101 protein-coding genes and 2 tRNA genes (2 of these 103 running past the window's edge) are annotated in these 115,343 nt (G+C 68.1%); 68 read left to right on the forward strand and 35 right to left on the reverse strand.

Annotation, left to right across the window (positions count from 1 at the left end; genetic code table 11):
* From trpC to HDC34_RS09970, 9 genes are all read left to right on the forward strand, one after another.
* A protein-coding gene (trpC, locus tag HDC34_RS09930) for an indole-3-glycerol phosphate synthase TrpC (RefSeq protein ID WP_179556740.1) crosses the window boundary here: on the forward strand, positions 1–62 show its 3' end. 712 nt of this gene lie to the left of the window's left edge; only the last 62 of its 774 coding nucleotides appear in the window; its start codon lies beyond the left edge, outside the window; its stop codon occupies positions 60–62.
* On the forward strand, positions 59–1,321 hold the full coding sequence (trpB, locus tag HDC34_RS09935) for a tryptophan synthase subunit beta (protein WP_104311942.1): 1,263 nt from the start codon (positions 59–61) through the stop codon (positions 1,319–1,321). The genes trpC and trpB overlap by 4 nt, the downstream gene beginning before the upstream one ends.
* Positions 1,318–2,139, forward strand: coding sequence for a tryptophan synthase subunit alpha (trpA, locus tag HDC34_RS09940; RefSeq protein WP_104311941.1), 822 nt, complete (start codon positions 1,318–1,320; stop codon positions 2,137–2,139). Before trpB ends, trpA begins: the two co-directional genes overlap by 4 nt.
* Positions 2,136–3,194, forward strand: coding sequence for a prolipoprotein diacylglyceryl transferase (gene lgt / locus HDC34_RS09945; protein WP_179556741.1), 1,059 nt, complete (start codon positions 2,136–2,138; stop codon positions 3,192–3,194). Before trpA ends, lgt begins: the two co-directional genes overlap by 4 nt.
* A 187-nt stretch (positions 3,195–3,381) precedes the next feature.
* Positions 3,382–7,950: a glutamate synthase large subunit gene (gene gltB / locus HDC34_RS09950; protein ID WP_218854944.1), complete on the forward strand. Its 4,569-nt coding sequence runs from the start codon at positions 3,382–3,384 to the stop codon at positions 7,948–7,950.
* Positions 7,943–9,403, forward strand: coding sequence for a glutamate synthase subunit beta (locus HDC34_RS09955; RefSeq protein WP_104253241.1), 1,461 nt, complete (start codon positions 7,943–7,945; stop codon positions 9,401–9,403). Before gltB ends, HDC34_RS09955 begins: the two co-directional genes overlap by 8 nt.
* A 55-nt stretch (positions 9,404–9,458) precedes the next feature.
* Entirely contained in the window at positions 9,459–10,916 is a 1,458-nt protein-coding gene (gene pyk, locus HDC34_RS09960) for a pyruvate kinase (RefSeq protein ID WP_104311938.1), read from the forward strand.
* A gap of 150 nt (positions 10,917–11,066) precedes the next feature.
* Entirely contained in the window at positions 11,067–12,101 is a 1,035-nt protein-coding gene (locus HDC34_RS09965; protein WP_257023103.1) for an alpha/beta hydrolase, read from the forward strand.
* Between the two features lie 76 nt (positions 12,102–12,177).
* A complete protein-coding gene (locus HDC34_RS09970) occupies positions 12,178–13,281 on the forward strand; it encodes an NADH:flavin oxidoreductase/NADH oxidase (protein ID WP_179556743.1) in 1,104 nt (367 codons plus the stop codon).
* Positions 13,282–13,326: 45 nt separating this feature from the next.
* Here HDC34_RS09970 and HDC34_RS09975 read toward each other — a convergent pair whose 3' ends face one another.
* Positions 13,327–13,791, reverse strand: coding sequence for a MarR family winged helix-turn-helix transcriptional regulator (locus tag HDC34_RS09975; protein ID WP_104311936.1), 465 nt, complete (start codon positions 13,789–13,791; stop codon positions 13,327–13,329).
* A 54-nt stretch (positions 13,792–13,845) separates the two neighbouring features.
* Between HDC34_RS09975 and HDC34_RS09980 the strand changes: the two genes are divergently transcribed.
* On the forward strand, positions 13,846–14,100 hold the full coding sequence (locus HDC34_RS09980; RefSeq protein WP_179556744.1) for a hypothetical protein: 255 nt from the start codon (positions 13,846–13,848) through the stop codon (positions 14,098–14,100).
* Positions 14,101–14,162: 62 nt separating this feature from the next.
* Here HDC34_RS09980 and HDC34_RS09985 read toward each other — a convergent pair whose 3' ends face one another.
* Both HDC34_RS09985 and HDC34_RS09990 read right to left on the reverse strand, forming a co-directional pair.
* Entirely contained in the window at positions 14,163–14,300 is a 138-nt protein-coding gene (locus HDC34_RS09985; RefSeq protein ID WP_179556745.1) for a hypothetical protein, read from the reverse strand.
* Positions 14,297–14,941, reverse strand: coding sequence for a TetR/AcrR family transcriptional regulator (locus HDC34_RS09990; RefSeq protein WP_179556746.1), 645 nt, complete (start codon positions 14,939–14,941; stop codon positions 14,297–14,299). The genes HDC34_RS09985 and HDC34_RS09990 overlap by 4 nt, the downstream gene beginning before the upstream one ends.
* A gap of 208 nt (positions 14,942–15,149) precedes the next feature.
* Between HDC34_RS09990 and HDC34_RS09995 the strand changes: the two genes are divergently transcribed.
* Entirely contained in the window at positions 15,150–16,727 is a 1,578-nt protein-coding gene (locus HDC34_RS09995) for an HNH endonuclease signature motif containing protein (RefSeq protein ID WP_179556747.1), read from the forward strand.
* Between the two features lie 212 nt (positions 16,728–16,939).
* On the opposite strand, the gene HDC34_RS10000 is transcribed toward HDC34_RS09995, so the two are convergent.
* Positions 16,940–18,676 carry a sulfite reductase flavoprotein subunit alpha gene (locus HDC34_RS10000; protein ID WP_179556748.1) on the reverse strand — a complete coding sequence of 579 codons (1,737 nt, stop codon included), beginning with the start codon at positions 18,674–18,676 and terminating at the stop codon, positions 16,940–16,942.
* Positions 18,673–24,279 carry a glutamate synthase-related protein gene (locus HDC34_RS10005; protein ID WP_308807302.1) on the reverse strand — a complete coding sequence of 1,869 codons (5,607 nt, stop codon included), beginning with the start codon at positions 24,277–24,279 and terminating at the stop codon, positions 18,673–18,675. Before HDC34_RS10005 ends, HDC34_RS10000 begins: the two co-directional genes overlap by 4 nt.
* A 259-nt stretch (positions 24,280–24,538) precedes the next feature.
* On the opposite strand from HDC34_RS10005, the gene HDC34_RS10010 reads away from it, so the two are divergent.
* Together HDC34_RS10010 and HDC34_RS10015 are read left to right on the forward strand one after the other, a co-directional pair.
* A complete protein-coding gene (locus tag HDC34_RS10010) occupies positions 24,539–25,345 on the forward strand; it encodes an SDR family oxidoreductase (RefSeq protein ID WP_179556749.1) in 807 nt (268 codons plus the stop codon).
* 30 nt (positions 25,346–25,375) lie between these two features.
* Positions 25,376–25,636 carry a hypothetical protein gene (locus tag HDC34_RS10015; RefSeq protein WP_179556750.1) on the forward strand — a complete coding sequence of 87 codons (261 nt, stop codon included), beginning with the start codon at positions 25,376–25,378 and terminating at the stop codon, positions 25,634–25,636.
* A 77-nt stretch (positions 25,637–25,713) separates the two neighbouring features.
* Here the strand turns inward: HDC34_RS10015 and HDC34_RS10020 are convergent.
* Positions 25,714–25,799 (reverse strand) — tRNA-Leu (locus HDC34_RS10020).
* A gap of 35 nt (positions 25,800–25,834) precedes the next feature.
* On the opposite strand from HDC34_RS10020, the gene HDC34_RS10025 reads away from it, so the two are divergent.
* Positions 25,835–26,437 carry an ANTAR domain-containing response regulator gene (locus tag HDC34_RS10025; protein WP_104241240.1) on the forward strand — a complete coding sequence of 201 codons (603 nt, stop codon included), beginning with the start codon at positions 25,835–25,837 and terminating at the stop codon, positions 26,435–26,437.
* Positions 26,438–26,505: 68 nt separating this feature from the next.
* Here HDC34_RS10025 and HDC34_RS10030 read toward each other — a convergent pair whose 3' ends face one another.
* Positions 26,506–26,955: a PaaI family thioesterase gene (locus tag HDC34_RS10030; protein ID WP_179556751.1), complete on the reverse strand. Its 450-nt coding sequence runs from the start codon at positions 26,953–26,955 to the stop codon at positions 26,506–26,508.
* Between the two features lie 104 nt (positions 26,956–27,059).
* Between HDC34_RS10030 and polA the strand changes: the two genes are divergently transcribed.
* From polA to rpsA, 6 genes are all read left to right on the forward strand, one after another.
* A complete protein-coding gene (polA, locus tag HDC34_RS10035; RefSeq protein WP_179556752.1) occupies positions 27,060–29,690 on the forward strand; it encodes a DNA polymerase I in 2,631 nt (876 codons plus the stop codon).
* A 74-nt stretch (positions 29,691–29,764) separates the two neighbouring features.
* Positions 29,765–31,462 (forward strand): DUF885 domain-containing protein, encoded by a 1,698-nt coding sequence (locus HDC34_RS10040; protein WP_179556753.1) that lies wholly within the window; start codon positions 29,765–29,767, stop codon positions 31,460–31,462.
* Between the two features lie 117 nt (positions 31,463–31,579).
* Positions 31,580–32,899 (forward strand): GAF domain-containing protein, encoded by a 1,320-nt coding sequence (locus tag HDC34_RS10045; RefSeq protein WP_179556754.1) that lies wholly within the window; start codon positions 31,580–31,582, stop codon positions 32,897–32,899.
* A gap of 99 nt (positions 32,900–32,998) precedes the next feature.
* A complete protein-coding gene (locus tag HDC34_RS10050) occupies positions 32,999–34,522 on the forward strand; it encodes an aldehyde dehydrogenase family protein (protein ID WP_179556755.1) in 1,524 nt (507 codons plus the stop codon).
* Between the two features lie 137 nt (positions 34,523–34,659).
* On the forward strand, positions 34,660–35,121 hold the full coding sequence (locus HDC34_RS10055; protein ID WP_179556756.1) for a DUF779 domain-containing protein: 462 nt from the start codon (positions 34,660–34,662) through the stop codon (positions 35,119–35,121).
* A 221-nt stretch (positions 35,122–35,342) separates the two neighbouring features.
* The gene (gene rpsA / locus HDC34_RS10060; protein WP_104252919.1) at positions 35,343–36,800 is read left to right on the forward strand and encodes a 30S ribosomal protein S1; all 1,458 of its coding nucleotides are present in this window, start codon (positions 35,343–35,345) and stop codon (positions 36,798–36,800) included.
* 154 nt (positions 36,801–36,954) lie between these two features.
* On the opposite strand, the gene HDC34_RS10065 is transcribed toward rpsA, so the two are convergent.
* A complete protein-coding gene (locus tag HDC34_RS10065) occupies positions 36,955–37,599 on the reverse strand; it encodes a DUF4126 domain-containing protein (RefSeq protein WP_104311923.1) in 645 nt (214 codons plus the stop codon).
* 155 nt (positions 37,600–37,754) lie between these two features.
* On the opposite strand from HDC34_RS10065, the gene coaE reads away from it, so the two are divergent.
* The gene (gene coaE, locus HDC34_RS10070; protein ID WP_179556757.1) at positions 37,755–38,390 is read left to right on the forward strand and encodes a dephospho-CoA kinase; all 636 of its coding nucleotides are present in this window, start codon (positions 37,755–37,757) and stop codon (positions 38,388–38,390) included.
* A gap of 91 nt (positions 38,391–38,481) precedes the next feature.
* On the forward strand, positions 38,482–38,733 hold the full coding sequence (locus HDC34_RS17805) for a hypothetical protein (protein WP_257023104.1): 252 nt from the start codon (positions 38,482–38,484) through the stop codon (positions 38,731–38,733).
* Positions 38,734–38,745: 12 nt separating this feature from the next.
* On the opposite strand, the gene HDC34_RS10080 is transcribed toward HDC34_RS17805, so the two are convergent.
* Positions 38,746–39,468 (reverse strand): YigZ family protein, encoded by a 723-nt coding sequence (locus tag HDC34_RS10080; RefSeq protein WP_179556758.1) that lies wholly within the window; start codon positions 39,466–39,468, stop codon positions 38,746–38,748.
* Between the two features lie 145 nt (positions 39,469–39,613).
* Here HDC34_RS10080 and HDC34_RS10085 point away from each other — a divergent pair, with 145 nt between their 5' ends.
* The 11 genes from HDC34_RS10085 (at position 39,614) to HDC34_RS10135 (ending at position 53,092) form a co-directional block, all read left to right on the forward strand.
* On the forward strand, positions 39,614–40,150 hold the full coding sequence (locus tag HDC34_RS10085) for a Dps family protein (RefSeq protein WP_179556759.1): 537 nt from the start codon (positions 39,614–39,616) through the stop codon (positions 40,148–40,150).
* A gap of 91 nt (positions 40,151–40,241) precedes the next feature.
* On the forward strand, positions 40,242–42,320 hold the full coding sequence (gene uvrB, locus HDC34_RS10090) for an excinuclease ABC subunit UvrB (protein ID WP_104311919.1): 2,079 nt from the start codon (positions 40,242–40,244) through the stop codon (positions 42,318–42,320).
* A 62-nt stretch (positions 42,321–42,382) separates the two neighbouring features.
* Positions 42,383–45,256, forward strand: coding sequence for an excinuclease ABC subunit UvrA (gene uvrA / locus HDC34_RS10095; RefSeq protein WP_104311918.1), 2,874 nt, complete (start codon positions 42,383–42,385; stop codon positions 45,254–45,256).
* Positions 45,256–47,178, forward strand: a complete 1,923-nt coding sequence (gene uvrC / locus HDC34_RS10100) for an excinuclease ABC subunit UvrC (RefSeq protein ID WP_179556760.1) — start codon at positions 45,256–45,258, stop codon at positions 47,176–47,178. Before uvrA ends, uvrC begins: the two co-directional genes overlap by 1 nt.
* A gap of 58 nt (positions 47,179–47,236) precedes the next feature.
* On the forward strand, positions 47,237–48,124 hold the full coding sequence (gene rapZ, locus HDC34_RS10105) for an RNase adapter RapZ (protein ID WP_068481863.1): 888 nt from the start codon (positions 47,237–47,239) through the stop codon (positions 48,122–48,124).
* Positions 48,125–48,195: 71 nt separating this feature from the next.
* Complete coding sequence (gene whiA, locus HDC34_RS10110) at positions 48,196–49,173, forward strand: DNA-binding protein WhiA (RefSeq protein ID WP_068481866.1); 978 nt, start codon at positions 48,196–48,198, stop codon at positions 49,171–49,173.
* Between the two features lie 184 nt (positions 49,174–49,357).
* Positions 49,358–50,359, forward strand: a complete 1,002-nt coding sequence (gene gap / locus HDC34_RS10115) for a type I glyceraldehyde-3-phosphate dehydrogenase (protein WP_258068117.1) — start codon at positions 49,358–49,360, stop codon at positions 50,357–50,359.
* A 31-nt stretch (positions 50,360–50,390) separates the two neighbouring features.
* Positions 50,391–51,602, forward strand: a complete 1,212-nt coding sequence (gene pgk / locus HDC34_RS10120; protein ID WP_179556761.1) for a phosphoglycerate kinase — start codon at positions 50,391–50,393, stop codon at positions 51,600–51,602.
* Entirely contained in the window at positions 51,596–52,384 is a 789-nt protein-coding gene (gene tpiA / locus HDC34_RS10125) for a triose-phosphate isomerase (RefSeq protein ID WP_151423456.1), read from the forward strand. Before pgk ends, tpiA begins: the two co-directional genes overlap by 7 nt.
* Before the next feature lie 81 nt (positions 52,385–52,465).
* Positions 52,466–52,723 (forward strand): preprotein translocase subunit SecG, encoded by a 258-nt coding sequence (secG, locus tag HDC34_RS10130; protein ID WP_104241218.1) that lies wholly within the window; start codon positions 52,466–52,468, stop codon positions 52,721–52,723.
* Entirely contained in the window at positions 52,724–53,092 is a 369-nt protein-coding gene (locus HDC34_RS10135) for an RNA polymerase-binding protein RbpA (protein WP_104311913.1), read from the forward strand. It abuts the gene before it with no gap.
* 107 nt (positions 53,093–53,199) lie between these two features.
* Here HDC34_RS10135 and pgl read toward each other — a convergent pair whose 3' ends face one another.
* From pgl to tkt, 6 genes are all read right to left on the reverse strand, one after another.
* Positions 53,200–53,955, reverse strand: a complete 756-nt coding sequence (gene pgl / locus HDC34_RS10140; protein ID WP_179556762.1) for a 6-phosphogluconolactonase — start codon at positions 53,953–53,955, stop codon at positions 53,200–53,202.
* Positions 53,952–54,932, reverse strand: coding sequence for a glucose-6-phosphate dehydrogenase assembly protein OpcA (locus tag HDC34_RS10145; RefSeq protein WP_104311911.1), 981 nt, complete (start codon positions 54,930–54,932; stop codon positions 53,952–53,954). Before HDC34_RS10145 ends, pgl begins: the two co-directional genes overlap by 4 nt.
* Positions 54,929–56,470 (reverse strand): glucose-6-phosphate dehydrogenase, encoded by a 1,542-nt coding sequence (gene zwf, locus HDC34_RS10150; protein WP_104311910.1) that lies wholly within the window; start codon positions 56,468–56,470, stop codon positions 54,929–54,931. The genes HDC34_RS10145 and zwf overlap by 4 nt, the downstream gene beginning before the upstream one ends.
* A 107-nt stretch (positions 56,471–56,577) precedes the next feature.
* A complete protein-coding gene (locus tag HDC34_RS10155) occupies positions 56,578–58,164 on the reverse strand; it encodes a glucose-6-phosphate isomerase (protein WP_179556763.1) in 1,587 nt (528 codons plus the stop codon).
* A gap of 10 nt (positions 58,165–58,174) precedes the next feature.
* Positions 58,175–59,293, reverse strand: coding sequence for a transaldolase (gene tal / locus HDC34_RS10160; RefSeq protein ID WP_179556764.1), 1,119 nt, complete (start codon positions 59,291–59,293; stop codon positions 58,175–58,177).
* Positions 59,294–59,348: 55 nt separating this feature from the next.
* Positions 59,349–61,439 (reverse strand): transketolase, encoded by a 2,091-nt coding sequence (tkt, locus tag HDC34_RS10165; RefSeq protein ID WP_179556765.1) that lies wholly within the window; start codon positions 61,437–61,439, stop codon positions 59,349–59,351.
* 244 nt (positions 61,440–61,683) lie between these two features.
* Here tkt and HDC34_RS10170 point away from each other — a divergent pair, with 244 nt between their 5' ends.
* Complete coding sequence (locus tag HDC34_RS10170; protein WP_308807303.1) at positions 61,684–62,586, forward strand: heme o synthase; 903 nt, start codon at positions 61,684–61,686, stop codon at positions 62,584–62,586.
* Between the two features lie 171 nt (positions 62,587–62,757).
* On the opposite strand, the gene HDC34_RS10175 is transcribed toward HDC34_RS10170, so the two are convergent.
* Positions 62,758–63,723, reverse strand: a complete 966-nt coding sequence (locus HDC34_RS10175; protein ID WP_179556767.1) for a heme A synthase — start codon at positions 63,721–63,723, stop codon at positions 62,758–62,760.
* A 261-nt stretch (positions 63,724–63,984) separates the two neighbouring features.
* Between HDC34_RS10175 and sufB the strand changes: the two genes are divergently transcribed.
* The 6 genes from sufB (at position 63,985) to HDC34_RS10205 (ending at position 69,816) form a co-directional block, all read left to right on the forward strand.
* Positions 63,985–65,403 (forward strand): Fe-S cluster assembly protein SufB, encoded by a 1,419-nt coding sequence (gene sufB, locus HDC34_RS10180; protein WP_179556768.1) that lies wholly within the window; start codon positions 63,985–63,987, stop codon positions 65,401–65,403.
* Complete coding sequence (sufD, locus tag HDC34_RS10185) at positions 65,404–66,609, forward strand: Fe-S cluster assembly protein SufD (RefSeq protein WP_179556769.1); 1,206 nt, start codon at positions 65,404–65,406, stop codon at positions 66,607–66,609.
* The gene (locus HDC34_RS10190) at positions 66,606–66,938 is read left to right on the forward strand and encodes a non-heme iron oxygenase ferredoxin subunit (RefSeq protein ID WP_068481923.1); all 333 of its coding nucleotides are present in this window, start codon (positions 66,606–66,608) and stop codon (positions 66,936–66,938) included. Before sufD ends, HDC34_RS10190 begins: the two co-directional genes overlap by 4 nt.
* Before the next feature lie 3 nt (positions 66,939–66,941).
* Positions 66,942–67,706: a Fe-S cluster assembly ATPase SufC gene (gene sufC, locus HDC34_RS10195; RefSeq protein ID WP_104252897.1), complete on the forward strand. Its 765-nt coding sequence runs from the start codon at positions 66,942–66,944 to the stop codon at positions 67,704–67,706.
* 9 nt (positions 67,707–67,715) lie between these two features.
* On the forward strand, positions 67,716–68,048 hold the full coding sequence (locus HDC34_RS10200; protein WP_104311902.1) for a metal-sulfur cluster assembly factor: 333 nt from the start codon (positions 67,716–67,718) through the stop codon (positions 68,046–68,048).
* A gap of 169 nt (positions 68,049–68,217) precedes the next feature.
* Positions 68,218–69,816 carry an ABC-F family ATP-binding cassette domain-containing protein gene (locus HDC34_RS10205; protein ID WP_104312574.1) on the forward strand — a complete coding sequence of 533 codons (1,599 nt, stop codon included), beginning with the start codon at positions 68,218–68,220 and terminating at the stop codon, positions 69,814–69,816.
* Between the two features lie 78 nt (positions 69,817–69,894).
* On the opposite strand, the gene HDC34_RS10210 is transcribed toward HDC34_RS10205, so the two are convergent.
* The 3 genes from HDC34_RS10210 to HDC34_RS10220 are packed head-to-tail and all read right to left on the reverse strand — an operon-like array spanning position 69,895 to position 71,292.
* Complete coding sequence (locus tag HDC34_RS10210) at positions 69,895–70,749, reverse strand: SURF1 family protein (protein ID WP_179556770.1); 855 nt, start codon at positions 70,747–70,749, stop codon at positions 69,895–69,897.
* The gene (locus tag HDC34_RS10215; protein WP_306455471.1) at positions 70,746–71,024 is read right to left on the reverse strand and encodes a hypothetical protein; all 279 of its coding nucleotides are present in this window, start codon (positions 71,022–71,024) and stop codon (positions 70,746–70,748) included. Before HDC34_RS10215 ends, HDC34_RS10210 begins: the two co-directional genes overlap by 4 nt.
* Positions 71,017–71,292, reverse strand: a complete 276-nt coding sequence (locus HDC34_RS10220; protein ID WP_146079113.1) for a DUF3099 domain-containing protein — start codon at positions 71,290–71,292, stop codon at positions 71,017–71,019. Before HDC34_RS10220 ends, HDC34_RS10215 begins: the two co-directional genes overlap by 8 nt.
* A gap of 80 nt (positions 71,293–71,372) precedes the next feature.
* On the opposite strand from HDC34_RS10220, the gene HDC34_RS10225 reads away from it, so the two are divergent.
* The gene (locus HDC34_RS10225) at positions 71,373–72,083 is read left to right on the forward strand and encodes a beta-ketoacyl-ACP reductase (RefSeq protein ID WP_104311900.1); all 711 of its coding nucleotides are present in this window, start codon (positions 71,373–71,375) and stop codon (positions 72,081–72,083) included.
* Between the two features lie 77 nt (positions 72,084–72,160).
* Here the strand turns inward: HDC34_RS10225 and serB are convergent, their stop codons facing one another.
* A complete protein-coding gene (gene serB, locus HDC34_RS10230; RefSeq protein ID WP_308807304.1) occupies positions 72,161–72,820 on the reverse strand; it encodes a phosphoserine phosphatase SerB in 660 nt (219 codons plus the stop codon).
* Positions 72,817–74,058: a glucose-1-phosphate adenylyltransferase gene (locus HDC34_RS10235; RefSeq protein WP_104252892.1), complete on the reverse strand. Its 1,242-nt coding sequence runs from the start codon at positions 74,056–74,058 to the stop codon at positions 72,817–72,819. The genes serB and HDC34_RS10235 overlap by 4 nt, the downstream gene beginning before the upstream one ends.
* A 47-nt stretch (positions 74,059–74,105) precedes the next feature.
* On the opposite strand from HDC34_RS10235, the gene glgA reads away from it, so the two are divergent.
* The 3 genes from glgA (at position 74,106) to HDC34_RS10250 (ending at position 76,475) form a co-directional block, all read left to right on the forward strand.
* Positions 74,106–75,290: a glycogen synthase gene (glgA, locus tag HDC34_RS10240; RefSeq protein WP_179556771.1), complete on the forward strand. Its 1,185-nt coding sequence runs from the start codon at positions 74,106–74,108 to the stop codon at positions 75,288–75,290.
* A gap of 50 nt (positions 75,291–75,340) precedes the next feature.
* Entirely contained in the window at positions 75,341–76,126 is a 786-nt protein-coding gene (locus HDC34_RS10245; RefSeq protein ID WP_179556772.1) for an ABC transporter ATP-binding protein, read from the forward strand.
* Positions 76,127–76,214: 88 nt separating this feature from the next.
* Entirely contained in the window at positions 76,215–76,475 is a 261-nt protein-coding gene (locus HDC34_RS10250; protein ID WP_068481959.1) for a type B 50S ribosomal protein L31, read from the forward strand.
* Positions 76,476–76,656: 181 nt separating this feature from the next.
* Here HDC34_RS10250 and HDC34_RS10255 read toward each other — a convergent pair whose 3' ends face one another.
* Positions 76,657–77,352, reverse strand: coding sequence for an exonuclease domain-containing protein (locus tag HDC34_RS10255; protein ID WP_179556773.1), 696 nt, complete (start codon positions 77,350–77,352; stop codon positions 76,657–76,659).
* 105 nt (positions 77,353–77,457) lie between these two features.
* Here HDC34_RS10255 and HDC34_RS10260 point away from each other — a divergent pair, with 105 nt between their 5' ends.
* Both HDC34_RS10260 and HDC34_RS10265 read left to right on the forward strand, forming a co-directional pair.
* A complete protein-coding gene (locus tag HDC34_RS10260; protein WP_179556774.1) occupies positions 77,458–78,369 on the forward strand; it encodes an alpha/beta fold hydrolase in 912 nt (303 codons plus the stop codon).
* A complete protein-coding gene (locus HDC34_RS10265) occupies positions 78,366–79,445 on the forward strand; it encodes a glycosyltransferase family 1 protein (RefSeq protein WP_179556775.1) in 1,080 nt (359 codons plus the stop codon). Before HDC34_RS10260 ends, HDC34_RS10265 begins: the two co-directional genes overlap by 4 nt.
* Before the next feature lie 15 nt (positions 79,446–79,460).
* Here HDC34_RS10265 and HDC34_RS10270 read toward each other — a convergent pair whose 3' ends face one another.
* Positions 79,461–80,336: a Sir2 family NAD-dependent protein deacetylase gene (locus tag HDC34_RS10270; protein WP_179556776.1), complete on the reverse strand. Its 876-nt coding sequence runs from the start codon at positions 80,334–80,336 to the stop codon at positions 79,461–79,463.
* Between HDC34_RS10270 and HDC34_RS10275 the strand changes: the two genes are divergently transcribed.
* Positions 80,335–81,174, forward strand: a complete 840-nt coding sequence (locus HDC34_RS10275) for an RNA methyltransferase (protein ID WP_179556777.1) — start codon at positions 80,335–80,337, stop codon at positions 81,172–81,174. The two genes, HDC34_RS10270 and HDC34_RS10275, sit on opposite strands and share 2 nt — an antisense overlap.
* Here HDC34_RS10275 and HDC34_RS10280 read toward each other — a convergent pair.
* On the reverse strand, positions 81,164–81,973 hold the full coding sequence (locus HDC34_RS10280) for an SGNH/GDSL hydrolase family protein (RefSeq protein ID WP_104311892.1): 810 nt from the start codon (positions 81,971–81,973) through the stop codon (positions 81,164–81,166). The genes HDC34_RS10275 and HDC34_RS10280 overlap by 11 nt on opposite strands.
* 97 nt (positions 81,974–82,070) lie before the next feature.
* On the opposite strand from HDC34_RS10280, the gene HDC34_RS10285 reads away from it, so the two are divergent.
* Positions 82,071–83,249, forward strand: coding sequence for an acyl-CoA dehydrogenase family protein (locus HDC34_RS10285; protein WP_179556778.1), 1,179 nt, complete (start codon positions 82,071–82,073; stop codon positions 83,247–83,249).
* A gap of 56 nt (positions 83,250–83,305) precedes the next feature.
* Positions 83,306–85,135, forward strand: coding sequence for a DEAD/DEAH box helicase (locus HDC34_RS10290; protein WP_104311891.1), 1,830 nt, complete (start codon positions 83,306–83,308; stop codon positions 85,133–85,135).
* A 77-nt stretch (positions 85,136–85,212) separates the two neighbouring features.
* Here HDC34_RS10290 and HDC34_RS10295 read toward each other — a convergent pair whose 3' ends face one another.
* The 3 genes from HDC34_RS10295 to HDC34_RS10305 form a co-directional block, all read right to left on the reverse strand.
* Positions 85,213–85,914: a DedA family protein gene (locus HDC34_RS10295; RefSeq protein WP_179556779.1), complete on the reverse strand. Its 702-nt coding sequence runs from the start codon at positions 85,912–85,914 to the stop codon at positions 85,213–85,215.
* 107 nt (positions 85,915–86,021) lie between these two features.
* Complete coding sequence (locus tag HDC34_RS10300; protein ID WP_179556780.1) at positions 86,022–86,570, reverse strand: flavin reductase family protein; 549 nt, start codon at positions 86,568–86,570, stop codon at positions 86,022–86,024.
* 231 nt (positions 86,571–86,801) lie between these two features.
* Positions 86,802–86,887, reverse strand: a tRNA-Leu gene (locus HDC34_RS10305).
* Between the two features lie 131 nt (positions 86,888–87,018).
* Here HDC34_RS10305 and HDC34_RS10310 point away from each other — a divergent pair.
* From HDC34_RS10310 to mshC, 3 genes are all read left to right on the forward strand, one after another.
* Positions 87,019–88,329 (forward strand): M20/M25/M40 family metallo-hydrolase, encoded by a 1,311-nt coding sequence (locus HDC34_RS10310; RefSeq protein WP_104311889.1) that lies wholly within the window; start codon positions 87,019–87,021, stop codon positions 88,327–88,329.
* A gap of 195 nt (positions 88,330–88,524) precedes the next feature.
* Positions 88,525–89,367 (forward strand): undecaprenyl-diphosphate phosphatase, encoded by an 843-nt coding sequence (locus HDC34_RS10315; RefSeq protein WP_179556781.1) that lies wholly within the window; start codon positions 88,525–88,527, stop codon positions 89,365–89,367.
* 63 nt (positions 89,368–89,430) lie between these two features.
* A complete protein-coding gene (gene mshC, locus HDC34_RS10320; RefSeq protein WP_104311887.1) occupies positions 89,431–90,747 on the forward strand; it encodes a cysteine--1-D-myo-inosityl 2-amino-2-deoxy-alpha-D-glucopyranoside ligase in 1,317 nt (438 codons plus the stop codon).
* Positions 90,748–90,817: 70 nt separating this feature from the next.
* On the opposite strand, the gene HDC34_RS10325 is transcribed toward mshC, so the two are convergent.
* Positions 90,818–91,942: a PAC2 family protein gene (locus HDC34_RS10325; RefSeq protein WP_308807305.1), complete on the reverse strand. Its 1,125-nt coding sequence runs from the start codon at positions 91,940–91,942 to the stop codon at positions 90,818–90,820.
* 86 nt (positions 91,943–92,028) lie between these two features.
* Between HDC34_RS10325 and HDC34_RS10330 the strand changes: the two genes are divergently transcribed.
* From HDC34_RS10330 to lnt, 11 genes are all read left to right on the forward strand, one after another.
* On the forward strand, positions 92,029–92,769 hold the full coding sequence (locus HDC34_RS10330; RefSeq protein ID WP_179556782.1) for an HAD family phosphatase: 741 nt from the start codon (positions 92,029–92,031) through the stop codon (positions 92,767–92,769).
* Positions 92,766–93,821, forward strand: a complete 1,056-nt coding sequence (locus HDC34_RS10335; protein ID WP_179556783.1) for a tRNA (adenine-N1)-methyltransferase — start codon at positions 92,766–92,768, stop codon at positions 93,819–93,821. The genes HDC34_RS10330 and HDC34_RS10335 overlap by 4 nt, the downstream gene beginning before the upstream one ends.
* Complete coding sequence (locus HDC34_RS10340) at positions 93,818–94,813, forward strand: hypothetical protein (protein ID WP_104311884.1); 996 nt, start codon at positions 93,818–93,820, stop codon at positions 94,811–94,813. Before HDC34_RS10335 ends, HDC34_RS10340 begins: the two co-directional genes overlap by 4 nt.
* Before the next feature lie 50 nt (positions 94,814–94,863).
* A complete protein-coding gene (locus tag HDC34_RS10345; protein WP_179556784.1) occupies positions 94,864–95,781 on the forward strand; it encodes an FKBP-type peptidyl-prolyl cis-trans isomerase in 918 nt (305 codons plus the stop codon).
* A 9-nt stretch (positions 95,782–95,790) separates the two neighbouring features.
* Positions 95,791–96,828, forward strand: a complete 1,038-nt coding sequence (locus HDC34_RS18210) for a YafY family protein (RefSeq protein ID WP_179556785.1) — start codon at positions 95,791–95,793, stop codon at positions 96,826–96,828.
* Positions 96,825–97,796 carry a YafY family protein gene (locus HDC34_RS18215; RefSeq protein ID WP_179556786.1) on the forward strand — a complete coding sequence of 324 codons (972 nt, stop codon included), beginning with the start codon at positions 96,825–96,827 and terminating at the stop codon, positions 97,794–97,796. The genes HDC34_RS18210 and HDC34_RS18215 overlap by 4 nt, the downstream gene beginning before the upstream one ends.
* Positions 97,797–97,862: 66 nt before the next feature.
* Positions 97,863–98,219: a hypothetical protein gene (locus HDC34_RS10360; protein WP_179556787.1), complete on the forward strand. Its 357-nt coding sequence runs from the start codon at positions 97,863–97,865 to the stop codon at positions 98,217–98,219.
* Positions 98,220–98,223: 4 nt separating this feature from the next.
* A complete protein-coding gene (gene tatA, locus HDC34_RS10365) occupies positions 98,224–98,571 on the forward strand; it encodes a Sec-independent protein translocase subunit TatA (RefSeq protein ID WP_179556788.1) in 348 nt (115 codons plus the stop codon).
* Between the two features lies 1 nt (position 98,572).
* Positions 98,573–99,433, forward strand: a complete 861-nt coding sequence (tatC, locus tag HDC34_RS10370) for a twin-arginine translocase subunit TatC (RefSeq protein WP_258068107.1) — start codon at positions 98,573–98,575, stop codon at positions 99,431–99,433.
* Positions 99,430–101,880 carry an RNA helicase gene (locus HDC34_RS10375; RefSeq protein ID WP_179556789.1) on the forward strand — a complete coding sequence of 817 codons (2,451 nt, stop codon included), beginning with the start codon at positions 99,430–99,432 and terminating at the stop codon, positions 101,878–101,880. Before tatC ends, HDC34_RS10375 begins: the two co-directional genes overlap by 4 nt.
* Positions 101,877–103,421, forward strand: coding sequence for an apolipoprotein N-acyltransferase (gene lnt, locus HDC34_RS10380; protein WP_179556790.1), 1,545 nt, complete (start codon positions 101,877–101,879; stop codon positions 103,419–103,421). Before HDC34_RS10375 ends, lnt begins: the two co-directional genes overlap by 4 nt.
* Before the next feature lie 116 nt (positions 103,422–103,537).
* Here the strand turns inward: lnt and HDC34_RS10385 are convergent, their stop codons facing one another.
* Together HDC34_RS10385 and HDC34_RS10390 are read right to left on the reverse strand one after the other, a co-directional pair.
* A complete protein-coding gene (locus HDC34_RS10385) occupies positions 103,538–103,906 on the reverse strand; it encodes an RNA polymerase-binding protein RbpA (protein ID WP_104252867.1) in 369 nt (122 codons plus the stop codon).
* A 98-nt stretch (positions 103,907–104,004) separates the two neighbouring features.
* The gene (locus tag HDC34_RS10390; RefSeq protein ID WP_179556791.1) at positions 104,005–104,775 is read right to left on the reverse strand and encodes a glycerophosphodiester phosphodiesterase family protein; all 771 of its coding nucleotides are present in this window, start codon (positions 104,773–104,775) and stop codon (positions 104,005–104,007) included.
* Between the two features lie 52 nt (positions 104,776–104,827).
* On the opposite strand from HDC34_RS10390, the gene HDC34_RS10395 reads away from it, so the two are divergent.
* Entirely contained in the window at positions 104,828–105,604 is a 777-nt protein-coding gene (locus tag HDC34_RS10395) for an SDR family oxidoreductase (RefSeq protein WP_218854949.1), read from the forward strand.
* A 138-nt stretch (positions 105,605–105,742) separates the two neighbouring features.
* Here HDC34_RS10395 and HDC34_RS10400 read toward each other — a convergent pair whose 3' ends face one another.
* Positions 105,743–106,207 carry an SRPBCC domain-containing protein gene (locus tag HDC34_RS10400; RefSeq protein ID WP_179556792.1) on the reverse strand — a complete coding sequence of 155 codons (465 nt, stop codon included), beginning with the start codon at positions 106,205–106,207 and terminating at the stop codon, positions 105,743–105,745.
* A 20-nt stretch (positions 106,208–106,227) separates the two neighbouring features.
* On the reverse strand, positions 106,228–106,407 hold the full coding sequence (locus HDC34_RS10405) for a hypothetical protein (protein WP_068479684.1): 180 nt from the start codon (positions 106,405–106,407) through the stop codon (positions 106,228–106,230).
* Between the two features lie 306 nt (positions 106,408–106,713).
* On the opposite strand from HDC34_RS10405, the gene HDC34_RS10410 reads away from it, so the two are divergent.
* The 3 genes from HDC34_RS10410 (at position 106,714) to HDC34_RS10420 (ending at position 110,930) form a co-directional block, all read left to right on the forward strand.
* The gene (locus HDC34_RS10410) at positions 106,714–107,580 is read left to right on the forward strand and encodes an AraC family transcriptional regulator (protein ID WP_179556793.1); all 867 of its coding nucleotides are present in this window, start codon (positions 106,714–106,716) and stop codon (positions 107,578–107,580) included.
* A gap of 181 nt (positions 107,581–107,761) precedes the next feature.
* Complete coding sequence (locus tag HDC34_RS10415; protein WP_179556794.1) at positions 107,762–108,811, forward strand: LLM class flavin-dependent oxidoreductase; 1,050 nt, start codon at positions 107,762–107,764, stop codon at positions 108,809–108,811.
* Between the two features lie 103 nt (positions 108,812–108,914).
* Positions 108,915–110,930, forward strand: a complete 2,016-nt coding sequence (locus tag HDC34_RS10420) for an AarF/ABC1/UbiB kinase family protein (RefSeq protein WP_104311873.1) — start codon at positions 108,915–108,917, stop codon at positions 110,928–110,930.
* On the opposite strand, the gene HDC34_RS10425 is transcribed toward HDC34_RS10420, so the two are convergent.
* A complete protein-coding gene (locus HDC34_RS10425) occupies positions 110,927–112,387 on the reverse strand; it encodes an amino acid permease (RefSeq protein ID WP_179556795.1) in 1,461 nt (486 codons plus the stop codon). The genes HDC34_RS10420 and HDC34_RS10425 overlap by 4 nt on opposite strands.
* Positions 112,388–112,474: 87 nt before the next feature.
* On the opposite strand from HDC34_RS10425, the gene HDC34_RS10430 reads away from it, so the two are divergent.
* Positions 112,475–114,418, forward strand: coding sequence for a potassium transporter Kup (locus HDC34_RS10430; protein WP_104311872.1), 1,944 nt, complete (start codon positions 112,475–112,477; stop codon positions 114,416–114,418).
* Here HDC34_RS10430 and HDC34_RS10435 read toward each other — a convergent pair.
* Together HDC34_RS10435 and HDC34_RS10440 are read right to left on the reverse strand one after the other, a co-directional pair.
* Entirely contained in the window at positions 114,415–114,906 is a 492-nt protein-coding gene (locus HDC34_RS10435; RefSeq protein WP_179556796.1) for a hypothetical protein, read from the reverse strand. The two genes, HDC34_RS10430 and HDC34_RS10435, sit on opposite strands and share 4 nt — an antisense overlap.
* A 95-nt stretch (positions 114,907–115,001) precedes the next feature.
* Positions 115,002–115,343 carry the 3' portion of a flotillin family protein gene (locus HDC34_RS10440; protein ID WP_104311870.1) on the reverse strand. It continues 1,137 nt past the right edge of the window, so only the last 342 of its 1,479 coding nucleotides appear in the window; its start codon lies off the right edge, out of view; the stop codon is at positions 115,002–115,004.

Here is a 115,343-nt window from a genome sequence, read left to right on the forward strand (position 1 = left end):
GGGAGGCCCTCGTCACGGGCGGCAACCCCGAAACTACCTTGGAGACCTTCCACCTCGCATGAGCATTCAGCCCCCCAGCACGACATCGTTGCGCGACGCCTCAGGCCCCTACTTCGGCGAATTCGGCGGGAGGTTCGTTCCCGAGAGCCTCATGGCCGCTCTCGACGAGCTCGCGACCGCGTGGGAGGCAGCGAAGGCGGACGACGAGTTCTGGGCGGAGCTCGGTCGCCTGCACCGCGACTACTCGGGACGCCCGTCGATCATCACTGAGGCCCCTCGGTTCGCGGCGCACGGCGGCGGAGCGCGCATCATCCTGAAGCGCGAGGACCTCAATCACACGGGCTCGCACAAGATCAACAACGTACTCGGCCAGGCGCTCCTGACGAAGCGCATCGGGAAGACACGGGTCATCGCCGAGACCGGTGCCGGCCAGCACGGTGTTGCGACCGCCACCGCCGCCGCGCTCTTCGGGCTCGACTGCACGATCTACATGGGGGCCGTCGACACGGCCCGTCAGGCCCTCAACGTCGCCCGGATGCGCCTCCTCGGCGCCGAGGTGGTCGCGGTGGAAGCCGGCTCAGCCACGCTGAAGGATGCGATCAACGACGCCATGCGCGACTGGGTGGCGTCCGTCGACACCACGAACTACCTCTTCGGGACCGCCGCCGGGCCGCATCCGTTCCCCGCGCTCGTGCGCGACCTGCAGGCAGTGATCGGCGAGGAAGCTCGTCAGCAGGTCATCGACCTGACGGGGTCGCTGCCCGATGCGGTGGTGGCCTGTGTCGGCGGTGGTTCGAACGCCATCGGCATCTTCAGCGCCTTCCTCGACGACGAGAAGGTCGCCCTGTACGGCTACGAGGCAGCGGGTGATGGCGTCGACACGCCGCGCCACGCTGCCACGATCGGCGGCGGACGGCCAGGAGTGCTCCACGGCGCGCGCACGCTGCTGCTGCAGGACACGGACGGGCAGACGGTCGAGTCGCATTCGATCTCGGCCGGCCTCGACTACCCCGGGGTCGGGCCTGAGCACGCCTACCTCGCGTCCATCGGGCGCGCACGCTACCTTCCGGTGACCGACGCCGCGGCCATGGACGCGTTCCGACTCCTGGCTCGCACCGAGGGCATCATCCCGGCGATCGAGTCGAGCCACGCGCTCGCCGGGGCGCTCGAGCTCGGGAAGGAGCTCGGGCCAGACGCCACGATCCTGGTCTCGCTCTCCGGGCGCGGTGACAAGGACATGGAGACGGCCGCCGAGTACTTCGGGCTCGGAGACCCGGACCGCACCGAGGGCCTCGACGCATCAGAAGGACAGGGCAAATGACCTCAGCACCCTCCGCACTCGAGAGCGTCATCGACGCCGCGAACCGGGACCGCAGGGGCGCGCTCGTCGCGTACCTGCCCGTCGGGTTCCCCGATTTCGAGACCTCCGTCGCGGCGGCCATCGCGGTCGTGAAGGCCGGGGCGGACGTGCTGGAACTCGGCATGCCGTACTCCGACCCCGTCATGGACGGCCCCGTCATCCAGGCTGCGGCCGTGCAGGCGCTTGAGGGCGGCTTCCGCACGGAGCACGTGTTCGAGGCCATCAGACGGATCCGCGCCGAGGTCGACGCGCCGATCGTGGTCATGACCTACTGGAACCTCGTCATGCAGTACGGCGTGGACGCGTTCGCGCGGGACCTCGCCGAGGCTGGTGGCAACGGGCTCATCACCCCTGACCTCGTGCCAGACGAGGGTGCCGAGTGGATCGCGGCGGCCAAGAGCCATGACCTCGACCGGGTCTTCCTCGCAGCACCCAGCTCGAGTGACACTCGCCTCGACCTCGTCATCGACTCCAGCAGGGGCTTCGTGTACACGGTCTCGACGATGGGCATCACCGGCGCCCGCGCCGATGTCGACCAGGCGGCGCGGACGCTCGCAGATCGGCTGCACGCGCACGGCTGCACTCGGGCCTGCGTCGGACTTGGCATCTCCAGCGCGGAGCAGGTGCGCGAAGTCCTCGAATACGCGGAAGGCGCCATCGTCGGCTCCGCCCTCGTCAAGGCCCTCGCGGCCGGAGGCGTCGAGGCGGTCGCCGAGACCGCTGCCCAGCTGGCGCGCGGCACGGCCCTCGAGGCCACGACTTCGAAGGAACACGCATGACGGCACTGACCGGAATCCCCAGCCCGCCCCTCGATTGGGCGAGCTTCGAGGTCGGCCCCCTGACGGTGCACCTCTACGCGCTGTTCATCGTCGCCGGCATGGTGCTCGCGGTGCTGTGGACCGACCGGCGCCTGACGGCTCGTGGCGGGGAGAAGTGGATCACGGTCGACTTCGCCATCTGGGCTGTCCTGCTCGGCCTGCTCGGCGCGCGTCTCTATCACGTCTTCACGCACCCCGCCGACTACTTCTTCGAGGGCGCGAACTTCTGGCGCATCTTCTTCATCTGGGAGGGCGGCAACGCCATCATCGGCTCCCTCATCGGCGGCGCGATCGGCATCTTCATCGCGAGCCGCATGACGGGCATCCGGATGCTCGCCTTCTCTGACGCGCTCATCCCCGGATTGCTGCTCGCGCAGGCCGTCGGGCGCCTCGGGAACTACTTCAACCATGAGCTCTACGGGTGGCCGACGGACCTGCCGTGGGGCCTGCAGATCGAGGCGAGCAACCCGGCGTTCCCCGTCGGGCTGCCCGAAGGCACGCTCTTCCATCCCACGTTCCTCTACGAGATGCTGTGGAACCTCGCCGGCATCGCGATCATCGTGCTCCTCGAGCGCATGTTCCGGTGGCGCACCGGCAAGACCCTCGCCTCCTACCTCATCTGGTACGGGACGGGTCGCATCTGGATCGAATCGATTCGCGTCGACTACTCCGAGGTCATCCTCGGCATGCGCTCGAACGTCTTCGGCGCACTCTGTCTCGTCATCGTCGGCATCGCGCTGTTCGTCTTCGTCTCGCGCCTCCCAGCCTCGCAGCTGAGCGAGAGCGTCTACCTGCCCGGGCGCGACCCGGAGTCGGAAGCGGCGAAGGCCGCCGAGACGGATGAGCTTGGCGAGGTGGAGACGGATGAGGGCGACGAGGACGAAACGGACGCAGACGAAACCTCCGCGCAATCTGAGGTTCACGATGAGGAAACTTCCGTAGCCAAGCCTAACTCGGCTGACGGGGAAGAAACTCCTGATGAGCGCAAGGAAGCATCCGACTCGTCGAGGGTGTGATCCGCCGGGCACGACCCTCCCGGGGCGCCTGGAGTCGCACGCGAAACACAGAAGTAACACAGCGGTCGTACTCTGCTGAATGGACCGACGGACGCCTGTAGGCACCCGCCCCCACGGGCTCCGTCAACATCAGTCTTCTGTCGAGTCCGCCAAGCGACCCATGGCACCACCGACGAGGGGACGAGTTATGACCTCCGCCGCCTTTCCAACGAATGGCTACCCAGAAGCAGCTGGTCTCTATGACCCTGCGAATGAGCGCGACGCCTGCGGGCTCGCGATGGTCGCCACCCTGCGCGGCACGCCGGGCCACGACATCATCGATCACGCGCTCGACGCGCTGCGCCACATGGAGCACCGCGGCGCGGTCGGCTCGGACGCCGGAACGGGTGACGGCGCCGGCATCCTGACCCAGATCCCCGACGAGTTCTTCCGTGCGGTGAGCGGGTTCGAGCTTCCGGCCGAGGGGCGCTACGCCGTCGGCAACGCCTACCTTCCGGTGGACGCCGACGAGCGCGCGCGCGTCAAGGCCGGGATCGTCAAGCTCGCGGCGGAGGAGGACCTCCGGGTCATCGGCTGGCGCGAGGTCCCCGTGCAGCCGGACGAGCTCGGCAAGCTCGCACGCGCCGCGATGCCGGTCATCGAGCAGCTCTACGTGCGCAGCGAGCGCCAGAACTTCCGCGGCAACCCCCGCAAGGGCGCGTCCCTCGACCGTCAGTGCTACCGCCTGCGCAAGCGCGCTGAGCACTCGCTCGGTGTCTACTTCATGTCGCTCTCCTGCCGCATGATCACCTACAAGGGCATGGTCACGACGCTCCAGCTGGAGCCGTTCTTCCCCGACCTCGGCGACGAGCGCTTCGCGTCGAAGCTCGCGATCGTCCACTCTCGCTACTCGACCAACACGTTCCCGTCGTGGCAGCTCGCGCAGCCCATGCGCATGATGGCCCACAACGGCGAGATCAACACCGTGCGCGGCAACCGAAACTGGATGCGCGCCCGCCAGTCGCAGCTCCGCTCCGAGATCCTCGGCGACGTCTCCGACCTCTTCCCGATCGTGACCGAGGGCGCAAGCGACTCCGCATCCTTCGACGAGGTGCTCGAGCTGCTCACGCTGTCCGGTCGCTCGCTCTCGCACGCCGTGCACATGATGGTGCCGGCCGCGTGGGAGACCGCGGAGGACCTGAGCGCCGAGGTCCGCGACTTCTACGAGTACCACTCGCTCATCATGGAGCCGTGGGACGGCCCCGCCGCCATGGCCTTCACCGACGGCCGCTACGTGTGCGCGACCCTCGATCGCAACGGCCTGCGCCCCGGGCGCTTCGTCCAGACCGCCGACGGGCTCATCGTCCTCGGCTCAGAGGTCGGCGTCGCGAGCCTCGACCCCGCCACCGTCATCCGCAAGGGACGACTGCGTCCCGGCCAGGTGCTCCTCGTGGACACCGAGGTCGGCCGCCTCATCGAGGACGACGAGGTCAAGCACGACCTCGCCGAGCTCCAGCCGTGGGGCGACTGGCTCGACGAGGGCCGCATCAACCTCGCGGAGCTGCCCGAGCGCGAGCACGTCACGCACACGCCCGCGTCCGTCGAGCGCCGCCAGCGCACGTTCGGGTACACGGAGGAGGAGCTGCGCATCCTGCTCGCCCCCATGGCGAAGAACGGCGCAGAGCCGATCGGCGCCATGGGAACGGACACGCCCATCGCGATCCTCACCGACCGCCCGCGCCTCGTCTTCGACTACTTCACGCAGAACTTCGCGCAGGTCACGAACCCGCCGCTCGACGCCATCCGCGAGGAGGTCGTCACGAGTCTCACGACGAGCATCGGTCCGCAGGAGAACCTCCTGAGCGCCGGCCCGGAGCACGCCCGCCAGGTCGTCCTCGACTTCCCGGTCATCGACAACGACCAGCTCGCGAAGATCCAGCACATCGAGCAGCGCCCCGGCATCGACGCGGCCGAGACGCTTCGCGGCTGCTACCGCGTCGACGACGGCGTGGAGGGCCTGCGCAAGCGGCTCGAGGAGCTGTGCGAGGAGGCGGACCGCGCCATCGACGCCGGTGCCGGCTTCATCGTGCTCTCCGACCGCGACTCGAACCGCGACTACGCGCCCATCCCGTCGCTGCTCATGACGAGCGCCGTCCACCACCACCTGATCCGCACCGAGCGCCGCATGCGCGTCGGGCTCGTCATCGAGGCGGGCGATGTGCGTGAGGTGCACCACGTCGCCGTGCTGCTCGGCTACGGTGCGTCCGCCGTCAACCCGTACCTCGCGATGGAGTCCTGCGAGGACATGGTCCGCCAGGGCAAGCTCACCGGGGTCACCGAGGAGAAGGCGGTCGCGAACCTCATCAAGGCGCTCGGCAAGGGCGTGCTGAAGATCATGTCGAAGATGGGCATCTCAGCCGTCGCCTCGTACGCGGGCGCGCAGTGCTTCGAGGCCGTTGGCCTCTCGAACGAGCTCGTCAGCGAGTACTTCACGGGCACGGCATCGAAGATCTCCGGCATGGGGCTCGAGGGCATCGCTCGCGAGAACGAGCTGCGTCACCGCCACGCGTACCCCGCCCAGGCGGCGCCGGCATCGCACCGCCCGCTCGACATCGGCGGCGAGTACCAGTGGCGGCGCGAGGGGCCGCCCCACCTCTTCAACCCGAACACGATCTTCCGCCTCCAGCACTCCACGCGCGAGGGTCGCTACGACATCTTCAAGGAGTACACGAAGCTCGTCGACGACCAGGCGGCCGAGACGATGACGCTCCGCGGGCTGTTCAAGCTCAAGGTCGGCGAGCGTCCGCCCGTCCCGATCGACGAGGTCGAACCAGCCTCTGAGATCCTCAGGCGGTTCCAGACCGGAGCGATGAGCTACGGCTCGATCTCGAAGGAAGCGCACGAGACGCTCGCGATCGCGATGAACCGCATCGGCGGCAAGTCCAACACGGGTGAGGGCGGCGAGGACGTCGAGCGTCTGCTCGACCCGGAGCGCCGCAGCGCGATCAAGCAGGTCGCCTCCGGACGGTTCGGCGTCACGAGCATGTACCTGACGCACGCCGATGACATCCAGATCAAGCTCGCCCAGGGCGCGAAGCCGGGCGAGGGCGGACAGCTGCCCCCGACGAAGGTCTACCCGTGGGTGGCGCGCACGCGCCACGCGACGCCGGGCGTCGGGCTCATCTCGCCGCCCCCGCACCACGACATCTACTCGATCGAAGACCTCAAGCAGCTCATCTTCGACCTCAAGAGGGCCAACCCGTCTGCGCGCATCCACGTGAAGCTCGTCAGCGAGAACGGCATCGGCGCAGTGGCCGCCGGGGTGACGAAGGCGCTTGCCGACGTGGTCCTCGTCTCCGGACACGACGGCGGAACCGGCGCCTCGCCGCTCAACTCGCTCAAGCACGCGGGAACGCCCTGGGAGCTCGGCCTCGCCGAGACCCAGCAGACGCTCATGCTCAACGGCCTCCGCGATCGAGTGGTCGTGCAGGTGGATGGGCAGCTCAAGACCGGCCGCGACGTCATCGTCGGCGCGCTGCTCGGCGCCGAGGAGTTCGGCTTCGCGACGGCCGCGCTCGTCGTCTCCGGCTGCATCATGATGCGCGTCTGCCACCTCGACACGTGCCCCGTCGGCGTCGCGACCCAGAACCCTGAGCTGCGAGCGCGCTACACGGGACAGGCGGACCACGTCGTGAACTTCTTCGAGTTCGTGGCGCAGGAGGTCCGCGAGTACCTCGCGGAGCTCGGCGTCCGCTCGCTCGACGAGATCATCGGCAAGCGCGAGCTGCTCGAGGTCGACGACGCCATGCACCACTGGAAGACCGAGGGCCTCGATCTCTCCCGTGTCCTCACGGGCCACGAGTTCGGCGACGCACCCACGCGCAGCCTCGTCACCCAGGAGCACGAGCTCGACCAGCACTTCGACCAGAAGCTCCTCGAGCTCGCCGAGCAGGCACTCGAGAACGGCGAGTCGGTCAAGGTGTCGATGGACGTCATCAACACCGACCGCGCCGTCGGCACGATGCTCGGACACCACGTGACGCGCGGCCACGGCGAACACGGTCTCCCGGCCGGCACGATCGACATCGAGCTGCGGGGGACCGCCGGGCAGTCGCTCGGTGCGTTCCTGCCGAATGGCATCCGCATCCGCCTCGTCGGCGACTCGAACGACTACGTCGGCAAGGGGCTCAGCGGTGGGGAGATCATCCTGCGCCCTGACGAGCGCGCCCCATTCAAGTCCCACGAGAACGTCATCGCCGGCAACGTCATCGGCTACGGCGCGACAAGCGGCACGATGTTCCTCAGCGGCGTCGTCGGCGAGCGCTTCCTCGTGCGCAACTCCGGTGCGACGGCCGTCGCGGAAGCCGTGGGCGACCACGCGCTCGAGTACATGACGGGAGGCCTCGCCGTGATCCTGGGCGAGACCGGCAAGAACTTCGGCGCCGGCATGTCGGGCGGCATCGCCTACGTGCACAGGCTCGACCCGAAGCTCGTCAACCCCGACATGCTCTCGACGGGCGAGCTCGGCCTCACGACGCTCACGAGCGCCGATGCAGACATCCTCCGCGACATCCTCGAACGGCATGCCACGGAGACCGACTCGCAGCTGGCCCGCGAGATGCTCGACGACTTCGACGCGGTGTCGAAGGAGTTCACGAAGGTGCTCCCTCGCGACTACGCGAAGGTCACCGAGATCCGCAACGCCGCCATCGAACGCGGTGGCGACCCCGATGACAGCACGACCTGGCACGAGATTCTGGAGGCGACCCGTGGCTGACCCGAGAGGATTCCTCACCAACCGCGAGCGGGAGCTCCCGACGCGCCGTCCCGTGCCCGTGCGGATCATGGACTTCAGCGAGGTCTACGACCCGCAGGAGCCCACCCAGCTGCGCCGCCAGGCGGGGCGCTGCATGGACTGCGGCGTGCCCTTCTGTCACCAGGGCTGCCCGCTCGGCAACATCATCCCGGAATGGAACGACCTGACGTTCCGCGGTGACATGGCCGGCGCGAGCGAGCGACTGCACGCCACGAACAACTTCCCGGAGTTCACGGGCCGCCTGTGCCCGGCTCCGTGCGAGTCGTCGTGCGTGCTCGGCATCAACCAGCCCGCCGTGACGATCAAGCGCGTGGAGCAGTCGATCGCTGACACGGCGTTCGCCGAGGGCAACGTGCGCCCGCACCCGCCCGAGCGCCTCACCGGCAAGACGGTCGCCGTCGTCGGCTCGGGCCCCGCCGGCCTCGCCGCCGCCCAGCAGCTGACGCGTGCGGGCCACACGGTCGCCGTCTTCGAACGAGACGACCGCATCGGGGGACTCCTCCGCTACGGCATCCCGGACTTCAAGATGGAGAAGTCGGTCCTCGACGCTCGCCTCTCGCAGATGCGAGCCGAGGGCACTCGGTTCCGCACCGGCATCGAGATCGGCCGGGACATCACGTGGGACAACCTGCGCCAGCGCTACGACGCCGTCGTGGTCTGCACAGGGGCGATGGTCCCGCGCGACCTGCCCGTTCCCGGGCGCGAGCTCAAGGGCGTCCACTACGCGATGGACTTCCTCACGCAGTCGAACCGCGTGGTCGCAGGCGACGACCTCGCCTCGCAGATCCACGCGGAAGACAAGCACGTCATCGTCATCGGCGGTGGCGACACGGGAGCCGACTGCATCGGCACGTCGCACCGCCAGGGCGCAGCCTCGGTCACGAACCTCGCCATCGGCAAGGAGCCGCCGACGGAGCGCCCGGCGCACCAGCCCTGGCCGACGACGCCGACGCTCTTCGAGGTCTCGACCTCGCACGAAGAGGGCGGCGAGCGAGCGTTCCAGGCGTCGACGGTCGAGTTCATCGGCGACGAGTCGGGGCGCGTGCGCGCGATCCGACTCGCCGAGACCGAGTTCCGCGCGGATGGCTCGCGCGGCCCGAAGGCGGGAACCGAACGAGAGCTGCCCGCCGACCTCGTGCTGCTCGCGATGGGCTTCACGGGACCGGAGCGGCACACGATCGAACCGCAGCTCCAGCTTCCGTTCACGTCGCGCGGGGCGCTCGACCGCACCGCAGAGTACGAGACGGAGCTGCCCGGCGTGTTCGTCGCGGGCGACGCGGGGCGCGGCCAGTCGCTCATCGTCTGGGCGATCGCCGAGGGACGTGCGGCGGCCGCCTCCGTCGACCGGTATCTTGAACAGTCGACGGAACTTCCGGAGCCGATCCTCGCCACCGAGCGCGCGATCTCGCTCTGAATCCGCCACCACGCGCCGCAGGGCGCACCTCAGTCTCGACGAACCGGAGATATGCATGAGCCGTAGAGCGAAGATCGTCGCCACCCTCGGACCAGCCGTCAACACCCCTGAAGGGATCCGCGCCCTCATCGCCGCTGGCGTCAATGTCACGCGCTTCAACCTCAGCCACGGTGACCACACCGTCCACACCGACAACTACAAGCTGGTGCGGGATGCGGCGGAGGAGCTCGGCGTTCCCGTTGCGATCCTGGTCGATCTGCAGGGTCCGAAGATCCGTCTCGAGAAGTTCGAGAACGGCCCCCACGACCTCGCGGTCGGGGACATCTTCAAGATCACGTCCCAGGATGTGCCGGGCACGAAGGAGCTCGTCGGCACGACCTACAAGGGCCTGCCCACCGACGTGAAGCCGGGCGACCCGCTCCTCATCGATGACGGCAAGGTGCTCGTGCGCGTCGTCGAGACCGACGGGGTGACCGTCACGACCCGCGTCGAGGTGCCAGGCAAGGTCTCGAACAACAAGGGCATCAACCTGCCCGGCGTCGCCGTGAACGTGCCAGCCCTGTCCGAGAAGGACGAGGACGACCTGCGCTGGGGTCTGCGCATCGGCGCCGACATCATCGCGCTCTCCTTCGTGCGCTCGGCCGAGGACATCAACCGCGTGCACGCGATCATGGACGAGGAGGGCATCCGCCTTCCCGTGATCGCGAAGATCGAGAAGCCGCAGGCTGTCGAGAACCTCAACGAGATCGTCGACGCGTTCGACGGCATCATGGTCGCCCGCGGCGACCTCGGCGTCGAGCTGCCGCTCGAGCAGGTCCCGATCGTGCAGAAGAACGCGATCCAGCAGGCTCGCCGCTGGGCGAAGCCCGTCATCGTCGCGACGCAGATGCTCGAGACGATGATCGAGAACCCGCGCCCCACCCGCGCGGAGGCCTCCGACTGCGCGAACGCCGTCCTCGACGGCGCCGACGCGCTCATGCTGTCCGGTGAGACGAGCGTCGGTGCGTTCCCGATCGAGGCGGTGCGCACCATGGCGCGCATCATCGAGTCGACCGAGACGCACGGCCTCGACCGCATCCCGCCGCTCGGCACGAAGCCCTTCACGCAGGGCGGCGCGATCACCCTCGCCGCGTCGGAAGTGGGCGAGTTCCTCAAGGCGAAGTACTACTGCGTGTTCACGGAGTCCGGTGACTCCGTGCGCCGCATGGCGCGCCTGCGCACCGAGATCCCCGTGCTCGGGTTCACCCCGTCACCCCACATCGCTCGTCGCATGAACCTCTACTGGGGCGTCACGGCAGCGATCGTCGACCGCGTCACGCACACGGACGAGATGATCGGGCAGGTCGACAAGTACCTCATGGAGAACGGCCTCGCCCAGGCGGGCGACGTCGTCGTGGTCGTGGCCGGCATGCCGCCGGGACGCGCCGGCACCACCAACGACCTCCGGGTGCACCGCGTGGGCGTCGACGACGACCGCGTCGTGCCCGCGTACGAGGGCAAGCACACGCGCTGAGCCAGATCGGCAACGCGGAGGCCGGACAGCACCGACATGCTGTCCGGCCTCTGTGCATCCCCGGCGCGCGCTCGCCTTCGCGCGCCCACGCCGCACCCGGTGCGACGGGTATCGTTTCACCATGGTAAAGTCCGAGACGGAACAGACGATATGAGTCCGCTGCAGGGATCCGTCGACACGGACCCGATGGACTCGCTCGCCGCCGCGACGTCGTGGCGTCCCGACGTCCTCGGCGCTGGCTTCGCCGCGCTCGACCTTCCCCTCAAGCCAGACCAGGAGGGCGAGGTGCTCGCCACGCTCGTCCGCGGGCCGAGAGCTGACCGCTTCGCACGCGGTCCCGCCCGGGGCGCCGACGTGCTCTACGTGCACGGCTGGTCCGACTACTTCTTCCAGAAGCATCACGCGCACTACTGGGCGGGGGAGGGAGCGCGGTTCTTCGCCCTCGATCTCCGCAAGTACGGTCGCAGCCTCCGCGACCACCAGACACCCGGGTTCGTCACCGATCTCGCCACCTACGACGAGGAGCTGGACCGCGCGCTGGAGATCATGGGGCATGGGCCGGGCGGGCATCGCCGCGGTCGCCATCCGCTCATTCTCATCGGCCACTCCACTGGCGGTCTGACGCTGAGCCTGTGGGCCGACAGACACCCTGGGCGAGCCAGCGCGCTCATCCTGAACAGTCCTTGGCTGGAGCTGCAGACGCGCGCCGCGGTTCGCACGGCCCTCATGCCGCTCATGACACTCGCGGCCCAGCTCCGCCCGACGGACACGTTCAACAACATCGATTTCGGCTTCTACACGAGGGCAGTGAAGAAGAGCCTCGGGGGAGAGTGGGAGTTCAACGAGCGCTGGCGGCCGACGCCGAGCTTCACCGTGCGGGCTGGCTGGCTCAACGCCATCCTCGCGGGCCATGCGGCCGTCGCCGTCGGTCTCGACATCAAGGCGCCGGTCCTGACGATGCTCTCGGCGCGCAGCACGCTGTCCCCGATCTGGCACGAGGCGATGAGGCGGACGGACTCCGTGCTGCGCGTCGACGACATCGCGAGACGCACCCTCAATCTGGGTGACACCGTGACCGTTCGCCGTCTGGATGGCGCACTCCACGACGTGCTCCTCTCGGCGCCACCCGTCCGAGCGAAGGCGTTCGACGCGATGACCACCTGGCTCAAGGGATACCTGGACTGACCGGAGCAGGGAACAACGCAGGCTCGCGGACTGTTGGACTGCATGTACCCAGCGCCGCCGCACCCGAAAGGTCAGTATGAGCCGCCTCCTGTCGCCGATCACCCTCCCGAGCATCGATGGCGACGGCCTGCCGCTGCGCAACGCCACGTTCCTCGCTCCCATGTGCCAGTACTCCGTGACGGAACGCGACGGCCTGCCGACCGCCTGGCAGCTGGTGCACCTCGGCGCGCGGGCCAGCGGTGGCTTCGGGCTGGTCTGGACGGAGGCGACCGCGATCGTCCCAGAGGGACGCATCTCCCCAGAGGACGCGGGCATCTGGAGCGACGAGCACACCGAGGCGTGGCGCCCGATCGTGGAGTTCATTCATGCGCAGGGCGCGGCGGCCGGCATCCAGCTCGCGCACGCCGGCGGGAAGGCGTCCACGTATCCTGCGCTGCCCGAGACGGTGCGCGGCCGGGTTCCTGCTGACGAGGGTGGGTGGACGGCGGAAGCACCGTCGAGCAACGATGCACTCGGCCTTGAGCCCCCGGTCGCGCTGAGCGTCGAAGAGATCGCCGAGATCGTGAGCGCTTGGGGCATCGCGGCCCGTCGGGCGGATGCGGCCGGTTTCGACGCGCTGCAGATCCACGCAGCCCACGGATACCTGGTGCACGAGTTCCTGTCACCGCGCTCGAACCAGCGGAGCGACGAGTACGGCGGATCGTTCGACAACCGCATCCGCTTCGCCCTCGAGGTCGTGAGCGAGGTGCGACGCAACTGGCCTGCCGAGAAGCCGCTCGCGATCCGCTTCTCGGGTGAGGACTGGGTCGAAGGCGGTTGGACCATCGACGAGACCGTCGAGCTCGCCAAGCGCGTGCACGAACTCGGCGTCACCGTGTTCGACCTGTCGAGTGGTGGCATCGGCGCGTTTACCGGGCCGGTCGGCCCCGGGTACCAGGTGACACTGGCGCGCGCCGTGCGCGCGGCGCTGCCACGAGAGGGCACGTTCGTGACGGCGGTCGGCCAGATCACGGATGCGCGCCATGCTGAGGCGATCCTCGTGGCCGGTGACGCCGACGGGATCACGATCGGCCGTGCGGCACTCGCGAACCCGAACTGGCCTGTCCATGCCGCAGTCGCGTTGGGGGACGGCCAGGAAGGACTCGTCGCGCCCCAGTACTGGCGCGCGAACATGGCCTAGCCGCTGAGCGCGGCCGGCTCGGGAGCTCGGCCCCGCAGGTGGGCGTCAGCTCTCGTCGCGACCATCTCCGCCGCGGTCGCTCCGTGCGGACGTGGAGTCGGCCAGCAGCTGCGTGAGCGTGTCCTTGAGCGCCTCGAGTTCTGGAATGCTCCAGCCGAGCTCGGCAACGACCTTGACTGGGACTTCCTCAGCCTTCCGCCTGAGGCCGCGCCCCGCGTCCGTGAGCCGGATCTCGACGGCGCGCTCGTCCGCTGGCCTGCGGTTCCGCGTGATGAGTCCCGACGCCTCAAGCCGCTTCACGAGCGGACTCAGGGTCGCCGGTTCGAGATGCAGCGCTCGGGCGAGCTGACCGAGCGTCTGCCCGTCGTCCTCCCAGAGGCCCAGCATCACGAGGTACTGGGGGTGGGTGAGACCGAGGGGCTCGAGGATGGGGCGGTACAGCGAGATTACGCTCCTGCTCGCAGCGGCGAGGGCGAAGCACAGTTGCTTGTCGAGCGCGAGGAGATCCACGAGTCAAGACTAGCCGAAGCAACCGAGTCCACGAATAGTTAGTACACTAACAACATGCCGAACGACAGACTCCCGAACCCCTACAAGGGTCAGCCGGGCTGGTGGAACCGAATCAACCAGGCCCTCTTCCCATTCATGGGCCCCGCCCAGGTGGGCACCGGGGGAGTTGCGCGCACCGACCCCGTGCGCGCACCGTCCGCCTGTCGCGAGTGCGGGCACCCCTATTCGGAGCATCAGGTGCGCCGTGGTGTCGGCGCGAACCAGCCGAGCAGCATCCTCTGCCCGGCGACCCCTTCCGCCGACAACTAGAGCGAGACCACCAGCACCACGAGACCGGCCGCGGCAGTCAGCTTGATGACGATGAGCGTCCATCACCAGTCACGCGGGAAGCGCACGCCGTCGAGGCAGTCCCGGATGAACTCGGGCGGTTTGAGCGACATCACGGCGTCGGCGGCGAGCACGACAGCGAGCGCGAGAGTTGGCCACCACGGGTCTGGGAGAAGTATCACTCTTTCTCCTTGCAGGTGCAGATCGCGGCGAACGCGCGGTGCAGATCCGCGGAGAGATCAGCGGGGTCGGCGGTGCGGCGGGCCGACGCCGTGAAGAGCAGGCCCAGGAATGCGAAGTACAGCGCGCCGGCCTTCTGGGCGGCTTCTGCGCGCGGAGTGCAGCCCCGCACCGAGATCGCGGTGCGGAACTCCTCGGTAAGTCGCGCCGCGAGCTCTGAGAAGAGGCTCGACGAGTGACCACCGGAGACGAGGATCGACGCGTAGACGCGCGCGAGGTCGTCATTCCGAATGAAGACGGCGACAAATGGGGAGGCCAGAGCGACCAGGCGGCCTGAACAGGTGCTGCTGCCCGCGAAGCGCGATTCGATGCGAGGGGCCGACCCTGGTCGAGTCGTCTCCCACTCGACGATCGCGCCTGCTGCATGCCGGTCGTGCTCAGCTTCGATGAGGCGATCGAAGACCCGGACGAGCAGCGCGTTCTTGTCGCCGACCGATATGACGGTTCCAGCACTGACGCCCGCTGACTTGGCGATACCGCGGATGCTGGCTCCAGCGAACCCTTCCTCCTGAAAGATCTGTTCGGCGGCGTCGAGCACGCGGGTCTGAGTGTGCCTCTTGATCTCCGCGCGTGTGCTCGACATGGACCGAGCCTATAGTGAACGGGTTCAATGAACACGTTCACTGAAGTCAGGGGCAGGGGGTGCGTCGAGATACTGCGCTGACCAGGGGTTGACAGGTGATCGGTTCGGCGTCGAACACAGGTTCTGAGTTTTTCCACAATCCCTGGTCAACCACTGGTTTCTGGTGCGGTCCAGTGCTAGGCTGGTGGTGATCTTGGGGGAGGTTATCGTGGCATCGCAGTTCGAGCAGGAGGCGTATCGCGAGTCGTCAGTGGAGTCGTCAGTGGAGACGGCGGTGGTTGATGCGCTGCTCGAGGCCAAGTGTCCGTTGGCGGGGTTTCCGGATGCGGAGATCGTGGTCGCGTTGCGGGAGCTGGCGGCTCGTCGGCGCGTGGTGGATGCGGCGTTGGTGGAGGTCGCGGGCGAGTTGCTGCGGCGGGAGGACGAGTCGCCGCGGGCGGAGTCGGTGGCGCGGAAGTCGGGGTTTCGGCACCTGACGGCGATGGTGGAGCAGGTGCTTGCGGTGCGGCCGTTCGAGGCGAGCACGCTGGTGCGGGTCGCGGCGGCGACGCGGGAGCGGATGAGCGTCACGGGCGAGCCGATCCCGGCGAGGTATCCGGCCGTATCGAAGGCGGTCGGGTCGGCGGTCATGTCGATCGCGCAGGCGTCGGCGATCACGAAGGGCCTGGATCACACCGGGAACCGCGTGGGCGTCGACGAGCTCGAGCGGGCCGAAATGGAGCTGGTCGCGTCGGCGTGCGGGGTGAACCCGGAAGACGAACAACCAGCCGTACCGAAGGTGCTGGAGGTGCAGGCCGCGACGTGGGTGTCCTACCTCGACCCGGACGGTGACGAGCCGCGGGCCGACAAGATCGCGGAAGAGCGCGGGCTGTGGATCTCCCGCCGCAGCGACGGCGCGGTCACCGGGAAGTTCGTCGCGACACCCGAGCAAGGCGAGCAGCTGCTGTCGGTGTTCGACGCGCTGCTCTCACCGCGGCGCAGGGTGGAGTTCCCGGCCGCGTCCGAGTGCGGCGAACCACTCGCCCCGGCCCTCGGCGCCAACAAGCTCCCGCTGGACGACGACAACGCGCACCGCGACAACGACAACGACAACGTCGAGGTCCCGCTGATGGACCCGCGCTCCATCGAGCAGCAGCGCATCGACGCGCTCACGATGCTCGTCCGCGCCTACGCCGAATCCCCAGACGCGCCCCGAACCGGCGGCGAAGCGCCCACCGTCATCATCGTGACCACCAAGGCCGGCATCGCCGGCACCGCGACCCGTCCCGAGGACGTCCCGCACCTCGAGCGCACCGGGGAGCCGGTCCCGCCGAGCGTCGCCGCGCAGCTGCTGTGCGACGGTTTCATCCGCGTCGCGACCCGCAGCAGCACCGGGGAGATCCTCGACCTCGGCCGCAAGCAACGACTCTTCACCACCGCCCAACGCCGAGCCATCGCGATCCGCGACCGGCAATGCCGGGCGCCCGGATGCAGCGCACCCGTGCGCTGGTGCGAAGTGCACCACGCACAGCCCTGGAGCGAAGGCGGACCCACCGACGCGAAACACGGCATCCTGCTGTGCTCCTTCCACCACCACGAAGTCCACCGCGGACGGCTCGTCCTCACCAACGGCAACAACGGACGCAACAGCAGCAGCAGCAGCGGCAGAGGACGCGGCAGCGGCAGCGGACGCTGGCACGTCGTCCCCGCCCTCGGCCACCACGCCCCACGCAGAACCGCCCGCCGCCGCAGCAACACCACCAGCAGCGTCCAAACCGCACGCCCAGCAATCAACCGAAGACCCTGAAACCACCCACCAGCAACCAAGCAGCCGCGGCTCATGTGGCGGGCAGCGACTCCATCATCTGCTCCCATGCGCGGTGCGTTTCGGCGCCGACGAGCTCGAGCCGCGTCACCACGGCCACGCACTGCGCTCGCACGTCGGACATCTCCAGCCTGGAGGTGCGGCCGTGCGGACCCGGGACGTCATCGGCAAGCACGACCGAACCGCCGCATGAGTCAATACACGTCCCTCACGTAGCGCTTCTGACGCTTAAGGGCGCCGACGTACTCGGCAGCCACCTCAGCCGTCACTCCGCGCTCACGCGCGACCACGGCATGCAGCGCATCATCGACGTCCCTCGCCATGCGCGAAGCGTCGCCGCACACGTAGAAGTGGCCACCCTCCTCGAGCCACGCGTACAGCTCTGCACTGTGCTCGAGCATCCGCGACTGCACGTAGATCTTCTCGGCCTGGTCGCGCGAGAACGCGAGGTCGAGGCGGTCGAGGACACCCCGTTCGCTGAGCCCCGTCAGCTCGTCCTCGTAGATGAAGTCGCTCTCCCGATGCTGGTCACCGAACAGCAGCCAGTTGCGCCCGGAGGCGCCCCGCGCCTCGCGCTCGTGCAGGAAGCCACGGAACGGCGCGATGCCCGTGCCAGGGCCGACCATGATCATGGGCGCGTCATCGTCCTCGGGCACGCGGAACGCAGCGTTCGGCTGCAGGAACAGGTGCACCGGGTCGGCCTCACCCACACGGTCGGCGAGGAACGTCGAGCAGACGCCGCCGTACCGGCGGGCCTCGCTTCCGTAGCGGACGGAGGCGACGGTGAGGTGGATGCGGTCCGGGCTGGCCAGGGGGCTCGACGAGATCGAGTACGCACGGTGCTGCATCGGGCGCAGCAGCGCCGCGAACTCGTCCGCACCAAACGCCACGCCCTGTGCGGCCTTGAGGACGTCGAGCGTGTCCTTCCCCCACAGCCAGCTGTCGAGCTGCGCCTTGTCGCCGCGCTGCACGAGCTCCGCGACGGCGCCGCTTGGCTCGCGCGCCGAGAGCTCCGCGAGCAGGTCCTTCGACGGCGCCGTGATGTCGAGCTCACGTTCGAACGCCGTGCGCAGGCTCGACCCGTTCTCGAGCGCCTCGTCTCCCGAGAATCCGAGGTGTCCGAGCAGCTCGTCGACGAGTGCCGGCGCGTTGACCGGGACGACCGCGAGGGCGTCGCCCGCCGCATACGTGATGCCGCTGTCGCCGAGCTCGAACTCGTAGTGGCGGATCTCCTTCGAGCTCCGCGGCCCGGAGAGCACGCGGTTCACGGCGAGCCGCGACGGGTACGGGGTCTTCTTGTTCCAGGGAGAGCGCACGCGGGCAGGGGTGGCCGCGGCGGCGGGCGCCGGGGCTGCCGTGTTCGGCTGCAGCGCAGCGAAGTGCTCGACGACCTCGGCGATCCACGCGGCGGCGGAGTCCTCGTAGTCGACGTCGCAGTCGACACGCTGCACCACCCGAGTGGCGCCGAGCTGCTCGAGGCGCGTGTCGATGAGCTTGCCCGCCTGGCAGTAGTCGTCGTAGCTGCTGTCGCCGAGCGCCAGGACCGCGAACTTCGCAGACTCGAGGCGCGGCGCACCGTCGGCGGAGAGCTCCTCCCAGAACAGCTCCGCGTTGTCCGGCATCTCGCCCTCGCCGTACGTGGACGTGACGACGACGATGTTGCGTTCCCCACCGAGCGCCTCGGGCGAGACCGAATCCAGCGGGGCGAGCGTCGCGGCGAGACCCGCGCCGCGGGCGGCGGCCGCAAGGTCCTCGGCCACGAACTCGCAGTTGCCGGTCTGCGTGCCGATCAGGATCTCGAGGGTGAGCGTCGCCGCCTGCACCTCCTTGTCGGCCGTCGGGATCGCAGCCAGGCCCGCCATGAACCCGGAGAGCCAGGCCTGCTGCTCCCTGGTGAACGGGGCGTCGACCGGGATGAACGGCGCGCTCATGCGAGACCTCCGGCGGTTGCCGCGAGACCCGCCATGGCAGCCGAAGGCTGCTGCCGCTTCTCCGTGACGACGAGGTCGCGGGCGATGTCGACCAGCGCCGCGGTCGCCAGGATCTCGTCGGTGCCCACCGACTCGAGCAGGCGGCGGTTCTTCACGTTCTGATGCATGATCCATCCCGTCGTTCCCGGCGCGTCGATGCTGCGAACGTTCCGCAGACGGAGCGCGTCCTTGTAGTCCTCGAGGCGCTTGGCGGCGATGAGCGCTGCAAGCGCGGCGTCCTCGAAGCGCTCGAGTTCCCCACGCAGGTACTTGTTGACGCGCTGCATGACGAAGAAGTCCTCGGTGAGGATCAGCTTCCGCACCGCATCCACCACGCGAGGGTCGTCGGGTCCGCTTGCGTCCGGAACGCGCGTGAGCGCGATGCCTTGCGAGATGTTCAGCACGGCGTAGGAGGCGAGCAGCGCGAACCGGTCGTCGCGGTCAGCTTCGGACCCACTCGGCGTGCGCCCGCCGATGACCGGGTGAGCGCCTCGGTAGGCCTCCTTGAAGAGGCGGATGCGCTGGGTCGCGATCGACGTCGAGAGCTCGTCGAGGAGCTCCTTGCGCCCCTTGGCCGCGAGGATCTCGTCTGCGTCCTGGTAGAGGAGCAGCGCGCGCGGCATGCCGCAGAAGAACTTGCTGCGCTCCGCCTCCCAGTCGCTGAGGATCCGCTCGGCGAGCGGAGACCCGGTCGCGTCGACGTGCCAGTGCAGCAGGAGCTTGACGGCTGCCTCGTGGAAGTCCCCGTGGCTCGTGTCGGTGATGGGGAACACCAGCAGCGAATCGGCACTCACGTTGTCGCGCGTCGACCCGTCCGCGTCGTACTGGTAGACGAAGCCGCCGCTCATCCCGTTGCCGAGGCCCTTGCCGGCGCTCCCGAGGTTGAGCACTGCTCCGTTGGTCATGTACTCGCACCCGAAGTCGCCGATGCCCTCGACGACCGCCGTGGCCCCCGAGTTGCGCACCGCGAAGCGGTCACCCGCCTCGCCTTGCACGAACGTGCGTCCGCCGGTCGCGCCGAAGAGGGCGAAGTTGCCGATGAGCACGTTCTCGCCGGGCTGCGAGCCCCCTCCACCGGGGGAGAGGATGACGATGGTGCCGCCGCCCTGGCTCTTGCCGACGCCGTCATTCGCGGTTCCGGTGTGCACGAGGCGCATGCCGTCGTTGCCGAACGCGCCGTACGACTGGCCCGCCGACCCCTGGGTCGTGACGGTCACGCTGCCGTCGACGAGGGAGCGCCTGCCGCGCTCGTCCTCGACGACCGAGGGAAGACCTGCAACGGTCTCGGCGTCGAGCTCGTAGTTGAGCATCCGCTCGATGTCGATGGACAGCTGCCCACCGACGGACTTGAAGCGGTTGCCCATCTCGACGCCGTCGATGAGAACTGCGGGCTCAGCGCGCTCGATGAGCGCGGCCCGGATCTGCTCGACGAGCGAGTCGTCGATGCTGAAGTCCTTCTCGAGGGAGATGGGGTCGGCGACGATCTTCTCCGGCACCTTCGCGAGCATGTCGCGCACATCCAGGTCGCCGACGCTCGCGGGGTGCGCGAGGAGCTGCAGCAGGTCGCCGCGACCACGCGCCTCGCCGAGCGAACGAAGGCCGAGGGAGGCGAGGATCTCGCGCACCTCGTGGGAGATGTTGAGCAGGTACTGCGCGAGCGCGCGCGGGTCGCCGTCGAACACCTCCGGGTTCGTCGTCAGCCCGGCCGGGCACTTGATGTTGCAGTTCTTGGCCATGACGCAGCCGAGCATCATGAGCGCCGTCGTGCCGAACTCGAAGCTGTCCCCGCCGAGGAGCGCCGAGGTCACGACGTCGCTCGCCATCTGGTGGGCGCCCGAGCAGCGCAGCACGACCTTCTGCCGGAGTCCGTTCGCGAGGAGCGCCTGGTGCACCTCGGCGACGCCGATCTCGGCCGAGCGGCCCGCGTACTTGAGGCTCGTGACGGCCGCAGCCCCCGTGCCGCCCGTGTTGCCCGCCACGTTGATGACGTCGGCACCCGCCTTCGCGACGCCCACGGCGATCGTGCCGATGCCCTCCGACGAGACGAGCTTGACGACGACGCGAACTCTCGCCGCCTTGCAGTCGTGGATGAGCTGGGCGAGGTCCTCGATCGAGTACGTGTCGTGGTGCGGGGGCGGGGAGACGAGCTCGACGCCAGGGGTGCCGCCGCGGGCCGCGGCGATGTCGACCGTGACCTTGGGGGCAGGCAGCTGCCCGCCCTCGCCGGGCTTCGCGCCCTGGCCGATCTTGATCTCCAGCTCTTGCAGCATCGGGTCGGCGAGGTAGCCGGCCCAGATGCCGAAGCGTCCGGAGGCGAACTGCTTGATGCGCGAGCCGCGGATCGTGTTGTAGCGGGTGATGTGCTCGCCACCCTCACCGCAGTTCGACATGCCGCCGACCATGTTCGTGCCGTGCGCGACCGACTCGTGCGCCGTGGCGACGAGCGCCCCGTGGCTCATGGCGCCGGAGGCGAGCGTGCGGGCGATCTCGTGCGCCGGCTGCACTTCGTCGAGCGAGATGCTGTCCGGAGCCGTCCTCAGCAGGCTCAGAACGCTGGAGATGCCGGGGACCACGCGGACCTCGAGTCCTGCATCCGTCGCCGTGGTCTCGACGATGGCCTCGCCATCGAGTGCGGTGAGGACCTGCGCGAGCGCGTCGTAGCGCGCGGCTTCGTCGTCGAGGGGACCCGTCAGGGTGAGCAGGTAGCGCTCGTTCTCGACGCGCTCGATCTCGAGGCCGCGCACGCGGACGTCGCTGTTCCCGTCGAGTGAGAACCGACTGAGCTCGCGCGCGAACTCGGAGGGGGTCGACGCGAGGCGCACGTCGGCGGGCAGCGAGAGGACATCGCGCAGCGCGGATGGTCGGCGCGTGCGCTCCTGGATCGTGTTGGTGACGAAGTCGCGGTAGCCGGGGGTGATCTCGAACGCGTCGATCTGCTCGGGGGTGAGCGCCCCGTATCCGTTGTACGTGTAGGCCGTGTCGTCGAGCCCGAAGGCGTCGCCGAGCTGGCCGAGCGTGAGGAGGCGCAGCGAGTCGTGGCCCGGGTGCGGCTCGGCGGCCGCCTCGCCCGGTTCCGTCGCCTCAGCAGCCCCCGGCGACTCGAGGACGCGCGGCTCCTCTGTCATGTCGATGAACCCGCGAACGGCCGTGGTCCCGAAGGAATGGCCTGCACCTTCCTGGCGCTCCTTGAAGAGTCCGAGGAGCGGGATCTGCTTCTCGTCGGCGACGGCGACGGCCCGCTCGTGCCACTCGGCGACCGCGAGGGCGATGCGCTCGAAGCGCACCCCGCCGACGGGCGCCGCGAGGTGCGGGAAGTAGCCGGCGAGCACGGGGTCCTTCGTGTCGAGGTAGTTGGGTTCGAAGAACTCGCCACCGATGTAGCTCTCGACCGTGCAGAGGCCGACGCGACCCATCGTCTTCATGAGCGACTTCTCCGCAGCCTTCGCGAAGCGCGCGACCGCGAGGTCCGTCTCGGTGATCGTGTCGACGGATGCGGCGCCGCTCGGGTAGCGCTCCTCCGCGCGCAGCCGCACGCAGAGCGGGTAGACGGCGGCCGCGCCGAAGCCCAGCGCCGACGCGATGTGGTGCGAGGACGGCAGCTGGCCGCTCTCGGCGATGATCGAGACCCGGAGCCTGAGCCCTTCGCGGATCAGCCGCTGGTTCACGGCCGCGATCACCAGGATGAGCGGGATGGCTGCCGCCTCCCTGGACACGTTGCGATCAGTGAGGACCGCGATGCCGCCCTGCGTGCGCGCGAACTCGGCCACGGCGTCGCAGACCCGCTCGACCGCGTCGCGCAGTGATGCCGCGTTGGCCGCGGCGTCACCCTGCACGGGGGCGTAGAGGATCTCGAAGCGCTCGAGCGGCGCGAGGCGCTGCTCCCGCAGGGCGACCATGTTGAGGTGGCTGAGGATCGGGGACGGCACGACGATCTGCCTCGTGCGGTTGCCGCCGTCCGGCTTCGCGCCGAGCGCCACGCGGAGCGTCATCCCGTCGGCTTCGCGGATGCTGTCGAGCGGCGGGTTGGTGACCTGCGCGAACCGCTGCGAGAAGTACTTCGCGAGGCCGCCCTCCTGGTCGGAGAGCGCGTTGATCGCATTGCCGTAGCCCATCGCGGAGATGCGCTCGGTGCCGTTCGCGAGCATCGGGTCCATCATGAACTTGAAGCTCTCCTGGTTGAGCGAGTACGCAACGTACCTGCCGGCGGGGGAGAGGTCGCCGTCGTAGCCGAGCGTGGAGCTGCCTCGGGTGATCTCGGGCAGCTCGATGTCCTCGATGTTGACTCTGGCCGCTTCGAGCTCCGCGCTGTAGTCGCGGCGCCTGGCGAGCTGCTCGAGCGCCTCTCTCGTGCGGTAGCTGCGTCCCTGACGGTGATCGAAGTACAGCATCCCGCCAGCCTCGATGCGGCCGCGGCGGATGATCGTGCCCGGCGCGAACTGGATCTGTCCCGCCTCGGAGCTCACGACGAGGTAGTCGTCCGTCTCGACGGTACGCAGCGGCCGCAGGCCGAGGCGGTCGAGCCGGGTGCCGATGATGTCGCCGTTGCTGAAGACAAGGGCGGCCGGACCGTCGTTCTTCTCCTCGTACAGGGAGAAGAACTCGAGCATGTCGCGCACCTCGGGGGTCAGCGTGCGGTCGTTCTCCCACGCCGGCGGCATGGTCGAGACGACGGCCTCGACGAGCTCGAGCCCGTCGTCGAAGACACGGCTCTGGAGGGTCTGGTCGAACCGGCTGCTGTCCGACTGGCCGGGCGGATGCACGATGACGCGACCGCGGGCGGTCGCGAGGGCGTTCTCAGAGAGGCGGTTCTTGCGGTCGGTGTTGAGCTCGCCGTTGTGCGCGAGCATGCGGAACGGCTGCGCCATGCTCGGGTGCGGTTCCGTGTTGGTCGAGAAACGCGTGTGGAAGAACAGCGTGCGCACCGACTGGCGCTCGTCGAGCAGGTCGGTGAAGTAGGGGATGACCTCGTTCGAGTTGAGGCGCCCTTTGAGGGTCTGCGTGCGCGCGCTCAGCGAGAGGGGGTAGAGGCCCTGGAGCGCGGGGTCCGCGTACGCGACGCCCTCGATGTCGAGGAGTGCGGCGTTCGCCGCCGCATCCATCTCGGCTCGGCTCCATCCTTCCGCGGCCTCGAACACCCACTGCACGATGGGGAGCTGGTAGTGCGCCGCGGCCGGGCGCGCGACGGAGGGGTCGACGGGAACGTCGCGCACGAGCACGGGCTCGATGCCGTTGGCCCGCAGCGTGCCGGAGATGAGCTCGTGAGCGGCCTCGAGCTGTGCCTCGTCGCTCGGCATGAAGAAGTTGCCGACCCCGAAGAGGCCGGCCGTGAGCTGTCGGCCGACAAGCGCACTGAAGAACTCCACCGACAGGTCGACGTTGACGCCGGCGCCGTCCCCGACACCCTCAGCTGACATCCCTCCGCGGTGCGGGATCGCGCAGAGCGCCTCGTTGCCGAGCCGGATGACGTCGTGGTGCTGGACGCCGTCCTTCCGCGTGATGAAGCCGACGCCACAGTCGCTCTTCTCGAGCTCGGGACGGTACAGACCGGTGATTTTTTGCGACACGAAGATGCCTCCAGGGGACAGCAGCGAGGGGAAAGGCGACGCGAACACTGCAACGTTGGAGGTTTCGTCTGCGGGAGTCGGCACTTGGTGCGGTGCGAGCTTCCCAGCGGCAAAGCGGTATACGTACGGTAAGGGGTGCCTAAGGCTGATGCAAGGCCACGCGCCGTGCGCGCGCACGATCGCTGACCTACCACCTGGTGGGGTGAGGAGTACGATCCGGAGCGCGCACCCGCGTCAGCACCAACAGGGAAGAGGCACCATGAGCACCATCTTCATCACGGGGACTTCGACCGGACTCGGCCGTGCGGCCGTCGAGCTCTTCTCCGCCAGGGGCTGGCGAGTGATCGCCACCATGCGGGCGCCGGAGAAGGAGACGGAGCTCGGTGACCTCCCGGGGGTGACGCTCAAGCGGCTCGACGTGACGGACCCAGACGCCATCGTCCGCGTCGTGGCCGAGACGCTTGCCGAGGAGCCCGTCGACGTCCTCTTCAACAACGCGGGCTACGGACTCGCGGGCCCGTTCGAGGCCGCAACGGACGAGCAGATCGTCCAGAACATCACCACCAACCTCCTCGGCGTCATGCGCGTCACGAAGGAGTTCATCCCGCACTTCCGTGAGCGCGGCGCAGGCGTGATCCTCACGACGACGTCCATCGGCGGCAAGGTCACGATGCCCTTCAACTCCGTCTACCACGCCGCGAAGTTCGGCGCCGAGGGGTGGAGCGAGGGCCTCGCCTACGAGCTGGCTCCGTTCGGCATCCGGGTCAAGACCCTTGCACCTGGCGGCATCCGCACCGACTTCGGCGGCCGCAGCCTCGACCAGACCGCTCACCCCGACTACCTGGAAGCGCTCATCCGCGCGACGTCGCGGTTCCGGGACCCGTCCCGCGACTCGACGCGCTCGTCCGCCGAGCAGGTCGCCCAGGCCGCATTCGACGCGGTGACGGACGGGTCCGAGCAGATCACGTACGTCGTCGGCCAGGACGCGCAGGAGTACATGGGCATGCGCGAGCAGCTCGGGCAGTCAGGCTTCGTCTCGGCATCCACGAGGCTCTTCTTCGGCTGAGATGGTCGCGGTGGCTGAGATGATGGACGCATGAGCGAAGTCAAGACATACATGCGCACCGCCTCTGCCGAGGCGGATGCTGGCGAAGAGGCCCTCACGGAGGTCACCGACAAGCTGGTGCAGCGCCTCGTCGAGGCAGGGGCCGCCGACGGCGTCACGATTCCCCAGAGCGAAGTCGAGGTCGAGGTGCTGGTCGACGACACGCTGAACCTCTGGGACGCGACCGCGACCTGGTCGGGAACCGGTGCGACCTCGTCGGAACCTGAGGAGACGCCCATGACGGGCGAGTAGCGCCGAGCACGAACACCGAGAACGAGACAAGCCCCGGTTCGGCCAGTGATTCACTGGCAGGACCGGGGCTTCCCGTCTGGTGCCGGCTGTGGGATTCGAACCCACACGCCCTCTCGGACAGAGCATTTTGAGTGCACCGCGTCTGCCATTCCGCCAAGCCGGCGCAACACCACGGACACAGTATCGTAAGCTCACTACGTGACTGAACAGGAAACCTCTCAAGCCCCGCGACGTGTTGTCGTCGCTGAAGACGAGTCGCTCATCCGTCTCGACATCGTGGAGATCCTCCGCGACAACGGCTTCGACGTGGTCGGAGAGGCCGGCGACGGGGAGACCGCGGTCGCCCTCGCGAAGGAACTCCGCCCCGACCTCGTCATCATGGACGTCAAGATGCCGCAGCTCGACGGCATCTCCGCGGCCGAGCAGCTGTCGAAGGACAGCATCGCGCCCGTTGTGCTCCTCACCGCGTTCAGCCAGAAGGAACTGGTGGAGCGCGCGACTGAGGCTGGCGCCCTCGCGTACGTCGTGAAGCCGTTCACGCAGAACGACCTGCTCCCCGCGATCGAGATCGCGCTCGCTCGCCACGCGCAGCTCATCGCGCTCGAGGCCGAGATCTCCGACCTCAACGAGCGGTTCGAGACCCGCAAGCAGGTCGACCGCGCGAAGGGCCTCCTCACGCAGAAGATGGGTCTCAGCGAGCCAGAGGCGTTCCGCTGGATCCAGAAGGCGTCGATGGACCGCCGTCTCACGATGCAGGAGGTCGCGCAGGCGGTCATCCAGCAGCTCTCGGCCAAGAAGTAGCCGAGCCTCGATCAGCAGAAGCCCTCACCGCGTTGTCGCGGTGAGGGCTTCTTCGGCTCTGCGTGGAACTACTTCGCGGTTCGGATGAGGTTGGTGATGCGGATCGTGGAGCAGCGCTTGCCCGCCTCATCGGTGACCACGATCTCGTGCACCGTCATGGAGCCGCCGAGGTGGATCGCCGTGCACACGCCCGTGACCCAGCCGCTGACCGCGGATCCGGTGTGGGTGGCGTTGATGTCGATGCCGACCGCGAAGCGCCCGGGGCCGGCGTGCACGTTGGCGGCCATGGAACCGAGGGATTCGCCGAGCACGCAGTAGGCGCCGCCGTGCAGCAGGCCGATGGGCTGGGTGTTCCCGTCGACCGGCATGACGGCGACCGAGCGCTCTGGACTCAGCTCGACGCAGAGGATGCCCATCCGCTCGGCCAGCGCGCCGAAGCCGCGACCGAAGGTCACGTCGTGCTGGTCGGGGATGGCAAGGCCGTTGACCGTCGTCGGGGGCGTTTCCAGGTGAGTCATCACGCTTCCTCCTCGAAGAACGCCCCACAACACGCGCGCATCGGCGCAGTGTCTGGGGCGGCAAGTAGGCTGACCGTGTGTCAGCGCAAAATCAGCCTACCCTCATGGTCATCGACGGCCACTCGCTTGCCTTCAGGGCGTTCTTCGCCCTGCCGGTCGACAGCTTCGTGAACTCGGAGGGGCAGCACACGAACGCCATCCACGGCTTCGTCTCTATGCTCCTCAATCTGCTGCAGAACGAGAACCCGAGCCACATCGCCGTGGCCTTCGACATCTCGCGCAGCTCCTTCCGCACCCGCGAGTACCCCGAATACAAGGCGGGCCGCGACGCGACTCCCGTCGAGTTCAAGGGGCAGATCCCGCTGCTTCGCGACGCCCTCCACGCGATGGGCATCAAGACCGTCGTGAAGGAGGACTTCGAGGCCGACGACATCCTCGCGACCCTCGCACGGCAGGGGCGCGAGCAGGGCTTCAAGGTGCTCGTCGTCTCGGGCGACCGCGACTCGATCCAGCTCGTCACCGACGATGTCACGCTGCTCTACCCGTCGACGCAGGGCGTGACGAAGCTGACCCGCTACGACCCCGCGAAGGTCGAGGAGCGCTACAGCGTGCGCCCGGAGCAGTACCCGGACGTGGCGGCCCTCGTGGGGGAGAAGAGCGACAACCTCCCCGGCGTGCCCAAGGTCGGCGAGAAGACCGCCGCCAAGTGGCTCGCGCAGTACGGCTCCCTCCAGGGCATCCTCGACCATGCCGACGAGATTGGCGGCAAGGTCGGCGAGTCCTTCCGCGAGCACCGCGAGAACGCGGTCCGCAACCGCAAGCTCAACCGCCTCGTCGATGACGTCGAGCTGCCGGTCGCACCCGATCAGCTCTCGCGCGGCTCGATCGACGCGGATGCCGTGCGCGAGATCTTCACGAAGCTGCAGTTCCGCACCCTGCAGGACCGAGTCCTGAAGCTCGCCGACGAAGCGGGTGACGACATCGCGCCCGCCGAAGCCGTCGCTGCGCCCGTTCGACCGGAGCTGCTCGACGAAGAACTCGAGCAGTGGCTCGAGAAAGCCGTCGCCGCGACCCCGGAGGGCCTCGGCCTCGCGGTCTCGCACAACGCCGAGGGGGGCATCGTCGCCATCGGCGTGTCGACGGCCGCCGAGGCGACCGAGCTCAGGTGGATCCCGGAACGCGTCGACTATGCGCCCCTCGAGGCGTGGCTCGCGAGCGATGCTCCGAAGCTCATGTTCGACGCGAAGCCCCAGCTCAAGGCGCTCACCGTCGCGGGCCTCGACGTCGGGGGCCCTGTCAAGGACGGCCAGCTCGCCGCCTGGCTGTACCGCCCCCAGAATGCCCCCAAGCGCCTCGCCGAACTCGTGCAGATGCGGCTCGACGAGCAGCTCCCCGAGGGTGACCCGAACCAGCTGCAGCTCGGCGACGAGTCGTCGCTGGTCGCGAGCGACGCCTGGTACACGCAGCGCGCCACGACGGCCGCGCTCGGCATGCTCGAGCCAGGCACGCTCGACGTCTTCACGTCCATCGAGACGCCCCTGCTCGCCACGCTCTCGAGCATGGAGCTGCAGGGCGTCGCCATCGACCGCGACTTCCTGCAGGGCCTCGCCGACGACCTGACCGAGCGCATCCGCACCTACGAGCAGGATGCGTTCGACGCCATCGGCGGCACCGAGATCAACCTCGGCTCCCCGAAGCAGCTGCAGGTCGTGCTCTTCGAGACGCTCGAGATGCCGAAGACCCGCAAGACGAAAACGGGCTTCTCGACGGACGCGGAGTCGCTCGCCGACCTCGAGCGCAACAGCCCGCATCCCTTCCTCGGCGCCCTCCGAAAGCACCGCGACTCGGTAAAGCTGCGACAGATCATGGAGTCGCTGCTCAAGGCCATCGACGAGAGCTCGCGCATCCACACGAGCTACCACCAGATCGGCTCGGCCACGGGCCGCCTGTCGTCGAACGACCCGAACCTGCAGAACATCCCCATCCGCTCCGATGAGGGTCGCCGCATCCGCCGCGCGTTTGTGCACGGACCCGAGTTCGAGTCGCTCCTCACCGCCGACTACTCGCAGATCGAGATGCGCATCATGGCGCACCTCTCGGGCGACGCCGCGCTCATCGAGGCCTTCAACGCGGGGGAGGACCTCCACCGCTTCGTCGGCTCCCGCGTGTTCGGGGTGGACCCGGCCGATGTGACGCCGGCCATGCGCTCGAAGGTCAAGGCGATGTCCTACGGCCTCGCCTACGGCCTCTCAGCGTTCGGCCTGTCGAAGCAGCTGCAGATCGAGGTCGCCGAGGCGAAGAAGCTCATGATCGACTACTTCGAGCGCTTCGGGAAGGTCCGCGACTACTTGCGCAACGTCGTCCTGCAGGCAAAGGAGGACGGGTACACGGAGACCATCTTCGGCCGCAGGCGCCCGTTCCCGGACCTGCACTCGACGAACAGGATCGCGCGCGAGAACGCCGAGCGACAGGCACTCAACTCGCCGATCCAGGGATCGGCGGCCGACATCATCAAGCGCGCCATGAACTCCATCGAGGACCGCATCCGTGCGGAGAACTTCTCGTCCCGCATGCTGCTGCAGGTGCACGACGAGCTCGTGTTCGAGGTCGCCGCCGGCGAGGGCGAGGCGATGGAAGCGCTCGTCCGCGAGGAGATGGCCGCAGCTGCGGACCTCACCGTGCCACTCGAGGTGCAGATCGGGCGCGGCCCGAACTGGGACGAGGCCGCGCACTAGCCCGCGCAGCTGCTCGCCCCGACCCGGTCCGGCCGTGGAGCGGGGACCCAGAGGGGCGAGCATAGGCTTGCGGGATGACGACTTCCGCTCTTCCCACCCAGAACACCAGTCAGCCACGACCGCAGACGGACATCGACCGGCTCGCGGAGGCCTGGGTCGCTACCGAGATCGACCTCTCGCCCGAGCTGCGCGTGGAGCTCGGCGCCGAGGGCGACAAGGCCGAGTACGGCGACTACTCGTCGGCCGCGGCTCCCCGGAAGCGCGCCGCGATCGTCGAGGTGCTCGCGAAGCTGGACACGCTCACCGAGACCGACGAGGTCGACCGTGTGACGGCGCTCGAGCTGCGACGCAGCCTCGGGCTCGAGGTCGAGATGATCGACGCCAAGCTGCACCTGCGTGAACTGTCGAACATCGCATCTCCGGCGCAGGACATCCGCATGGTGTTCGACCTCATGCCTCGCGAGACGCCGAGCGACTTCGAGGACATCGCGCGGCGCCTCGAGAACCTGCCTGCGGCGGTCGAGGGATACACGGAGCGCCTCGGCGCGGGCATCATGGCCGGTGTAGTTCCCGCGAAGCGGCAGGTCCGCGAAGTCGCCGTGCAGACCGGCGAGTACGCGGCCCCGGGGAACTTCTTCGAGCAGCTCGCGGAGTCGTCGCCCGCGACCGGCGAGCTCTCGCAGGAACTCCGCAAGAAGCTGCAGCGAGGCGCTGAGCTCGCGTCTGCCGCGTACGGCGCGTTCACGACGTTCCTCGACGACGAGCTGCTGCCCGCGGCGAGCGAGACCGACGCCGTCGGGCGCGAGCACTACGCGCTCGCCTCCCGCGGCTTCCTCGGTGCCGCCGTCGACCTGGACGAGACCTACGAGTGGGGTCTCGCCGAGCTCGCGCGGATGAAGGCCGAGCAGGAGGCGATCGCGAACGAGATCCTCCCAGGCGCATCCGTCGCGGAGGCCATCGCTCACCTCGAGCTCGATCCGAGCCGAAAACTGCATGGAAAGCCGGCTCTCAAGGCCTGGATGCAGGAGACCAGCGACCGAGCCGTCGCCGAGCTCGCAGAAAGCCACTTCGACATCCCGGAGCCGATGCGCCGACTCGAGTGCATGATCGCGCCAACGGAAGAGGGCGGCATCTACTACACGGGCCCGTCCGAGGACTTCTCCCGTCCCGGCCGCATGTGGTGGTCGGTCACACCGGGCGTCACGGAGTTCGACACCTGGCGCGAGCTGACGACCGTGTACCACGAAGGCGTCCCGGGCCACCACCTGCAGATCGCGCGCGCGACCCTGAACCGAGACCAGCTCAACACCTGGCGACGCAACAACTGGACCTCGGGCCACGGCGAGGGGTGGGCGCTCTACGCGGAACGCCTCATGGAGCAGCTCGGCTACCTCGATGAGCCCGCCGACCGGCTCGGCATGCTCGACGGGCAGCGGATGCGTGCAGCACGCGTCGTCCTCGACATCGGTGTCCACCTCGGCAAGACGGTCCCCGAGGGAGACAAGGTCTGGGACTACGAGTACGCGCTCGACTTCATGCGCCAGCACGTGAACATGCCGGACGGTTTCGTGAAGTTCGAGGTGAACCGCTACTTCGGCTGGCCGGGCCAAGCACCCTCCTACAAGATCGGTCAGCGCATCTGGGAGGAGCTTCGCGCGGAAGCCGAACAGCGAGGCGGGGATGACTTCGACCTCAAGGCCTGGCACTCGCGTGCGCTCGACCTCGGCGGCCTCGGCCTCGACACCCTCCGCGAGGTGCTCAGCACGGACTGATCGGGCGGCTCGAGCGTCTGGCCCTCGCGGCTGGGCATCACCCAGGCGGCTTCGCCTAGGCTCGCGGCAGCGAATGCATCGACGCATTCGCTGCCGCGAATCCGAGGAGGCTGCGAGGTGCACCCGCAGAGTGGCGAGAGCGTCGGTCCCGATCAGGCAGCCGCCGCATCCGCACATTCCCTGATCGACGCCGACGGCGGGCGAAGCGGAGGCGTCGACCTCCGCTCGGCGGTCGCGGGCCTTCGCAGCGTCGTCCGCGAATCCTGGCTCCGTTCGCTGCACCTGCTCGGGAGTCCTTCGAATGCCAGGGCTCGTGACCTGGACGCGTTCGAACCGCTCGCGGCCGCACGCGAACGCAGCCCCCTCCAGCACGTCCTTCCCGTCCTCGACCGCCTGCTCGTCGAGCCGGCCAGGGACACCGGCCTCATCGTCGCCATCACCAATGAGCAGGGGCGTCTCCTGTGGGTGCGCGGGGACAGCGACACGCTTCGCCGCGCGGAGCACATGGACTTCGTGGCAGGCGCCGACTGGTCCGAGGGTGCCGTCGGCACGAGCGCCCCGGGCACGGCTCTGGCCTCAGGTCGAGGCGTGCAGATCGCGGGCGCCGAGCACTTCGCCCCCGCGGTGCAGCTGCTCAGCTGCACCGCGGTCCCCATCCGCGATCCCCTGTCCGGCCTCGCGGTGGGAGCCATCGACCTGACGGGTGACGAACGGGCGGTCGGCCCCCATTCCCTCGCCCTCATGCGGGCAGCTGTCGCCGCCGCCGAAGCCGAGATGCGAGTCGCCGCCTTGCTGGCAGGCGCCGCGGCTCGCTCCGGCGGCCCTTCCCTCTCGAGTGCGCCGGCCAGCGGGGCAGCTACGGCCAAGGTCAGCGCACTCGGCGTCCATCGTGCTCGACTCGCGGCACCGGGCCTTCCGCCGCTCGAGCTCAGCGGCAGACACGGAGAGATCCTGACGCTCCTCGCCGCACGCCCGTCCGGGCTCAGCGCGGGGGAGCTTGCACTCCGGCTCTACGGTGAGACGGCCAAGGAGGTCACGCTCCGGGCGGAGCTCGCGAGGCTCAGGCCGCTCCTCGCCGAACGCGACCTCGACCTCGTGCCGCGCCCCTACCGTGTCGCGAAGGGCCTCACGAGCGATGCCGCCGAGGTGCTGCGTCTCCTCGCAGCGGGCGACGTCCGGGCGGCGGTGAGGATGTATCCGGGCGAGCTCCTGCCCGCCTCCGATGCGCCTGGCATCCGCGAACTGCGGGCCGAGATCTCGGCGACGCTCCGGGACCAGGTCCTCAGCACGGCGGACACGCCGACGCTGCTCGCCTACCTCGAGCTCCCAGAGGTCGCCCAGGACTCCGACGCCTTCCGCATCGCCCTCGGCGTGCTCCCGCCTCGCTCGCCCGCCCGTTCCAGGTACGTCGCTCGGATCGAATCGCTCGAGTCCTGAAGCGCCCCTCGCGCGACAGCGCCATAGCGCTGCAACCCGATTGCAACGTTGTCGCTCCTAGTCTTCCGAGGAAGAGTTTCCCCGGACAAAGGAGTCCCCATGACTGTGTACGCCAAGCCAGGAACCGACGGGTCCCTCGTCTCGTTCAAGCCGCGCTACGAGCACTACATCGGCGGCCAATGGGTGCCGCCGGTGAAGGGCGAGTACTTCGAGAACATCACCCCGGTGACCGGCCAGCCCTTCACCGAGGTCGCCCGCGGAACGGCCGAGGACATCGAGGCGGCCCTGGACGCAGCGCACGCCGCAGCGCCCGCCTGGGGCAAGACCAGCCCGGCCGAGCGTGCCGTCATCCTGAACAAGATCGCAGACCGCATCGAGGGGAACCTCGAGTACATCGCCGTCACCGAGACGTGGGACAACGGCAAGCCCATCCGGGAGTGCCTCGCCGCCGACATCCCGCTCGCGATCGACCACTTCCGATACTTCGCCGGAGCCATCAGAGCGCAGGAAGGAACGCTCAGCCAGCTCGACGACAACACGACCTCGTACCACTTCCACGAGCCGCTCGGCGTCGTCGGCCAGATCATCCCGTGGAACTTCCCGATCCTCATGGCCGTGTGGAAGCTCGCGCCAGCACTCGCAGCAGGCAACGCGATCGTCCTGAAGCCGGCAGAGCAGACGCCCACGTCGATCCTCGTGCTCTTCGAGCTCATCGGCGACCTGCTCCCGCCTGGCGTCGTGAACATCGTGAACGGCTTCGGCGCCGAGGCCGGGAAACCGCTGGCGTCGAACTCGCGCATCCGCAAGATCGCGTTCACGGGCGAGACGACAACCGGGCGCCTCATCATGCAGTACGCCTCGCAGAACATCATCCCCGTGACGCTCGAGCTCGGCGGCAAGAGCCCGAACATCTTCTTCGAGGACATCGCGCTGCGCGATGACGCGTACTACGACAAGGCGCAGGAGGGCTTCACGCTCTTCGCCCTCAACCAGGGTGAGGTCTGCACCTGCCCGTCCCGCGCCCTCATCCAGGACTCGATCTACGACCGCTTCCTCGAGGACGTGACCGAGCGCACCCGCAAGATCGTGCAGGGCAACCCGCTCGACACCGACACGCAGGTCGGCGCCCAGGCCTCGAACGACCAGCTCGAGAAGATCCTCAGCTACCTGGAGATCGGACGCCAGGAAGGCGCGAAGGTCCGCATCGGCGGCGCGCGCGCGGAACTGGACGGCGACCTCGCGGGCGGCTACTACGTGCAGCCCACGATCTTCGAAGGCCAGAACAGCATGCGCATCTTCCAGGAGGAGATCTTCGGCCCGGTTGTCGCGGTCACGAAGTTCTCCGACTACGACGACGCGATCTCGATCGCCAACGACACCCTCTACGGTCTCGGCGCCGGTGTCTGGTCGCGCATGGGCAACACCGCGTACCGAGCCGGCCGGGACATCCAGGCCGGCCGTGTCTGGGTCAACCAGTACCACGCGTACCCTGCCCACTCTGCGTTCGGCGGCTACAAGTCCTCCGGCATCGGCCGCGAGAACCACCTCATGATGCTCGACCACTACCAGCAGACGAAGAACCTCCTCGTCAGCTACAGCGAGGACAAGCTGGGCTTCTTCTGATTCACGCCCGCGCCCGGCGTCCGAGCACTCATGGAGTCCTCGGACGCCGGGCGTACGCTCGCCGCACACGCGACACCGAGCCGCGCGTGCGACCCAAAGCAAGGCCGGACACCAAGACACAACGAACGGGTGAAGACATGCACAGCGAAGTGCGAGGCGATGTCGACGAGCTGCCCAGTGGTGGAGCGCTCGCATCGACCCCGACCATCGAGGGCGAGACCTTCTCCCGGGTCTCCTTCACGCCGGAGGCAGTCGTGATGATCTCGGCGCTCGGGAGGCGCCACGGCCCGCTCATGTTCCATCAGTCCGGGGGCTGCTGCGACGGCTCCTCGCCCATGTGCTACCCGGCTGGCGACTTCCTCACCGGAGACGCCGACGTCCTCCTCGGCACCACCGACATCGCCGACGCGGGTCGAGTGGAGTTCTGGATGTCGCGCGAGCAGTTCGCGTACTGGCGCCACACTCGTCTCACCGTCGACATCGTCACCGGGCGGGGATCCGGCTTCTCGCTGGAGGCCCCGGAAGGCAAGCGCTTCCTGATCCGCTCGCAGCTCATGAACCCGGACGGCACCGACGCAGATTCGCTCGCCGTCTCCTGATCCGTGCAGAGCCGAACGGGGCTCGCGGGACCGACTCGCCGCAAACGCCGGGGAACTCGCCGCGCGCGACACTTGCTCTCACTTGACTTCGCCGACTAGACTGACAGAGCACTTTTCTGTGTGCACGTATCCGCATTCCCGGATGAGCACCATTGTCCTCGACATCATGCCGAGAGCAGCACATCCGGGCCGACTTATAGCCCACCTGGAGCATTACCTACATGACCACCACCACGACCGAAAAGGCAACCAAGCAGGTCGCCATCAACGACATCGGATCTGCTGAGGACTTTCTTGCCGCGGTCGAAGAGACGCTGAAGTTCTTCAACGACGGGGACCTCATCGAGGGCACCGTCGTTCGCATCGACCGCGACGAGGTCCTCCTCGACGTCGGTTACAAGACCGAGGGCGTCATCCCCTCGCGCGAGCTTTCGATCAAGCACGACGTCGACCCCACCGAGGTCGTTCAGGTCGGCGACACCGTTGAGGCCCTCGTTCTCCAGAAGGAGGACAAGGAAGGCCGTCTGATCCTGTCCAAGAAGCGCGCACAGTACGAGCGCGCCTGGGGCGACGTGGAGAAGATCAAGGAAGAAGACGGCGTCGTCACCGGCACCGTCATCGAGGTCGTCAAGGGCGGTCTCATCGTCGACATCGGCCTCCGCGGCTTCCTCCCGGCCTCGCTCATCGAGCTCCGCCGTGTGCGCGACCTCACGCCGTACCTCGGTCAGGAACTCGAGGCCAAGGTGCTCGAGCTCGACAAGAACCGCAACAACGTCGTGCTCTCGCGCCGCGCGCTCCTCGAGCAGACCCAGTCCGAGACCCGCTCGAACTTCCTCAACAACCTCCAGAAGGGCCAGGTCCGCAAGGGTGTGGTCTCCTCGATCGTCAACTTCGGTGCGTTCGTCGACCTGGGTGGCGTTGACGGCCTCGTGCACGTCTCCGAGCTCAGCTGGAAGCACATCGAGCACGCCTCCGAGGTCGTCGAGGTTGGCCAGGAGGTCACCGTCGAGATCCTCGAGGTCGACCTCGACCGCGAGCGTGTCTCGCTCTCGCTGAAGGCAACGCAGGAAGACCCGTGGCAGGTGCTCGCACGCACGCACGCCATCGGTCAGATCGCACCGGGCAAGGTCACGAAGCTCGTTCCGTTCGGTGCGTTCGTGCGCGTCGCAGACGGCATCGAGGGCCTCGTGCACATCTCGGAGCTCTCCAGCGGCCACGTCGAGCTCGCCGAGCAGGTTGTGTCGGTCGGCCAGGAGCTGTTCGTCAAGATCATCGACATCGACCTCGACCGTCGCCGCATCTCGCTCTCGCTCAAGCAGGCGAACGATGGCGTCGACCCCGAGGGCACCGAGTTCGACGCAGCGCTCTACGGCATGGTCTCCGAGTACGACGCCGAGGGGAACTACACGTACCCCGAGGGCTTCGACCCCGAGACCAACGAGTGGAAGGAAGGCTTCGACGCACAGCGCGAGGCTTGGGAGCAGGAGTACGCTCTCGCTCAGACTCGCTGGGAAGCGCACAAGAAGCAGGTCGCATCCGCAGCCGAGATCGAGCAGAACGTCAGCGCCGTCGCGCCGTCGAGCTCCTCGAACTCGTTCGCGAGCGAAGCAGCTGGCGCAGGAACGCTTGCCGACGACGAGTCGCTTGCAGCCCTCCGCGAGAAGCTCGCAGGGAACTAGTTCCCCGCGGCACCACTGCATCCGAAGGCCGGTCCCAGTTCTGGGGCCGGTCTTCGGCCGTTGTGGGGAGAGAGTCGCGGATACCGGCGCGAATGCAACGCCCGGCCGCTGAGAAGCGGCCGGGCGTTGCTCGTCCCAGCGGGGCTCGTTCTGGTCAGGCGGTGAAGCCCGGGGCCGGCGGGACCGGGGGAGCGGCAGGCCCCGACCTGGCGGCGCGCGCGTCGCGCACGCGCTTGAAGCTGCGGAACAGCAGCCAGGCGAGCACACCGAGCATTGCGAGCATGACCAGCACGAACAGCGGCACGAGAATCGCGGAGAAGAGCAGCCCGACGCTGATGGCGTCCTCGCCGACGCTCAGGATCGGAGCGGCCGCACCAGCTGTCACGACGTTCGCCGCGGCTCGGGTGCTGCTCTTGGTGAGGTGGGTCAGCAGGGCGATGCCGATCCCGATGACCACTGGCACCCACGCGTTGCTCGTGAAGAAGCTGGCCGGGTCCTGGATGGCTGCGGTCGAGCTGGCGGTGCCAGCCCCGAAGACGATGCCGCCGGAGGTCGGGCGGATGACCGTCTGGATCCAGTCGTTGACGTGGTCCAGCGCGGGGACCTTGTCGGCGACGAGCTCGAGCACGAGCAGCACGCCGACGATGATGAGCACCCAGTCGTTGCTGAGCCAGGCCCAGCCTGCTGGAAGCGCGATGAGGTCGGTGAAGCGGGCGAGAAGCCCGATCCCGAGCAGTGGGATGAACGCATTGAGGCCGCTCGCCGTCGCGAGTCCCAGGCCGGTCAGAATTTCAAGCATGTGTCTCGTGCCTCCTGCGTCCCAGTCTGGCACGCGATCAGCCCGGGGGCGGGTCGTCCCGGGATGCCGGAGGGTGCTCTCGGCCGGAGCGCAGTAGCGTTGGCCACACGACGATGCCCGTCGGAGGGCATGCGCAGACGAGAGGACAGCACATCATGGTCACCATCGCGCTGACCGGGGGAATCGGATCCGGCAAGACGACCATCGCCAACCGACTTGCCGAGCTCGGCGGCGTGATCCTCGACGCCGACGTCTTCGCGCGCGAGGCCGTCGCCGTCGGCTCTCCAGCGCTTCGACAGATCGTCGCGCGCTTCGGACAGCAGGTGCTCCTGGCGGACGGCACACTGGACCGTCCCGCACTCGGCGCGCTGGTCTTCGGCGACGACGAGGCACGCGGGGCACTCAACGACATCGTGCACCCGGAGGTGCGTCGCCTCACGGGGGAGAGGCTCGATGAGGTGCTCGCCGACGACCCGGCGGCCCTTGTCGTGCATGTCATCCCGCTGCTCGTCGAATCGACGAGCAACTACGACTACGAGGAGATCTGGGTTGCGGATGCGCCGGCCAACGTCCGCGAGGAGCGTCTCGTCGAGGGTCGCGGCATGACACCGGAAGACGCGCAGGCTCGAATCGCATCGCAGGCGAGCGATGACGAGCGGCGTCGGATCGCCGACGTGCTCATCGACACGAGCGCCCCCCTCGACGAGACACTCGATCAGGTCGACGCCGAGTGGCGCCGGCTCACGGCCGCGAGCCTTCGAGCACCGGAGACGCAGACGTACGGAGTCTGACCGACGGACGCGCGCCTGGTCCCGCGCCGGAGCCTGACAGTGGGCTGACGATGGGGCGTCCTGGGCGCTCGGGAGTTCTAGCGTGAGTCCTGTGGGGGCGCTGAGTCATCTGCAGTTCGATTGGCAGAGCCCTGTCTGGCGCCACTTCCTCGTGGAGCTCGGCCGCATCGCAACGGTGATCCGGTACGACGAGCGCGGACACGGGCTGTCAGACCGCGGTGTGACCGACCACAGAGCGCGAGTGGCTGCACTGGACGCAGACCTGGCGGCACTCGCCGACCGTTCCCTGCAGGACGGCCAGATGAACTGGAAGTACCTCATGGTGACGGCCTCCCGGAGGTGACGCGTGCACGCCCTAGGCGAGATCGACCCACTCAGCGCCGAGGGGGACGAGCGAGCCACGGCCGGCGGTGACCGCCGCCACCTCGGCAGCCAGCCGCCCGCGCGCGTCAGGCGAGTCGGGGATGGCCAGGCTCAACATGGCTGTGGCTCCGGCGTAGTCGGTTCCGGCCACGAGCACGCCGCGGACGCGCAGCTCGTTCTCCCACTGACCTGCGGTGGCGTGCGGCGCTTCGAGACCGAAGATCGCCCTCGCCTCGCGCGTCGCGAGTCGTGCGAGCTGCAGGGTCGCCGAGACGGACTCCGAGTAGGCGCGCACGAGCCCGCCTGCGCCGAGCAGAACGCCGCCGAAGTACCGCGTGACCACAGCGACGACGTCGCTGAGGTCGGCCGAGGACGGGATGCCCCGCTCGCGCTCGTGCAGCACGAGCGCCTCGAGCATGGGCGTCCCAGCCGTCCCGCCAGGTTCGCCATCATCGTTCGAGCGCTGGACATCTCGCCCGGCACCCAGCACGAACGCACTGCAGTGATGGCGCGCGAGTCGGTGTGCGGCCCGCCGATCGGCGATGACCGCCCTTGCCTCCGCTTCGCTCTCCACTCGCTGGAGGCGGCAGATGAACCGGGAGCGGCGGATCTCGATCTCGTTGTCGAGCGGACCCAGATCGGCGAGTACCCCGTAGCTCGGCGCCGAGTCGGCACGCCCGCTCGACGGGCTGCCCCCTGACTGTGCGGCGCGCATCCCGGCAGTCTACGGCGGTCGCCGCGCATCCTCGGCAGTCCTCCGACCAAACGTTCAGACCTGGCTGACAAGGTTGGTCTTCCCCCGCACTGAACGGGACTCATCGACCGGGATCCGCGACGCGCGCTCCCAAGAGAGGACTGAGATGACCACAACAGCCTCAAGCCAGCACACCGAGAACGGCGAGTACACCGTCCCCGGGCTCTCGCTCGACAAGGGCCACGAGATCGGCGAGCTCCTGCAGCTTCGCCTCCACGCCCTCAACGACCTGCACCTCACGCTGAAGCACGCCCACTGGAACGTCATCGGGCGCGACTTCATCAGCGTCCACGAGATGCTCGACCCCCAGATCGAACTCGTCCGCGGTTACGCCGACGAGGTCGCGGAGCGCATGGCGACCCTCGGCGTGCCGCCGAACGGATTGCCGGGCGCGCTCGTCCAGGCCCGCACCTGGGATGACTACGAGGTGTTCCGCGCAGGCACCCGCCAGCACCTCGAGGCGCTGGACCACGTCTACGTGGGCGTCATCACCGACCACCGAGAAGCCATCAAGCGCCTCGACGACCTCGACCTCGTGACCCAGGACCTGGTCATCGGCCAGGTGTCCGAGCTGGAGAAGTTCCAGTGGTTCATCCGCGCACACCTCGAGAACACGCAGGGCGTGCTCTCGAGCGAGGACTAGTCCGCGCCGACTGCACATCGGGGCCTCCGTGATCGCGCAGAGCGCATCACGGAGGCCCCGAAATGTCGCAGCCGCCACGTACACTTGTTCTATGCAAGCAACACGCAGCGTCCGTCCCTTCGAAGTCGTCAGCGAGTACACGCCGAGTGGCGACCAGCCGAAGGCCATCGACGAGCTTGCGAGTCGCATCAACGCCGGCGAACCGGATGTCGTCCTGCTCGGGGCCACCGGAACCGGAAAGTCCGCCACGACCGCGTGGCTCATCGAGAAGCTGCAGCGCCCGGCCCTCGTGCTGGCGCACAACAAGACCCTGGCGGCGCAGCTCGCGACGGAGTTCCGCGAGCTCATGCCGAACAACGCCGTCGAGTACTTCGTCTCCTACTACGACTACTACCAGCCGGAGGCGTACGTCCCGCAGACCGACACCTTCATCGAGAAGGACAGCTCGGTGAACGAGGAGGTCGAGCGGCTTCGGCACTCCACGACGAACTCGCTGCTGAGTCGCCGCGACGTCATCGTCGTCTCCACGGTCTCCTGCATCTACGGCCTCGGGAAGCCGGAGGAGTACTTCAACTCGATGCTCGCGCTCCACGTCGGAGACCGCATCCCGCGCCAGGAGCTGCTCCGGCGCTTCGTCACCATGCAGTACCAGCGCAACGACGTGGCCTTCCAGCGCGGCACCTTCCGAGTTCGGGGCGACACGATCGAGATCATCCCCGTCTACGAGGAGCTCGCGATCCGAATCGAGATGTTCGGCGACGAGATCGAGGCGCTGACGGCCCTCAACCCGCTGACCGGTGACGTCGTCCGCTCCATGGACTCCGTGAGCGTCTTCCCTGGCTCGCACTACGTGGCAGGCGCGGATGCGATGCAGCGGGCCATGGGCCAGATCCGCGACGAACTCGACGATCGCCTCGGCGTCTTCGAGCGCGAGCAGAAGCTGCTCGAAGCCCAGCGGCTCCGCATGCGAACCTCCTTCGATCTGGAGATGATGGAGCAGATCGGCTTCTGCTCCGGCATCGAGAACTACTCGAGGCACATGGATGGTCGTGCGCCCGGCGAGGCCCCGCACTGCCTCATCGACTACTTCCCGGACGACTTCATCACCGTCATCGACGAGTCGCACGTGACCGTGCCGCAGATCGGTGCGATGTACGAAGGTGACGCCTCGCGGAAGCGCACGCTCGTCGACCATGGATTCCGCCTGCCGAGCGCCCTCGACAACCGACCGCTTCGGTGGGACGAGTTCAGCGACCGCGTCGGTCAGACCGTGTACCTGTCGGCGACGCCCGGCAAGTACGAGCTCGCGCAAGCTGACGGGTTCGTCGAGCAGATCATCCGCCCGACGGGGCTCGTCGACCCGCAGATCATCGTGAAGCCGTCAAAGGGCCAGATCGACGACCTGCTCGAGGAGATTCGAGTCCGCGCAGATCGCGACGAGCGAGTCCTCGTCACGACCCTCACCAAGAAGATGGCAGAGGAGCTCACTGACTTCCTCGGCGAGAACGGCGTCCGGGTCCGCTACCTGCACGCCGACGTCGACACGCTGCGCCGGGTGGAGCTCCTCTCGGAGCTTCGTGCCGGACTCTACGATGTGCTCGTCGGCATCAACCTCCTCCGCGAGGGCCTCGACCTGCCGGAGGTGTCGCTCGTCGCGATCCTGGACGCCGACAAGGAGGGGTTCCTGCGCTCCAGCACGTCCCTCATTCAGACCATCGGACGCGCCGCCCGAAACGTGACGGGCGAGGTGCACATGTACGCCGACCGCATCACCGACAGCATGGCGCAAGCCATCGAGGAGACCGACCGGCGCCGCGACCGCCAGCTCGCCTACAACAAAGAGCACGGCATCGACCCGACCCCGCTGCGCAAGAAGATCGCAGACATCACGGAGTCGCTCATGCGTGAGGGGCAGGACACCGAGAACCTCCTCGCATCTCGCGGCAAGGGCGACAACAAGCGGCAGACGACACCTAAGCTCAAGCGAGAGGGTCTCGCCGCATCCGGCGCACGCGAGCTCGAGAACATGATCTCTGACCTCAACGCGCAGATGCTCGACGCGGCCAGCGAGCTCAAGTTCGAGCTCGCCGCCCGCCTTCGCGATGAGCTCTCGGCTCTGAAGCAAGACCTCCGGACCATGGAACGAGCCGGGCACGTCACCAAGGGGTGACCGCGGCCGCGCGCCTCTGACGGGCGCACAGCATCCACACGAATAGAGAACCTGAAAGAGCTATGGCCGTCCTTCCTCCCTCCTCGCAGCTGCGCGTCCAAGGCGCCCGCGTCCACAACCTCAAGAACGTCGACCTCGAGATCCCACGCGACAGTCTCGTCGTGTTCACGGGCCTCTCCGGGTCGGGGAAGTCGTCGCTCGCCTTCGACACCATCTTCGCGGAGGGCCAGCGACGATACGTCGAGTCGCTCTCCGCCTACGCGCGGCAGTTCCTCGGCCAGGTCGACCGACCCGACGTCGACTTCATCGAGGGCCTGAGCCCTGCGGTCTCCATCGACCAGAAGTCGACCAACCGGAACCCGCGGTCGACGGTCGGCACGATCACGGAGATCTACGACTACCTCCGCCTGCTGTGGGCGCGAATCGGCGTGCCGCACTGCCCGGTCTGCGGCGAGGTCATTCAGCGGCAGACCGTGCAGCAGATCGCCGACCATCTCATGGAGCTCGAGGAGGGCACCAGGTACCAGGTGCTCGCGCCCGTCGTGCAGCAGAAGAAGGGCGAGTTCGTCGACCTCTTCCAGTCGCTCTCCGGTCAGGGCTACGCGAGGGCGATGGTGGACGGCGAGCGAGTGCAGCTCACCGACCCGCCCAAGCTCAAGAAGTCGTTCAAGCACGACATCTCGGTCATCGTCGACCGCCTCGTTGCCGCCGACGACGTGCTCGGCCGCCTGACCGACTCGCTGGAGACGGCGCTCCGCCTCGCGGACGGCCTCGTGCAGATCAACTTCGTGGATGCGGAGGGTGACGATGCGTGGACCACGTTCTCCGAGCAGCTCTCCTGCCCGAACAACCACCCCATCGCGCTCACCGAGATCGAACCGAGGACGTTCTCCTTCAACGCCCCGTTCGGCGCCTGCCAGACCTGCGACGGCCTCGGCACGCGCATGTCCGTCGACCGCGAGCTGCTCATCGGCGACCCACTCGACTCGATCGCGGATGGCGTCATCCTGCCGTGGAGCTCCCAGGGCAAGAGCCTGTACCAGTACTACGAGCGCCTCCTCCTCGGGCTCTCGGAGCAGATCCAGTTCAAGCTCACGACTCCATGGAAGAAGCTCCCAGAGGAGGTCCGCGAGGCCATCCTCGAGGGGCGCGAGTACGAGGTCAAGGTCAAGTACCGCAACCGCTTCGGCCGGCAGATGACGTACAGCTCGGGTTTCGAGGGCGTCATGCCCTACATCGAGCGCCAGTACGCCGAGGCGGAGACCGACGCGACCCGTGCCCGCTGGGCTCAGTATCTGCGCGAGATCCCGTGCTCGGCGTGCAACGGGGCGCGCCTGCGCCCCGAGGTGCTCGCGGTCAAGGTCCACGGCCGCTCCATCGCCGACGCGACGACACTGAGCCTCGCCGACTGCCTCGACTTCATGAACACCGTCGAGCTCACCGACCGGGAGGCGAAGATCGCCGCTCAGGTCCTCAGGGAGATCCGCGCCCGCCTCGACTTCCTCATCGAGGTCGGACTCAGCTACCTCGACCTCGCCCGTGCCGCCGGAACGCTCTCCGGCGGTGAGGCCCAGCGCATCCGCCTCGCGACACAGATCGGGTCCGGCCTGACCGGCGTGCTGTACGTCCTCGACGAGCCGTCCATCGGTCTCCACCAGCGCGACAACCGGCGACTCATCGAGACCCTCGTCAAGCTGCGCGACCTCGGAAACACCCTCATCGTCGTCGAGCACGACGAGGACACCATCCGCACCTCCGACTGGATCGTGGACATCGGGCCGGGAGCGGGGGAGCACGGGGGCGAAGTCGTCCACAGCGGCTCCGTCGCCGACCTCGAGAAGAACACCAGGTCGATCACGGGCGACTACCTCTCGGGGCGCATGGGCATCGAGACGCCCAAGAAGCGTCGGAAGTACGACAAGAAGCGAGAGCTCACCGTCGTCGGCGCCAGGGCAAACAACCTGAAGAACGTGCAGGTGAGCTTCCCTCTCGGCATCCTCACCGCGGTCACGGGTGTCAGCGGGTCCGGGAAATCGTCGCTTGTGAACGACATCCTCTACCGGGTGCTCGCGAGCAAGCTCAACGGAGCACGCGCCGTCGCCGGCAAGCACACGCGCATCACCGGCGTCGACCAGCTCGACAAGGTCATCCACGTCGACCAGAACCCCATCGGCCGGACTCCCCGCTCGAACCCGGCCACGTACACGGGCGTCTTCGACCGCATCCGCACGCTCTTCGCGGAGACGAGCGAAGCGAAGGCGCGCGGCTACCTGCCTGGGCGCTTCAGCTTCAACGTCAAGGGCGGCCGCTGCGAGGCGTGCTCGGGAGACGGCACGCTGAAGATCGAGATGAACTTCCTCCCGGATGTCTACGTCCTGTGCGAGGTGTGCGGAGGATCGCGGTACAACCGCGAGACCCTCAGCGTGCACTACAAGGGCAAGAACATCGCTGAGGTCCTGCAGATGCCGATCGCCGAGGCTGCGGACTTCTTCGAGCCCATCACGGCCATCCACCGGTACCTCTCGACGCTCGTCGAGGTCGGTCTGGGCTATGTGCGCCTCGGGCAGTCGGCGACGACGCTCTCCGGCGGCGAGGCGCAGCGCGTCAAGCTCGCCACGGAGCTCCAGCGCCGCTCCAACGGACGGAGCGTCTACGTGCTCGACGAGCCCACCACCGGCCTCCACTTCGAGGACGTCCGCAAGCTCCTGAAGGTGCTGGGCGGACTCGTCGACAAGGGCAACACCGTCATCGTGATCGAGCACAACCTCGACGTCATCAAGTCCGCGGACTGGCTCATCGACATGGGGCCGGAGGGTGGCTCAGGTGGCGGCACCGTCGTCGGCGTCGGCACCCCCGAGAAGGTCGCCGGCATCGCGGAGAGCCACACGGGCCAGTACCTCAAGGAGATCTTCGACCGGGAGGCAGCTGGCCGCTGATGGCGAACGTCCTGCCATATCGTCCCGCGACGGGCGACATCCCCACAGCCCCCGGGGTCTATAGGTTCCTCGGGGACAACGACCGCGTGCTCTACGTCGGGAAGGCCAAGAACCTCCGCGCGCGCCTGAGCAACTACTTCGCGCCACTCGAGCGGCTGCACGAACGCACGCGGCACATGGTGACGACGGCAACTCGTGTCGAGTGGACCGTCGTGCGCACCGAGACCGAGGCCCTGCAGCTCGAGTACACCTGGATCCAGGAGTTCTCGCCGCCCTTCAACGTCAAGTTCAAGGACGACAAGAGCTACCCGTTCATGGCGGTCACGCTCGGCGACGAGGCGCCGCGCGTCCTCGTCACCCGCAACCCGAAGATCCGCGGTGCCAGGTACTTCGGTCCGTACCCCAAGGTATGGGCGGTCAACGAGACCATCGACCTCATGGTCAAGGCGTTCCCGATCCGAACCTGCAACGACTCGAACTACAAGCGCGCCATGCAGAGCGGGCGCCCGTGCTTCCCGGGCCAGATCGGCCGGTGCGGAGGGCCCTGCAGCGGACGCGTGACCATCGCGGAGCACCGCGTGATCGTGAACGAGTTCGTGCGGTTCATGGAGAGCTACGACCGCAGCCTGCTGACGACGCTGCAGGAGGAGATGAAGCTCGCAGCCAGCGAGATGCGCTTCGAGGACGCAGCCAGGCTGCGTGACCGCATCGGAGCGCTCGAGAACGTCCTGGAGAAGAGCGCGGTCGTCCTGCCGGACAACGTCGACCTCGACCTCTTCGGCATCGCGGAGGACGAGCTGAGCGCATCCGTGCAGCAGTTCACGGTTCGCGGCGGCCGCATCCGCGGCGTTCGCAACTGGGTGCTCGACAAGGAACTCGACACCGACCTCGGAACGATCATCGACCAGACGATGCAGCGCGTCTACGGGAAGGACGGACTCTTCCCACCAGGTGAGATCATCGTGCCGGCCTTGCCCGACGACTCCGAAGCCCTGTCGGAATGGCTTGAGGCGACCAGACAGGCCAAGGTGAACCTGCGAACGGCGCAGCGGGGCCCGAAATCCGAACTCCTCAAGACCGCGACGATCAACGCCATGGGGTCGCTCGCGCAGTACAAGCTCAAACGCAGCAGCGACTACGTCGCGCGATCGGATGCGCTCACCGAGCTGCAGAACGCGCTGGGCTTGGCCGAGGCGCCGCTTCGCATCGAGTGCTACGACATCTCGCACCTGCAAGGCACCGGCATCGTCGGCTCCATGGTGGTCTTCGAGGACGGCCTGGCGCGGAAGTCGCACTACCGGCGCTTCAACATCGCGTCGTCGACGGACGACACGGACTCCATTCGCCAGGTGCTCGCGCGGCGCCTCGCCTACCTGCGCGACGACGCGACACCGGCCGATATCGTCGAGGACGCAGCCCTCTCCGCGGATCGCGTGAAGGCGTCGACGCAGGAATCCACACGGGCCAAGTTCGCCTACCGACCGCAGCTGCTGCTCATCGACGGCGGAGTACCGCAGGTCAACGCGGCGCAACGCGCGCTCGAGGAATCCGGGGTGCGTGGCATCGCCGTCGTCGGTATCGCCAAGCGGCTCGAGGAGCTCTGGCTCCCGGACGACGACTTCCCGGTCATCCTCCCTCGAGGGTCCGAAGCGCTCTTCCTCATGCAGCGTCTTCGAGACGAGGCGCACCGCTTCGCGATCCGGCATCAGCGCACGAAGCGCAAAGCCGACATCGGCACGGTCCTCGCGGACATCCCGGGCCTCGGGCCGACGCGCGTCGCCGCCCTCCTCAAGAAGTTCGGCTCGGTCAAGAGACTCCGGGCGGCCACCGTCGAGGAGCTCACGAGCGTGCAGGGAGTCGGAGAGGCCACGGCGACCGCGATAACCGAGCGATTCGCGCGAGAGCAATCGGCGGAAGCGTGAGAGACGCACGCTCCGGCTATGTAGGCTGGTGTTTTAGTCCACGGGAGGTGACCTGCGCATGAGTTCGGCGGAGATCGACGGCGAAGGACGCCAGCACATCATGATCGTCACCGGCATGTCCGGTGCGGGGCGGTCCACGGCGTGCAAGGCGTTCGAGGACCTCGACTGGTTCGTGGTCGACAATCTGCCCCCGCAGATGATCAGGCCCCTCATCGAGGTCGCCGGAAAGGCGCGAGACTCGCTCCCGAAGCTCGCCGTCTCGGTCGACGTGCGTGGCGGCCACCTCCTCGAGGAGTTCACCGCGCTCGTGGGCGGGCTCAGGGAGACGCACGAGGTCGACGTTCTCTTCCTCGATGCGACCGACGGAACACTCGTGCGACGGTTCGAGGCTGTCCGGCGCCCGCACCCCTTGCAGGGCAACGGCACGATCCTCGATGGCATCGCCCGCGAACGCAGCCGCCTCCAGGAGATCCGCGAGGCGAGCGACATCGTCATCGACACCTCGGAGCTCAACGGCCACCAGCTGGTGACCCGCATCGTCAAGCGCTTCGGCGAAGCCGACCAGAACAAGGTCGCCGTGACGGTGCAGAGCTTCGGCTTCAAGTACGGCATCCCCACGGATGCCGATCTGGTCGTCGACATGCGCTTCCTGCCGAACCCTTTCTGGGAGCCGGAACTCCGCGCCTTCAACGGCCGCGACAAGCGCGTCTCCGACTACGTCTTCGACCAAGAAGGTGCAGACGAGTTCCTGACCCACTACATTGAGATGCTTGACCCCGTGCTGCGGGGTTACGAACGTGAGAACAAGCGGCACGTGACGCTGGCCGTCGGATGCACCGGCGGCAAGCACCGCTCGGTCGCCATGACCGAGCGCATCGCGAGCCTGCTGCGCGAACGCGATGACACGATCATCAGCGTGCGGCACCGCGACCTCGGTCGCGAGTGACTCCCGTTCCATCTCGCATTCGCGACGACGCTTTGTCGCGCCCACTCACTCTGATCCATGGAGGTACCCCGGTGACGCTCACCGCCGATGTCAAGCACGAGCTTCTGCGCACGCGCGCAGCCACAACCCAAGCTCGTGCTGCCGAGGTCGCGTCGCTCCTGAGGTTCGCGGGTGGCCTGCAGCTCATCTCGGGGCGCATCGCTGTCGAGGCGCAGCTCGATTCCGAGATGCTCGCCCGACGACTCGGCCGAGAGCTCCTCGAGCTGTACGGCGTGCGAGCCAAGATCTCCATCGTCGCCGGCTCAGGTGCCAGGCCGGGGGAGAGCTACCTGCTTCGAGTCCTCGAGAACGGCGAGACGCTCGCCAGGCAGACCGGACTCATGGACGCGCGACGACGCACCGTTCGCGGGCTCCCGAACCGACTCACCACCGGCAGCCAGGACGACCTGACCGCTGTCTGGCGAGGCGCGTTCCTCGCAGCCGGGTCCCTGACCGATCCGGGCCGGTCTGCGTCGCTCGACATCATCACCCCGAACTCCGAGACGGCGATGGCCCTCGTCGGCGCGGCCGGACGACTCGGCGTCTCGTCCAAGGCCCGCGAGGTCCGTGGCGTGCACCGCGTCGTCATCCGCGACGGTGATGCGATCAGCGCGATGCTGACCGTCATCGGAGCCCACGCGACCGTCGAGAGCTGGGAGAGCCTCCGGCAGCGCCGCGAGACGCGCGCGACCGCGAACCGGCTCGTGAACTTCGACGACGCGAACCTGCGGCGCTCCGCTCAGGCTGCGGTCACCGCCTGCACACGCGTCGAGCGGGCGCTCGAGATCCTCGGCGAGGGAGCACCGGACCACCTCAAGTACGCGGGGCAGCTGCGTCTGGCGCACCGCGAGGCCTCCCTGGACGAGCTGGGGCGCTACGCGGATCCGCCCATGACGAAGGACGCCGTCGCCGGCCGCATCCGTCGCCTCCTCGCGCTTGCGGACAAGCAGGCATCGGACCGCGGCATCCCCGGCACGGAGTCCAACCTCCCCGTGCTCGACGAGCTCTGATCACCGCGCCGAACAGCTCTGCCCGTTTGGTCACCTCCGCGCCCGCCCATGGGACTAGGCTGACGATGTTGAACGGGCCTGCCCAGCAGACCGTTCCCACGATTTCGGTGCGATGGTGCACCCGGCCGCTTGTGGCCACACAGTCCTGTCAAATCGGAGAAACAACAGGAAAAAGGAGCATCACGTGACGAAAATCGCCATCAACGGTTTCGGACGCATCGGACGCAGCTACGCACGCGCACTGCTGCAGGATGACAACAACCTCGAGCTCGTTGCAATCAACGACCTCACCGACAACAAGACCCTTGCACACCTCCTCAAGTACGACTCCACGGGTGGCAAGCTGAAGAACGACATCTCGTTCGACGACGACGCCATCTACGTCGACGGCAAGAAGATCACGGCCACGGCCGAGCGCGACCCCGCAAACCTGCCCTGGGCAGAGCTCGGCGTCGAGATCGTCATCGAGAGCACGGGGCACTTCACCGACCCCGACAAGGCTCGCGCGCACATCGCTGCAGGCGCCAAGAAGGTCATCCTCTCGGCTCCCGCTTCCGGGCCTGCCCCGACATTCGTCTTCGGCGTCAACCACACCGAGTACGACCCCGAGAATGACGACGTCATCTCGAACGCGTCGTGCACGACGAACTGCCTCGCGCCGCTCGTGAAGGTCTTCAACGACAAGTTCGGCATCGAGTCGGGTCTCATGACCACGGTCCACGCCTACACGTCCGACCAGAACCTGCAGGACGGCCCCCACAAGGACCTGCGTCGTGCACGTGCGGCCGCGCTCAGCATCATCCCCACGTCCACGGGTGCGGCGAAGGCCATCGGCCTCGTCATCCCCGAGCTCGCGGGCAAGCTCGACGGCTTCGCACTCCGCGTGCCCACCGAGACCGGCTCGATCACCGACCTCACCGTCGTCTCCAAGACGCCCGTGACCGTCGAGGAAGTCAACGCCGCGTACAAGGAAGCCGCCGAGGGCGAGTTCAAGGGACTCCTCATGTACAACGAGGAAGACATAGTCTCGCGCGACATCGTGGGAGAGAACCACTCCTCGATCTTCGACGCGCCACTGACCAAGGTCATCGGCAACCAGGTGAAGCTGTCGTCCTGGTACGACAACGAGTGGGGCTACACCGTTCGCCTCGTCGACCTCACCGAGTACGTCGCGAGCAAGCTCTAACCACTTCGGCAACAGAGGAAGGATCGCCAACATGGCGCTTCGCACAATCGAGAGCCTTGGCTCCCTCACGGGAAAGAAGGTCATCGTCCGCTGCGACCTGAACGTGCCGCTGAAGGAGGGCGTGATCACCGACGATGGTCGGATTCGCGCCTCCCTCGGCACGCTCCGCCTCCTCCTCGACCAGGGTGCGCAGGTCATCGTGATCTCGCACCTTGGTCGGCCCAAGGGGGCACCTGAACCGCAGTACTCGCTCGCTCCAGCCGCCTCCCGGCTGGGTGAGCTCCTCGAGATCGATGCCCCTCTTGCCGCCGACACGGTCGGCGAGGACGCGCAGCGCCTCGTCGGCGGTCTCGAAGACGGCCAGCTGGTCGTCCTCGAGAACCTCCGCTTCAACCCGGGTGAGACGAGCAAGGACGACGCCGAGCGCCGAGCCTTCGCCGAGCAGCTCGCGAGTTTCGCGGACGCGTTCGTCTCGGACGGCTTCGGAGTCGTGCACCGCAAGCAGGCCTCGGTGTACGACCTGCCCCAGCTCGTGCCGAGCGCCGCGGGACTCCTCGTGGCCAATGAGCTCGAAGTGCTCGAGCGTCTGACCTCGGCCGTCGAGCGGCCGTACTCGGTGGTACTCGGTGGTTCGAAGGTGTCGGACAAGCTCGGTGTCATCGAGCATCTCCTCCCGAGGGTCGACTCGATCCTCATCGGCGGGGGAATGCTGTTCACGTTCCTTGCGGCCCAGGGCCACAAGGTGGGCTCCTCCCTCTTGGAGTCGGACCAGCTGGACACCGTTCGCGGGTATCTGGCGGACGCCGAGCAGCGTGGAGTCTCCATCGTGCTGCCGAGCGATGTCGTCGTCGCAGCATCGTTCTCGGCGGACGCCGAGCACGAGGTCGTCCCCGCAGATGGCATCGAGAACAGCAGGTTCGGAGCCTCAGGAATCGGACTCGACATCGGACCGGAGACGGCCAAGGCGTTCGCCTCGGTCATCCGAGATTCGAAGACCGTGTTCTGGAACGGGCCCATGGGCGTGTTCGAGTTCCCCGCGTTCGCCGAGGGAACCCGTTCCGTCGCAGACGCCCTGACCGACGTCGACGGCCTCTCGGTTGTCGGCGGCGGCGACTCCGCAGCAGCCGTGCGCACGCTCGGCTTCGCAGATGACAGATTTGGCCACATCTCTACTGGTGGCGGTGCCAGCCTCGAGTTCCTCGAGGGCAAGCAGCTGCCCGGATTGCAGGTTCTCGGATGGTAACGACTCGCACCCCGCTCATGGCGGGCAACTGGAAGATGAACCTGGACCACCTCCAGGCCATCGCGTTCACGCAGAAGCTCGCGTGGGCGCTCAAAGACGCGAAGCACGACTTCGACGATGTCGAGGTCGCGATCTTCCCTCCCTACACCGATCTGCGGAGCGTGCAGACGCTCGTGGACGCCGACAAGCTCTCGCTGAGCTACGGCGCCCAGGACGTCTCCGCCCACGACTCGGGCGCGTACACGGGTGAGATCTCGGGCGCGTTCCTGAGCGCTCTCGCCTGCAGGTACGTCATCCTCGGACACTCCGAGCGACGCACGCTGCACGCGGAGACCGACGAGGTCGTGGGCAGCAAGGTGAAGGCCGCGCTGAAGCACGGCCTCGTCCCGGTCATCTGCGTCGGCGAGACGTCGGAAGACCTCGAGAAGTTCGGTGCAAGCGCCGTCCCCGTCGCTCAGCTGAAGGCTGCGCTCGAGGGCGTCGAGGGTACCCCGGACCTCGTGGTCGCCTACGAGCCGGTCTGGGCCATCGGATCCGGACAGGCCGCGACCCCCGAGCAGGCGCAGACCGTCGCCAAGGCGCTCCGCGATGCGCTCGAGGAGCTTCTCGGCGAGTCGGTGGCAGCGGCCACGCGCATCCTCTACGGCGGTTCCGTGAAGTCGGACAACATCGCGGGCTTCATGCGCGAGCCCGACGTCGACGGCGCGCTCATCGGCGGCGCGAGCCTCAAGGTCGACGAGTTCAGCGCCATCGCGCGGTTCCGTCAGCACGTCGGTTCCTAGTCGCAAACGGCAACCATCTATACTCGGACGTGGCCTGTTCACTCAGGCCACGTCCGAGTCCGTTCATCTGAGAGGGATTCCGTGGATATTCTCCTCGTCATCCTGCAGGTCGTGTTGGCCATCACCAGCGTCCTGCTGATCCTGTTCATCCTGTTGCACCGCGGACGAGGCGGCGGACTCTCCGACATGTTCGGCGGGGGCATGGGGTCGAACCTCGGCGCCTCCGGTGTCGCCGAGAAGAACCTGAACCGCATCACGGTGACGCTCGCCGTCATCTGGCTGCTCGCCATCGTCGCCATGGGCATCATCACCCGCATCCAGACGGTCGTGGTGAGCTAGGTGGCACAGGGGGGCTCAGCGATCCGAGGATCGCGTGTGGGTGCCGGACCCATGGGGGAGATGGACCACGGAGTGCACGCTGCGCGCGTGTCGATCTCCTACTGGGATGCGCTCGGCAATGAGACCGTGAGGCACTACTCTGCGGAGATCGCAGAGGACGACATCCCCGAGCTCATCGACTGCCCGATCTCCGGCCTGCCCGCCGGCCGCGACAGGGACAATCCACCGGCGGCCACGAAGGTCGCGCCCTACAAGACGCACCTCGCGTACGTCAAAGAACGACGAACGAACGAGGAAGCAGAACGACTCCTCGACGAGGCGCTCTCGAAGCTGCGGGAGCGCCGCGGGAAGACGACCACCAAGGGCTGACTCGCCTCGTCGCCTGAACAGGCTGGCGTGGCAGGTACTGCGAAACATGGCTCCGGCCGAGAGCAGCGCTCTCGGCCGGAGCCATTGTCGTCTCGCCCGAAGTGGGGTCAGCCGAGGGCTTCCGCTGCGGCCGCATCGAGCAGCAGGAGCGTCTCGAGGCGGCCGGTCGCAGCCCCGAGGGGGGATTCCTCAGCCGGGACCCCCTCCGTGGAAGCCAGTCGCACGGCCGACGCCTTCTCGGCACCCGTGACGACAGCCCAGACGCGGGCCGCCTCGCGGATGGCGGGCAGCGTGAGCGTCACCCGCTCAGGTGGCGGCTTCGGCGAGTCACCGATGCTCTCGACGAGCGCGGACGCGGTTTCGAGCCCGGGAGTGCCGGGGAACAGCGACGCGGTGTGACCGTCGCCTCCCGCGCCGAGGAGCACGAGGTCCAAGGAGGGGACGCCTCCCGGTACGCCATCCGCCGGAGGAACGATCGCTCGCAGCTCAGCTTCGTACGCGACCGCAGCGTCGTCGAGGGTCTCGCCGCTGTCACTCGCCAGGGTCGCGTGCAGGCGTGCCTGCTCGAACCCGGCCGCACCCTTCAGCGCCTCTGCGACGGCGACGACGTTCCGGTCATCATGCCCGGTCGGGACGAAGCGCTCATCGGCGAACCACACGTGCACGCGCGTCCAGTCAAGCCCGGCTCGATCCATCTCGACGACGAAGGCGGGGAGCACCTTCGTCGCGACGGATCCACCGCTCACCGCGACATGCAGCTCTGCCGTGGTCGAGGCGACGAGCTCGACGAACCGGCGTGCAGCGTTCTCCGCGACCGCGGCGACAGAGGGCTCGACGTGACGGACCCGTGTCGCCTGCATCATTCGCTTCCCTCGCCGGTCTCCTCGGTGGTCTCCTCGGCCACGTGAGCGTGGGCTTCCGCCGCGGCGGCGGCAACTAGCACCTCTCCGAACACTCGGTCGGGTCCAAGCGATCGCAGCTCTTCAGCAAGCACGTCGGGGAGGTCTCGGACCGGCATCGGGATCTTCTGCTCCGGTTGACCTGGCTGTGTCAGCACGACCGCGGAGTCGCTCACACGCTCGAACGTGACGACGCCGCTCGGACGCGTGAGCTTGATCGCGCGCAGCTGCGCACGTCCGAGTTCCCGGTCCGTCGCCTGCGCGACGCGGACGGGAACCTGCAACGAGAGCTGCAACCACGCCGCCATGAGGAGCGTCGAGGTCTGCGAGGGGCGGCCGATGACCTCCACCTCCTGGATGGGCTCGTACGGGGGCTGGTCCAGCACGGCCGCGATCTGCGCGCGCCAGCTGGTCAGTCTCGTCCACGCGAGGTCGCTGTCTCCGTCACAGAACCCCGCCGCGAGCTTCGCCACGGTCTCCTCACCGTTTGGCGAGCTGCCGGAGTCGACGATGCGGAGCTGTGCGATGCGGCCGAGCGACGACGCGCTCGGTGCGCCGAGGGCGGAGTCCGGCCACCAGGCCACCACGGGAGCGTCGGGCAGGAGGAGGGCCTGCACCAGGGTCTCGGGGTCGTCGGAGGCGGGTCCGGAGACGTGGAGGACGATGACCTCGCTCGCTCCGGCGTCTCCACCGACCCTGATCTCCGCGTCCATGTTCGAGACCTTCGCGTCACGATCGACGACGTGGATCACGATGACGCGCATGGGATGCTCGCCGGAGGCCGAGTTCGCAGCGGCGATAGCTGCCTCGCCGCGCCGTTCGCCGGTGGAGATGACGAGGGTGAGCACGCGTCCGAGCGCGACTGCGCCGCCCTCCTCTCGCATGGAGACGAGTCGCTTCGAGACGGCCGAGGTCGTCGTATTGCCGAGTTCGATGATCACGGGCGCCTCCAGGTGCGGCCATCGCGGGCGAGCAGGGCTGTGGCCGAGGCCGGGCCCCAGCTGCCGGGTTTGTAGAGTTCGGGTTGTCCCTGGGTGGCCCAGTACTCCTCGACGGGGTCGAGGATCTTCCAGGAGAGCTCTACCTCCTCGTGGCGGGGGAACAGGGGAGGATCGCCGAGCAGCACGTCGAGGATGAGGCGCTCGTAGGCCTCCGGGCTCGACTCGGTGAATGCGTGTCCGTAGCCGAAGTCCATGGTCACGTCCCGCACGTGCATGCCGGAGCCCGGGATCTTCGAGCCGAACCGGATCGTGACGCCCTCATCCGGTTGAACCCGGATGACCAGCGCGTTCGGTCCGAGCGAGGTGCGCTGGGCTTCGTCGAACAGGTACAGGGGGCCCTGCTTGAACGTGACGGCGATCTCGGTCACGCGACGACCGAGCCGCTTGCCCGTGCGCAGGTAGAACGGCACTCCGGCCCAGCGACGTGAGTCGAGCTCGACTCGGAGCGCCGCGTAGGTCTCGGTGGTCGACTTGGGGTTCATGCCGTCCTCTTCGAGGAACCCACGCACGAACTCTCCGCCCTGCCAGCCGGAGCCGTACTGGCCTCGAGCCGACGCGAGCGACAGGTCGTGGGGGAGGCGAACAGCCGCGAGGGCCTTCTCCTTCTCCTGGCGGAGGTCCTTCGCGTTGAAGGACAGCGGCTCCTCCATGGCGGTGAGGGCGAGCAGCTGCAAGAGGTGGTTCTGGATGACGTCGCGTGCAGCGCCCACGCCGTCGTAGTAGCCGGCGCGGCCGGAGACGCCGATGTCCTCGGCCATCGTGATCTGGACATGGTCGACCGTGTTGGCGTTCCACAGCGGCTCGAACATGGAGTTCGCGAAGCGCAGCGCGAGGATGTTCTGCACCGTCTCCTTGCCGAGGTAGTGGTCGATGCGGAAGATCGCGTCGCTCGCGAAGACCGACTCGACGATGCTGTTCAGCTCGCGCGCGGAGGCCAGGTCGTGGCCGAAGGGCTTTTCGATGATGACGCGCCGCCACGAGTCCTGGCGTTCCTCGGCGAGCCCGGATCGGCGCAGCTGAGTTGTCACCTCTGGGAAGGAGCGGGGCGGAATCGAGAGGTAGAACGCGTGGTTGCCCCGCGTGCCCTGCTCGTTGTCGAGCTCGTCGAGGACGACCTTGAGGGAGTCGAACGAGGCGTCGTTGTCGAACTCCCCGGAGACGAAGCGGATGCCTTTGGCGAGCTGCGTCCAGACGTCCTCGTTGAAGGGCGTCCGCGCGTGCTGCTCGACGTTCTCCTTCACGAACGCGCGGAACTCGTCGTCGGACCACGGCCGACGAGCGAACCCGACGAGGCCGAACGACGGGGAGAGCAGACCGCGGTTCGCGAGGTCGTAGACCGCCGGGAGCAGCTTCTTCCTGGAGAGGTCTCCCGTGACTCCGAAGATGACGAGACTTGAGGGTCCCGCGATGCGGCGCAGGCGCCCATCGTCGATGGACCTGAGGGGGTTGTTGTCCGCGCTGATGTCGACTGGCGTCACAGCGTCGCCTCCTTGTTTTCTAGGCACGGGTTGCGTGCTCCCGTGTTTGTCCTGCAGACACGAGCGCGGGGATGCGATGGTGCTCGCATCCCCGCCTCGCTGATCGGTTAGCGCGAGATGGCGCCGAGGAGCGCGTCGAGTCCGCTGCCGGATTCGCCGAGGTCGATGCGCAGCACAGGCTGCGCGTGCGACTCGAGCACGGAGGCATCACCAGCGGCCTGCGCCGAGATGAGCGTGCCGAAGGTGAACGGACGCTCGGGGATCTCGAGGTCGTCCTTCTCTCCGGACGTGATCTGCAGGAAGGTGCCGACCTTCGGGCCGCCCTTGTGGAACTGCCCGGTGGAGTGCAGGAAGCGCGGCCCCCACCCGAAGGTGACTGGACGTCCTGAGCGCTTCGCGAGCTCGTCGCGAAGCGCTTCGAGTGCGCCGAAGCGATTCCGGTCGACATAGGCCTGCACTGAGAGGTAGCCGTCCGCTGGGATGAGGGCCACGAGTGCGTCGATGGCCCCTTCCAGCGTGCTCTGCCCGGCGACGACGGTCTCGCTGCCGCGCACCTCGACGCCCTCCGCGACGAACGCGGCAGGCGTGGGCTCCGGTGTCGCTTCCAGGAGTCCGCGTGCGGCGACCTTTGCCGACTCGACGTCGGGCTGGTCGTAGGGGTTGATGCCGATCACGGCGCCCGCGACAGCGACAGCGGTCTCCCAGAGCACGAACTGGCCCCCGAGCGAACCGGAGACGGTGATGTCGTCGCCCGCTGCCGGGGTCGACTCAGCGTCGGCAGCCACGCGTACGAGCTGCAGGTCGGCCGGGCGAGCGTCGATCTCCGGAGCACCTGGGGTGAGGACGACGGGCAGGATGCCGAGGTCGTCCTTTCCGGTCGACTCGGCGATGAGCTGCTCGACCCAGTCGCCGAAGCCGACGATGGATGTGCCGTCGTCGACGATGCCGAGGAATCGCTTCGCGGCGATCGCGGCGCCGAGGACGAGGGCAGGGTTGCTCTCGTCGTCGATGGCGACGGCCGTCGCGGCGACGCCGGCGTCATCGAGGAGGGCGGCGATGTCGACGCCCGCCAGCCCGGAGGGCACGAGGCCGAACGCGGTCAGCGCCGAGAAGCGTCCGCCGACGTGCGGGTCGGCCAGGAACACGCGGTAGCCCGCCGCCCGAGAGGCTTCCTCCATGGGCGAGCCGGGATCGGTGACGATCACGACGCGGCCGGCCGGGTCGATGCCGGCCGCTTCGAATGCGCTCACGAACGCTCGGCGCTGCGAGTCGGTCTCGACCGTGGAGCCGGACTTGGACGACACGACGATCGCCGTGCGCTCCAGGCCTTCCTCGACTGCTGCACGAACCTGTGCTGGGTCGGTGGAGTCGAGCACGACGAGCTCGACGCCCGCGGTGCGCGTGATGACCTCGGGGGCCAGGGACGATCCGCCCATCCCGCAGAGCACGAATCGGGTGATGCCTGCCGACGCGAACTCGTCCCGCAGCGCGATGATGCCGTCGACCAGTTCGCGCGAGACCTCGTGCGCGCGCGTCCAGCCGAGGCGGATTGCCGATTCGGCCTCGGCTGCCGCACCCCACAGGGTGGCGTCCTGCGCGAAGAGTCGCGACGCGAATCGCTCGGCGACGAGCTCGCCGACCTTTGCGGTGGCCGCTGCGTTCGCGGCACCCGCGGTGCTGACCTTGATGCTCACGGCGGTTCCCCTAGGCCTTCGCCGCGGCAGCCTTGAGCTGCGAGTCGACGGTTGCCTTGAGCTCCTGCCAGGAGACGATGAACTTGTCGACGCCCTCGGTCTCGAGCTGCTCCGTGACCTCGACGTAGCTCACGCCGAGCGCCTCGAGTTCGTCGAGCGTCGTGTTGGCCGCGTGGGCGGTTCCCGCGACGGTGTTGCCCGTGATGACCCCGTGGTCGGCGACGGCTTCGAGCGTCTTCTCCGGCATCGTGTTGACCGTGTTGGGCGCGACGAGCTCGGTCACGTAGAGCGTGTCGGGCAGCGCCGGGTCCTTGACGCCAGTGGATGCCCAGAGCGGGCGCTGCACGTGCGCGCCCTCGGCGAGCAGCAGCTTCGCGCGCTCGCTCGAGAACTCCTCTTCGAAGGCTGCGTAGGCGAGGCGGGCGTTCGCAAGAGCAGCACGGCTCTTGAGCGCGGTCGCCTCGTCGCTCCCCGCGGCCACGAGTCGCTTGTCGATCTCGGCGTCGACGCGCGAGACGAAGAACGATGCGACGGAGCGGATCGTCGACAGGTCGTGCCCGCGCTCCTTGGCCTGCTCGAGACCGGACAGGTACGCGTTCACGACCTCGCGGTAGCGGCTGAGGCTGAAGATCAGCGTGACGTTGACGCTGATGCCGGAAGCGATGACCTCCGTGATGGCCGGGAGGCCTTCGACGGTCGCCGGGATCTTGATCATGGCGTTCTTGCGGTCGACCGTGGCCCAGAGTCGCTTGGCCTCCTCGATCGTCGCTGCGGTGTCGCGGGCGAGCTCGGGGGAGACCTCGATCGAGACGCGCCCGTCGAGGCCGTCAGTGGCCTCGTAGATCGGCAGGAAGAGGTCGCACGCGGAGCGCACGTCGTCAGTGGTGATCTCGAAGATCGCCTCGTCGATGCTCGCGCCGCGGGCCTGGAGCTCGGCGACCTGCGTGTCGTACGCGTCGCCCTTGCTGAGGGCGCCGGCGAAGATCGTCGGGTTCGTCGTGACGCCGACGATGCCGCGTTCGGCGATGAGGCGCTCGAGCGCGCCCGACTCGAGGCTTGAGCGCGAGAGGTCGTCGAGCCAGATGCTGACGCCGGCCTCGGCGAGTGCTGCTGTGGGTGTTGAAGTCATTGTTGGTGTTCCTTCGCGTAGCTGATGAGGAAGAGCGGTGATTCGCAGGGGAGCGCTACTGCGCGAGCGACTCGAGCGCCGCGTCGACGACGGCCTCTGCCGTGATGCCGTAGGCCTTGTAGAGCTCCGGCTGGTCTGCGGATGCGCCGAACGTCTCGATCGAGATGCTGCGGCCCTTGGGTCCCACGAACTGGAGCCATGGCAGTGCGAGCCCTGCCTCGATGCTCACGCGAGCCTCGACGGCAGCTGGGAGGACGTGCTCCCGATAGGCCGCGTCCTGCTCGGCGAACCACTCGAAGCTCGGGACGGACACGACGCGCGTGGGGTGTCCTTGCTCCTGGAGCGTCTCACGTGCTTCCAGCGCGTACTGGACCTCGGAGCCGGTGGCGAGCACGATGACCTCGGGCGTGCCGCCGGAGGCTTCCGCGAGGACGTAGGCGCCTCGCTTCGTTGCGGCGGCGGAGCCGAACTCCTGCTCGTTGGCGTCTCCGGATCCGCGTGCGATGACGGGGAGGTCCTGGCGCGAGAGGATGAGGCCGGTCGGGCCGCCTCGGCGGCTCACGACCTCGAGCCAGGCCGCCGCCGTCTCCGGTCCGTCCGCTGGGCGGACCACTGCGAGGTTCGGGATGGCGCGGAGCGCCGTGAGGGACTCCACGGGCTGGTGCGTCGGGCCGTCGCCACCGAGGGCGATGGAGTCGTGCGTCCACACGAAGATCGACGGGATGTTCATGAGCGCAGCGAGGCGGACGGAGGGACGCATGTAGTCGCTGAACATCAGGAACGTGCCGCCGAACGCGCGAGTCTTGCCGTGCAGCGTGATGCCGTTGAGGATCGCGCCCATGGCGTGCTCGCGGATCCCGAAGTGCAGCACCCGTCCGTAGGGGTTGCCGGTCCAGCTCGACGTCGAGAACTGCGAGGGGATGAAGGACGCGGCCCCGTTGATGGTCGTGTTGTTGGAGCCGGCGAGGTCGGCCGAACCGCCCCAGAGCTCCGGGAGCTGGGCTGCGAGTGCGTTGATGGCCTCGCCCGACGCCTTGCGGGTGGAGACCTTGGCGACGCCCGCGAAGTCTGGCAGCGCGTCGGCGATGCCCTCGGGCAGCTCGTCGGCCTCGAGTCGCTCGAGCAGCTCGGCGCGCTCGGGGTTCGCGCTCTTCCAGGCGTCGAAGCTCTGCTGCCACTCAGCGCGCACCGGAGCCGCGCGTTCGGCGAGTCCTCGCGTGTAGGCGAGCACGTCATCGGCGACCTCGAAGCTCTGCTTCGGGTCGAATCCGATGAGGCTCTTGACCGCCTCGAGCTCGGTCTCACCAAGCGCCGAGCCGTGGATGCCGCCGGTGTTCTGCTTGGTCGGGCTCGGCCAGCCGATGATGGTCTTCAGGACGATGATCGACGGGCGCCCGGTCTCGGCCTGGGCCTGGAGCGTCGCGTCGTGCAGTGCGGAGAGGTCCTCGTGGTACTGCTCGCCCGCGGTCCAGTCGACCGTCTGGACGTGCCAGCCGTAGGCCTCGTAGCGCTTGGCGACGTCTTCCGTGAAGGCGATGTCGGTGTCGTCCTCGATGGAGATCTGGTTGGCGTCGTAGAAGACGATGAGGTTGCCGAGCTCCTGGTGGCCCGCGAGCGAGGAGGCCTCGCTCGTCACGCCCTCCTGCAGGTCGCCGTCGCTGGCGATGACGTAGACGCGGTGGTCGAAGGGGCTCTCCCCGGGAGCGGCCTCGGGGTCGAAGAGTCCGCGTTCGAAGCGCTGCGCGTAGGCGAAGCCCACTGCGGAGGCGAGCCCCTGGCCGAGTGGCCCCGTCGTCATCTCGACGTGGTCGGTGTGGCCGAACTCCGGGTGGCCCGGCGTCTTGGAGCCGAGCTGGCGGAGCTGCTTGAGGTCGTCGAGCTCGAGACCGAAGCCGCCCAGGTAGAGCTGGGTGTACTGGGTCAGCGAGGAGTGTCCCGCCGAGAGGATGAAGCGGTCGCGACCGATCCAGTGGGGGTCCTTCGGATCGACCCGCATCACGTGCTGGTAGAGCAGCGTCGCGAGGGGGGCGAGGCTCATCGCCGTGCCAGGGTGCCCACCCTTCGCCTTCTCAACTGCGTCCGCCGCCAAGATCCTTGCTGTGTCGACTGCACGTCGATCGAGCTCAGACCACTCAAAATTCGTCACACTGCGTCCCGTCGTCGTTGGGAAAGGGCCGCCTCACAGCCTATCGCCACGTCGGGTCCGCGCGGGAGGAACGGCATCCAGTTCTCGGTCATGTTTCTCCGTGCGACGGGCCTCACGGTCCGCGACGGCAGCTGTGACCGGCTGGCACGCCCCGGAATGGGGAGCCGTTCTCGGCGGGACCAGATAGAATTGCCAGGAGATTTCGAGCGAAGAGGACTTGGTGGCTTTGTCTGTCGATGAACTAGTGGCTGTCGCACCCCCGCAGCGAGCGACGTTGGGGCGCAAGGCGAAGGCCTACCTGGCGCTGACGAAGCCGCGCATCATCGAGCTCCTCCTCATCACGACGGTGCCGACGATGTTCCTGGCGCAGGGCGGCGTGCCGAACCTGTGGCTCGTCCTCGGGGTCGTCCTGGGCGGCGCCATGTCCGCAGGCAGCGCAAACGCCTTCAACTGCTACATCGACCGCGACATCGATCGCCTGATGAAGCGCACCGCGAAGCGTCCCCTGGTGACGGGGGAGCTGACTGACCGCGAGGCTCTCGTCTTCGCGTTCGCCCTGGGCATCCTGTCAACGGTCGTGCTGTGGCTTGTCGCCAACCCGCTGACCGCGGCGCTCTCCGTCGGCGCCATCCTGCTGTACGTCGTCTTCTACACGATCGTGCTCAAGCGCCGCACCGAGCAGAACATCATCTGGGGCGGCGTCGCGGGCTGCATGCCCGTCCTCATCGGCTGGGCCGGCGTCACGAACTCCCTCAGCTGGGCGCCGTTCGTGCTGTTCGCCATCATCTTCCTCTGGACCCCGGCCCACTACTGGCCGCTCTCCGTCAAGTACCGCGACGACTACGCGAAGGCGAGCGTCCCGATGCTGTCGGTCACCGAGGGGGAGCTGTCGGTCTCGCTGCAGACCGTGCTCTACGCCTGGGCGACGGTCATCTGCTCGCTCCTGCTCGTCCCGATCGCGGGCATGGGCTGGCTGTACACGTCCGTCGCCGTCCTCTCGGGCGCATGGTTCCTCTACGAGGCGCACGTGCTGTACCACCGCACCATCACGGGCAAGGGCGGGAAGCCGATGAAGGTCTTCCACCTCTCCATCACATACCTCACGCTCGTCTTCGTGGCAGTCGGCATCGACCCGCTGATCTCCTAGCGCGGGGCAGCAGCCATTGAGATCGGCCCGGCGGAGCATCCCTCCCGCCGGGCCGATTTCGCTGTTCCCGCTTCTCCCCGAGCTGCAGGCCCACCGTCTTCTGAACCAGAAAGCCCCGGCGAGACACGGTCTCGTCGGGGCTTCTCTGCACTCGGCTCGAAGCCGGCGAGGTCAGGCGCGTTGCGGGCGTCCTTCGCGGCGGATGGTCGCCACCGCGGTCGTGGCGACAGCGATGGTCGTGACCGAGAGCACCATGTGCACGATCACGAGGGTGATGGGAAGGCCTGTGCGTGCCTGCCAGATGCCGACGCCCGCCTGCGCGACGATGAGCGCGAGCAGGCCCAGCGAGACCTTGCGGGTGGCCGGGAACCTCCGCACCGCGGCCAGAACGGCGAACGCGAGGGAGCAGGCCAGCAGGATGTACGCGGGCCAGGAGTGGACGTGCTGCATGACGACGGGATCGAGCCCGTTCCTCGAGGCCGCCGAGTCTCCCGCGTGCGGACCGGATCCCGTGGTCAGCGCGCCGACGAACACCGTCACCCAGACCCACACGTTGACCACGACCGCGAGCGTGAGCACGAGACCCGCCCGGCTGACGTCGAGTCGCGTTCCGACCTCGGGGACCGGCTCGCCGCGTCCCACCCGGAAGAGCAGGACGGCGGCGATCGCGACGATGAGGCCGGAGATGAGGAAGTGGAGGCCCACGATGTCCGGGTTGAGGCCGGTGAGCACGGTGATGCCGCCGACGATCGCCTGGACGATGATCAGCACGCCGATCGAGAAGGCCGGAACGGCGAGGCGCATCCCGCGCGGGCGCACCCTCAGGACCGCCAGGAACAGCAGGAGGGCGATGACGCACAGGATGAACGTCAGCAGACGGTTCCCGAACTCGATGACACCATGGATGCCCATCTCGGGCGTGTTGATGAGCGATTCGTCCGTGCAGTACGGCCACGTGGGACAGCCGAGGCCCGAACCGGTGAGTCGGACGAGCCCGCCCGTGCCGACGATGGCGATGTTCGCGATCAGGCTCGCCCACGCCAGGAAGCGCGTGTAGCGCGTGATGCCGGTGGGCATCATTCGCGCACGGATGGCGTCCGCTCGTGAGGGACGGACGGGAGCGACTTGCGCGGTCACGAGTTCCTTTCAGACGCCTGGCTTGTCTGGCGTAGGATAGAAGGTGTTGTCTTCGCTCGGGACGTGTGCCCGAATCGCGGCGCAGGGAACAATGGAGGCCCTTCGCGGGTTCCATTCTACGAGAGGTAGACGCACGCCGTCCTCCTGAGCGACCGCGGGCCCACCGGCCGGAGACCCACATGCGAGACGAACCTCGGCGTGAAGCCGGACAAGCGCCCGCACGTGCACAACGACTTCAGAGATGAGAGAGACGAGGCAGACATGTCAGATGTCCTGATCGATCGCCCAGAACTCGAGGGCCTCGGCCGCTATGAGTTCGGCTGGGCAGACTCCGACGTTGCGGGATCGTCCGCGAAGCGAGGCATCAACGATGCCGTCGTCGCCGACATCTCGCGCCTGAAAGACGAGCCTGAGTGGATGCTCAAGACGCGCCTCAAGGGCTACAAGATGTTCGAGCGGAAGCCGATGCCGAACTGGGGTGCAGACCTCTCCGGCATCGACTTCGACAACATCAAGTACTTCGTGCGGTCGACGGAGAAGCAGGCCCAGACGTGGGAGGACCTGCCCGACGACATCAAGAGCACCTACGAGAAGCTCGGCATCCCCGACGCAGAGCGTCAGCGCCTCGTCGCCGGCGTCGCGGCTCAGTACGAGTCCGAGGTGGTCTACCACCAGATCAACGAGGAGCTCGAGAAGCAGGGTGTCATCTTCATGGACACCGACACGGCGCTCCGCGAGCACCCGGAGTTCTTCGAGGAGTACTTCGGCACCGTCATCCCCTCCGGGGACAACAAGTTCGCGGCCCTGAACACGGCCGTCTGGTCGGGCGGCTCGTTCGTCTACGTGCCGAAGGGCGTGCACGTCGAGATCCCGCTGCAGGCCTACTTCCGCATCAACACGGAGAACATGGGTCAGTTCGAGCGGACGCTGATCATCGCCGATGAGGGCAGCTACGTCCACTACATCGAGGGCTGCACGGCTCCCATCTACAAGTCCGACTCCCTGCACTCGGCGGTTGTCGAGATCATCGTGAAGAAGAACGCCCGCGTTCGCTACACGACGATCCAGAACTGGTCGAACAACGTCTACAACCTCGTCACGAAGCGCGCGATCGCCGAAGAGGGCGCGACGATGGAGTGGGTCGATGGCAACATCGGCTCGAAGGTCACCATGAAGTACCCGTCGATCTACCTGGTCGGCGAGCACGCCAAGGGCGAGACCATGTCCGTCGCCTTCGCGGGTCCCGGCCAGCACCAGGACGCCGGCGCCAAGATGATCCACATGGCTCCGTACACGCAGTCGTCGATCACGTCGAAGTCGATCGCGAGGGGTGGGGGACGAGCCGGCTACCGAGGCGAGGTCCGCATCGATGCCAAGGCTCACCACTCATCGAACAGCGTCGTCTGCGACGCGCTGCTCGTCGATACGCAGTCCCGTTCTGACACGTACCCCGCGATCGACATCCGGGTCGACGACGTGCAGCTCGGCCACGAGGCCACCGTCACGAAGGTGTCGGAGGAGCAGCTCTTCTACCTCATGAGCCGCGGACTCCCGGAGACCGAGGCCATGGCCATGATCGTCCGCGGCTTCATCGAGCCCATCGCTCGCGAGCTGCCGATGGAGTACGCGCTGGAACTCAACAAGCTCATCGAGATGAGCATGGAAGGATCGGTCGGCTAGATGACGACGCAGGTGACGAGCGAGCAGATCAACCCGCTCGGTCTCAACAAGCACAGCCATGGGCCCGGCTCCGAGGTGCCGGTGCAGACGAGGTCGGAGCGCTTCACCTCCTTCGACTTCGCCGACTTCGCACCGCTCAGCGGCCGCGAGATCGAGTGGAAGTACACTCCCGTCGCGAAGCTCGACGCGCTCATCAACGGCACGCTCACCGGAACCCGCTCCGAGCTCGACTTCTCGGAGACCGAGGGCGTCTCGGTGAGCTGGATCCCGCGTTCGGATGCGCGCATCGGCTCCGCAGGAAAGCCAGAGGACCGCGCCTCCGCCAACGCCTGGACGAACTTCGAAGAGGCGCTCCTCGTCGAGGTGTCGGGCGAAGACGACAAGCAGTTCGTCCTCGACCGCAAGGGCTTCGGCGACGCCGCACTCGCGGCCCACGTCGTGATCGACATCAAGCCGCACGCCAGGGGCCTCCTCATCCTCCGCCACACCGGCGAGGCGACGGTCGCCGAGAACGTCGAGATCCTCGTCGGCGACGGCGCGAACGTCACGGTCGTCTCCATGCAGGAATGGGAAGACTCCGCGCAGCACCTCTCCACGCACTTCCTGTCGGTGGGGCGCGACGCGTTCATCAAGCACATCGTGGTCTCGCTCGGCGGTGGCATCGTGCGGCTCAACCCGACGCTCCAGCTCAATGCGCAGGGCGCGGATGGCGAGCTCTACGGGCTCTACTACTCCGACGCCGGCCAGCACCTCGAGCACCAGGTCTTCGTCGACCACAATGCGCCACACACGCGCAGCCGTGTCAACTACAAGGGCGCGCTGCAGGGCGAGGGCGCGCGCGCCGTCTGGATCGGCGACGTGCTCATCCGCCGCAACGCGCCCGGCACCGACTCCTACGAGCAGAACCGCAACCTCGTCCTCTCGGAGGGGACGCGCGCCGACTCGGTTCCGAACCTCGAGATCGAGACCGGCGACATCGAGGGCGCGGGTCACGCATCCGCGACTGGTCGCTTCGACGACGAGCAGCTCTTCTACCTGATGAGCCGCGGCATCTCCGAGGCCATGAGCCGTCGCCTCGTGGTGCACGGCTTCCTCAACGAGATCGTCCAGCAGATCGGGAACGAGGAGATCGCAACCCATCTTCGGGACGCGCTCGAACGCGAGCTCAACGAGGGCGCAAGTCCTCTGCTCGTCGCAGAGCGATGACCTCGGTGCGTCTCTGCGCCGCAGACGACGTGAAGGTCGAGGCGCCGCAGCGCTTCGAGATCGAGGGACAGGCCATCTGCGTCGTCCGGGACTCGGCCGGTGAGCTCTTCGCTCTCGGGGACCGATGCTCGCACGGAGACATCTCGCTTGCCGAGGGCTTCGTGGAGGACGACTCGATCGAATGCTGGGCGCACGGCTCCCAGTTCTCGCTCAAGACCGGGTGGCCACGCACCCTCCCCGCCTACGAACCAGTGCCCGTGTACCGCATCCAGGTGCAAGAGGGCGACATCTACATCGACCCCACTCCAATCTTCGAGGAGAAGAGCTAGCACATGTCCACGCTGCAGATATCCGACCTCCACGTCACGGTCGAGACCGACCAGGGCACCAAGGAAATCCTCCGCGGTGTCGACCTGACGATCAACCAGGGCGAGATCCACGCCATCATGGGCCCGAACGGCTCAGGCAAGTCGACGCTCGCGTACACGATCGCGGGCCACCCCAAGTACGAGGTGACGAGCGGCTCGATCACGCTCGACGGCGAGGATGTCCTCGAGATGTCCGTCGACGAGCGGGCGAAGGCCGGCCTCTTCCTCGCCATGCAGTACCCCGTCGAGATCCCCGGCGTGACGGTCGCGAACTTCCTGCGCACCGCGAAGACCGCCGTCTCCGGTGAGGCCCCGCCCCTGCGCCCGTGGCTGAAGGAGGTCAAGTCCTCCATGTCTGCACTGCGCATGGACCCGGTCTTCTCCGAGCGTAACGTCAACGAGGGCTTCTCCGGTGGTGAGAAGAAGCGCAACGAGATCCTCCAGCTCGAGCTTCTCAAGCCGAAGTTCGCCGTGCTCGACGAGACCGACTCCGGCCTCGACGTGGATGCGCTCCGCATCGTGTCCGAGGGCGTCAATCGCGTCAAGGAGAACACCGGCCTCGGCGTGCTCCTCATCACCCACTACACGCGCATCCTGCGCTACATCAAGCCGGACTTCGTGCACGTCTTCGTCGCGGGCAAGGTCGCTGACCAGGGCGGACCCGAGCTCGCCGACCGCCTCGAGAACGAGGGCTACGACCGCTACCTCGCGCAGCAGGTCGAGGCGTAGGATCACGCCATGGCACTGACGACACTCGAAGCGACACGCTACGACGAGATCGAAGAGGCGCTCAAAGAGGTCGTGGACCCAGAGCTCGGCGTCAACATCGTCGACCTCGGCCTCATCTACGACCTGAACTGGGACGACGACTCCGACGCGCTGGTCATCTCGATGACGCTCACCTCCGCAGGTTGCCCGCTGACTGACGTCATCGAGGCCGACACCGCGCAGGCGCTCGACGGCCAAGTCGAGCGGTTCGTCATCAACTGGGTCTGGATGCCGCCGTGGGGTCCTGAGAAGATCACCGACGACGGGCGCGACATGATGCGCGCGCTCGGGTTCAACATCTGACCCACGTCTGACCGTGATGAGCCCCGCCTCGGCGGGGCTCATTCGCGTCTCGTCTAGACTGGGCAGGTTGTCGGCTACGGGGCCAGCCCGGTCGACCCCGGCGTGGCCCCGACACCCGCCTCTCAGCACTGCACAGCTCGCCCCGCTCTCCACCGAATGGATGCTCTTCTTGCTCGCCGTACATGACCTCGAAATCACCATGGGTGCCCGCACCCTCATGTCGGGAGTCAACTTTCGTGTTGCCGCTGGCGACAAGATCGGCCTCGTCGGTCGCAACGGCGCGGGCAAGACGACGCTGACGAAGATCCTGGCGGGGGACACCCTCCCGACGGCAGGGAAGATCGAACGCCGAGGCGAGATCGGCTACCTCCCGCAGGACCCGCGGAGCGGCGACCCGACGCAGACGGCCCGCACGCGCATCCTGGACGCCAGGGGACTCGGTGAACTGCGTCTCGGCATCGACGAGGCGACCCTCGCGATGGCGGAGGGGTCTCCTGCCGAGCAGGAGGCCGCGATGAAGAAGTACTCGCGCCTCGATGACAGGTTCCTGGCGCTCGGAGGCTACGCGGCCGAAGCCGAGGCCGCGGCGATCGCCAGCAACCTCAAGCTGCCGGACCGCATCCTCGACCAGGAGCTGCAGACGCTCTCGGGTGGACAGCGTCGTCGCATCGAACTCGCCCGGATCCTGTTCTCCGGCGCGGAGACGATGCTGCTCGATGAGCCGACGAACCACCTCGACATCGACTCGGTCATCTGGCTGCGGGAGTTCCTCAAGGGATATGCCGGCGGGCTCATCGTGATCTCCCACGACGTCGAACTCGTCGGCGACACCGTCAACCGCGTGTTCTACCTCGACGCGAACCGCCAGGTCATCGACGTCTACAACATGGGCTGGAAGCACTACCTGCGACAGCGTGAGGCTGACCAGGAGCGCCGCAAGAAGGAGCGGGCCAACATCGAGAAGAAGGCGACCGTGCTGCAGCAGCAGGCCGCCAAGTTCGGTGCCAAGGCGACGAAGGCCACCGCGGCCCACCAGATGGCGCGTCGTGCGGAGAAGATGCTCTCGGGTCTCGAGGAGGTCCGCGTCGCCGACCGGGTGGCGAAGCTGCGCTTCCCGACTCCCGCGGCCTGCGGCAAGACCCCGCTGCGGGCATCGAATCTCTCGAAGTCTTACGGATCGCTCGAGATCTTCACCGCGGTCGACCTCGCCATCGACCGAGGTTCACGCGTCGTGATCCTCGGGCTCAATGGTGCGGGCAAGACGACCCTTCTGCGTATGCTCGCCGGCGTCGATGAGCCGGACACGGGCGCGCTCGAGCCGGGCCACGGCCTCAAGATCGGCTACTACGCCCAGGAGCACGAGACGCTGGATGTCGCCCGCAGCGTCCTCCAGAACATGGTGAGCGTCTCGAGCCACCTCACGGAGACCGAGGCGCGCAAGGTACTCGGCTCCTTCCTCTTCTCCGGGGATGACGTGCACAAGCCTGCTGGGGTGCTCTCCGGCGGTGAGAAGACGCGACTCGCGCTGGCGATGCTCGTGGTTTCCAGCGCCAACGTCCTGCTCCTCGACGAACCGACGAACAACCTCGACCCGATGAGTCGTGAGCAGATCCTGGACGCGCTCGCGCACTACGAGGGCTCAGTCGTGCTGGTCAGCCACGACGAGGGCGCTGTCGAGGCGCTCAACCCTGAGCGGGTGCTCATCATGCCCGATGGGGTGGAGGACCACTGGACGCCCGACTACTTCGACCTCATCACGATGAACTAGGCACGCCGCGCGAACGCTCCTGCCGCACCACGAAGCGCATGCCCCTCGGGGCATGCGCTTCGTTCGTGACGGGGACTGTCAGGCGCCTGCGCGGTCGAGGAGCTCGTCCTCGATCTCCGCATCGGTCCTGCGGCGGCGCCCAGCTCGCTCGCGTTCGCGGGCGAGGGCTTCCCTCACCTTGGGGTCGTCCGGGTTTCGATCGCGGTATTCGGCGCGGAGGCCGAAGATGAGCCCGAGAAGCGCGATGATCGCGAAGATGATCCACTGGAACGCGTAGGACAGGTGATTGCCCTCATCCAGCGCCGGCTTCGTCGTGAGCACGCCGGTCTCCGCTGACGGCCGTTCGGCAGACAGCAGGCCGTATGCACCCGTGTACACGCGGTCCGCACCGAGCTCTTCGGCGAACTGCGGCAGGTGGATGGTCGCGATCTGTCCGGCCGGAGCGCTGCGACCCGGGATCTCTGGTTCACCGGGTTTGAGTCGTGCCACCACCGTCGCATCACCCTCGGGGGGTGCCGGCACGTGGTCGGGGGAGTCCTGTGCGTCCCCGGTCGGGATCCAGCCGCGGTTCACGATGAAGACCCGTCCGTCCTGAGTCTCGAAGGGGGTCAGGATCTCGAAGCCTGGGAGGCCGTTGTGGGGTCGAGACCGGGCCAGGAGCTGCTCGTCGGTCAGATATCTGCCCTGCAGGAGCACGGGCGTCCACTCCTGGTTGATCGAGAACGCGTCGAGCGACGCGAGCTCCGACTCGATCGGGACCGGTTCCCGGTCGAAGTTGCCGGTGATGCGGGCGTTCTCGGAGACGCGCTCGTCTCGACGCTCGAACTGCCAGTGGCTCAGGAAGCCGCACGCTATGGCGAACACGATGAGCAGACCCAGGTAACCGAGCCAGCGCTTCGACAGCGCGAACCGCCAGCGACGCTCGCCGCTCACGCGTGCCCATCCTCGTGGTCGGCCGCCTCGCCCGCGATCGCGGCGGCGGTCACCGGAAAGTCCCGCTGGCGGAGGAAGTCCTCGAGGTAGCCAGCATGCTCGCCGCAAGCGAGCCAGACCTTGCGGCGGGTCTCATCGTGGATGCGGGGGTTGCGCCACTCCAGTCGGGTCGTCGCATCGGCGCTGCAGCCCGCGCGCGAACACCGAGGCTCCGCCTCGGCCGCGTCCAGACCGCCGCCCTGCAGGGCCCCGAGCAGGTCGAAGCCGTCACGCATCCGGCTTGCCTCGCCGCTGGAGGAAACTCGGCCGCTCCACCCTGCGTGTTCTGCGCTGCGTCGCGGCGTTGGCGATGACGACGGCGAAGTAGGGAAGGAAGATGGCTCCGGCTGCGAACACGAACATCCAGGGTCCGCGCACCCAGATGAGCGCGACGAAGCACGCCACCCTGATCAGCATCATGATGGTGTACTTCTTCATGCGGGCGGCGCGCTCGTCGTACTCGCTGTCCGCCATGGAGGTGACGTTCGTTGTGTGTGATCGCACGGTGGCAGGTGCTCCTCTCGGCGATCTGCTCAGCTTACTCCTCGCCCCTAGACTGGAGCTCACCGTCTCAAGGGAGCAGCATGACCCAAAGAACCGTCCTCGTCACGGGAGGAAACCGTGGCATCGGCTTCGCCATCGCCGCACACTTCGTCAGCTTGGGGCATCGCGTCGCGGTGACCTCGCGCTCGGGGGAGGGCGGGCCGGAAGGCGCGCTCACCGTGCAAGCTGACGTCACCGACTCGGCAAGCGTCGACGCGGCGTTCAAGGCCGTCGAGCAGGAGCTCGGGGCCGTCGAGGTGCTCATCGCCAACGCTGGCATCACGAAGGACAACCTCCTCCTCCGCATGTCGGAGGACGATTTCCAGCAGGTCATCGACACGAACCTGACGGGAGTCTTCCGCGTCCTCAAGCGCTCTTCGAAGGGCATGCTCAAGGCCCGATTCGGACGGGTCGTCTTCATCTCGAGCGTGGTCGGGCTCTTCGGCTCGCCCGGTCAGATCAACTACTCGTCGGCGAAGGCCGGCCTTGTCGGCATGGCCCGCTCGCTCACCCGCGAGCTCGGCTCGCGCGGCATCACAGCCAACGTCATCGCGCCAGGGTTCATCGAGACCGAGATGACGGCCGTGCTGCCGGAGGACACGAAGAAGGAGTACCTCTCGCAGATCCCCGCCGCGCGCTACGGCAGCGTCGACGAGATCGCGAAGACCGCAGCGTGGCTCGCGAGCGATGACGCCGGATACATCTCCGGCGCCGTCATCCCGGTCGACGGCGGACTCGGCATGGGGCACTAGCGGCGGCCGCCAGGCGAACAGACGAAGGGCCGACCGGATGCACGCATCCGGTCGGCCCTTCGTCTGCGCCGTGGCCGTCAGCCCGCGAGGCCGAGCACGTGCAGCACCTGACGCATGTCGCGATCGGGGAGGCTGATGTGCGCCTGCTCGCGCACGACCGGCTTGGCGTCGAACGCGATCGAGAGTCCCGCCGCCGACATCATGCCGAGGTCGTTCGCGCCGTCTCCGATGGCGACCGTCCGTGACGGGTCGACCCCGAGTTCGTCTGCCCACTCGAGCAGCGTGTCGCGCTTGGCCTCACGACCGATGATGGGGCCGGAGACGCGTCCCGTGAGCCTGCCTTCGATGATCTCGAACCGGTTGGCTCGCCACCGGTCGAGGTCCAGCCTGGCAGCGAGGTCGTCGAGGATCTCATGGAACCCGCCGGAGACAGCAGCGATGTACCCGCCGGCGGCGTGCACGCCCGAGACGAGCTCGGGAACGCCATCGGTGACGACGACCCGGTCGACGACCGAGGCGACGTCGGCGGCAGACACGCCCTCGAGGAGCGCAACACGATGCCGCAGGCTCTCCTCGAAGGCGAGCTCGCCGGCCATGGCGCGTTCCGTGACCTCGGTGACCTGGGCGGTCACGCCGGCGTAGTCGGCGATGAGCTCGATGACCTCGTCCTCGATGAGGGTCGAGTCGACGTCGAGGAGGACCAGGAACGGGGCGCGGGTCAGCGTGCCCGACGTCACGGCTCGACGATCCCGAACTTCTCCACGACGGTGAGGCCCGAGTCGGTGACCGTGAATCCGCGACGGAGGTCATGCTCGCGGTCGACGCCGACGGAGGCGCCCTCCTTGACGATGACGTTCTTGTCGAGGATCGCGCGCCGAACCACGGCGCCGGCCTGCACGTTGACCCGATCGAACAGGATCGAGTCGACGACAGCCGCCCCGGACTCGACGTTGTCCCACGGGCCGAGCACGCTCCGCTCGATGTGCGCGCCTGAGATGACGGAGCCGAGGGAGATGATCGAGTCGATCATGGTGCCCGTCGACCCGCGGCTGTCGCGGACGAACTTCGCGGGAGGCGAGTTCAGCTGCTGGGCGAAGATCGGCCACTTCTCGTTGTAGAGGTTGAAGATCGGCAGCGTGGAGATGAGGTCCATGTGCGCGTCGTAGAACGAGTCGATCGTGCCGACGTCGCGCCAGTAGTCGCGATCGCGATCCGTGGAACCAGGAACGACGTTGTCCTTGAGGTCGTAGACGCCGCAGTCACCCTGCGCGACGAAGCTCGGGATGATGTCCCCGCCCATGTCGTGCTTCGAATCCTCGAGCGTGGAGTCGCGGATGACGGCTTCCACGAGCTTGTCCGCAGTGAAGACGTAGTTGCCCATCGACGCCAGGATCTCGCCCGGGCTGTCCGGCAGCCCCTGCGCGTCGTCCGGCTTCTCGAGGAACTCGCGGATGAGCGTGCGGTCGTCCGGGTCGACGTCGATGACCCCGAACTGGTCGGAGAGGGAGATCGGCTGGCGGATGGCCGCGACCGTCGCGCTCCGACCCGAGGCGATGTGCGCCTCGATCATCTGCGAGAAGTCCATGCGGTAGACATGGTCGGCTCCCACCACGACGACGATGTCCGGCGATTCGTCGTTGATGAGGTTCAGGCTCTGCCTGATCGCGTCAGCCGAGCCCGAGAACCAGCGCTTGCCAAGGCGCTGCTGTGCAGGCACCGAGGCGACGTAGGAGTTGAGCATGGCCGGGAGACGCCACGTATGCGAGACGTGTCTGTCCAGCGAGTGGGACTTGTACTGGGTCAGGACGACGATCTTGTGAAGCCCGGAATTCACCAGGTTCGAGAGCGCGAAGTCAATGAGTCGATACTGGCCTGCGAAGGGCACAGCGGGCTTTGCCCGGTCTGCAGTGAGCGGCATGAGCCGCTTCCCCTCACCGCCAGCGAGAACGATGCCGAACACCTTTGCCTGTGACATGACTCGAGCTTAGGGGTTCCCAGCCCCGCTGTACTACCGTGTAGCCCGTGAGAGTAGATCTGGTAACACGCGAGTATCCACCGGCCGTCTACGGCGGGGCCGGAGTCCACGTCACCGAGCTCGTCAAGGCGATGAGGCGCGACATCGACGTCAACGTCCGCTGCTTCGGCGACGCCCGCGATGAGCAGCAGACGTACGCCTACACGACGCCGCCAGCGCTGCGTTCGGCGAACCCGGCGCTCGGCTTCCTCGGCACCGACCTCGAGATCGCGAACGACATCGAGGGTGCGGACCTCGTGCACTCGCACACCTGGTACGCGAACGCGGCGGGCCACGTCGCGAAGCTGCTCCACGGCATCCCGCACGTCATCACGGCGCACAGCCTCGAGCCGTTGCGCCCGTGGAAGGCCGAGCAGCTGGGTGGCGGCTACCGGCTCTCCAGCTGGATCGAGCAGGTCTCCTATGAGCACGCCGACCGCATCATCGCGGTGAGTCACGGCATGCGAGCCGACATCCTGCGCGCCTACCCCAACCTCGACCCGGACAAGGTGGAGGTCGTCTACAACGGCATCGACCTCGACGCATGGCAGCGGGTCGAGGACCCGGAGGCGGCGCGCGAGCTCGGCATCGACCCCGACCGTCCCGCCGTCGTCTTCGTGGGACGCATCACGCGACAGAAGGGGCTTCCCTACTTCCTGCGGGCGGTCCGCGAGCTCCCTCCGGAAGTCCAGGTCATCCTGTGCGCCGGAGCGCCGGACACCCCCGAGATCGAAGCCGAGGTCGCCGGCCTCGTCGCGCAGCTGCAGACCGAGCGCGACGGCGTCGTCTGGCTCGCGAGGCACCTCAGCAAGCGCGAGATCATGACGGCGCTCTCCGCGTCGACGGTCTTCGCCTGCCCGTCGATCTACGAGCCGCTCGGCATCGTGAACCTCGAAGCCATGGCCTGCGGCACGGCAGTCGTCGGAACCGCGACCGGTGGGATCCCCGAGGTCGTCGATGACGGCGTCACGGGCCGACTGGTCCCGATCGAGCAGGCGACCGACGGCACCGGGACACCGCTCGACCCTGACAAGTTCGTCGCCGACCTGGCTCGTGTCCTCACCGAGGTCGTCAGCGACCCGGAGACTGCCGCACGATACGGGAAGGCCGGGCGAGAACGCGCCGAGCGCGAGTTCACCTGGCGGCGCATCAGCGACGAGACCATCGCTATCTACGAGCAGCTCGTTGGCTGACGCGGTGCGCCGCCGAAGCCTCGGCGCGAGCCGCGTTTAGGCTGGGGCATATGGCAACGGTTCTCGAATTCAACGACGCTACGGTCGTTCGCAACGGTCGTCCGATCCTCGACCACGTCACCTGGAGCGTCGACGAGACGGAGCGGTGGGCGGTGCTCGGCCCCAACGGAGCCGGCAAGTCGACGCTGCTCTCGCTCGCATCCGCGACGCAGCACCCGACGACAGGCGAGGTCGACGTGCTCGGCGAGCGCCTCGGGCGGACCAACGTGTTCGAGCTGCGCCCGCGCATCGGAGTCGCCTCCAGCGCGATGGCGCGCCGCATCCCGGGGGACGAGAGCGTCATCAACGTGGCGCTCACCGCCTCCTACGCCGTGACGGGCCGTTGGAACGAGGCCTACGAGGAGATCGACGAGCGACGCGCGCAGCGCGTGCTCGAGGAATGGAACCTCGGGGACTTCGCCGAGCGCGACTTCGGCACCCTGAGCGACGGTGAGCAGAAGCGCACCCTCATCGCCCGGGCCATCATGACCGACCCCGAGCTGCTCCTGCTCGACGAGCCGAGCGCATCCCTCGACCTCGGCGCCCGGGAAAACCTGCTCGCGGCGCTCTCGAGCTTCGCGCAGAGCCCGTACGCCCCCGCCATCGTCATGGTCACGCACCACGTCGAGGAGATCCCCGTCGGCATCACCCACGTACTCCTGCTGCGCGAGGGCAAGCTCGTCGCCGCCGGCCCGATCACCGAGGTGCTCACGAGCGCGAACCTCGAGACCACCTTCGGTCTTCCCCTCCACGTCACGAACGCCGGCGGCCGCTACGCGGCCCGCGCGTCGCACTGACACTCGCGGGTCCGGATCTGCTAAGGTTGATCCTTGGCTCAGGACCCGTGGTCCGATTCTGCTCACCAAACTCGTTGAAGGAACCCTTATGAAGGCTGACGTCCACCCCACCTACAACACAGTGGTGTTCAACGACCTCGCATCGGGAGAGAAGTTCCTCACCCGTTCCACGGTCTCGAGCGCCAAGACGATCGAATGGGAAGACGGCAACACGTACCCAGTCATCGACGTCGAGATCTCCAGCGCTTCGCACCCGTTCTACACGGGCAAGCAGCGCATCATGGACTCCGCCGGTCGCGTCGAGAAGTTCAAGAACCGCTACGCCAAGTTCGGCGGCGGCAGCAAGTAGCCTCCGCCTGCATCGCAGGCGAGCTCACTGCTCACGCAGAAGGGCGGCACCGTTTCGGTGCCGCCCTTCTGCGTTCCCTGGACACGGGCGAATCGTGCGCCCTCGCCCCGCCAAGGCAACGAGGACGGCGTCAAGCCGACCAGGACAGCGCCAGGTCGACCAGGACGGCTGGCGCGTATCGTCAGGACGCCGTGCGAATCGGCCAGGCTCCGTCTGCGGTGAAGTCCGGATCGCGGTTGGCTCGCATGTAGGCCTCGAAGTCCCTGGCCTGGTCAGCCGCCCATGTGACCTGCTTCGCATGGAGCGCAGGGAGCTCGAGGTCGAGTTCCGCGGGGTACTTGGCTGCGAGCGCCAGCGCGAGCTGGCCTGCCGCGACGGCGTCGTCACCGGCCGAGTGGGCGTCGATGAGCTCGACACCGTAGAAGATCGACGTGTCCGTGAGGGTGCGCTTGCCCTTCCGGTAGCGGTCGAGCGCGCGATCGATGACGAGGGGGTCGACCACCTGCTCCGAGAAGACGACCGGCTCGATGCCGTGGCGCGCGCACTCCCGAGCGAAGAGCGTGAGGTCATACGGCGCGTTGTAGATGACGAGTGGCACTCGATGACGTGCGATCCAGTCGAGGGCAGCCCGCAGCTCCGTGACGACCTCAACGGCAGGCCGCCCCTCCGCCTGCGCGATCTCCGTCGTGATGCCGTGCACCGCCGCGGCTCGTTCCGGGATGGGGACCCCGGGGTCAGCGAGCCAGTCGGTGCCGCGCTCGACCGTGCCTTCCCCGTCGATGAGCCCCACGAACGCCGTGACGATCCGATCGTTCTCGACGTCGATACCCGTCGTCTCGAGATCGAACACCGCGACCCGCTTCGTCCACTCGGTCATAGCTTCCTCATCCCGCCTCGACATCCTGGTGCGGGAACAGCGTCCCCGCCGAGCGCGAACGCGCCTGAGCACGGCCTCCCGCCCTGCTCGGTACACTCTTGCACGATGCCTTCCTCCGCTCCTGCAGCCACTCCCGGGTCCCCGTCGCTTGCCCACTCCGGTCGTATCCTGGGCTCAGCATGCGCCTGGTGGGAGGTGGGCCCCGCCGCCGGAGACGCCATGGCCACGGTCGTCCTGGTGCATGGCTTCCGCGGCACCCACCACGGCCTGCTGCCGGTCGTGAATCGCCTTCCGGACGTCCGCTTCATCGCCCCCGACCTTCCCGGTTTCGGAGCGTCGGAACCGCTGTCGCACGGGCACACGCTGGACGACTACTCAGCGTGGCTCGAGGCGTTCCTCGAGCAGGTCGATCCGGACGGCGACGCGATCGTGCTCGGGCATTCGTTCGGCTCGCTCGTGATCGCCAGGAGGCCGTCGGCGATCGGAGAACGGCCGCTCGTGCTCATCAACCCGATCGCGTCACCGGCTCTGGAAGGGCCGCAGGCGGTCCTCACCCGACTCGCGATCTTCTACTACTGGCTCGGCTCGCGCCTTCCCGCCACGGCCGGTCGGCTGCTGCTCTCGCACCCGCTCATCACGCGCATCATGAGCGAGGTCATGGCGAAGACGAAGTCCAAGTCGCTCAGGGCGTGGATCCACGCGGAGCATGAGCGCCACTTCTCCGACTTCTCCGACCGGGAGACGCTCCTTGCGGCATTCCGTGCCTCAGTCTCGGATTCGGTGCTCGCGCACGCGGCCGAGCTTCCGGCATCCACCGTGCTCATCGCCGGTGCGCTCGACGACATCGCCCCGCTCGAGGCGCAGCTCGAACTCGCCCGACTCGCCGACGTGCCGCTGCACGTCATCGCGGGCACCGGGCATCTGGTGCACTATGAGACGCCGATCGCGGCTGCCCGCCTGCTCGCCGACGTCATCGCCGACGCACGCCCCGGCACGCCGGCGGAGCGAGCACAGTGAGACTGCTCTTCGACTGCCGCTACGTGCGCATCGATCGTCATGACGGCATCTCGAGGTACTCGGCCGAACTCGTGCGCGCCCTCTCCGAGCTCCACCCCGTGACCATGCTCATCTCGGACGAGCGGCAGCTGCCCATGCTGCCCGACCTGCCGCACGAGGTCATCAGTGCACCGACGTCGCCCGCGGAGCCGTTCGTGGCCCGGGAGGTCAATCGCCTGCGCCCCGACGTGGTCGTGAGCCCGATGCAGACGATGGGGTCGCTGGGTCGGCGCTACGGGCTGATCCTGACCATCCACGACCTCATCTACTACGAGCACCCGAAGCCGCCACAGTTCCTGCCCTGGTACGTGCGGGCCCTGTGGCGCGTCTACCACCTGTCGTTCTGGCCACAGCGCCTGCTGCTGCGAGGGGCGGACCAGGTGGCGGTCGTCTCGGCGACCACGCGCGAGCTGCTCCGAGCCAAGCGCCTGACCCGGCGCCCGATCCCGCTCGTGCCCAACGCGCCGGACCCCGCGTTCGCGTCCACCCCGAGGTCGGCACCGCCGAGCGAGCCCAGCCTCGTCTACATGGGCTCGTTCATGCCGTACAAGAACGTCGAGACCCTCGCTCGCGCCATGCGGGATCTGCCGGGGTGGCGCCTCCACCTGTGCTCGAAGGTGGATGCTCGGACCCTGGCCGCGCTCGAGGCGCAGGCGCCTGCGGGGTCGATCGTCGCCCACCAGGGCGTCAGCGACGAGGAGTACCGCGCACTGCTCGGGCGCGCGACGGCGCTCGTGACTGCGTCGAAGAGCGAGGGCTTCGGGCTCCCGCTCGTCGAGGCGATGTCGGCCGGCACCCCCATCCTGGTGAGCGACACACCGATCTTCCGCGAGGTCGGGGGGACCGCCGCCGGGTACTTCCCTGCGGACGACGCGGGCTTGCTCGCGACCATGGCCAAGCGCCTGCAGGCCGATCCAGCGGCGTGGCGCTCCGCCTCGGCAGCGGGCGTCGCCCGCGCGGCCGACTACGCGTGGGAACGGTCGGCGGCGACGCTGCTCGACGCCTGCCGACAGGTGGCGCAGCGACGGCGGAGCTGAGGCCGCCGACCTCGCCTAGGAGTCGGAGGTGAGTCTCCCCGCGAGGTCCACGAGCGACTCGGACGTGCCACCTTCGACGTACACGGAAGCCAGGTGGCCGATCGCGGCGTCACCGCGGTTGAACAAGACGACCGGCTTCTTCGCCGCGACGGCGCGGTGCACGAGCCGCCGCCCCGTGTTGACGACCAGCGACGTCCCCGCGACGAGCAGCGCATCGGCCTCATCAACGAGTTCACGCGCGCGCTCGGCAACCGACGGGCGCACGACGTCACCGAACATGACGACGTCGGGTTGCAGGATGCCACCGCAGACCGGGCAGGAAGGAAGTTCGTCGATCTCGGCCCCGCTCGCCTCGGCGTCGCCGTCGGGGCGGCTGCTGGCGTCCGCTGCGAGTTCGGCGATGCGGGGGGAGGAGTCCAGGATGTCGGCGAGCAGGGCAGCCCTCGAGATCTCGTGGCCGCAGCTCCTGCAGCTTGCCGTGCGCATGCTGCCGTGCAGCTCGATGACGTTGCGGCTCCCCGCCCGCACGTGCAATCCGTCCACGTTCTGGGTGGCGACACCCGCGGCGGCTCCGTGGCGTTCGAGCTCGGCGAGCGCGAGGTGCCCGGCATTGGGTTCCGCGCCGGAGAAGCGGGCAGCGCCCAAGGCGGCTCCCGCCCAGTAGCGTCGGCGGGTCGCCTCGTCCGACATGAACTGCTGGATCGTCATTGGGGAGATGCGCGGGGCCTTGCCGTCACCGCGGTAGTCCGGGATGCCGGAGTCGGTCGACAGCCCCGCCCCCGTCAGCACCGCGAAGGTGCGATCCGACAGCAGGTCGGCGGCGCGGGCGAGACCCTCTGCTCGCGTCCGAGCCGCCCTCGCCCCGTCCGCTTCTGACAGGATTGCCTCCATGCGTCTGACCCCTCTCCAGTCGACCGATTGGCCACGTGCGACCCCATCCGTCCGCTCACTCGAACAGTCTGGACTCGACGACTATTCCCGGCTGACCGATGTGGCCCTGCGTCGGCGCCTCGAGCCGGAGGGTGGCCTGTACATCGCCGAGTCGCCGAAGGTCATCGAGCGCGCCCTGAGGGCAGGTCACACGCCACGGTCGCTCCTCCTCATGGAGCAGTGGCTGCCGACCGTTGAACCGCTGCTCGAGCGGTTCCCCGAGGTCCCCGTGTATGTCGGGTCGAGCGAGCAGCTCGAGCAGCTGACCGGGTTCCGCATGCACCGGGGCGCGCTCGCTTCCATGCACCGGCCGTCCTTGCGCGACCCGGCGGAGCTCCTGGCTGACGCGAAGACGGTCGTCGTGCTCGAGGACCTCGTCGACCACACGAACGTCGGAGCTGTCTTCCGTGCGGCGGCGGGCCTCGGTGCTGACGCCGTCCTCGTGACCCAGGAGTGCGCCGACCCGCTGTACCGCAGGAGCGTGCGAGTCAGCATGGGGACCGTCTTCCAGGTGCCGTGGACCCGGCTGCCGGCCTGGCCGGACGCGGCGACGCTCTTCGCCGACGCCGGTTTCGATGTCGCCGCCCTGGCCCTCGACGACGACGCGGTGTCGCTCCGCGACTACGCCGCCAGCAGACCGGAGCGCACCGCGATCCTGCTCGGCACGGAGGGGGATGGGCTCAGCCGCGGCGCCCTCAGCGCCGCGACGATGACGGTCACGATTCCCATGCTCCACGGCGTGGACTCGCTGAACGTGGCCGCGGCAAGTGCGGTCGCGCTCTACGCGCTCACGGGATAGGCGGCGCGGCATCCGTTCCGAAGGAGAAGGGTTCCGCGAATGGGCGCTTGGCGATCACATTGTCTCCGGACGATTCATTCCGGAGACGACGCAGTACCCAGGGCACGAGGTGCTGCCTCGCCCACACCATGTCCTGCGCCCTCGCTTCGCGCCACCTGGCCGGCCGTGCGGGGGCCGGCTGCATGGCGACGAGATCGTTCTCGACGTTGAGGGCCGCGAGCACCATGCGCGCCACCTCGTGGTGGCCGTAGGAGTTGAGGTGCAGTCGGTCGCTGACCCACATGCTTGGCCGTTGGATCGAGCGCAGCGCCCACTGGTCCGCGACGATGCAGTCGTGGTATTCCGCGATGCCGCGCACGTGCTCGTTGTAGATGGCGATCTTGCCGCGCATGGACGAGAAGACGGGCGCGAACTTCGTGTCCACGCCGGTGAAGACCACGACGGTCGCTCCGGACGCCCGCAGCGAGCCGACGAGCCGTGAGAAGCGAGCCGCGATGGCGTCCGGGTCGGCGCCAGGGCGGATGATGTCGTTGCCGCCCGCGGAGACGGTCACGAGGTCGGGCTTCAGCTCGAGGGCCGGCCCGAGCTGCTCCTCTACGATCTGGTCGAGGAGTCGCCCGCGGATAGCAAGGTTGGCGTAGGCGAAGTCGGTGCGATGCGCGGCGAGCTCCTCGGCCACGCGATCGGCCCAGCCGCGAAGCCCGCCAGGCGCGGTCGGCTCGGGATCGCCGACCCCCTCGGTGAAGGAATCACCGATCGCGACGTAGCGGCTCCAGGGAATGAGTTCGCGTTCTGACATCTCGCTGCTGCTCTCCTCGATCGGATCTGAAGACCAAGCCCTCGCCGGCTGAGACTTCCTGCTGGTGGTCGAAGCCCTGGCGAGTACCGTGGTCAGCATGCCAGCTTCAGACCCGAGATCCATTTTGGCCGATGAGCTGCTCGAGGTGCTCAACCAGCGCGCGAGCCGCTACGACGCAGAGAACTCGTTCCCTACCGACGACCTCGATGCGCTGCGCGAAGAGGGCTACCTGCGGCTGTTGGTTCCCCGCGATTTCGGGGGCACCGGCGCCACGCTCGAGCAGGCGGTGAGGTGCCAGGCGCGCCTTGCGGCCGCGGCACCTGCGACGGCCCTCGCCGTCAACATGCACCACGTCGTGGCGGGCATCGCCCGCGCGCGGCACGAGTCTGACGACGATGGCCTCGACTGGATGCTGCGCGAGATCGTTGCGGGGGAGACGTACGCGCTCGCGATCTCCGAGATCGGCAACGACGCCGTGCTCTACGACTCGAATGTCCGAGCCGAGCCGGAGCAGGGCGGCGGCTACCGACTGCACGGCATGAAGATCTTCACCTCGCTCTCGCCCGTCTGGACCAGGCTCGTCACCTTCGGCCGCGACGACACGGGTGCGGAGCCCGCCCTCGTGCACGGGGTGCTGCGGCGGGATGACGACGGCGTGCGCATCCACGACGACTGGGACACGCTCGGGATGCGGGCCACGCAGAGCTGCTCGACGTCGCTGGATGGTGCTCTGGTCCCAGCCGATCGGGTCATCGCCCGTCTCCCCGTCGGACCGAACGGCGAGCCGCACATCTTCGCGGTCCACTCGAACTTCCTCCTCCTGGTCGCTGCCTGCTACGTCGGCATCGGGGACCGTGCCCTCGAGCTGGCCGTCGACGCCGCGAACCACCGGACGAGCTCGACCCAGGGAGGGATGCGGCTCGCCGACGACGTGCAGGTTCGAGAGGAAATCGCCAGAATGAGCATTCGACAGCTCGCAGCGCGTACCCTCGTTGAGTCCATCGCACGCGATGTCGACGAGGGGGCGCCGCACGGCGACGCCTGGTTCGCGCGCTTGACGATGGCGAAGTACGAGGCGGTCGCAGCCGCGGCCGCCACGACGCATGATGCGCTCGGGATTGTCGGAGGCAGCGGCTACCGTTCCGGACACGAGCTCGCGCGACTGCTGCGGGACGTGCTCGCTGGCGGGCTGCACCCGTCCAATGAGCGCGCCGTGCGCCGGCTCCACGCCGGCCACCGCCTCGGCCCCATTCAAGACCCACCAACCAGCCGCTGACGGACGAAGACCGACGGGCTGCCCCTGCCAATGAGTGAAAGGAACTCGACGCAGCTATGACCGAACGCGAGGCCGTCCAGGAAACGCACTCCTCAAGCCACGACGGCACCCGCTACGGTCACCAGGTCGGCACGTTCGCCGCTGAGCACCTCTCGCCTTCCTTCCCGCAGCGAGCACCCTGGGGAACGGCGGGCAGGCTCCGAGCCTGGCAGGCCGAGGCCCTCGACGTGTACTTCGAGAGCGAGCCAAGAGACTTCCTGGCCTCAGCGACGCCGGGCGCTGGGAAGACGACGTTCGCCCTCCGACTCGCGACGGAGCTCCTCCAGCGCCGCTCGGTGGACCGCATCACGATCGTCGCCCCGACCGACCACCTCAAGACGCAGTGGGCAGAAGCCGCGGCTCGGGTCGGCATCCGCATCGACCCCCGCTACGGCAACAACCAGGGCATCCACTCGCGGCAGTTCCACGGAGTGGCCGTCACGTACGCGCAGGTCGCCATGAAGCCGAGCGTGCACAGCCATCTGACGGCCTCCGGTCGCACGCTCGTGATCCTCGACGAGGTGCACCACGGTGGAGACGCGTTGAGCTGGGGTGATGCGATCCGCGAGGCGTTCGGCCACGCCGATCGTCGCCTCTCGCTCACGGGAACCCCGTTCCGCTCCGACTCCGCGCCGATCCCCTTCGTCACCTACGCGCCCAACGAGGACGGCATCCGCACCTCGCTCACCGACTACTCGTACGGCTACGGGCGAGCGCTCGAAGACGGCGTCGTCCGCCCCGTGCTCTTCATGTCCTACGCCGGCAACGTGCGCTGGCGCGACACGCAGGGCGAGGAGATGTCGGCCGGTCTCGCGGAGGACAACACGAAGGACATCGTCTCTCAGGCGTGGCGCACCGCCCTCGATCACGAGGGGCAGTGGATCCCGCAGGTCCTGCAGGCCGCAGACCAGCGCCTCAGCGAGGTGCGCCAGGAGGTGCCGGACGCCGGCGGCCTCGTCATCGCCACCGACCACGCTGCCGCCAAGGGCTACGCGGCGATCCTGAAGACCATCACCGGCACGAAGCCCGCGCTGATCCTGTCCGACGACAAGGGCGCCTCTGACCGCATCACCGAGTTCTCGGCGAGCGATGAACGGTGGATGGTCGCCGTGCGCATGGTGTCCGAGGGTGTTGACGTGCCTCGCCTCGCGGTGGGCGTCTACGCGACCAACGCGTCGACGCCGATGTTCTTCGCGCAGGCCATCGGCCGTTTCGTGCGCGCCCGCAAGAAGGGCGAGACGGCCACGGTGTTCGTTCCGAGCGTGCCGCAGCTCACCAAGCTGGCGCACGCCCTCGAGATGGAGCGCAATCACGCGCTCGATCGGCTCGCGGACGCCGACGACTCCAGGGCCCCTGAAGAGGACATGATGGCGGCCGCCGAGCGGCCGGACAAGACCAGCGATGAACTGGGCAAGTTCACCTTCGAGGCGATCTCCAGCGAGGCGCTCTTCGACAAGGTGCTGTACGACGGGGGCGACTTCGGCTATGCGGCCGAGGTGGGCAGCGAGGAGGAGCTCGAGTTCCTCGGTCTGCCTGGCATCCTCGACGCCGACCAGGTGCGCTCCGTGCTCTCGCAGCGCCAAGCGAAGCAGGGCCGTATCCAGGAGTCGCGCGTGAAGGCCGGGCCACCGGCCCCGGCGCCACCGCAGGCCCTGCACCGGACCCTGAAGGAGCAGCGGACGCTGCTCAACAGTCTGGTCTCCGTCTACGCGAAGCAGTCGGGGGAGCCCCACGGCATCGTGCACGCGGAGCTGCGTCGCAGCTGCGGAGGGCCAGCGGTCGGCCAGGCCACCGTGTCGCAGATCCAGGCACGCATCGACGTCCTACGGCGACGAATGCGCGCCTGAGACGCGGATGGACGCCTGAGACGCGAATGGACGCCCACGTCGGTGGGCGTCCATCAACGAACGCAGAGCGGGAAGCGCTACGCGGAGTGTCCACCCCGGTGCACGCGTCCGCGGATCTTCACCACCAGGAACCAGATGATGGCGCCGGCGACGAGGGCGTACACGAGGTACTTGAGCGCGTCAGCGTAGATGAGGATCTGCTCCCACGCGTCGCCGAGCAGGTAGCCGGCCATGACGAAGATGGTGTTCCAGATCGCGGAGCCGGCGAGCGTGAGCAGCCCGAATTGCAGGGCGGGCATGCGCTCGATGCCAGCCGGTATCGAGATGAGGCTGCGGAAGATGGGCAGGAAGCGGCCGAAGAACACGGCCTTCTTGCCGTGCTTCTTGAACCAGTTCGTGGTCTTGACCACGTCGGCGGCGTCGACGAGTGGGATCTTGCGGGCGAGCCACACCATGCGGTTGTGGCCCAGCCAGCGGCCCAGCCAGTACAGCGCGTAGGCGCCGACGACCGAGCCGATGGTCGTCCAGATGATCGCCTCGACCACCGAGAACTTGCCCTGGTGCGCCGCGAGGCCGGCGAGGGGGAGGATGATCTCGGACGGGATGGGCGGGAACAGGTTCTCGAGTGCGACGGCGAGGCCGGCTCCCGGGGCCCCGATCGTCCCCATGATGTCGATCGCCCAGTCGGAGATCACGCCGAAGAATCCGCCTGAGGCTTCTTCGACGGCGCCGCCGCCTGAGCTGGCGGCGTGCAGGAGGGCGGTTGCGAGGCCGGGCATGGTTCGAGGAGGTCCTTCTCGGTCTGGGAGCGTCGAGGCAGTTGACGCGCGAAGCGCTCGTCGGTGTCCTGCATCCCCAAACTACCGGAAGGGGCCCTCCAGGCCTGTCAGCTGTGTGGTGCGCCGAGCTCGTGCCAGATGCGGTTCCGGTACACGACCCCGCCGCCTGCTCGTTCGGAACCCGCTCGGCCGTCGCGCGCTTCGATGACGTCGAGCACGACCAGCACCGCCCCATCGACGTCGAGCGTGCTGCGGATGGTGCCTCGCGCCCACCGCTGGACGGCGCTGTAGTGCGGCTCACCGCTCGGCAGGTAGCTCCAGCTGTCGAGGTCCGCGAAGCGGTCGACGCCGCTCGTGGCGGCCACCTGAGCGACCGCCAGGGACTCCTCGTCGATGAAGTGCACGAGGATGCTGGGCGACGAGAGGATGCCTGGCGTCGCCGACGACGCCGTGGAGAGCGAGAAGGCCACGAGCGCGGGGGAGGCGTTCACGGAGGTGAGCGACGTGATCGTCATCGCGACCGGACCGTCTTCGCTCTGCGCCGTGAGGACCGCGACGCCCGACGGATGCTGGCGGAACAGCGACCGGAAGCTCTCGGAGAGCTCTGTCTGGTCGATCTGCGCGTGGTTCACGAGCGATGTCGTTTCAGCTGACACGGGTGCACTCCTGGGATGACGGGGGATGGGCCAACACCGAGCGTCACGCGACGTGCGCTTCCTCGCAAGCGAAGGTTGCCGAGTGTTTCGCTCCGCGGCATCTCACTACGCGCGGAGTCAGGGAGTCGGACCACGGTGTCGTCCCGGAGAATCGGTGTCGTCCCGGAGAATCGGTGTCGTCACGGAGAAACACGAAAGGCCCGGGAGAGAACTCCCGGGCCTTTCAACCTGTGCGCGAGGGGGGACTTGAACCCCCACGCCCTAATACGGGCACTAGCACCTCAAGCTAGCGCGTCTGCCATTTCCGCCACCCGCGCAGGTTGTGCTGTTGAGCACGAAGAGAAACATTACCAGGATTCCGACGAAACGCGAATCGAGGCGAGAATGCGTGCATCCCGGGCGCGTCGCGCCGGAATTCCGGGCCTCGCACAGCGGTAGCGTTGGGGGCATGGCTGACTCCCTCGAACTCGACCCCACCGTCACGACGACCCAGGACCTCATCCGTCTCGACACCACCAACTACGGCGAGGGTCGCTCGAAGGGCGAGACCGAGGCGGCCCAGTACCTGGAGGCGCGGCTCACGGCGCTCGGGCTCGACGTGACCACGATCGAGGCAGCCCCGGGACGCCCGAGCATCTTCACGCGGGTCCCCGGCCGCAACGCGGCGAAGCCGGCCCTGGTCGTGCATGGGCACACCGACGTCGTGCCCGCCGAGGCGGGCAACTGGAGCGTCGACCCGTTCGCGGGGGTCATCAAGGACGGTCTCCTGTGGGGGCGCGGAGCCGTCGACATGAAGAACATGGACGCCATGATCCTGACCGCGGTCGAGGAGATCCTCGGCGCGGGGGAGCTCCCCGAGCGCGAGCTCGTGCTCGCGTTCTTCGCCGATGAGGAGAACGGCGGCCAGTTTGGTTCCGAGCCCATCGCGCGAGACCACCCCGAGCTCTTCGCGGGGGCGACCCAGGCGATCTCCGAGGTCGGCGGCTACTCGATCACGGTCGGCGGCAAGCGCGCCTACCTGCTGCAGACGGGGGAGAAGGCGCTGCTCTGGCTGCGCCTCCACGCGAAGGGACGGGCCGCACACGGCTCGCGTGTCATCCCCGCCGAGGAGAACGCGGTGACACGCCTCGCCCAGGCCATCGCGAAGCTCGGCTCGCATGAGTGGCCGGTGCTGCTCAACGACACGACCACGTCCATGATCACCGAGCTCGCGCGCCTCCTGGACGTCGACCCGCAGGAGACCACGCCGGGTGCGATCGTCCTGGCGACGGGCAGCGCGTCCGGCTTCCTGACGGCCAGCCTCCGGTCGACGACGAACCCCACGATGCTGAGCGCGGGCTACAAGCACAACGTGATCCCGGAGTCGGCGAGCGTCGCCATCGACGCGCGCCCGTTCCCCGGCGCCGAGGACGAGCTGCTCGCGGAGATCCAGGCGATCGTCGGCGACGACATCGAGATCGAGACCGTGTTCCGCGGCATCGGCACCCAGGCCCCCGTCTCCGGCCCCATCGTCGACGCGGCGACAGCGGCCCTGCAGCGCCACGACCCAGAGGCGGTCGTGGTCCCGTACTTCCTGTCGGGCGGCACCGACAACAAGGCCCTCGCGACGCTCGGCATCGAAGGCTACGGCTTCGCGCCGCTGCGACTGCCGGAGGGCATCGACTTCCCCGCGATGTTCCACGGCGTCGACGAGCGTGTCCCACTCGAATCGCTGGTCTTCGGCCGCAAGGTGCTCGGCGACTTCCTGCGCAGCTACTGACGGCACCGGGGGCCGAGCCGAGGTCGCGACACCCACCACCGCGGCCGGTTCGCGCCGCCGAGGCCGGCCGGCGCATCACCGTCGACGCGGGGTGCCCTCCGCGGCCGGCGCCGGTTTCGTGTTAGCGTGCGCCGGGCCCGACGTGACCTCACCGCGGCCCGCAGCTGGAAAACTCTCTCGGAAAAGGCAGTGGCAATGAACTGGTTTGACGCCGTGATCCTCGGTCTCGTGCAGGCGCTCACTGAGTTCCTGCCGATCTCCTCGAGCGCGCACATCCGCATCGTGGGCGAGTGGATCGGGGTCCAGGACCCGGGCGCGACCTTCACCGCCATCATCCAGCTCGGCACCGAGGCAGCCGTGCTCGTCTACTTCTGGGGCGACATCAAGCGCATCATCTCGCGGTGGTTCGGCTCCCTGCGCGGGAGCGTGCCGCGCAACGACCCGGATGCGCGCATGGGGTGGCTCATCATCTTCGGATCGATTCCCATCGTCGTGCTCGGCTTCCTGCTCCAGAGCCTCATCCGCGACCAGTTCCGGTCGCTCTGGATCGTGGCGTTCACGCTCATCAGCTTCGGCGTCATCCTCGGCCTCGCCGACATCTTCGGCAAGCGCGCGAAGTCCCTCCAGGACCTCAACACGAGAGACGGCGTCGTCTACGGATTCGCGCAGGCGCTCGCCCTGATCCCCGGCGTCTCGCGCTCGGGCGGCACCATCACGGCAGGGCGCATCATGGGCTACGACCGACCGTCCGCCGCGAGGTACAGCTTCCTGCTGGCCATTCCCGCCGTGTTCGGCTCGGGCTTCTACGAGCTCGTCTCCGCGTTCGGAGAGGCGGAAGGCGCCGAGGCGCCCGTCGTCGGCACGATCATCGCGACGATCATCTCCTTCGTCGTCGGCCTTGTCGTCATCAAGTACCTGATGGCCTACCTCAACAAGGGCAGCTTCCTCCCGTTCGTGGTCTACCGGATCGCGCTGGGCACCCTCATCATCATCCTGCTGTCGTTCGGCCTCATGGATCCGACCGGCGGCGCCGCCTGACGCTGAGACGCTGACGCCCTCTCGCGGACCGGGCAAGGCTGGGGCGCGACATAGGATGTTCCGGTGCGAACCGTTCCCTCGTGGCCCATCCCTGCAGTCCCCTCGGTAGCCGGCAGCGGCGGTGGTGCGATCCGGGTCTTCGATTCCGCGAGTGGCCGCGTCCAGGACACGGTCACCCCCAACGGGATCGCAACGCTGTACGTGTGCGGGATCACGCCATACGACGCGACGCACCTGGGGCACGCGGCCACCTACGTCGCCTTCGACACCCTCGGACGAGCCTGGCGCGACGCGGGCCTCGAGGTCCGCTACGCGCAGAACATCACCGACGTGGACGACCCGCTGCTCGAGCGTGCGGCGAAGACGGGACGCGACTGGCAGGAGATCGCCGCGTCGCAGACCGATCTCTTCCGTTCCGACATGGCCGCGCTGCGTGTGCTCCCGCCGGACGCCTACGTGCGAGTGCAGGACAGCATCGGGGAGACGGGCGAGGCAATCGCCGCCCTCATCGGGGCGGGTCTCGCCTACCGGGTCGACGTCGCCTCGGACGCCGAGCCGGCGGCCACCACCCAGCTGGGCGATGTCTACTACGACGTCGCCGCAGCCGAGGCGGCAAGCGACTGGAACATGGGGGACGTCTCCGGGTACACGGCGGCGGAGATGGAAGCCGCCTTCCTCGAGTTCGGGGGAGACCCCGACCGGGCGGGCAAGCGCGGAGCCTTCGACCCGCTCCTGTGGCGCAGCGCGCGGGCGGGCGAACCCGCGTTCGAGAGCGCCGTTGGCCTCGGGCGCCCCGGCTGGCACATCGAATGCTCCGTCATCGCCACGCAGACGCTCGGCGCTCCGATCTCCGTGCAGGGCGGCGGGCGCGATCTCCGCTTCCCACACCACGAGCTGTCCGCGGCGCACGCCATGTCGCTGCTCTCGGTGGACTCGCACGGGACGCCGGCGGACTTCGCGCGCGCCTACACGCACGCCGGACTCATCGCCTATGACGGCACGAAGATGTCGAAGTCGCTCGGCAACCTCGTGCTCGTCTCACGGCTCACCGCAGCTGGGGTCGCCCCCGGTGCGATCCGGCTCGCGCTGCTCTCACACCACTACCGAAGCGACTGGGAGTGGACCGACGAAGAGCTCGAGGGCTCGAGCGCCCGCCTGCAGGAGTGGCGCGAGCGCGCGGCTCGATCGTCTGACGACACGGTGGCACCCGAGCTCAATACCGTCGTCCAGCGGATGCGCGACGCCATCGCCGACGACCTCGACACCCCTCGCGTCGTCGCGATCGTCGATGAGTGGGCGTCGATGCCCCCCGCCGCGGGAGACGCGGACGTCGTCGCGCTCGTCGACGCCCTGCTCGGGCTGGACCTCACGAGCGACTAGCGGCGGCCTGATGCGCGCGCGGCGGACCGCCGGCGGCGCGCATCCACCGAGGACGGGCGTCCGTGGTCGGCTAGGCCTGACCCTCGTGGTCGTCGTCGGCGTCCTGGTCGTCAGCTCCGCCACCGTCATGCTCGGGTTCTTCGTCCGGCCTCGTCTCGGCGCCTGGTTCGAGGCCCTCGTCGTCGGCCGTGGTCCGTCGTTCGACACCCATGGGGCGCTGCGGGGTCCCCGGGAGATCGGTGGGGAATGCCGCCGGGCCGGGTTGCGGCTTCTTGTCGGCCGCCTGCTCGAGGAAGCGCTCGAACTCCTGCGCGATGGCCTCGCCGGAGGCCTCAGGCGCCTCGACCATGTCGCGGGTGCGCTCGAGGTAGCCGACGTACTGAGCGATCTCGTCGTCCTGGGCGGTCGCCTCCGTGACCTCGGACTCCCACTCGGCGGACTCGGTGACGAGGTCGCCGTGGGGGATCGAGACGTCGACGATCTCTGTCAGCCGGTCCACGAGCGCCAGAGTCGCCTTCGGCGAGGGGGAGTGGTGCGCGTAGTGCGGCACAGACGCCCAGAGCGAGAGCACGAGCATGCCCCGTGAGCGAGCCTCCTCGCCGATCGCCGAGAGCACGCCGGTCGGCCCCTCGTACTCGCTGCGGTCGATGTCGAGCTCATCGCGCACGACCGCGTCGTCGCTCGACATGAAGATCGTGATGGGCCGCGTGTGGGGCACGTCTGCCAGCAGCGCGCCCACGAGCACGATGCGCGTGATGCCTTCGTGCTCGCACAGATCGACGACGTGCTTCGTGAAGCTGCGCCACCGCAGGGTGGGTTCCGGGCCGATGAGCACGAACACGTTCTCGCCGTTGTCCGAGCTCACCGAGAGACCTGCATCGGCGGCCAGCTCCGTGCTCTCGGCTGCGGGATCGGCTTCGTCGGCCTCCCGCTGAGGAGTGCCGCTGAAGGACACGCTGGGCCATTGGATCTTCCGGACGCCCTCGGTTCCCGCGCGCATGACGGGTCGGTGGATGGAGTAGTCGAAGAACGACTCGTCATCGATGTCCTCGATGAGACGGTCCGCGCCGATGGCCTCCTGCAGCGCGCGGACGGCACTTGATGCCGCATCGCCCGCGTCGTTCCAGCCGAGCAGTGCGACGACAAGCAGTCGGCCCCGCGCGAATGGTGTGGTGGCCTCGCTGTGATCCGTCACCGTGCTCCTCGCCATGCTTGAAGTGTTGTCCCAGGATACGCGCCGGGCGTCGGTGGGCCGCCTGCCGCCCCGTAGACTGTCGCCCCGTGGCTCCTTCGAATCTTCCCGACGCCGTCCTCTGGGATATGGATGGCACCATCGTCGACACCGAGCAGTACTGGCAGACAGCCCAGCTGAACCTGCTCGCCGACCACGGGCTGCCTCCGCTCACCGAGGAGCAGGAACTCGGCATGGTCGGGTCGAGCATGGCGGACGCATCGGAGTTCTTCGCCCGCCTGGGCGTCGACCTCGCGCCCGGCGAGATCGTCGACCACATGAACTCGACCGTCATGGCGAGCATCCTCGCCGAGCTGGCCTGGCGGCCCGGCGCGCTCGACCTGCTCGGCGCTCTGCACGCGGCGGGGGTCCCGAACGCTCTGGTCACCAATTCGACGCGCGTCCTCGCAGACGCCGTCGTCTCGACCCTCGACACCCCTCTGTTCGCGATCGTCATCGCGGGCGACGAAGTCGAGAACGGCAAGCCGCACCCGGAGCCCTACCTGCGCGCCGCAGCGCAGCTCGGGGTCGCGCCCGAGCGCTGCGTCGCCGTCGAGGACTCCCGCCGCGGCCTCGAAGCCGCACGTGCCGCAGGATGCGCGACCATCGGCATCCCGCACGGACAGACACTCGAAGCACACCACGCGCACCTCGTCACGGCGACCCTCGAGGGCATAACGCCAGAGGCGCTCGGCGAGCTCGTCGAGCAGGTCGCTCGCGAGACGACGCAGCGCGAGAACGCACACACGGCAGCAGACGCCGCCCCCGCAGAAAGCGAAGCACAGCTATGACCGAGACCGACATCGGCGGACCCTTCCGCGCGGGCGACCGCGTGCAGCTGACCGGGCCCAAGGGGCGTGTCAGCACGCTCTACCTCGAACCCGGCAAGCGGTACTTCATGCACAAGGGAATGATCGACCACGACACCATCATCGGCGTCGACGAGGGCTCCGTGATCTCCGCGACGGACGGCGGCCAGTACCTGGCGCTGCGTCCGCTCCTCGAGGACATCGTCATGTCGATGCCGCGCGGGGCCGCGATCATCTACCCGAAGGATGCGGCCGCCATCCTGGCGAAGGCGGACATCCGACCGGGGGCGCGCGTCATCGAGGCCGGAGTCGGCTCCGGCGCACTCTCGCTCTGGATCCTCCGCATGCTCGGCGGCACCGGATCGCTCACCTCCTTCGAGCGCCGCGAGGAGTTCGCCCAGGTTGCCGAGGGCAACGTCGTGAGCGTGATGGGGGAGAAGCCGGACAACTGGAACCTCGTGCTCGGCGACCTCGCCGAGGCGCTTCCGGAACAGCACGCGGACGGGACGGCGGACCGCGCCGTGCTCGACATGCTCGCGCCCTGGGAGTGCCTCGACGTCGTCGCCGACGCGCTCAAGCCGGGTGGGGTGCTGCTCTGCTACGTCGCGACCGTGACGCAGCTGTCGCGCGTCGCCGAGGCGATCCGAGCGACAGGCTTGTTCACCGACCCCAGCGCCGACGAGACGATGGTGCGAGGCTGGCACGTCGAAGGCCTCGCGGTGCGTCCCGACCACCGGATGATCGCGCACACTGGCTTCCTTCTGACGGCCCGCCGCCTCGCCGACGGGGCGGTCCTGCCCAATCTCAAGCGCCGCGCCTCCAAGTCCGACTTCAGCGACGAGGATGTGGAGATCTGGACGCCGGGCTCGCTCGGCGACCGTCAGGTGAGCGACAAGGTGCTCCGCAAGCGTGCTCGGCTGGCCCAGCGCGGCGCGGCGATCACCGCGGAGAAGGGGCGCGACCAGACCCCAGACGTGGTGGAGGCAACGGATGCTCCCGCCATCAGCACGGAGACTGAGGGAGAGAGCGAATGATGCGCACACGTACCCGACTGGCGGGGGCTGCCCTGACGGCCGCCGCTGTCGCCGTCGCACTGACCGGCTGCGTGACGTGGCCCGAGAGCGAGCTCGACGCGGACGCCTGCGAGCTGCCTGGCGTCGATGGCGCCGCGTCGTCGAGTGTGTCGGCCGACGGCGCGTTCGGCGAGCTGAGCGGAGCGGCGCTCACGCATCCGCTCTCCGTGACGTCGCTGGAGACGACCCGCGATGGAACGGGAACCGGCGACCCGGTGACGTCCTCCGGCGTGGTGCGAGCCAACTTCGAGCTGCTCGACGGCGCCGACGGGGAGGTGCTGGTTCCCTACAGCCCCACCGTCGCGAACGAGACCGGCGGCGCAGCCGCCACGAGCGTCGCGACGATCGCGAACACCTTCCCTGGTCTGGCGGAGGCGATCGAGTGCTCGCAGACGGGTGAGCGCGTCGTCGCCGTCATGCCCGCGAGCGTCCTCTTCGGCGAAGCGGCCACGTCTGTCGGCGTCGACCCTGCCATGACCATCGTCGCCATCGCCGACGTGCTCGACGTCTACCCATCGAGCGCCGGCGGGCGGATCGCGGCCCCAGCGGATGGCATCCCTGCCGTCGTCACCGCCCCCAACGGCACCCCTGGCGTCACGATGCCAGCGCAGGACCCGCCAGCCGCCCCCAAGCGGCACGTCCGCATCGAAGGGTACGGCTCCCCGGTCGCCGAGGGACAGCTCGTCACGATGCAGCTGTCGGCGTTCGATTGGACGACCGGCGAGCAGGTCGCATCGACCTGGACTCCCGGCAACAACGTCCTGCAGCTCACGACCGCGGCCACCGATGGACTCTTCGGGCTGAGCGAGGAGATCGTCGGCACCCCCGTCGGCTCGCAGCTCGTCGTGGTCCTCCCACCCGAGCGGCTCGCCTCCCAGCCTGGCCCGCTGAACGCCTCGGCCACGCAGGGACGCACCCTCGTCTTCGTGATCGACATCCTGGCCGCCGAATAGGCGTCCGCTCCACCCCCAGAAGCCTCTCCCACCCCACGCAAGGCGGATTCATGCAACGACGACTCCCCGCGATCGCCGCGGCCATCCTCCTCTCCCTCGGACTCGCCTCGTGCGCCGGCAGCTCGACGCCCGTAGCGAGTGGCGACGCGCTCAACGGCATCGAGGTCACCGGCGAGTACGGTGCCGCGCCCGCCGTCACCATCGGCGAGGTCTCCGGACTCGGCGACGAGATGGAGCGCCGCATCGAGGTGGAGGGCGACGGCGAGGAGATGACGCTCGATTCGACGGTCACCGCCAACCTCACGGTCTACGACGTCGGCACGCAGGCCGAGCAGAGCCCCTATGGGCCTCTCGGCCAGGTGCTCGACCTCAGCGATGAGGGCATCCCGGGGTATCTCAGCGGCCTGTTCGACGGCGTGACCTCGGGCTCGCGTGTCGTCGCGCTCATCCCGTCGGCGCTGCTCCTGGAGGGGACTGCGAACGCGGGCGCGACCGACACGCCCCCGGCGCTTGTCGTCGCCGACGTGATCGAGATCCCGGAGACACGGGCGACCGGTTCCGAGCAGACGCCCACGCAGGAGCTCGTCACCGTGACCGACGCCGCCGAGGGGGCCCCGCAGATCACGATCGCGGAGGGCGCTGCGGCACCCGACGAGCTCGTCCTCGACACGCGCAAGCTGGGAACCGGTGCTGTCGTCGCCGACGGCAGCACCGTCGTCGTGCAGTACACGGGGGTCCTCTTCGCGAACGGCGAGAAGTTCGACAGCTCCTGGGACCGCGGGGAACCAGCCCAGTTCTCGACCACGGGGGTCGTCGACGGCTTCGCGCAGGCGCTCGTGGGCCAGACGGTCGGATCCCAGGTCATCGCGGTGATCCCACCCGCGCTCGGGTACGGCGACCAGGCGAGCGATACGATTCCTGCCGGCTCGACGCTTGTCTTCGTCGTCGACATCCTCGGCACGATCTAAAGTCGAGGCGTGACGCACGAGCGAACAGACCGAGCGAAGGCCCCCGCGGCTGCGGAGCGCCAGTTCTCGCTCATCCTCGCGCTCCTGACCACGGAGCGCGGACTGACGAAGAGCGACGTCTTCCAGACCGTCCACGGCTACGCGGACGACAGCCGCGACAGCACTTCACCCGCGGCTGCGGCGGCGCGCGAGAAGCGATTCGAGCGCGACAAGGCCGAGCTGCGTGACCTGGGAGTCCCTGTCGAAGTCATCGACGACCCGTCGGCGCCCGGCAACAACCAGCTGGTCCGCTACCGCGTGCCCCGAGGCGGCTTCGCCATGCCTGCCGGCCTCGAATTCGACGCAGACGAGACCTCCCTGCTCAGCCTGGCGGCGCAGGTGTGGCGCGAGGGGTCGGTCTCGCAGGAGTCGAGGCGGGGCCTCATGAAGCTGAAGGCGCTTGGCGCCCAGACGCACGAGGACCTCATCGGAGTGGCACCTCGCCTGCGTGCCCGGGACGCGGCCTTCGAACCCCTCTCCACGGCCATCGAGCAGGGGCAGACCGTTTCCTTCTCCTACTCGAAGCCCGGGGACGACGGGGCCAGCATCCGCCGCGTCGAACCGCTCGCGCTTGTCTTCGCCGACGGCAACTGGCTCCTCGTCTCCTATGACCTGGACCGCTCATCCGAGCGCATGTTCCTGCTGTCCCGCATCGTGTCCGCACCGCGGCCGGCCGGGAACGCGGACGCGTCGCGGTACCCGGGGGTGAGCGCGGAGCAGCACGCGGCGAGAGCGCTCGAGGACCTGGCCGAGCTCGCTGGCAGACAGCGGGCCAGGCTCGAGGTGCGCGCTGGTTCCGACGCCGAGGTCCGCCTGCGCGGTGACGCGCGAGCGACGTCAGGGCCCTGGCTCGAGGTCGAGCTCGGCTACACCGACCTGAGCCTGCTCGCAGACCGACTTGCGTCCTTCGGTCCAGAAGTCAGAGTCGTCTCGCCACCCGAGCTCAGACGCCTCGTCGCCTCGAGGCTGGCCTCGGTCGTGTCGGCTCACGCCGGAGCGTCCTCGTGAGCACCTTCGTCTCGGCTGACCGCCTCGCGCTCCTCGTCTCGTTGGTCCCGTACCTCCGCCAACAGGACGAAGCGGTGCCCGTCGAGACGGCCGCAGCCCACTTCGGCGTGAAGCCGAAGCAGGTGAGGGACGCAGTGAGGCTCATCGCCGTCTCCGGGACCCCGGGAGACGCGGGCGTCTACAGCCACCTCGACCTGTTCGACATCAACTGGGATGCGTTCGAGCTGCAGGACCTCATCGAGGTGACCCACTTCGTCGCGCTCGAGGAGGCGCCTCGCATGTCGAACCGCGAAGCCGCGGCGGTCATCGCGGGACTCGGCTACCTCAGAAGCCTGCCTCGCCTCGTCGATGAGTCCCGTATCGACGAGCTGCTCGGCAAGCTCGGCCCCAGCGGGGCGGCGCCCCACTTCGCCTTCGGGACGACGGGGGAGCATCCGGCAGCTAGGGACGCCGTGGCCGCCGCCATCGCGACGAACAGACGGCTCCGCTTCCGATACCGCAGGGAAGATGGGGTCGAGAGCGTGCGTCACGTGGACGCGTTCACGCTCGAGACGCTCGGCGGCGACCTGTTCCTGCACGGCTGGTGCCTGGAGCGAGACGCAGAGCGGGTCTTCCGGCTCGACCGCATGCGGGATGCCGTGGTCACCGACGTGCGGGCCCCCGCGCGTGCGGAGGCCAAGCGGGGGCGACCGATCTTCGCACCGAGCGACGACCACATGCTCGTGACGCTCGAGGTCGGCACCGCCGTCCTGCCCCTCATCCGCGACTACCTCCCGCCGGGCGCCCCGGTTCCGCAGACGGATGCGCGAGGTCGGGCCGTCGTCGACGTGCGCATCGCCTCCATGCAGCACCTGGCACGCCTCGTCGCCGGGAACGCTGGCCAGATGCGCGTGCTCTCACCAGACTCCGCGCGAGCCGCCGTCCTGCAATGGGCCGCCAACGCGCTCCGCGCTCAGCAGGAAGATTGAATCTGAAAGCGAGTCCGGGCCGGTGGCCTGGCGATTCACCTCAGAGCAGGTATCGTTGGAGTCACTATGCCGTGGTGGAGTTGGGTTCTCATCTGGGTGGGCCTCGTGCTCGTCCTGCTCGCAGTGCTCGGCGCGCTCGGCTACTGGCTCTTCAGGAAGGTCGTCCTCCTGCAGGGCGAACTGGCGAAGTTCGAGGTACTCCTCGAGGCGTTCGAGCAGCGTGCGCAGACTCTCGTCTCGTTCGCGCCGGCCCGGAGCAATGCGATCGTCCGCGGGCTCCGCGAGGTCCAAGTCGAGCGAGGCGAGCTGAACGACGTGCGCGACGAAACCAAGGAGCAGCGACGCGAGCAGCGCTTGGAGCGCGCCCGTGACCTGACGACCGCAGACCCGTTTCAATACGAACACCTTGTGAAAGGCAACTGACACCATGCCGAATCTGACTGGCCCACACCTCATCATCATCCTGGTGATCATCCTGCTGCTCTTCGGTGCTCCGAAGCTTCCCGGCCTCGCGAAGAGCATCGGACAGTCGATGCGCATCTTCCGCGGCGAGGTCAAGAACATGAAGAAGGACGACGAGGTCGACGTCCCGCCGGCCACCGACGTCTACTCGCAGCCGGCCGCTTCGACCACGCCGGCAGCTCCGCAGGCACCGGCGGCACCCCAGGCCCCGGTGACGCCTCCAGCGCAGAACTCGGCACCGGCCGCACCGGCGCCCGAGGCACCCGCCGCGCCCAGCACGGACGCCAGGGGCAACACGGGCACCTCCAACTGACGTGACCGTTCAACCCGAGGGGGCTCCGCTGGCGGTCGAGCCGACGAAGTCGAAAGCGAAGAAGAGCCGGAAGCGCGACCCTGACGGGCGCATGCGCCTCGCGGAGCACCTCATCGAGTTCCGCAACCGCCTCATCATCTCGGCGATCGGCATCGTCATCGGAATGGTGGGCGGCTTCCTCCTCACCGACTGGGTGTTCAACGTGATGGCCGACCCCATCCGTGAGATCGCCGAGGCCCGAAACCGCAACGCGGACCTCAACTTCGAGGGCATCACCAGCGCGTTCGATCTCCGCCTGCAGATCTCGCTCACGCTCGGCATCATCATCTCGGCCCCGGTCTGGCTCTACCAGATCTGGATGTTCATCGTCCCAGGGCTGAAGAAGAACGAGCGCTGGTACGCGCTCGGCTTCGTGGGAACCGCGATCCCGCTGTTCCTCGCCGGGGTCTGGGTGGCCTGGATGCTGATGCCCCGCATCGTCGAGGTGATGCTGAGCTTCGCGCCCGCGGAGAGCGCCAACTTCATCAACGCGGCCAACTACTACAAGCTGATCATGACGCTCTGCCTGGCCGTCGGCATCGCCTTCATCCTCCCCGTGATCCTCGTCATGCTGAACTTCGCTGGCATCATCACCGGAGAGGCCATCCTGAAGGGGTGGAGGGTCGCCGTGCTCCTCGTCGCCCTGTTCGCCGGCATGGCGACGCCCTCGGCGGACGTGCTGTCCATGTTCTTCCTCATGGCGCCCATGCTCGCGCTGTACTTCCTCGCCGTCGGCATCGCGATCATCAACGACAAGCGACGAGCCAGGAAGCACAAGAAGTTCGAGGCCGACCTCGCGGCAGCCGAAGCGTCCGCAACATGACCCCGAGCCCGTCCGAGCGCTTCGCCGCGAGCAGGGCGCGCGCCAAGCTGCAGCAGTTCGAGCTGTTCAGGCGCGAGCTGAGCTTCGACCTCGACGAGTTCCAGATCGCATCCTGCGCGAGCGTCGAGGCCGGCAGGAGCGTCCTCGTGGCGGCACCGACAGGAGCAGGCAAGACGGTCGTTGCCGAGTTCGGCGTGTTCCTCGCGATGCGACAGCCGAACGCCAAGATCTTCTACACGGCCCCCATCAAGGCGCTGAGCAATCAGAAGTTCAGTGAGTTCGTCCGTCGCTACGGCGAGAGCGAAGTCGGACTGCTGACGGGCGACGTCAACATCAACCCGCGGGCCCGCATCGTCGTCATGACGACCGAGGTGCTCCGCAACATGCTCTACGCGGGCAGCGACCTGCTCGACGACCTCGCCTACGTCATCATGGATGAGGTCCACTACCTCGCCGATCGCTTCCGCGGGGCCGTCTGGGAAGAGGTCATCATCCACCTCCCCAGCGAGGTGCGTCTCATCTCGCTGTCGGCGACGGTCTCGAACGCGGAGGAGTTCGGCGACTGGCTGCAGACCGTCCGCGGTGACACCGACGTCATCGTCTCCGAGGAGCGGCCGACCCCGCTGTTCCAGCACGTGCTCGTCGGCCATCGCCTCTACGACCTCTTCGAGACTCGAGACGGCGACATCGCCGACCGAGTGAACCCCGACCTGGTGAGGGCAACCCAGGGCGGCGGTGGTCGACGCGAGGACGGCCGCGACCGCGACCGCGTCGGCAGACGCGGGCGAGGCAGCAGCTGGAAGGAGCAGCGCTTCCAGGCGCCGCGCGCCGACCGTGCCGGCCTGACGAAGATGCTCGACGACGCGGACATGCTGCCCGCGATCAACTTCATCTTCAGCCGCAAGGGCTGCGACCAGGCCGTGTCGCAGGTGCTTCGCGCTGGCGTCTCGCTGACGACCAGGGAAGAGCGCGACGAGATCAGGTGGATCGTCGAGGACCGCTGCCGCAACCTGCTCGACGAGGACCTCGGAGTGCTCGGCTACTACGAGTGGACGGAAGGTCTCGAGCGGGGCATCGCCGCACACCACGCCGGTCTCCTGCCCGCCTTCAAGGAAGTCGTCGAAGAGCTCTTCCAGAGGAAGCTCGTGAAGCTAGTCTTCGCCACCGAGACGCTCGCCCTCGGCATCAACATGCCTGCTCGGACGGTTGTCCTCGAGAAGCTCGAGAAGTTCAACGGCGAGTCACGCGTGCCCATCACCCCGGGGGAGTACACGCAGCTCACCGGCCGGGCAGGGCGTCGCGGCATCGATGTCGAAGGCCACGCCGTGGTGCAGTGGGTCGGGGGCATGCACCCGCAGGCCATCGCCTCGCTGGCTTCCCGTCGTTCGTACCCGATGAACTCGAGCTTCAAGCCCACCTACAACATGGCGGTCAACCTCATCGACCGCTTCGGTCGCGCTCGTACCCGCTCGGTGCTCGAGTCGTCGTTCGCCCAGTTCCAGGCGGACCGCGCCGTCGTCGACCTGGCCAAGCGCGTCCGGCAGCAGGAGGAGGCCCTTGCCGGCTACGAGGACGGCATGAAGTGCCACCTCGGCGACTTCTTCGAGTACTCGCGCATCCGACGTGAGCTGAACGATCTCGAGCGCAAGCGCATCCCGCACGACGAGGCGCACCAGCATGCGGCTCGCGAGCGGCGCCAGACGAAGCTCACCCAGCTGCAGACCGCCCTCAAGCGCCACCCGTGCCATGTCTGCCCCGACCGGGAGCAGCACGCGCGCTGGGGCGAGCGGTACTGGAAGCTGAAGCACGAGAACGACAAGTTCACCCGGCAGATCGAGTCGCGCACCGGTGCCGTCGCGCAGGTCTTCGACCGGATCACAGAGCTGCTGCTCGAGCTCGGCTACCTGGCCCCCGCCGAGAGCGGAGACAGGGACCTCGCGGTCACGGCGCACGGGCGCACGCTCGCGCGCATCTACGGCGAGCGCGACCTGCTCATCGCCGAGTGCCTGCGTCGGCAGGTCTGGAACGAGCTGAACCCGCAGCAGCTCGCCGCGATGGCCGCCGTGCTCGTCTACGAGCCGCGGCGAGAAGAAGAGAGCCTCGAGGAGTACCAGCTGCCGCGCGGCGCGTTCCGCGGGGCGATGCAGACGACCGAGAAGCACTGGCAGGCGTTGGATGAGCTGGCCGAGCGATTCCGCGTGCCACGTTCGTCGAGGCTCGCGACGAACCTCGCGCCGGCCATCTTCCACTGGGCGCACGGCGCGGAGCTCGAGCGTGTGCTCGACGAGTCGAATCTCGCTGCCGGCGATTTCGTGCGCTGGTGCAAGCAGGTGCTCGACGTGCTCGACCAGATCGAGAAGGTCGCGGAGGGCAAGTTCGCGACCACCGCGCGCCAGGCCGCGAACAGCGTGCGCCGCGGGATCGTCGCGTACTCGGGGGTTGGGTGAGGTCGTTCTGGCTCTCGCTGCTCGCCGCCGTCGCCGGTGGACTGCTGCTGAGGGCCGCGTTCCCAGGACCGGCGCTGTGGCCCCTCGCCTTCGTCGGCACAGGCCTCGTGCTCTGCTCGCTCATGCACCGCTCCGCAGGCGGAGCGCTCCTCGTGGGCCTCGCATCCGGGCTCTCGTACTACTTCCCGCTCATCGCCTGGGCGTCGCTGTTCCTGGGCCCGGTGCCGTGGAGCGCCCTCAGCATCCTCTCGTCGCTGTTCTGGGCCGGGGGAGCGGTGCTCATCGCGCTCGCCTACCGGCGCGTCACGGCGCGATGGGAGACCGGCCCCAAGCGCCTGCTCCTCGTCCCAGCGGCCGTGGCGGGCCTGTGGACGCTGCGGGAGGGGATCTACTCTGCATGGCCGTACGGCGGCTTCGCGTGGGGTCGTGTCGCCCAGTCACAGTCGGCGAGCCCGTTCGCGGAGCTCGTCTCCTGGCTGGGTCTCTCCGGCATGGGCTTCGTCATGGTCTTCCTCGTCGCGCTGGTCCTCGAGCTCGGCCGCTCGCGCGCCCGCCCGCTCACCTGGGCGACCGCGGCCGCCGCCATCCTGGTCGTCACCGCCGTTCCCCTCTTTCCCACGAACACGATCGGCTCCGCCCGGATCGCGGCAGTGCAGGGTGACACCCCCGAGGCTGCTTACTTCGTCGAGGGTGACCCTGGCGATGTCTTCCTCGGCCACGTCAACGCGACGCGCACCATCCCAGACGACGCCGAGGTCGACGTGATCCTGTGGCCAGAAGGCTCCATCGACCTCAACCCGGACGCTTCGCCCGGCGTGCGCCGCACGCTCGATCAGCTGAGCGACAGCTACGGCGCGCCCATCGTGGCCAACACGGTCACGGTGGAGCCGGGGGAGACCCAGGCCGATGACCGCTTCTTCAACTCGCAGTTCGTGTGGGATGCGGAGAGCGGATGGGGCGACCAGTACGACAAGAAGCACCCCATCCCGTTCGGCGAGTACGTCCCGGACCGGGACTTCTGGTACTCGCTCGCTCCCGACCTCATCGGCATGATCGGCCGCGGATACTCGCCGGGGGAGCGCGACAGCATCCTCGAGATCGGCGACATCAAGGCCGGCACCTACATCTGCTACGACATCGTCGACGACGTGCTGATCAGGGACGCCGTCCTGGGAGGCGCGACGGTGCTCTTCGCGCCGAGCAACAATGCCGACTTCGGGAAGACCGACGAGCCGGCTCAGCAGCTCGCGTTCGCCCGTCTCAGGTCGATGGAGACGGGACGCTCGCTGGTGCAGGCGTCGACGGTGGGGATGAGCGCCATCTACTCACCGGAGGGGCGCACGCTCGCGGAGCTGCCCTGGTACGAGCCCGGCGTGATGATCGTCGACGTCCCGCTCGCCGATGGCATGACGCCCGCTGTCCGCCTCGGGCGCGGCATCGAGATCACGCTCGGGATGCTCGGGCTCGGCCTCCTCATCGGCGCCGGCAGCTCGAAGACCCAGCGGATGCGCGACTCGGCGACACGCATCCGGCTCCGGTAGCGGGCGCCCAGCCTCTGCGCCCAGACAGCACCACGGTCCAGCAACACGAAAGGGACGAAGCCACAGGCTTCGTCCCTTTCGACATTCATCGTCGCTCGCTGAGCGACCTCCGGGGGTCAGACGTCTTTCGCGCCCTTGGTTCCGCGCCGTGAGCGCAGGAACGCGAGTCGCTCCTGGAGGACCTCTTCGAGCTCCTCCCGAGTGCGACGCTCGAGCAGCATGTCCCAGTGAGTGCGCTGGTGCTTCTGCTCCGGCGCCTCGTAGGCGACCTGTTCGCCACCTTCATCCAGCAGACGACCCTCGTTGCCGCTCTTCGGCGACGCCCAGACCTCGGGCACCTCCGCTTCGGCGGCAAAGGTGACGGCGAAGCGCTCACCCAGTGTCGTCTCGTACGTTCGCACCTGGCGGTCGACAAGGACAACGCCCTCGTCACTCTGCAGGCTCTGTGCGCCGAGCCGCATTCCGCGCAGACTTCGATCAGCCATGCTGACCTCCTCTCCTCGTCAGTGCGGTTCTACTACTACCGGTCAAACGTGCGATTGTGCCGAGGTATTCCCGCGCGTTCCAGCTTTTCCTCGAAAACTCATAGATTTAGGCGGCGTCGCACAACCTCGGCGGCCAGGTCAGCGCGGTCCGTGACAAGGCCATCCACGCCGCGCTCGAGGAGGTCGCGCATCCTGGCCGGGTCGTTGATCGTCCAGACGTGCACCTCGGGCACGTGCCGGTGGAACCCACGCAGCCTGGCGGGGGAGAGCAGATCGAGACCTGCGGCACGCTCCGGGATCTGCACCGCGGACGCGCCCCGGAGTGCCCGGTGAAGCAGTCGGCCAGAACGCACGGACATGGCGATGAGCGCCGCCGCGATGCCCGGGCTCGCCACGCCACGAGCCGCTTCGGGCAGCAGGGCGGCCGTGCGCCGCAGCCGAAGGGCGGAGAAGGAGGTGATGAGCACTCTGGACGACGCGTCTGCTCGCCGGACAGCCTCGGCAACGGCCTCCACCGCGTCCGCCGACTTGACGTCGACGTTGAATCGCGCGGCGGGGAACTCCTCGAGGGCCTCCTCGAGCAACAGCAGCCTGGCACCCGGCGTCGGCCCCGCCGACGTGAGCCCGGCCAGCACGGATGCGGGGGAGCCAGCGACCGGCCGGTCGCTGCCGTCGTAGCCCTCGAGCGTCTCGTCGTGCCACAGCACGGCAAGGCCGTCTGCGGATGCCCGTGCGTCCGTCTCGATGTGGGTCGCCCCGACGTCGAGCGCGGCGCGGAACGCCTCCATCGTGTTCTCCGTCGCCAGCAGGGCGAGGCCTCGGTGGGCGAGGATGCGCGGTCCAGCGCCGTCCAGGTACGGGTGCTGCATGCGTCCAACGCTAGTGCGCGGGGGCGACGCCGCGCCCAATAGACTCGGAGGCATGGCTGAACAGATTCTCAACCCGCTGGCCGCCGGTTCCCTCGAGGGCAAGCGCGCGCTTGTCACGGGGTCCTCGCGCGGTATCGGCGCGGACACCGTCAAGTTCCTCGCGCAGGCTGGCGCCAAGGTCGTCGTGAACTACCGCAACAAGGAGGCCCGCGCCGTCAAGCTGGTCGACGCGATCACCGCCGACGGCGGCACGGCGATCGCCGTGGGTGCCGACCTCACCGACGAGGCGAGCCGCCGGGGGCTCTTCTCGAGCATCGAGAGCGCGTACGGCGGGCTCGACGTGCTCGTCCTCAACGCGTCCGGCGGCATGGAGTCGGGCCTCGGCGAGGACTACGCCCTGAAGCTCAACCGCGACGCGCAGGTCGAGACCCTCAAGGGCGCCCTCGAACTCATGGGGGACGGCGGGCGTGTCGTGTTCGTCACGAGCCACCAGGCGCACTTCATCCGTACGACGCCCACGATGCCGGAGTACGAGGCCGTCGCCAGCTCAAAGCGGGCGGGAGAGGACGCCCTGCTGGCGCTCGTGCCCGAGCTCACGGAGCGCGGCGTCGAGTTCGTCGTCGTGTCCGGCGACATGATCGAGGGGACGATCACGGCGACGCTGCTCGACCGCCTCAACCCGGGTGCGATCGCCGCCCGCCGCGAGGAGGCGGGCAAGCTCTACAACGTGCAGGAGTTCGCGGCCGAGGTCACGAAAGCGGTCGTCGAGCCGGTTCCGGCCGACAACCTGCGGCTCATCGGAGACACGTCAGGGTTCGTCACGGAGTAGCGGCTCTGCCGTCGTCCTGCACGACTGGCGGACCCAAGGCGGAGATGCCCGGACCACACGGTCCGGGCATCCTGCTGTCGATCACTGCTCCTGCACCGTCACGGACGGAGGGACGGGGGGAGAGCAAGCCAGCGGAGCTCAGGAGTGCTTGAGCGAGTTCGTCGCGAGCTTCCGTCCTGGACCATCTTCGAAGAGCTCCTGGAGCTGCAGCAGATGCTCGCGCCAGCCGTCGCGGTACTTCGCGACGTGGATCTCGGCGTAGTCGCCCCGGGGGAATCCCTGCTCGAGGACACGCACCTTGCTCTTCTTGTCTTTCTGCTGCACGACGACAAGTACGACGTCCGTCTCGAAGTCGCCTGATTTCGTCTTCCAGGTGAAGTGCAGTTCCTCAGGAGCATCGATCTTGGTGATGGTTCCCGAGGTGATACGGGGTTTCTTCTTGCCTGGCCGCAGGGAGCGTGCCGTGATCTTCGCGCCGCGCTTGATCTTGAATTCGGAGTCGGGCCACCACAGCTCGCGGAGGTCCTCGTCGACGAGTGCCTGCCAGATGAGCTCTGCGGGTGCCTTGATCCGCACGCTGATGTCGATGCTGGGGGTGAACACCGCGCGTGGGGCCTCGGTCGCTACTTGCGGCTTTGGCCCACGAGCTGCCACGGGATGAACAGCGCCAGTGAGTTCAGGAGGATGCCGGCCAAGAACACCAGGAGACGAAGCGTGTCGCCGTCGACCTGGAAGGCCAGTCCGTAGCACCAGATGCCGGCGCCGAAGATGATGATGCAACCGATGGCAATCAGAACGCTCACGAGTGTCGGCTCCCAGAATCTCTCAGTGACACAAACAACGACGAGGTGGCGCGAGCCACGAAGTCAGCCACGGCAAAATCATCACCGCGTCCACACAGCCTACTGGATGCGGGGCGACGTGCTCGCGCATGACGAGCCGCCTCCGCTACATCCGATAATGCACATTATGACATTACGAGGTGTCGTCCCGCTCCTCTGCTCTCCACTCGCCAGCAATGTCCACACAACCGGCGATGATCTGATCGGACCACGATGATCGGGTGCGCATCCGCTCTCCTGGACAGAATCGTCATCGAAGGAGGAACCGTGATCTCGACACTCAACCATCTCGTCCAGCACATCGAGGCGCACCTCGGCGACAGCATCGACGTCGCCTCGCTCGCCAGCTCGCTCGGCACGACCGAATACCACGCTCGGCGGATGTTCTCATCGCTGGCCGGGATGCCCTTGAGCGAGTACATCAGGCGACGGCGCATGACCGTGGCTGCAGGCGATGTGCTCGGCGATGACGAGCTGCTCGAGATCGCAACCCGGTTCGGCTACGGATCGACCGAGGCCTTCGGCCGGGCGTTCCGCGCCGTGCACGGATCGACACCCGGTGAGGTTCGCCGAGCCGGTGGCCCCCTTCGCTCACAACCGCAACTCAGGTTCCGCCTGACCGTAGAAGGGAACTCCCCCATGGACACACGAATCATCGAACATCCCGCTTTCCAGCTGATCGGGCACGCCGCACGCGTTCCGCTCATCCACAACGGCGTGAATCCTCACATCCAGGCGCATATCGCGGCGATTCCGGCGGAGGCGCACGCGAGGCTCAAGGCGCTGAGTTCCGGCGAGCCGACCGGCTTGCTCCAGGTGAGCGCCGACGTCGACCCGGACTACACGGAGGGCACTCCCCTGACCTATCTGCACGGCGTCGCCGTGGGGCACGACCATGCGGTGCCAGATGACCTCGACGTCATCGGGGCGCCGGCGGGAACCTGGGCCGTCTTCACAGCAACTGGAGACTACCCGGCTGCACTGCAACAGCTCTGGGCCGCCACGGCGACCGATTGGTTCCCGTCCAACCCGTGGCGGCTGCGCCCGGGCCCCTCGATCGTCGCGATCATCGACCGGTCGCCAGACTTCAGCACGGCGACGTGCGAGTTGTGGTTGCCTGTCGAGCGGAGTTGAGCGGCGGTCGAATGACGCTCACGCGAGGCCGATGCTTTTTATATCTTTATGATCTAGGAAGAGCGCAGCAAGCGGCATCTCTCCAGAGATGAGATCGGCGCGCACGTCTCCTCACCCGGCCTTACGCTCCATGACGAGAATGCACGGCTGGCCGTGATTCCGGCGGGATGCTTGGGAGATCATGAGCGATCTTGCGACGCAGCCAGCACCCACCACTCCGAAACGACTCTCCTTCCTCGCCTTCGTCGAGCACACCAGAGTCTCCGCGCATCGATCGCTCGGCCTCCAGGAGGGCTTGGAGCTCTTCGAGTACGCCGAAGACCTCGGCTACGACACCGGGTACGTGCGCCACCGGCACCTCGAGACGTACCTTTCCTCGCCCTTCACGTTCCTCGCCGCAGCGGCCCAACGCGCCCGGCGCATCCGAGTCGGGACGAGCGTCACTCCCCTGCGCTTCGAGCAGCCGGTGCGCCTCGCTGAGGACGCGGCGACGCTCGATCTGCTCACGGGAGGACGGCTCGAGCTCGGGCTCAGCTCCGGATACGCGGCGACCGAGTCGACGTTCGCGCAGGCCTTCGGCAGGATCGAGGGCGATGACGTGCGTGCGCTCGTCGACGCACGTCTCGACACCTTCCTCACGGCGATCGAAGGGAGAACCATCGCCACGGCCGAAACCGACCTGCCTTTCGCCGAGGCCGGCAGCGCGCTGACCGCGCAGCCTCAGAGTCCGGGGCTCAGGGGCCGCGTCGCCTACGGGGCCGGTGGCGGCACAAGCGCGCGGAAGACCGGCAGGCGCGGACTGCGACTGCAGCTCTCGACCCTCAACACGGAGATCGGGGACCTCGGCTTCGAGGACACGCAGGCGCAGTACATCCGCGATTATCGCGAAGAGCACGCCAAGGCGAGCTCCCTCACCTCGTTCGCCTCGGTGAGCCGCGCCATCGCGCCCTACGACACGCCCGCCGAGCGCTCGGAGCTCGAGTGGCTGCTCGAGCGCGACGCCGAGCGCGCCGCGAATGTAGGCGGCGGTCCCCTCCCCTTCCAGTTCGGGCGCATCGCCCACGGGACCGGCGAGCAGGTCGCAGCAGCCCTCGCCGGCGACGCTGGCATCCACGCGGCCGACGAGCTCGTCATCGCCCTCCCCTTCGACTACCCCGCCGAGATCCAGCGGCGCATCCTGCGCCAGTTCGCCGAAGACGCGGCACCGCACCTCCCGTACCTGAACCGCTGAGGTAAGCGCGGACGCCTGGCGGGACGCGCCGCCGAGCGTTCGATGTCCCGAGGGCTGGCCGTGCCGATAGCCTGGGCGAGTCCCCCATCAGACGAGGAGCGCCGTGTTCGCCAACGCCCTGCTGATCGCCGTCGCGATCCTCGCCGCCATCCTCGTGGGGCTCGTGTCCCGCCGCGTGCTCGGCGTCCCGATCGGGTACATCCGGGCGATCATCGTCGGAGCGCTCGTCGTGATCGCCTCGATCCCCTTCGGCAACTGGATCATCCGCGAGACCGGCGTCGACCAGCTCGAGGACGGCGAGACCAACTTCACGGTCGTCGTGGTCGTGGTGCTCCTCGCCGTCTCGTGGATCTTCGCCCTCGGCGTGCTCGTCCTCGTCGCCCTCGAGGCGACCATCCCCACCCGCGCGTTCCCGAACCCCATCGAGCTCGTCCGCTCCGCCATCCGGCGTCGCAGCCGTACGAAGCGCTATCTGCAGATCCTCACGATCGCGTCGCGCGACGGGGCCGGCTGGCTGCTGCACGGGCGCCGCACCTCGACCGCAGAGGGGCGCACGACCGCCCAGCAGCGCGCGGATGCCCTCATCACGACCATCAACCACGCCGGCGTCACGTTCGTGAAACTCGGGCAGGTCCTCTCGACGAGACGTGACCTCGTCCCGGAGCCCTACCTCTCCGCGCTCGCGCGGCTGCAGTCCAACGCGACGACGGTGCCGTGGCCCGAGATCGAGCGGGTGCTGAAGAGCGAGCTCGGGGCGCCCCTCGACACGATCTTCCGGGAGATCGACTCCACTCCCCTGGCGGCCGCCTCGGTCGCACAGGTGCACCGCGCCCGCCTCGTCGACGGCACCCCCGTCGTCGTCAAGGTGCAGCGACCGGATGCGCGAGCTCAGGTCGAAGCCGACGTGGACATCATCGGGCGTCTCGCGGACCGGGCCGAGACGCACACGGCGCTCGGCAGGGAGATGCGGCTCTCCGCGATGGCCGCCGGCTTCACGACGACGCTGGAAGAGGAGCTCGACTATCGGGTCGAGGCTCGAAACGTGCACATGATCGAGAGCACGATGCGCGAGATCCACGCGGGCTCCCCCGAGCTCACGGAGATCGCCATCCCTGCCGTGTACTCGGCGGCGAGCGCGCGCAGGGTCCTGACGATGGACGTCATGGACGGGAGCCCGCTGAGCTCAGCAGCCGACCGCCTGGAGGCACTGGGCCCGGAGGCCCGCCACGACCTCGCGCAGACGCTCATGGAGACGGTCATCGAGCAGATCCTCGTCTACGGCGTCTTCCACGCCGATCTGCACCCCGGCAATGTGTTCATCCGCGACGACGGCACGCTCGGCCTCATCGACTTCGGCGCGATCGGCATCGTGCAGCGAAGCCAGCGCGAGCACCTGGCCGCGTTCCTGCTCTCGGCGGCCAGCGACGACGACGTGTCGGCCGCCGACGCGCTGCTCCTCATCGTCGACGCTCCCGAGGACCTCGACGTGGAGGCCTTCCGGCACGACATCGGCATCGCACTCACCTCGGTGCAGCACTGGCCTCGCGGGGAGGGCTCGATCTTCACGATGATGCTCGACGTCATCCGCAAGCACCACCTCGCGCTCCCCTCGACGCTCGCCTCCGCGTTCCGCAGCTTCGCGACGCTCGAGGGCTGCCTTCGCGTCATCGAACCGGACTTCGACTTCGTGCAGCGCGCGCTCCCCTTCGTGCCGAAGCTGCTGAAGCAGCTCCTCGCACTCAAGCGGGTCGTCGGCACCGCGCAGGCGAAGGCCGCCATCGCCGCCGCCTATGCTGCCCGCATGCCGAACCGCATCGACACGATCGTCTCGAAGCTCGAAGACGGCGAGCTGAGCGTGCGGGTCAGTCCGTTCTCCGACCGACAGGACCGCAGCTGGCTCGGGGGGCTCGTCAGCCGAGGCATCGACACGGCGGTGGCCCTGACTGCCGTGATCCTCGCGATCGTGCTGGTCGTCGCGGGCGGCGGTCCAACGCTCGCCCCCGGCCTGCAGCTGTTCAACCTGCTCGGGGCGGTGATCGGCCTGCTCGGCTTCTTCGGGATCCTGCGCGCCATGCTGCGCTCCATCGTCGGATCCAGGGGGCAGTCGCTGACGGACTAGGGCGCGGTGCCCTCGGCGAGCTCGTCGAGCTCCTCGGCCCCACGACGGGCCACCCGCTTGCTGACGACCAGGCGCCACATGAGGCCGAGGCCGAGGAACCACAACGGCAGCACGATCAGGCCGGCGCGGGTGTCCTCGCCCATGGCGAGCGCGACGAGGATGAAGGCGAAGAACGCCAGGATCACCCACGGCATGAACCGTCCGCCCGGCATCTTGAACTTCGAGGCCTCGTGGAGCTCGGGGCGCTTCTTCCGGAACATGAGGTAGCTGACGAGGATGAACGTCCACGTCGCGATGAAGTTGAGGGAGCTCACGGAGGTCACGACCGTGAAGGCCGCCATCACGTTGTCACCGAGGGCGAGCACCGGTAGCGCCGCGAAGAGGAACGCCGTCGTGAAGAACACGCCCTGCGTCGGCACGCCACGCGAGTTGAGGAGGCCGAACCGCTTCGTCGCCTGCCCGTCCGCCGCGAGGCCGTAGAGCATCCGCGTCGACGAGTAGAAGCCGGAGTTGGCGCTCGACGCCGCCGAGGTGAGCACCACCAGGTTGACGACGATGGCCGCCGCCGGGAACCCGATGAGCTCGAACATCGAGGTGAACGGGCTCACTCCCGGCTGGATCTGGTCCCAGGGGGTCACCGACATGATGATGACGAGCGCGCCGACGTAGAACACGAGGATGCGCACGACGACCGAGTTGATGGCCTTCGGCAGGTTCTTCTCAGGATCCTCCGCCTCCGCGGAGGCCGTGCCGACGAGCTCGATGCCGACGAACGCGAACACGCCCATCTGGAAGCCCAGGATGAACCCACTGATGCCGAACGGGAACATGCCGCCGTGGTCCCACAGGTGCGAGACCGAGGCCGTGACGCCGTCCGCGCTCGTGAAGCCGGTGACGAGCAGGAAGATGCCGACGCCGATGAGGGCGAGAATCGCCACGACCTTGATGATCGCGAACCAGAACTCCGTCTCGCCGAAGGCCTTGACCGGCTGCAGGTTGAGAAGGAGCAGACCGATCGCCGTGGCGATCGCCGGCGCCCAGGCGGGGATGTCGGCGTTGAAGAACGCCACATAGCCCGTGATGGCGACGATGTCGGCGATGACCGTGATGACCCACGCCAGCCAGTACGTCCAGGCGACGACGTAACCGGCCCAGGGGCCGATGAGGTCGGCCGCGACGTCCCCGAACGTCTTGTACCCGAGGTTCGAGAGCAGCAGCTCCCCGAGGGCCCGCATGACGAAGAACAGCGCGAGGCCGACGATCGCGTACACGAAGATGATCGACGGTCCGGCGAGGCTGATCGTGGTCCCCGACCCCAGGAAGAGCCCGGTGCCGATGGCTCCGCCGATCGCCAGGAGCTGCAGATGCCTGGCCTTGAGACCACGACGCAGCCCGCCGGGCGCCGTCCCCTCGCTGTGCGGATGCTGCGCCTCGGTCTGGACTGTGCTGCTGGTCACCGGAACCCCCTCGATACTGCTCGATGCCGAACCCGGGAATTCTAGTCTCCGGTCGGCACGCACGCAGACCGGGTCTACATTGGTCGCATGCACGATCTGCGCACCGCGCGACCAGAGGCTGCCGCCGCCTCCCACACCAGAACCAGCGGCACCCTCCTCGCCCGGTCCGCCGTGGGCGTCGCCGCGATCGGCATCGTCTTCGGCGATATCGGCACGAGTCCCCTCTACGCCCTGCGGGCGGTGTTCTCCGAGCACGACGGCATCGTGCAGCCGAGCATCGCGCACGTCTATGGGCTGATCTCGCTCATCATCTGGGCCGTCACGCTGCTCGTCACCGTCAAGTACGTGCTGTTCGTGCTCCGCGCCGACCACGAGGGCGAGGGCGGGATCCTCGCGCTCTCCACCCTCATCGGGCGGCGCCTTCGCGGATCACGGCGCGCCATGGCCGCGACGACCCTCGTCGGGATCATCGGGGCAGCCCTCTTCTTCGGGGACAGCGTCATCACGCCTGCGGTGTCCGTGCTGTCGGCCGTCGAGGGCCTCGAGATCGCGGTGCCGGGCACCGGGGCACTGGTCGTGCCCATCGCCCTCGTCGTGCTCGTCGGCCTCTTCGCGCTGCAGCGGTTCGGCACCGCCGGCATCGGCCGTCTGTTCGGCCCGATCATGCTGATCTGGTTCATCACCCTCGCGCTGCTCGGAATCCCCCACATCCTGGAGCATCCCGAGATCCTCGCGGCGTTCTCTCCGCACCACGCGCTCGGCTTCATCTTCAGCGAGCCGCTCATCGCCGGCGTGGCGCTGGGAGCCGTGGTGCTTGCCGTCACGGGCGCCGAGGCCCTCTACGCCGACCTCGGCCATTTCGGCCGCTCCCCCATCTCGAAGGCCTGGCTGTTCGTCGTGTTCCCGGCCCTCACGGTCTGCTACCTCGGTCAGGGCGCCCTCGTCATCGAGGACCCGACCGCCATCGACAACCCCTTCTTCCGCATGGCCCCCACCTGGGCGGTGTTCCCCCTCATCGGCCTCGCGACGCTCGCCACCGTCATAGCCTCCCAGTCGGTGATCTCCGGCACCTTCTCGGTCGCCAGACAAGCCATGCGGCTCGGCTTCCTGCCGAACCTCAGCGTCAAGCACACCTCGCGTGCGTCCATCGGCCAGATCTACATCCCGGTCGTCTCGATGATCCTTCTCGTGCTGATCATCGGGGTCGTCCTCGGGTTCCGAACGTCGGAGAACCTGGCGGCGGCCTACGGGCTCGCGGTGACGACTACCTTCCTGCTCACGTCGTCGCTCTTCATCGTGTACCTGCGCATCGTGTGGGAATGGCCCTGGTACCGAGTGCTGCTCGTGACGGTGCCGATCGTCCTGCTCGAGCTCGCCTTCTTCGTCTCGGGTCTCGTGAAGTTCTTCGCGGGCGGCTGGCTGCCGCTCGTGCTGGCCGCCGCGATCATCCTGACCATGCTCACCTGGAGACGCGGCCGCGAGATCGTCACCGGCAGGCGCGAGCGCCTGGAGGGTACCCTGCAGGAGCTCATGAGGCGGCTCCTCGCGGACCAGCCGACGCGCGTCCCCGGTTGGGCCATCTACCCCCACGGCGGCGCCCGCACGGCGCCCCTCGCGCTCCGCCTCAACACCCGGGTCAACCACGCGCTCCACGAGCACGTGCTGCTCGTGCGCGTCGCGACGGCCGATGTGCCGCACATCCCGGAGCGCGCGCGCTGTCGGATCGACGACATCGGGCCAGCCCCCGAGGGCCTCGTGCACATCACCCTGACCTACGGGTTCCTCGACCGTCGGGACGTGCCGCTGTCGCTTCGGGACGCCCGGCTCGCCGGCACCGTCTCGCAGTTCGACAACGAGAGCGCGATCTTCTTCCTCTCGCGCATCGCGCTCCGGCCAGGCCACGCGAGTGGAATGGCGACCTGGCGGGCCAAGTTCTTCGTGCTCATGTCGCGCGGTGCGTCGTCTCCCGCAGCGCAGTTCGGGCTGCCTCCTGAGCAGACCGTGGAGATCTCGCCGCAGGTGCTGCTCTAGGCTCTCGCCGCCTCCGCGCGTGCGAAGCCCGTCAGGTACGCCGGCACGAGCACGGACGCGGTGAACAGCAGCGTGAGCACGAACGTGCACGTGAGCACCGTGAGCAGGTCGTACGCTCCCCCGGAGATCCAGAAGCTGCAGAACGTCGCGCCCGCGGCCGCCAGGATCGAGTGCCCGAGAGCGAGCGGCAGCACGCGCTGGCGGGTGTAGGAACGAAGTCCCGTTGACACGCCACGCTCGGCTGCGAGCGCAGCGACTGCGCCCAGGATGCACAGCCCGAGCATCGCGATCCAGCCGAGCAGCAGGGGCACGAAGCCGCGCTCGTCGAGCTGCGTTCGGCCCGTCTGGGTGGCCAGCGCGTAGCCGAGGAACGCCACGAGACCGACGCCGAGCAGCGTCGGGACAAGGCGGGCGAGGACGTCACGCTGGCTCGGCCGGAACGTCGCGAGGGAGATCGACGGGGACTCTTCTGCAGGGGCGACGCTCACGCCGGTCAGTGTAGCCGCCGCAGACGACGAGACGGGGCGACCCCTGGTGGGGCCGCCCCGTCTCAGTGCACGGAACGAGAGGTCGCGACTCTCGGTCAGATGTTCGGCGTGGTGTCACCCGTCTTCGGAGCGGAGGGGGCGAGGCCACCGTCCTTGGCGAACGAGCCGACCAGCTGCTGCAGGTCGATGCCCGTGAGGGTCTTGAGAACCTCGGTGCCCTCGCCGAGAACGGACCCGACCGTCTTCGTGACGGCGCTTGCACCGTCGGTGGAGATGACGGTGAGCTTCTCGATGTTGCTGATCGGGTCGGCCGCGGCGCGGACGATCTCCGGCAGACGCGAGATGATCTCCTGCGCGATGGCGGCTTCGCCGTACTTCTGCAGAGCCTGAGCCTTGGCGTCCGTAGCTGCGGCCTCTGCAAGACCCTCAGCCTGGAT

The sequence above is a fragment of the Pseudoclavibacter sp. JAI123 genome (assembly GCF_013409665.1).
Classification (GTDB): domain Bacteria; phylum Actinomycetota; class Actinomycetes; order Actinomycetales; family Microbacteriaceae; genus Pseudoclavibacter.

What these genes read in the sequence shown, in the direction of transcription:
- trpB (WP_104311942.1), top strand. Translation starts at nt 59, where the DNA reads ATGAGCATTCAGCCCCCCAGCACGACATCGTTGCGCGACGCCTCAGGC.
- trpA (WP_104311941.1), top strand. Translation starts at nt 1,318, where the DNA reads ATGACCTCAGCACCCTCCGCACTCGAGAGCGTCATCGACGCCGCGAAC.
- lgt (WP_179556741.1), top strand. Translation starts at nt 2,136, where the DNA reads ATGACGGCACTGACCGGAATCCCCAGCCCGCCCCTCGATTGGGCGAGC.
- gltB (WP_218854944.1), top strand. Translation starts at nt 3,382, where the DNA reads ATGACCTCCGCCGCCTTTCCAACGAATGGCTACCCAGAAGCAGCTGGT.
- pyk (WP_104311938.1), top strand. Translation starts at nt 9,459, where the DNA reads ATGAGCCGTAGAGCGAAGATCGTCGCCACCCTCGGACCAGCCGTCAAC.
- HDC34_RS09965 (WP_257023103.1), top strand. Translation starts at nt 11,067, where the DNA reads ATGAGTCCGCTGCAGGGATCCGTCGACACGGACCCGATGGACTCGCTC.
- HDC34_RS09970 (WP_179556743.1), top strand. Translation starts at nt 12,178, where the DNA reads ATGAGCCGCCTCCTGTCGCCGATCACCCTCCCGAGCATCGATGGCGAC.
- HDC34_RS09980 (WP_179556744.1), top strand. Translation starts at nt 13,846, where the DNA reads ATGCCGAACGACAGACTCCCGAACCCCTACAAGGGTCAGCCGGGCTGG.
- HDC34_RS09990 (WP_179556746.1), bottom strand. Translation starts at nt 14,941, where the DNA reads ATGTCGAGCACACGCGCGGAGATCAAGAGGCACACTCAGACCCGCGTG.
- HDC34_RS10000 (WP_179556748.1), bottom strand. Translation starts at nt 18,676, where the DNA reads ATGAGCGCGCCGTTCATCCCGGTCGACGCCCCGTTCACCAGGGAGCAG.
- HDC34_RS10010 (WP_179556749.1), top strand. Translation starts at nt 24,539, where the DNA reads ATGAGCACCATCTTCATCACGGGGACTTCGACCGGACTCGGCCGTGCG.
- HDC34_RS10015 (WP_179556750.1), top strand. Translation starts at nt 25,376, where the DNA reads ATGAGCGAAGTCAAGACATACATGCGCACCGCCTCTGCCGAGGCGGAT.
- HDC34_RS10030 (WP_179556751.1), bottom strand. Translation starts at nt 26,955, where the DNA reads ATGACTCACCTGGAAACGCCCCCGACGACGGTCAACGGCCTTGCCATC.
- polA (WP_179556752.1), top strand. Translation starts at nt 27,060, where the DNA reads ATGGTCATCGACGGCCACTCGCTTGCCTTCAGGGCGTTCTTCGCCCTG.
- HDC34_RS10040 (WP_179556753.1), top strand. Translation starts at nt 29,765, where the DNA reads ATGACGACTTCCGCTCTTCCCACCCAGAACACCAGTCAGCCACGACCG.
- HDC34_RS10050 (WP_179556755.1), top strand. Translation starts at nt 32,999, where the DNA reads ATGACTGTGTACGCCAAGCCAGGAACCGACGGGTCCCTCGTCTCGTTC.
- HDC34_RS10055 (WP_179556756.1), top strand. Translation starts at nt 34,660, where the DNA reads ATGCACAGCGAAGTGCGAGGCGATGTCGACGAGCTGCCCAGTGGTGGA.
- rpsA (WP_104252919.1), top strand. Translation starts at nt 35,343, where the DNA reads ATGACCACCACCACGACCGAAAAGGCAACCAAGCAGGTCGCCATCAAC.
- HDC34_RS10065 (WP_104311923.1), bottom strand. Translation starts at nt 37,599, where the DNA reads ATGCTTGAAATTCTGACCGGCCTGGGACTCGCGACGGCGAGCGGCCTC.
- coaE (WP_179556757.1), top strand. Translation starts at nt 37,755, where the DNA reads ATGGTCACCATCGCGCTGACCGGGGGAATCGGATCCGGCAAGACGACC.
- HDC34_RS10080 (WP_179556758.1), bottom strand. Translation starts at nt 39,468, where the DNA reads ATGCGCGCCGCACAGTCAGGGGGCAGCCCGTCGAGCGGGCGTGCCGAC.
- HDC34_RS10085 (WP_179556759.1), top strand. Translation starts at nt 39,614, where the DNA reads ATGACCACAACAGCCTCAAGCCAGCACACCGAGAACGGCGAGTACACC.
- uvrB (WP_104311919.1), top strand. Translation starts at nt 40,242, where the DNA reads ATGCAAGCAACACGCAGCGTCCGTCCCTTCGAAGTCGTCAGCGAGTAC.
- uvrA (WP_104311918.1), top strand. Translation starts at nt 42,383, where the DNA reads ATGGCCGTCCTTCCTCCCTCCTCGCAGCTGCGCGTCCAAGGCGCCCGC.
- uvrC (WP_179556760.1), top strand. Translation starts at nt 45,256, where the DNA reads ATGGCGAACGTCCTGCCATATCGTCCCGCGACGGGCGACATCCCCACA.
- rapZ (WP_068481863.1), top strand. Translation starts at nt 47,237, where the DNA reads ATGAGTTCGGCGGAGATCGACGGCGAAGGACGCCAGCACATCATGATC.
- pgk (WP_179556761.1), top strand. Translation starts at nt 50,391, where the DNA reads ATGGCGCTTCGCACAATCGAGAGCCTTGGCTCCCTCACGGGAAAGAAG.
- tpiA (WP_151423456.1), top strand. Translation starts at nt 51,596, where the DNA reads ATGGTAACGACTCGCACCCCGCTCATGGCGGGCAACTGGAAGATGAAC.
- pgl (WP_179556762.1), bottom strand. Translation starts at nt 53,955, where the DNA reads ATGATGCAGGCGACACGGGTCCGTCACGTCGAGCCCTCTGTCGCCGCG.
- tal (WP_179556764.1), bottom strand. Translation starts at nt 59,293, where the DNA reads ATGACTTCAACACCCACAGCAGCACTCGCCGAGGCCGGCGTCAGCATC.
- sufB (WP_179556768.1), top strand. Translation starts at nt 63,985, where the DNA reads ATGTCAGATGTCCTGATCGATCGCCCAGAACTCGAGGGCCTCGGCCGC.
- sufD (WP_179556769.1), top strand. Translation starts at nt 65,404, where the DNA reads ATGACGACGCAGGTGACGAGCGAGCAGATCAACCCGCTCGGTCTCAAC.
- HDC34_RS10190 (WP_068481923.1), top strand. Translation starts at nt 66,606, where the DNA reads ATGACCTCGGTGCGTCTCTGCGCCGCAGACGACGTGAAGGTCGAGGCG.
- sufC (WP_104252897.1), top strand. Translation starts at nt 66,942, where the DNA reads ATGTCCACGCTGCAGATATCCGACCTCCACGTCACGGTCGAGACCGAC.
- HDC34_RS10200 (WP_104311902.1), top strand. Translation starts at nt 67,716, where the DNA reads ATGGCACTGACGACACTCGAAGCGACACGCTACGACGAGATCGAAGAG.
- HDC34_RS10215 (WP_306455471.1), bottom strand. Translation starts at nt 71,024, where the DNA reads ATGCGTGACGGCTTCGACCTGCTCGGGGCCCTGCAGGGCGGCGGTCTG.
- HDC34_RS10225 (WP_104311900.1), top strand. Translation starts at nt 71,373, where the DNA reads ATGACCCAAAGAACCGTCCTCGTCACGGGAGGAAACCGTGGCATCGGC.
- HDC34_RS10235 (WP_104252892.1), bottom strand. Translation starts at nt 74,058, where the DNA reads ATGTCACAGGCAAAGGTGTTCGGCATCGTTCTCGCTGGCGGTGAGGGG.
- HDC34_RS10245 (WP_179556772.1), top strand. Translation starts at nt 75,341, where the DNA reads ATGGCAACGGTTCTCGAATTCAACGACGCTACGGTCGTTCGCAACGGT.
- HDC34_RS10250 (WP_068481959.1), top strand. Translation starts at nt 76,215, where the DNA reads ATGAAGGCTGACGTCCACCCCACCTACAACACAGTGGTGTTCAACGAC.
- HDC34_RS10255 (WP_179556773.1), bottom strand. Translation starts at nt 77,352, where the DNA reads ATGACCGAGTGGACGAAGCGGGTCGCGGTGTTCGATCTCGAGACGACG.
- HDC34_RS10260 (WP_179556774.1), top strand. Translation starts at nt 77,458, where the DNA reads ATGCCTTCCTCCGCTCCTGCAGCCACTCCCGGGTCCCCGTCGCTTGCC.
- HDC34_RS10275 (WP_179556777.1), top strand. Translation starts at nt 80,335, where the DNA reads ATGCGTCTGACCCCTCTCCAGTCGACCGATTGGCCACGTGCGACCCCA.
- HDC34_RS10270 (WP_179556776.1), bottom strand. Translation starts at nt 80,336, where the DNA reads ATGGAGGCAATCCTGTCAGAAGCGGACGGGGCGAGGGCGGCTCGGACG.
- HDC34_RS10280 (WP_104311892.1), bottom strand. Translation starts at nt 81,973, where the DNA reads ATGTCAGAACGCGAACTCATTCCCTGGAGCCGCTACGTCGCGATCGGT.
- HDC34_RS10285 (WP_179556778.1), top strand. Translation starts at nt 82,071, where the DNA reads ATGCCAGCTTCAGACCCGAGATCCATTTTGGCCGATGAGCTGCTCGAG.
- HDC34_RS10290 (WP_104311891.1), top strand. Translation starts at nt 83,306, where the DNA reads ATGACCGAACGCGAGGCCGTCCAGGAAACGCACTCCTCAAGCCACGAC.
- HDC34_RS10295 (WP_179556779.1), bottom strand. Translation starts at nt 85,914, where the DNA reads ATGCCCGGCCTCGCAACCGCCCTCCTGCACGCCGCCAGCTCAGGCGGC.
- HDC34_RS10310 (WP_104311889.1), top strand. Translation starts at nt 87,019, where the DNA reads ATGGCTGACTCCCTCGAACTCGACCCCACCGTCACGACGACCCAGGAC.
- HDC34_RS10315 (WP_179556781.1), top strand. Translation starts at nt 88,525, where the DNA reads ATGAACTGGTTTGACGCCGTGATCCTCGGTCTCGTGCAGGCGCTCACT.
- HDC34_RS10335 (WP_179556783.1), top strand. Translation starts at nt 92,766, where the DNA reads ATGACCGAGACCGACATCGGCGGACCCTTCCGCGCGGGCGACCGCGTG.
- HDC34_RS10340 (WP_104311884.1), top strand. Translation starts at nt 93,818, where the DNA reads ATGATGCGCACACGTACCCGACTGGCGGGGGCTGCCCTGACGGCCGCC.
- HDC34_RS10345 (WP_179556784.1), top strand. Translation starts at nt 94,864, where the DNA reads ATGCAACGACGACTCCCCGCGATCGCCGCGGCCATCCTCCTCTCCCTC.
- HDC34_RS10360 (WP_179556787.1), top strand. Translation starts at nt 97,863, where the DNA reads ATGCCGTGGTGGAGTTGGGTTCTCATCTGGGTGGGCCTCGTGCTCGTC.
- tatA (WP_179556788.1), top strand. Translation starts at nt 98,224, where the DNA reads ATGCCGAATCTGACTGGCCCACACCTCATCATCATCCTGGTGATCATC.
- HDC34_RS10375 (WP_179556789.1), top strand. Translation starts at nt 99,430, where the DNA reads ATGACCCCGAGCCCGTCCGAGCGCTTCGCCGCGAGCAGGGCGCGCGCC.
- HDC34_RS10385 (WP_104252867.1), bottom strand. Translation starts at nt 103,906, where the DNA reads ATGGCTGATCGAAGTCTGCGCGGAATGCGGCTCGGCGCACAGAGCCTG.
- HDC34_RS10390 (WP_179556791.1), bottom strand. Translation starts at nt 104,775, where the DNA reads ATGCAGCACCCGTACCTGGACGGCGCTGGACCGCGCATCCTCGCCCAC.
- HDC34_RS10395 (WP_218854949.1), top strand. Translation starts at nt 104,828, where the DNA reads ATGGCTGAACAGATTCTCAACCCGCTGGCCGCCGGTTCCCTCGAGGGC.
- HDC34_RS10415 (WP_179556794.1), top strand. Translation starts at nt 107,762, where the DNA reads ATGAGCGATCTTGCGACGCAGCCAGCACCCACCACTCCGAAACGACTC.
- HDC34_RS10430 (WP_104311872.1), top strand. Translation starts at nt 112,475, where the DNA reads ATGCACGATCTGCGCACCGCGCGACCAGAGGCTGCCGCCGCCTCCCAC.